The following is a 110,051-nucleotide window of genomic DNA, read 5'->3' as shown; positions in this document are numbered from 1 at the left end:
GCATCTGAAAAACTCGCTCGGGTTAACCGGGTGAGGACGATCAAGAGCGCCTAGATGGTCACTACGAGCTCGTCAAGCGAGGGACCCCAACGAACGAAAGCAGGCTAGTGCTGCCTTGCGGGCTTCGGGAGTGTGTTCTGTTGCCGGCAGCTGGCCAGACCTGTCGCGGTCTCGGACGTTGACTCATCGTCGACCGAGTCAGCATCCGCCAACCGATCGTGCAGGTGTAGTGACTGCCCGCTTGAGGTTGACCTCCATCTCCGCCTGAAGGCGGAATAATTTGACGCTACCTCCGGTTGTCTTCAGTTTGAATGTTAGTCGGCACGGGGATTTCTTGTACTAGGTCCCCTATGTGCTAGACTATGGTTGGCGTACGGACGGTCCTCAAGGACGAACCTGTCGACGGCTCCAGTGACGGCGCTACCGTCCTCGTCGCGCTGTCCAACCCGGATCACGTCGACCAGCTGCTGCGGACCGCGACGGACCTCGCGACGGGTGGCGAGGTGCTGGTCGTCAGCGTCATCCACAAGCCCGTGACGTCGCCGTTCCTGCTGTTCTCCAGCGATCTTATCCGCGACGAGTACGACGAGCGGCGCCCGCCCTTCCTGGAGCGGGCGGCCGTACTCGCCGAGGACGCCCCGGTGCCGATCCGTCGACACCTCCTCGTCGGGAGCGACGTCTCCGAGGCCATCCTGACGGCACAAGCAGATTCGGACGCCGACGCGATCCTCCTCGGGTGGCAGGAGGTCGCCCGGCCGTCGGATTTCGTCCTCGGCGCGACGGTCGATCGCGTCGTCGGCCGCGCTCCCTGCGACGTGTTCGTTGAGCGCGTCGGCACGACCGCCGACGGGATGGACGAGATTCTGCTCCCGACCGTCGGCGGCCCGCACCTCGAGCCCGCGACGGACCTCGTAGCGGCCGTCGCCGATGCCAACGACGCCGCCGTCTCGGTGGTCACCTACGTGCCCCCAGACGCTGACGAATCGACGCTGTCCACCGCAGAGGAGCACGTCGCGACTGCCGAGGAGCTGCTCTCCGGCGTCACCTGTCGGACGGAGGTCGAGACCTCAAGCGACGTCGCCGACAGCGTCGTCGCGCGGGCTGCCGAGAGTGACTTCGTCGTCCTCGGCGCCACCCGCGAGCGGGCGCTCACCCGTCGCGTCGTCGGGTCCGTCGCCGAGCGCGTCGCCCGTGAGGCCGCCCCACCGGTCGTCATTGCCAAGCGCCGGGCCGAGCGCTCGCTCCTCGGCCGCGTCTTCGATCGCTGAACCGCGTCAGTTCCCGTCAGCGTCCTCGGTTCCTTCGGTGTCCTCGGTCCCGTTGGCCCCACCGCTCGCCTGGGGCCGCTCGACGCTGTTCTGGACGCGCTCCTCGATGCAGCTGGCCGTATCGCCCGTCCCGCTGCACTCCTCGGCCCACGCCGTCTCCAGGCGGTACCTGGCGACGACGGTCCCGTCGACCAGCACGCTCGCCTCGAGCCGGTCGGCCTGCCAGCCGCTGCCCGGACCGACGATCGGCTGGTAGTACTCCTGGGAGACCGACCGGATCGTCTCCTCGACGCGCGTCTCGATCTCGGACTCGCCGGCGTCATCGGGTAGCTTGCCGGGGGCGTATTCGAGCGTCACCACGTTGCCGCCGTCCCTCAGCTCGTGAATCTGTACGCCCTCCTCTTCGAGGACGCCTCGGATTCGTTCTATCACGATGCCGTTGTCCAACCCCTCGCCGCTGCCGTCCTCACCGGCGCCGCCGTTCGAGCATCCGGCGGCGACGGTCGCGACCGCGGTCGCAGAGAGCAAGAGGTACCGTCGTCGGCGCATAGCCGACCGTTCGGGTCGTCGGGCCTAAGCGTACCCCCGAAGATAGACGGTCGCCTATGTGGGGTCTCTGTAGAGGGATTCCTGTAACGGAGAATCCGTGAGAAAGCACGCGACGTGCGTGGTCGCGTGCACCCGGTTTCCGCCGCGACGACGGGACAGGGGATGTGCCGTCCGCCGGAAACCGGGTGCACGTGATTGGGTGTCGGATATAAGGATTGGGGTGTCGCACGGAACGCTCTTTGAGTCGGCCGGCGACGGTAGGGTATGTTCGCGAAGGTCCGGTCGTGGCTGCGGCTGGCGTGGCCGTTCGTCGGGTCGCTCTACCTCGGGTACCTCGCCGTCCAGGCGCCGCCGATGCGGTACGTCGGCGTCATCGGTCTCTGCTTCGTGCTGCCGTTGCTGGCCGGCTGGATCGCCGGGCAAATCTGGGGCGTCGGTCCGTGGGCGGACGCAGGCTCGGACGCCGAGTGACGCAGAATCGCGGCTAGGGTTTGTGCGTGAAGATGAACGCCTGCTCGTCCTCGACGCCGACGCAGAGGTCGAGTTGCTTCGAGAGGTTGAGGCTCGTGGGGTTCTGCTTGCAGACGACCAGGTCGTCGAAGGGCTCCTCGCAGGCCGGGCAGGCGACCGAGACCGTGTTCTGGTAGGACTTGATCGCCGAGTTCTCCTCACGGGGGGTCAGCGACGCGAGTAGTTCGTCCGTGTCGATGTCCATACGCGTCACTACGAGCGATTCCTATTGAACGTTCGTGACAGCGATGGCTCTTGCTGGGTGGGTGCCGCCGGGAGAAGACCTCTGACTCAGTCCGCCTGTTCGCTGCCGCGTTCCCAGACGTTCGAGACCGATTCGCCGGCCGGCGGTGTGTGATCGATGTCTTTGAGGGTCTGTTTCTCTGCCATCTTGTGAGGTCGTAGCACATCTGGCGTACTTAACCGTTTCATGAGTCTGCCTATAACACCTAATACCATATTGATATTCTGCGAATGGACGATAATCCGCATGTGACAATACAGATGGCCATTTTGGGCGTGCAAGTGTCTCTTATTTCTCCCGAATCAGAACACCATTTGGGTGACTGGTCAACGGTGGACTTCGGGGACGGACCCTCTGATCGGTATACATCCCCGTGTCAAATCCCGTTCATCGCGTCGACCGAATCGTCGAATTCAGCAGATGAATCGGACAGGTACCTTATATCCCAGTGAGAGAAGTATCAGCCTATGGATAGAGGACGCACACGCGACCAGAGGCGAGCACAATCCTCGGTCATCGGCGTCGTCCTCATCATTGGCATGACGTTAGCTGCAGCCTCTGCTGTGGTCATGTTCGGTAGCGCTGCCCTCGACGGGGGCCGCCATCAGTCACAAGTTGGCCAGGCCGAGCAGGCGATGACACAGTTCGACTCTCGAGCAGCGCAAGTCGCACTTGGGGAATCCGAGGTACAGACCGTCCGGATCGGTGGTGCTAATGGACAGTATTCGATCGATCCAGAAGCTGGGCACGTGACCATCGTCCACGAGAACCGGACCGGGAACGGGGAGGAAGACGTGATCTATAGCAAATCACTGGGGACAGTCGATTATACGCTCGGCGACACAGTGATCTCCTATCAGGGTGGCGGTGTATGGCGGTCCGACGGCGGTGGGTCATCTATGGTTTCATCACCGGAGTTCCACTATCGGGACGCGACCCTCACCTTTCCCATCATCCGCGTCTCGGGTGGGGGGAACGGCGCAGGCGATATCTCGGCTCGTGTGAGTCGATCTGGCCCACCGAATCCCGTCTTCCCAAGAGATGAAGATTACCCCGGTTCAGAAACTGCGATGGAGAACCCGATCTCCTCGGGGACGATGAAGGTGACTGTCCAGAGCCAGTATTGCGGGGGCTGGAAGCGCTATTTCGAGACCCGGACCGACGGGAACGTCACAGGCTGTACGGATGGGAATGTAACCGCCGAAATCTACTCGATTGGAACACAGGGTGAATTCCCCATCGCTAACGAGCCCGAACTGACAATGCGCGGGGTTGAGGACTTTGAGGGTGGTCAATTCGACCTCACGTTCCGTGTCGATCAGGATGGGGCCGGACAGAATTCTGGTTTCAACAACTTCGAATGGTCGATGAGCGCTGAGGAAGGCGACAAGCAGTTCGAGGTCTACATCGAAGCCTCGGACGGCCAGCCTGATTGTAGCGACGATACTCCCGGTGAAGTGCCCGTCAATGTAGTCATGTACTATAGCGCAGATGGGGGAGCGAACTACGAAACATGGCAGAATGATCAGGACTTCACTATCGAATGTGAGGGGAGTGAACCAGTGCTCAGGGTTGATTTCCTGTCATCTACAGAGATGAGTTATACGTCGGCGGATGTGTACGAACGTGGCGGTAATGGACAGAGCCTGCCGCGATTCAGAGGGGACGCCGAGTCCAACAAAAGCTCAACGAGCTTCGACGGAACGACGTACCCGGGTGACAAGAGCTCCGAGAACATCGATACTCTCATCCAATATTACGTCGTCGAGATGGGAGACATGAATCTCAATATTCTGGAGGGGAACAACGCTGGTATCAGTGACGCCTCGAGCGGTAATATCCAGTATACAGGCGATGGCAGGGTTATCACGTTCCTCCATATCACGGAGAACAACGTCACTGTCGAATTCGACTGATCGACGTACGGATACGGAACATCCGTGGCGGATGTCTCGCACGTCACGCCACGGATGAAGTCGACGGGCCCGATATGACTGACATGTAGCGAGCGGAAGCCCACCCTCAAGGGGTGGGAGGAGGCCAAACAATCGGTGACCCTCCATAGTTCAATGATGGGTGAGTCCCGTGCCTGTATTCGTACGGTTCGCGGTGACGTCGTTCCGAATACGGCACAAAAGGATACTGCCTCCCTCTCGGATGCTCGCCATACCTTAACCGTACTTGAGGGCCAAGAGGTATTGCATGACCCCGAACCCAGCCATGGAGGGGACGTTACCCTCGGGGAGAGTTGACGCTTTGACCCACTCCTGAAAGCATCCTTCTGCTTCAATCCGGGGACGGTGCCAAGTGTCGTTCTCTCAGGTTACGTCCACCCAGAGTCTCGACCGCGCGACATGAAGGTAGTTCGTCTCGAACTCGCAGTCGATCTGGGCGATATCTGAGCCGGATTCATTGATGGTGCAATCACCGCCGAGATCGTCAAGTTCAGCTTCAAAGTAGCTCTCCCAGACGGGTGCCCGGTTGGGAGTGGTCGAGAAGTTGAGGGTCACTGTATTCGGTTCAGCGACGGAGGCAAGGAGGCGAGAATGGCTTTCTTCGGCCCGCACGAGTACCGTCGTCGAACCAGAGACTGATTCGGACCCACCCCGAGGTTCGATGTAGCGGAGTACCGTTCGCTCACTATTGAAGATGAAGTCGGGTTCGCGGAGCATCACTGCAGAATCTCCATCCTCGCGGATGACGGCACCGTTCTCGTAGACGATTTGGGTATCGCCACCTGCATCATAGACGATCGGGCGAGGTCGAGCCGTGGCAGCCGTCGCCAGAGAAGTGGCGTTTATCGACATCCGACCGTTATCCCTGACCGTGATTCGGGCGTCGGCGAGTTTGATCTCGGTTGCACGACTGGGTGCTTTGTTGAGGCCGATATCCTCGAAGTTATTCGCGAGGACGTCGAAGGCACGTTCCGCGTTCGCCAGCTGTTCGTGATCACGTGTATCCTGCAGTCCGGTGAAGCCGCCGACATAGACGAAACTGATGGTCCCCAGAATGATTGAGAACACGAGGATGAATCCGACCACCTCACTCACCGCGCGGTCATCAGTCATTCTGTAATTTCACCTCCGGATCGCCGGTGGACGTGTCGATCTGCACTACGACGCCTCCACCATCTGCAGAGCCGTCGACGGCAATTTTCGACGCGATACCGACGGTGACGACCACATCCAGTTGGGGCGATGAGAGTCGCAGCTGCGGCTCACTCGAACCGCCGCTGTGAACCACCTCTATCCTGTACGGTGTGCCAACGACCTCTTGAGGGAGTCCTCTCCGAACCCGGATATCCTCGATATCCTCGGTGGTCGCGGTGCGAGCGAGCCGGTCGGCGGCCGAGATATCTGCCGATACCTGTTGGCCGATCACCTGGAGTTCGCTCCTGGCTGTATTCTTTCGTTGATCGTCTACGAATCCACCGGCACTGATAAGCAAGCCGCCAACCAGCAAAGTGGCGACCGACAGTGTCAACACGTAGCTAAAGACCGGTGAGACACCTCGACTGTCGGCCTGGAAATGGGTCATACCAGCTCCTCCCTCTCGAACATCAGGTCACCCTTCCAGGGGATCTCCATGGCCGTAGGGCGATTAATCGCCACGTGATTAGGCTGCTGCCACGGATAAGACGTTCCATGAGTGGACCGTTGAGAGTGGTCCTCGGAACAGGTCTCGGGTCCCCTGTGAGTCCCGTCGGTCTCTCTCGCGAACGGGTCGCTCACCTGCTGTTCCATATCATTAGCAAAGGTTCTCACAGGCGTCCCTCTGGCGGCGCTGAAACGGCGGAATGACGAGGGGTCCCCATCATAGTGCCACCGGCTCACATCCGCCATACGATCACCTCCACACGCACGACGTTGTACACGTCGCTTCCGGGATGGGCGTCAGGCGCATAGAACTCGTCAGTGGTCGAGAGTTGTACGTCGGTCGTTCCATCCGCAGCCCGAATCGAGTCATCGTCATAGAGGGTGACCCTTCGACTGGCTGAGGCGGCGTTATCGCTGGGCTCGCCGTGATAGACCATCCGCTGTGGGGACGTTTGATTCTCTACGTGGACGATGATGTTCACGGCAAGTCCTCGGTCTCCATAGGCCCGGTCGACCATCTTCCCGAACGTGTTCTCAGAATACCCGTTCGTGTAGTAGCCCATTCCTGTGGTCCCATGGAACGTGTTTTCCGTTCGGTCCCAGTACAACACGGCCTCTTTGAGAGAGCTATTCTCGTCGGCTGCAGCCAATAGCCCAACAGCCGACGAACGTTGCTGATTCTCGATGTGCTGGTTGGCAGTACTGGCCGACAGCGGCGTCACTGCTGTCACTTGGAGCGCGAACGTGAGACTCGCTACCAGTAGTAACGCGGCGATGAACGCTTCCAGGGTGTATGCCTGGCCTCGTGCTGCTTGGCTGGGGGGACGCATTTTACCACACCCTCACGAACAGTGTTGCATCTCTACCGTCGATGCTGACGACCCGTCGCGCAACGGTGACGGACTCTGCTTTCTCGGAATCGCCGCCAATACGGTAGGGCGTATCACAGCTGCTTTCAGCAACTGTGACGACCGTTTCACCTGTTTTATCATAACAGAGGGAGCTCTGAACGCGCGTCTCTTCGTCGATCTCTACGAGGGAGATGTTGATCTTCGGACGCTCACTGACCCCGATTCGTTGTCTGTAGTCGCCATTATCGGTATTGTATCCACAGCCGGTGACCGTCGCGCTGTCGTCTTCTCCGAAGAATCCGGTGGTGCAGGTGGTATTCAAGATGTATGGCTCGTTAGGGTTGGCCAGCGATCCCTCGACTAGATTGCTCGCTACGCGGTCGGCGATGGCCGACTGCTCCTGGTTGCCGTCGATGAACGGCGAGGTCAGCGACGGGATGAAGGTGAAGACGAACGCGACGGCGAGCAGGAACACGCCCATCGCGATGGCGAAGTCCAGCGTCGTCTGCGCCCGGCCGTCCTGGTGGTCTGTGGGGTACATGGAAGATTCACACCATCATGAAGACGATGAGCGCCAGCGTCGGCAGGACGACGACGAACTTCAGGCCTGCCAGGAGGCTCACGTCACGGATGTAGCCAGCGATGAACCCAGAGATGATTCCCTGGAGGGTGACGGCATGGAAGAACAGCATCGTGAGCATGTCGATGTCGAGGCCGCCGCCGAGCTGCATCCCCCCACCGCCACCCCCGCTCTGCGCGGAGGACGCCTGCTCGGTGAGGCCAGCCATCGTGTCGAGGAACTCCACCTTCAGCAACGCCATCACGCCGAGCAGCGTACAATAGGTCATGATGATGATGACCATCTGCATCCGCGTCCGGGACTTGCGGTCCCGCTCGATGTCGTCCTGATTCTCGGAGGCCTGCGCGGCCGTCGAGAGGACCTGCGTGATTTGGCTGGAGGCCTCCTGGGCCTTCGAGATGAGTTTGACCGTCCGGGCGAGCCGGGGGATGTGGTACTTGTTGTTGAACTCCCGCAACGCTGTCTTCAGGCTGGTCCCGTAGTTCACCTTCGCGTACATGGTCTGGAACTCGTCGGAGAGCTTTCCAGAGGAGGTGTCGGCGACGACCTTCAGCGACTCCAGCAGCGTCATCCCGGTATCGTTCGCACTGGAGAGCTTCCGGAGGTTGTCGGAGAGGCTGTTCGTGACGGCGCTCCGCGAGCGGACGTTCCACTCGTAGAAGATCGTCAGCGGCAGGAGGTTGACGTACAGCGGGAGATAGACCCAGAAGAACGTCCCCCGGACAGGCGAGGACATGAGGCCGTCGGTGGTCGTCGGCGCGAACCCCGCCATCACTGAGAACGCCATCAGGACGAGCGACACCGGAAAGGTCAACGCGAGGACCGCCAGCGGATGGTCCCGGAAGAAGATATGCGGTTCCTTCAGGACGTTCAGCGTGACGTAGACGCCTTCGCGGGACTTGATGCGGTCGAAGAGACCGTACTCGCCGGTGTACTGCTCGACGAGGCCGAGGTCGAAGATCTCGTTGGACTCGTCGCCGAGTTCGCCGTCGGCGGTCCGCAGGTAGCCGTCGCCGACCTCGTCTTGGACGACCGTCGAGACGAGCACCAGGAACCCGACCCCGATGAGCGGAATCAGCCCGTAGACCGTCCCGTACAGCAGCATGTCCTGGGCCTCCCCGAGCATCGACATGATGACGAGGATGATGATGAGCAACAGCGGGAACAGCGACAGCGTCATGAACATCTCGCCGAACAGCTCGAGGGTCTCGAGGACGAGTTCCTGTTCCTGCTGGGAGGTCCGCATGTGCTTTTCCTTCTGGTCCTCGAGGAATCTCTCCATGTCCCCGCCGGAGTTGATGATCGACAGCATGTCCGTCAGGAACTGACTGAGCTCTTCGGAGGGCGTCTCCATCGCCTGGTTCCGGATCGCGGTCCGGTAGTCGGTGTCGAAGTACTCCGTCTCGAGGACGATCGACTGGAACTCGAGGGCGACCTCGCCGTAGGTGTCGTCGGCCTTCGCCATCGCCTGGAGAATCTCGAGCTGGTTGAGACCGCCGACGGACAGCGCGTACATGAAGGAGATGGAATCCGACAGCAGAACGTTGATCTCACGTTTCCGGGCGTCGGAATCGAGATACGGTTTGGCAACCATTCCACCGAAGCCGGTGCCGAAGCCGATGGAGCCAAATATCAGCCCCGAGATGACGATGATGAAGGGGATCTTCAGGTCGTTAATCATCGAGAGATACGGCTCGGGCATCGGAAGGCCAAGAAACACCGGTGGCGTCGTGACCAGGAAGGTGACGATAGCCCAGCCGAGCAGCGTCCCAATCAACCAGAGGCCCGCACCAACCAGGACGCCGATCGCAAGTGCCCGCGAGAGATAGATTTCGACGGTCTGGGGGACGCGAGCCTCGGCGAGCTTCCGCTCGAGATTGGCGACGAAGTCGCTGTTATCACCGAAGACTCGGCGGTACAGCGGATAGAACGCGTTGGCGAGTGAATCATCACCGCCGGTGGAACCGGCCGAGCCGAAGCTCATCGCTCGTCCTCGTTGCCGAAGATATCGACGCCATCGTCGGCTTCACCGCCGTCGGTCGTCGCCTCGTCATTTGATTCGGTTTCACCACCTGCCTCGAATGCGAAGCCGCCGTAGTCGAAGCCGTCACTGTCGCTTGCATCGGTGTCTTCACCGTCGCCATCGCTATCATCGGCACCATCGCTATCATCGGCACCATCGCTATCATCGGCGCCGACCGCAATGTCGTCGGATTCCTCGATGACGAGGGCATCTGCAATGTCCTTATCCGGCGTCTCACCGCGGTAGCGCTCCAGCAGCCCGTCGGCGTCCTCGAGGATGCCGTCGACCACCCGCTGCATCTCCTCGCTGGCGGAGGGCCGCGGGACCATCGCCTCCTTGTCGGGGTCGATGTCGATCTTGACGGACTCCATCTCCCGGAGGTCCTCCAGGGAACGTTCGAGGTCGTCGTTGGCGATCAGCGCCAGGATGGTCTCCTGGTCGTTGATGAACGCCTGCAGCGTCGCCGCGACCTGCGTGTAGGTGTTGAGGCCCTCGCTGATGAGGTAGGCGATGACGATCTCCCGCATGAAGATCTCCTCCTCGATCTCTGCTGGCGGGACCACCCGCGGTCGAACATGATCTCGTCGATGGTGTTCGACTCGCCCATCTTCAGGAACTCGTCGGTCTCGGCCTGCCACTGGTAGACGTCCTGGACGTTGATCTCGTCGTTTTCGGGGTCGTAGTGGTTGATCTCGGTCAGCGACTTGTTCCGGCGGACCTTGTTGCCCTGTACCCGCGTCGACGTCTGGATGGACACGAGGTCCAGCGCCGTGAACATCGTCTTCGAGACGTTGATCGGGTCGGTCGTGAACCGCTTGATGACCTCGCCGACGGAGTCGGCGTGGAACGTCGTCAGCGTGGTGTGACCCGTCGACATGACTTGGAAGAGCGTCCGGCCCTCCTCACCACGGATCTCACCCATGACGATGTACTCGGGCCGCTGTCGGAGGGCGGCCTCCAGCAGGTCGAACTCGTCGACGTCACCCTTGTCGCCGTCGGAGAAGGAAGGCCGAGTGACGCTGGCGATCCAGTTGCGCTGGGGCAGTTCGACCTCGCGGGTGTCCTCGATGGAGACGATTTTTGCCTTCGAGGGGATGAACAGCGACACCGCGTTCAGCGACGTCGTCTTCCCGGACGCCGTACCTCCGGCGAAGATGAGCGACTTGTGGTTCTCGATACAGAGCCAGAGGAACGCCATTTCCTCCAGGGAGAACGTGTTCCAGTTGATGAGGTCGATGGGGGTGAACGGGACGTCCTTGAACTGCCGGATGGTGTAGTTCGTCCCGTGATCGGAGACCTCTCGGCCGAGCGTGAGCTGCGAGCGCGAGCCGTCCGGGAGGGTGGCGTCGACCTGCGGACTCCGCTTGGAGATCCCCTTCCCGGAGCGCTGGGCCATCTTGACGACGAACTCGTCGAGTTCCTCCTCGCCGTGGTAGACGTTCGTGATGATCTGCTCGTAGTCGCCGTGGTAGACGAACACCGGCGAGTTGTAACCGTCGCAGGAGATGTCCTCGATGTTGATGTCGTGCTTGATGCCGTCGATGCGCTCGAAGCCGATGAAGTCTCGCTTCAGCAGGTAGAGGAGCTTTTCGATCTGGTAGGTCGTGAGCGTCTGTGAGTCCTCCTCGATGATGGCGGGCTCCGGACGGGCCGCCACGCCCTGCAGCTCCGCTGGCCCTTCGTCCTCTTCGACCTCGACCTCCTCGTCGCGGTTCAAGAGCCCCTTGATGCCATCAAGGAAGCTCTCGTCGGGCTTGGCGCCCTCGTCGTAGAGATCGTAGCGGTCGAGGAGGGCGTGCGTCTCGGTCTCGATGACGTTGGCGCGGGCGTCCTCGTCGCCCTGGACGATGACGTCGTCACTGGAGTACTTGATCGCAGTCTTCAGCTTCCCGGAGATGAACTCCCGGAGGTCCGACTCGATGGGCGTGAGGTGCGGTTCGATGAGGTAGTACTTCTTCTCGTTTTCCTTCTCGGAGTGGAAGATGACGACGAACGCGTAGGGCTTGTTCACCCAGTAGCGGTCGACCTCCCGGAAGTGGTGCTTCTTCTCCTGGGGGACGGCCTTCTCGAGATCGTAGCGGTTCGCGACGGTCGTCGTGCCGTCGGGATTGGTGAAGAATTCGTCTTCGTTGATATCCGGGTCGACGCGGACCGTCCGTTCGTTGGCGCGTTCGGTCAGTTGCGTCGCCCCGACGCCGGCCGCTCCGACGACATCCGAGAGGGAGTCAGGATTGAAGCCGAGGAATTCTTCGGGTTCGAACTCCGCGTCCTCTGGTTCTTCACCCTCCTCGTCGTAGTAGTACTCTTGCTTGAAATCTTCCCAGTCATACTCGCCAACTGTGGGCGTTTCCTCTCGCCCGTTGACATCCCCTTCGTCGGCACCGGGCGTGGTATCCGAGTCGACGGCATCGGCCGGCCCCCCAGGTCCAGCATCTCCCGCATCCGACTCATCAATAGCCATTACCACCAGCCTTCATCATCTCAGTGAAAAAGGGTTGTGACCCTTTCACGGGCCGATTCGTCCGAAGGGCTGGCTCTCGACCCCGAAATCGGCGGATGAAAGCGGCTTGAGAACGGCCCGGGGTTATGCGACGAACCGCTCGAGCCGATCCATCGCCTCCTTCAGTTCGTCGAGGCCGGTCGCGTAGGAGGCCCGGAGGTGGCCGTCCGCGCCGGCGCCGAACGCCGACCCGGGGACCATCGCCACCTGCTCGGCCTCCAGGAGGTCCTCGGCGAACTGCTCGGCGTCGTCGCCCGGACACTCCGGGAAGACGTAGAAGGCGCCCGTCGCCTCGAAGCAGTCGACGCCCATCTCCTCGAACCGCGAGAGCACGAAGTTCCGCCGGCGGTCGTACTGCTTGCGCATCTCCGCGACCTCCTCCTCGCAGTTCCGCAGCGCCTCGATGGCCGCGTGCTGGGCCGTCGTCGGCGCCGACAGCATCGTATACTGGTGGACGCGGTTCATCGCCGAGATGACCTCGGCCGGCCCCATCGCATAGCCGAGGCGGAGCCCCGTCATCGCGTAGGCCTTCGAGAAGCCGTTGAAGACGACGGTCCGCTCGCGCATGCCGTCGAACTCGGCGATGGAGACGTGCTCGCCCTCGTAGGTGAGGTCGGCGTAGATCTCGTCGGAGAGGACGTCGACGTCGTGCTCCCGGCAGAACTGCGCGACCTCGAACAGCTCGGCGCGGTTCATCGTCGCGCCCGTCGGGTTGTTCGGGTAGCAGTAGACCAGCAGGTCGGCGTCCTCGGCGCCGGCCTCGGAGAGCACCTCGGGGGTGAGCTTGAACTCGTCCTCGACGCGGGTGGGGACGTCGAGGACCTCGCCGCCCGCGAACGTGACGCCCGGTTCGTAGGAGACGTAGCAGGGCTGAGCGACCGCGACGGTGTCGCCGGGGTTCACCAGCGCGCGGAAGGCGAGGTCGAGGGCCTCGCTGGCGCCCGCGGTGACGAGGATCTCGTCGTCGGGGTCGTACTCGAGGTTCCAGCGGCGGACGTCGCGGGCGATCTCTTCCCGGAGCTCGCGCTTGCCCCGGTTGGCGGTGTAGGAGGTCTGCCCGCGCTCCAGGGAGGTGATGGCAGCCTCCCGGGCGGCCCACGGCGCCGAGAAGTCGGGTTCGCCCACACCAAGGGAGATAACGTCGTCCATCTCCTCGGCGAGTTCGAAGAACCGGCGGATGCCGGAGGGCGGCACCTCGGCGACGCGGTCGGAGGGCGTCAGCGTCATGGCGTGACCGACAGGCGATCGTCGTCGCCGCCGTCGTCGAATCGGTAGCCGCCCTGCTTGTACGTCTCCATGATGTAGTGGGTGACCGTCTGGGTGATCTCCGGCAGCGGCGCGACCTTGTCGCTGATGAACCGCGAGACCTCCCGCATGTTCTGGCCCTCCACCTCGAGGGCGAAGTCGTAGTCGCCGGAGACCAGCCGGAGGCCCTGGACCTCCGGGAAGCCCGCCAGCCGCTTTGCGACGTCGCGGTAGCTGGTCTCGCGGTCCAGCGTGACGTTGCACTCGACGTGGGCCTGCACGCGCTCGTCGCCGACGGCGTCCCAGTCGACGATGGCGGTGTACCCCTGTACGACGCCCTGGGCCTCGAGTTCGTCGATGGCCTCCTCGACTGCCTCCTCGTCCCGCCCGGTGAGGCGCGCGAGGTCGGCCGTCGAGTAGCGGGCGTTCTCGCACAGCAGTTCGAGGAGTTCGTCGCGCTCGTCCATACGGGTACCCGGGATAGCGCGGACTAAAGCGTTGCGAGCCTCCGGCACGCCGTCGCACGCCGACCGGCCCGACCGACGGATAGCTGCGTGCCGCTTAATATAACGATTCTTGGTGCGGTTCGGCATATAAGGTCATGCTGTGGCATATTATCTCTCGATACTATTATTATCCCTTCGAACGCTTGTCCGGACATGAAGCAGCACGCGCTTCAGACGGCACTCACACTGTACCAGGGCGGCACACTCGACGCCGAGACGGCGGCCAAGAAGGCCGGCATCTCGCCCGAGCGCCTCCAGCGAGCCGTCGAACGCGCCGGCGGCACCCTCGGGACGCCCACCGCCAGTCCGAAGCGCATCTCCGTCGGCGCCGACTGACCGCGGTTCCCCCAGCCCGCACCCGGCGCCGCTGACGAATCGAAACCGAACCGGCTTACAGACCGGACGGCGAAGCCCCGGCCGTGCCGCGCAGTCACGCGCCGCTCGTGGTCGGCCTCGTCTCCGGTTCGCACGTCGTCAACCACGCGTACCTGCTCCTCTTCGCGCCCGCGTTCTCGCTCCTGAGCGGCGAGTTCGACGCCTCCCTCGCGGCGCTCGGTCTCACCATCGGCGTCGTCAACGGCGTCGTCACCGCCGGCCAGCTCCCGCTGGGGTACATCTCCGACAGCTACAGCCACGCGGCGGTCCTGATCGGCTGTCTCGTCGTCGGGTCGCTCGGCTGCGCGCTGTCCGCGCTGGCGCCGACCTACGAGTGGCTGCTCGTCGCCGCCGGCGTGATGGGCCTCGGCGTCGCCGGCCACCACCCCGCCCACTACCCGCTCATCTCCGCCGCCGCCCCCGAATCGTACCGCTCGCGGGCCTACAGCGCCCACGGCTTCGCCGGCGCCGTCGGCCTCGCCGTCCCGTACGCCGCCGTTCCCGCGGCCGTCGCGCTCGGCTACGGCTGGCGGGCGGCCTTCCTCGCCATCGCCGCCCTCGGGTTCTGCTACGCTGGCGTCGCCGCCCTCGTCGTCCGGCGACTCCCGGCGTCGATCACCCGCGCCGGCGCGCAGGCCCGAGAGGACGACCCGGCGCCGTTCGGCAGCGCCGACACTCCCCGGGAGCGCCTCCGCGACCTCCGCGACCGCTTCGTCGGCTACCTCCGGATGCTCGCCGGCGCGCCGCTCATCCTCGCGCTCACCGCGCTGTGGTTCGTCAACAGCGCCGCCATCTGGGGCGTCCGGTCGTACGCGGCCACCCTGCTCGACGCCGGCTACGGCGTCGACGCCGGCACGGCCAGCCTCGTCGCCAGCGCGATGCTCGTCGTCGGCGCTGTCGTCCTCCTCGGTGGGGGCTACCTCGCCGACCGCATCGGGCCGCTCCCGATGCTCTTCGCTGGCTACGGCTCGCTGGTCGTCCTCGCCGGCCTCCTCTCGACGGCGCTCCTCCCCGCGCTCGCCGCCGTTGGCGTCGTCCTCCTGCTTGCCGCCACGGTCGACCTCTCCCGGCCGGCCCGCTCGACGCTGACCGACCTCGCCTCGGAGCGCCGCGACGTCGGCAAGAACTTCGCGCTGATGACCATCGGCATCTCGGCCGGCGGCGCCGTCGCCCCGCCGGTCTTCGGCTACGTCATCGAGCAGACCGACGTCTGGGCGGCCTTCGTCGGCGTCGCTGCCACCGCCGCCGTCGCTCTCGGGCTGTCGCTCCTCGTCGCCCGGACCGTCCGCGACGGTGCCTGAACGCACGTCGACCCGCGTCGCTCCCAGACCGAGGTGGAAAAGCACAAACGCGCCGGTGGCGACAGGTCTCCCAATGAGCCACGTCCGGAACATCGCGCAGGGTGCCCGCGGCTTCACGAGCAACGCCTTCCTCGTCGAGGGCGAGCGGACCGTCCTCGTCGACGCGGGCAACGACTTCGACGCCGTCTCGCGGATCGAGAGCGCCGTCGACGACCTCGACGCCCTCGTCCTCACCCACACCCATCCCGACCACGTCGGCAACGTCGGACCGGTCGTCGAGGCCTTCGACGTCGACGTCTGGGGATTCGACCCCGACCAGGACCTAGTGGACCGCGCCATCGCCGACGGCGACGAGGTACGGATCGGCGACCACGAGCACGTCGCGCTGCACACGCCCGGCCACAAGGACGACCACCTCTGCTTCTACTCGGAAGAGGCCGGCACCCTGTACGCGGGCGACCTCGTCTTCGCCAACGGCGGCTTCGGCCGGACCGACCTACCGGAGGGCGACCGGGCGACGCTGATCGAGAGCGTCGAGTACCTGCTGGAGACCGTCGACGACTCGCTGTCGGCGATGTACGTCGGCCACGGTCCCGCCGTCGAGACGGACCCGATCCACCACGTCGAACTCGCCCTCCAGTCGGCCCGGATGAGCGCCTGACACCTCGGTCCCCGATTTCGGTCCCTACCGGGCCTCTATCCGGTCATTCTACGAATCTGGGAATCTGCTGCGGTATATATGCTCCTGTGTCGCGTCTCTGTAACTGTAGGAGATCACAATGTCAACAGAGAAACTGTCGGCCGGGACGAACGTCTTCGAGAGCAAGATCGGTGGCATCAGCGTCACGGGGAAGGCCCACAGCCTGAGCGCGTGGTTCGTCCTCGCCTTACGGCTCATGATCGGGTACGCGTTCCTGTACTCGGGCTTCACGAAGCTCACCGCCGCGGAGCCGTTCGACGCCGGCGGCTACCTGACCCACGTCGCCGCAGCGAACGGCAACCCGCTAGCCGGCGTGTTCGCCTGGATGGGGTCGTCGCCGTGGTTCGTCGAGTTCGCGAACGTTGCCGTCCCGTGGGGCGAGGTCCTCATCGGCCTCGGGCTCATCGTCGGCGCCATGGTCCGCCTCGCGGCGTTCTTCGGCGCGCTCATGATGCTCATGTTCTACTTCGGGAACTGGGACATGGCCCACGGGTTCATCAACGGCGACTTCGCGTACATGCTCGTGTTCCTGGCGGTCGCGGCGTTCGGCGCCGGCCGCATCCTCGGGCTCGACGCGCTCATCGAACAGTACGAGATCGACGGCACGCCGCTCGTCGAGAAGTACCCCCGCCTCGAGTACGTCCTCGGCTGAGGTCGACCCCGGCCGCTGGACGATCTCTTTCTGCGCCGCTTCCGATCATCTTCCGTCCCACACGCCGACGCCACCCCGTCACTCGCTGTACAGCGAATACGTGATGACGGCGAACCCGACGGCGACGAGCAGGCTCTCGATAAGGAGCACGACGTCGACGGGTGCGCCGAACGCCTGGTGGGCGGCGCCGGCGAGTAGCGACCCCAGCGTGACGAAGCCGAAGCCGCCGGCGAGGTAGCCGATCGGCCGGGCGCCGGTCCGACGGTACGCCCGGGCCGCGAAGAAGGTGATGAGCCCGCCCAGGACGAGCGTGATCGCCTTGAGCGCGACGACCGCGGGTGCGGTCTCCGCCGAGATGGTCGCCGCGATCATGTCGCGTCCCGGACCTCGGTCCACATGTCGACGAGGTTCTGCTCCGGTTCGGCGAGCGGCCGGTTGATGGCGACGTCGAGCCGGTCGGCCTCGTCCATCTCCAGGACGATCCGCTCGAAGTCCCGGACGTACCGCGTCCGGTGGTGGCCGCCCTCGCGGATCTCGGTGCGCTCGTCGACCAGTTCGGCGCGCTTCAGCCGCGCGACCTTCCGGTAGGTCGTCGACAGCGGGACGTCCGCCCGCTCGGCGAGGTCGCTCACGCTCGTCGGCTCGGACAGCTCCGAGAGGAGGTCGCGGCACTGCTCGTCGTCCAGCGCGCCGACCACGGTCGGCGCGGTCAGCGGTTCCGAGCGCCCGTCGTCCAGCACCATACCTCCGACTCTGGCGGGTCCCCTAAAGAACTGTGCCCCGGTTCAGACCGCCGCGAGCAACTCGTCGTACGCCGTTTCGTAGGCGTCCGCGACGGCGCCGACGTCGTCGCGCTCGTCGCTCGACAGCGCCGGCAGGGTCAGCGCGGCCGCGGGGTCGAGTAGCTCCAGCACGTTGTCGACGCGCTCCTCGAGGCGCCCCTCGTGGGCGCTGCCGCTGGCGACCTCGCAGGACTTCGCGTACCGCTCGCCGTCGTAGATCCGGCAGCGCCGGGGTTCGACCACCGCGACGGCGTCGGGGGCGAACTCTGTCAATGGCCGCGCGATGTCGGAGTACGACTCGACGATCGCCGCGTCTCGGGCGGCGAGTTCGTCGTCGAGGGCGGCCAGTGCCGGCGCGTGGAGGTCGGCCATGACGTCGTTCAGTTCCGCGAGCGTCTCGACGACCGGCGCCTCGTCCAGCGAGAAGGCTCGCCGGGCGGCCGGCGGCACCTCGACGTCGGCGTTGGCGACGTAGCGGTCCCCCCCGTCGACCGTGGGTGGCGTCACCCTGTCGCAGATGAACCGTCGGCCGTCGCGGCCGAGTGGTCCCTTCCCGCGACCGGGCGTCGGCAGCCACAGCCGGTGGACGGGGTTGATGGCCTCCGGGCGGACGTCGCCGGGCGAGGCGGCGGCGATCAGCTTGGAGTCCTTGCCGTAGAGCCGACCCTGCTCGACCGAGCGGCGGTAGTCGTCCTGGTCGTACCAGTAGCCGTTGCCGGCGCGGGGCTTGTAGCCGCGGACGCCGGTGCGTTCGATCAGGCCGGTGGTGAACGTGGTCTTGCCGGCGTCGACCTCGCTGGACCCGGCGACGAGCAGCTTCATTTCAGGCCGTAGTAGCCGGGCTGGTCGTCGGCCTCGGGTTCGGCGAAGACGAACGACTCGCTGTGGTCGAGCATCCACGGGATGGCCCAGTCGAGCAGGACGTTCTCGGTCTCGGGGTCGAGCTCCTGGCCGGGTTCGACGCCCTGGAGCAGCCGCGCGATCTCGTAGACGGTGTACAGTTCCTCGCGGTCGAGTACCTCCTCGGGGTCGCGGAACTCGAAGGCCCGGAGGTCCTCGAAGTCCTCGCGTGGTCGTGGCATGCGCGGGCCTAGGCGAGCGCCCCCCTTGGCCCTGACGGGACGGCGGCGCGAGAGATGTCGCCCCGTCCGCCCTGTGCGTGGACATCGGCCAGGACGCCTGCCCGTGGCTACGTCGGCGATGGAGATAGCCTCGGCTCTGGTGTGGCGTCAAAAGAATGTCGGTGGTGTGACTACGGTACTGCGGCTCGTCGTGTTACTGGTTCAGCGCCTTCTCGTACTGCTCGGCGACGTTGTCCCAGTCGACGACGTCGAAGAAGTTGTCGACGAACTCGCCGCGGTCGGGACCGTAGTCGTAGTAGTAGGAGTGCTCCCAGACGTCCAGCGCGAGGATGGGGTGGCTGCCCCAGAGTGCGCCCTGGTCGTGCTTGTCGACGACGAGGTTGCGCAGCTGGTCGGCGACGGGGTCGTAGACCAGCAGCGCCCAGCCGCCGGCCGCGCCGGCCGCGGCCTTGAACTCGCCCTTCCAGCCCTCGTAGGAGCCGAAGTCCTCCTCGATGCGGTCGGCGAGTTCGCCGGACGGCTCGCCGCCGCCGTTCGGGGACATGTTCTCCCAGAACAGCGTGTGCAGGTAGTGACCGCTACCGTTGTGGGTCACGTTGCGGATGGCCGACGCGGAGCTACCGAACTCGCCGGACTCGCGGTTCTCGGCGAGGGTCTCCTCGGCGCTGTCCAGGCCGTTGACGTACCCCTGGTGGTGGGTGTCGTGATGCCACGTCACGACCTGTTCGGAGATTGACGGTTCGAGGGCGTCGTAGTCGTACGGGAGCGGCGGAAGCTCGGGGTTGGATTGTTCGGGCATTTATATCGTCCTCCAATTCTATACAACTCCGGCATTCCTGTTAAAACTTCGTTGTCGGATGCTACCACGTCTCGCCCGAATACCGGGGGAAGGCGGACAGACGCCGTCGTCCCCTCGTCAGGCTGCGGCATCGTTCGAACGACGTCGACAGCCGGTCGAGCCGTCGCCTCATAAGTTGTACTGGTGCGTACTGGACGCCGGTAGTCGAACGTCCCTCGACTGCTCGGAGTTCTTGCCAACTACGTATCACTTCTACCCGTCTACTGGGCCCCGGGGGTCAGCCGAAGGCCAGCGAGAGATACGCCAGCGTGAACAGCGTGGCGTTGTAGGCGCCGTGGATGAGCGATGGGACGACGAGGTTGTCGGTCACCTCGTAGGTGATGCCGAAGACGAGGCCGGGGACGAACAGCATCGTCACCGTCAGCGCGCGCCCCGAGACCGGCCCGGCCAGCGACGTCCAGTGGATGCCGGCGAAGATGGCGGTCGCGAGGACGATCGCGACCGGCGCGGAGAACGTCTCGCGGAGGCGGCCCTGGACGATGCCGCGGAAGAGCAGTTCCTCCCCGGGGCCGATGACGAGGATCGCGAGGACGACGAGCACGAGGAAGACGCGGGGGTCCTGCTCGCCGAGTTCGGCCGCGCGGTTCTGGGCCGGCGAGAGGTCCAGCAGGAACACGACGACGAAGATGAGCGAGAACGCGGTGACGAACGCGAGGATGTACCCCGCGGCGGCGTACATCCACCCCTCGAGGTCGGGCACCCGGACGCCGAGGTACTCGATCGGCGAGACGTCGCGGTAGGAGAGGTACAGCAGCGAGAGGCCGCCGAAGGCGACGCCCTGCAGCAGGAGCGTCGAGAGGATCGTCGCCGGGATGACGGACAGTTCGACGCCGAGGGCGGCGAGGGCCTCGCTGACGGCGAGGCCGACGAGGCTGCCGCCACCGAGGCCCAGGGCGGCCAGCGACAGCGCCACGACGACCGCGAGGAGGGGATCGGGGATCCGGCCGGTGATCGCTCCCGCCCCGCTGGAGGACTGGCGTGACATGCGGCCGGCTATACCCGGCGGGACGAAAAAGGCCCCGCTAGCGGCCCTTGACGTACCAGTAGGCTCCCGCCGCGAGGAGCGGGACGGCGACGACGAGCGGCAGCGTCAGCACGCCCCCGGCGTCGCCGGAGAACTGCACGCCCAGCAGGACGGCGGCGAAGGCGACCGCCAACGCCGCGACGACGAGGCCGACGGGCCGGAGCGGGTCGTCGGCGTCGAACACGCTACTGCTCGCTCTCGTGGAGGCTCTCGAGGATCTCCGGGTCGGTGCGGAACTTCAGGACGTTGTGGACGATGGAGTTCCGGAGGTTGTCGACGACCTCGCCGTGGTGCTTGTAGAAGTCGTGGATCCACTGCGACTGGGCCTGCCGCGTCGCGAACATCATCACCGCCTTCCACTGGTACTCCCCGTCCGAGAGGAAGTAGAACAGCGTGTTCGGCGAGTCCCGGATGAACTCCATGGCCGGCCGCCAGCCCTCGTCGAAGTTCTCGGGGTTGAACTTGAACTCGAAGAGCGCGAAGAAGAAGTACTCCTCGTTGGGGATGATGGCCTCCCTGAAGACGCCCTCCTCCCGCATGCCGCGGATCGACTCGGAGACGGTGACGTGGGAGACGTCGATGCCGTACTTCTCGTCGAGGATCCGCGCCAGGTCCCGCGAGGAGAGTTGCGGGTCGCGCGAGAGTTCTCGGAGAACCAACACGTCGCGCTCCTTGAACTCCCAGTCCGGTGGTTCGCTCGATGCCATAGGCTCCTACTCACGCTCCCCCGTAGTGTCAGTTTCGGTGAGGAAGCGACCGAGTTCCTCGCGGTAGGCGTCCGACCGGTCCTCGACGACCCAGTGGAAGGCGTCGCCGAGTTCGACGACCTCGCCGCCCAGTTCGTCGGCGAGCCGCTCGCCGTATTCGATCGGCTGCATCACGTCGTCTTTCGCCCACAGGCACAGCAGGTCGACGTCGATGTCCTCGTAGGGGATCTCCGTCGTGTGGTTGGTGTTCGTCGCGACGGCCGCCCGCGAGATGGCTGTCTTGCCGCCCTCGCGGAGCCACGGCGCCTTCATCCCCTCGACGAACTCGGGGTCGGCCTCGCCGTGGGCGCCCTCGGCGAACGCGAAGTCGAGCTTCTCCTCGAAGGCGTCGTCGTCGAGGTCGGTCGTGTCGGGGAGCCCGAGGTTCGAGACGAACTCGACGGGCCAGGAGTCGTAGCAGACGATGTTCGAGGCGACGAAGCGGTGGACCCGGTCGGGGGAGTGGGCCGCGAGCCGCAGCGCCGCGCCGCCGCCGATGTCGTGGGCGACGACGGTGACCGACTCCTCGCCGAGGTCGTCGAGCAACTGCTCGAGCATCGCCTCCTGGGCGCGGATCGACCGGTCGAAGCCGTCGTGGCTCGCGGAGTTGCCGTACCCCAGCATGTCGGGGACGACGACGCGGTAGTCGTCCTCGAACGCCGGCGCGACGTCGCGCCAGAGGTACGACCACGTCGGGACGCCGTGGACGAACAGCAGCGTGTCCTCGGGGTCTTCCGGCCCTTCGTCTCTGAAGGCGACCGTCAGGTGGTGGCCGTCGACGGTGACCTCCGTCTCCGTCTGGACGTCGGTCCACTCCTCGTGGTTCATAGCACGCGGTCGGAGATGATGTTCTTCTGGATCTCGCTGGTGCCCTCGTAGATCTTCGTGATGCGTGCGTCGCGGTAGTAGCGCTCGACGGGGTGGTCGGTGACGTAGCCGGCGCCGCCGTGGACCTGGATGGCCTCGTCGGCGACGTCGACGGCGTGCTCGGAGGCGAACAGCTTCGCCATCGAGGCCAGGCGGACGGCCGTGTCGTCGCGGTCGTTCTGGACGGCCGTCGCCGCGCGGTAGGTCAGCGAGCGGGCGGCCTCGACGTTCGTCGCCATCTCGGCGATCTTGTGCTCGATGGCCTGGAACTCGGAGATCTTCTGGCCGAACTGCTCGCGCTGGTTGGCGTACTCGACGGCGGCGTCGAGGGCGCCCTGGGCCGCGCCGACGGCCTGGGCGGCGACGCTCGTCCGGCCGGAGGCGAAGAAGTCCATCAGCTGGTAGAAGCCCTTGTTCTTCTCGCCGATGATGTTCTCCTCGGGGACGCGGACGTCGTCGAGGACGACCTCGGCGAGGTCGGAGGCGCGGATGCCGAGCTTGTTGTTGATCTTCTCGGTCTTGACGCCGTCGGTGTCCATCGGGACGAGGAACGCGGTGATGCCGCGGTGTGGCGGCTCGGCCTCGGGGTCGGTCTTCGTCATCGCGACGCCGACGTCGGCGACCGTCCCGTTGGTGATCCACATCTTGTTGCCGTTGATGACGTACTCGTCGCCGTCCTGCTCGGCGACCGTCTCGATGCCGGCGACGTTCGAGCCGTGGGCCGGCTCGGAGATCATCGAACAGGAGGCCGACTCGCCGTTGGCGACCTTCGGCAGCCACTCCTCCTTCATCCACTCGTCGCCGTACTCGATGATCATGTCCGTCCCGAAGCCGGCGCTGCCGACGGCCGACCCGATGCCGGGGTCGGCGCGCCACAGCTCCTCGGTGACGATGGTCGCCGAGAGCTTGTCCATCCCGGCGCCGTCGTACTCCACCGGGATGCCGGGGGCGACGAAGTCGAGTTCGGCCGCCTCCCGCCGCAGGTCCTCGGGGTACTCCTTGTTCTCGTCGTGCTCCTGGGCCACCGGCGTGATCTCTTCCTCGCCGAACTTGCGGACAGCCTCCCGGATCGCCTCGTGCTCACCCGTCAACTGGAACGTCATACGCGTTCCATAGAGTTCCATTGAAAAATAGATTGCCCCTTTCGCCAAACAATGGTAAAACAAACCGGCCAGTCGTCGCCCCGTCACGGAACGGAGACGGGCCGAACGCTCGGGTGCGGAGTCGGACCGCGACGACCGCTCCTCAGCGGCCCTGGAAGTCCGGCTCGCGGCCCTCCATGAAGGCGTTGGCGCCCTCCTCGTGGTCGTGCGTGGCGAAGACCGCGGCCTGCGCGGCGGCCTCGTTGTCCTGGGCGTCCTTCAGCGAGGTGTCGAAGCCCTGTTCGATGAGCTTCTTCGAGGTGCGGAGCGCGACCGTCGGGCCCGTGGCGATCTGCTCGACGAACTCGTCGGCCTGGTCCTCGAAGTCCTCCGCGTAGACGTGGTTGAACAGGCCGAGGTCCTCGGCCTCCTCGGCGTCGAGCAGCTCGCCGGTGAAGACGAGTTCCTTGGCCTTGCTGACGCCGACCTGCCGCGGCAGGAGGTAGGAGGTGCCCGTGTCGATGGCGAGGCCGACCTGCCGGAAGCCGAAGCTGATGCGCGCCTCGGCGGAGGCGAGCGTGACGTCGGCGGCGATGGCGAGGTTCGCGCCCGCGCCGTAGGCGACGCCGTCGACCTTCGCGACCGTCGGCAGGTGGAACTCCGCGATGCGCTGGATGGCGCGGCTCGTCTCGTGCTGGATGCGTTCGACGGCCTCGTGGAGCTCGGCCTGCCCGCTCATCAGCTCCACCATCGAGCTGACGTCGCCGCCGGCGCAGAACGTCCCCTCCTTGCCCGTCACGACGAGACAGCGGGCGTCGTCGTCGGTCTCCACCTCGTCGACGGCGTCGACGATTGCCCCGGACATCTCCGAGGACAGGGCGTTGCGGTTGTCCGGTCGGTTCAGTGTGATGGTCGCGACCCCGTCCTCGACGTCGAGTTCGACTGCGTCACTCATGGTATACTTCGACATGCGCGGCCCACGTCTAAAGCCTTGCCACCTGGGTAACCAGCGTACGCCGAGGTGCCGCCATTACCTAACAGCCGAAAGAAATTCGCTGGAGTCGATTACGATTGGTTGCGGCTTCCGTGCGGCGACGTCACGTGACGCCGATGTAGGCGTCGCGGACGTACTCGCTCTCCTTGAACTCCTCGGACGTGCCGGATAGCTCGATGGAGCCGTTCTCCATGAGGGCGAGCCGTTCGGCGTGCCGCAGCGCGAACGTCGAGTTCTGCTCGACGAGCAGGATGGTCATCCCCTCGTCGTGGAGCCGGCGGATGGCCTCGCTGATGTCGTCGATGATGACCGGCGCCAGCCCGAGCGTCGGTTCGTCGAGCATGAGCAACTCGGGGTCGCTCATCAGCGCCCGCCCGACGGCGAGCATCTGCTGCTCGCCGCCGGACATCGTCTCGGCCTCCTGTTCGCGCCGCTCGTCGAGCCGCGGGAACAGGTCGTAGACCATCTCGAGGTCCTCCTTGACGCCCTCGCGGTCGTCGCGGAACTGCGCGCCCATCAGGAGGTTCTCGTGGACGGAGAAGAACGGGAAGAGGTCCCGCTTCTCCGTCGTGTAGACGAGGCCGTCACGGATGAGCTTCCGGCTGCTGACCGCCGCGACGTCGCTGTCCTTGTAGCGGATCGACCCCTCGTAGTCCTTCAGCCCGGCGATGCTGTCGAGCATCGTCGTCTTGCCGGCCCCGTTGGGACCGATCACGCCGACAATCTCGCCCTCGTTCACCGACAGCGAGACGTCTTTCAGCGCCTGGGTCTTCCCGTAGTACACGTCGATGGAGTCGACTTCGAGTAGTGGGTTCTGGCTCATCAGATATCACCTTCGCTGGAGAGGTACGCCTCCTGGACGCGCTCGTCTTCGGCGATCTCCTCCGGGGTGCCCTGAGCGAGCTTCTCGCCGTTGTGCAGCACGACCACGCGGTCGACGAGCTGCATCAGCCCGCTCATGTTGTGGTCGACGACGACCATCGACATCCCGGCGTCGCGGAGCGCCTCGATCTGCTCGGAGAGCGTCCGGATCTCCTGTTGGTTCATACCGGCGAACGGCTCGTCGAGCAGGAGCATCTCCGGTTCGGTCGCGAGCGCCTTCGCGATCTCGAGGCGGCGCACGTCGGCGTGGGCCAGCTCGTCGGGCGTCTCGTGGAGCTTGTCCTGGATGTCGACCCGCGACGCGTAGCCGGCGATCTCCTCGTCGGAAGCGCCGCCGTGCAGCGACGAGATCTTGTTCGGCAGCGTGAACAGCTTGATGTTCCCCGCGACGGGGTAGGCGTCGATCGGGTTGGACTCCTGGGAGACCCGCGAGAGACCGCGGTTGACGATGTCGTGGGTCTGCCAGTCGGTGATGTCCTCGCCGTCGAAGCGGACGTGGCCGTCCGTGACGTCGTAGATGCCCATCGTGCAGTTGAACACGGTGGTCTTCCCGGAGCCGTTCGGGCCGATGAGCCCCAGGATCTCGCCCTCCTCGACGTCGAACGAGAGGTCGTCGACGGCGACGAGGCCGCCGAACTCCTTCCTGAGGTCGTCGATCTCGAGCTTGCTCACCGCCGGTCACCTCCGACCTCGCCGAGGCGGTGCCAGATCTTCCGGAACAGGCCGCGGCGGGCGAACACCAGCACGAGCAGCACGAGCACCCAGAGGATCATGTAGCGGACCGACCGCGACTGGCCGCCGAGCAGCTCCTCGTTGAGGAACTCGAAGAGGAACGCCCCGCCCAGGGGCCCGAGGATCGAGCCCATGCCGCCGAGGACCGCCATCGCGATCATCTCGATGCTGTTGTCGACGAGGATGAACGTCGCCGGGTCGACGTTCCCGTAGAAGCCGACGAGCAGCACGCCGCCGATGCCCATCGGGATGGAGCTGAGGACGAACGACCAGATCTTGAACTTCGTCGGGTTGATACCGGCCGCCGAGACCGCCGACTCGTTCTCCCGGATCGCGACGAGGATCATCCCGAGGTTCGACCGTGCCAGGAACGTCAGCACCAGCGCGACGAGCAGCATCGGGACGAGCATGTAGTAGTACCGCATGACCGGGTCCCACGTGAACACCTCCGGCTGGCTGAACCCGGGAATCCCGCCGAGCGCGTCGTAGGCGGTCGTCAGCCTGTAGAACAGGAGCACCCCGACGAACGTGATCAGCGAGAAGTACGGGCCCTCCAGCCGGAGCGTCGGCAGCGCGATGAGCAGCCCCAGCACGAGCGACGCGAGCACCGACAGCACGGCGGTCACGACGAACGGCATCTCGGGGTTGACGTTGACGAGCAGCAGCGCGGTCGTGTAGGCGGCGATGCCCGACAACACGGAGTGGCCGAAGCTGATATACCCCGTGTAGCCGCTCTGGATGTCCCAGCTCATCGCGAAGATGGCCCAGATGCTGGCGAGCGCCAGCGTCCGGAACATGGTCCCGCTGACGAGGGGAGCCCAGAGTTCGGCGGTCAGCAGCGCGAGGATGGAGACGGCCAGCAGCAGGAACTGCAGGCCGTTCAGCTTGCCGAAGTACGGCCCGAGATACCGGTTGAAGAGATTCGCGACCGGCGAGAACGCACGCTCGATCGGTCCGAGGACGCGGTCGAGCCCGCGATCGAAGGTGTCCTTGGCACTAGTCATGGACGTACTCCCTCCCGTAGAGGCCCTGTGGCATGTAGAGGATGAACAACAGCAGCAGGATCAACGACAGGATCCCCCTGAACTCGTGGCCGATGAAGGTCACGGTGAACTGTTCGAGGAAGCCGATGAGGTAGGCGGCCACGACCGACCCCTTGATGGAGCCGATGCCGCCGATGACGACGATGATGAACGCCAGCGCCAGCGGGTTCAGCCACATCTGCGGCGTCGCCCCGTCGGCCGCGCCCAGGAAGATCCCGGCGATGCCAGCCAGCGTGCCGGCGATGAGCCAGGTCTTCGCCCGCACGGCGTGCAGGTTGACCGCGGTGAGCACCGCACCGCGCTCGCTCATCGACGCCGCGAGGATCGACCGACCGTCGTCCGTCTGGGTGATGTAGTACCAGAGCAAGCCGATTGCGATCCACGAGACGACGAAGCCGAGTATCTGTACCCACCGGATGCGGGTGCTGATCCCGTACTCGGCGAGGTTCACCGAGTTGCGCGAGACGAGCGACATCCCCATCGTCGGCGATCCGAACACGGTGAGTACGGCCTCCGTCGCGATGACCGCGACGATCACCGTCGATAGGAAGGTTATCACGGGGTTCTCCTCGACCCACCGGACGAGCACCTCGTAGAGGGCCAGCGACAGCACCGCGATCACGCCGAGCGTTAGGACGAACGCGAGCGCCGAATGGAGGCCCAGCATGTCGTTTCGCGAGAACACTGCGAAGATGTACGCCCCGGACATGATGAGGGCCCCGTGGGCCAGGTTGAGTACGCCCCCGACGCCGAAGATCATCGTGAAGCCGATGGCTATCAGCGCGTAGACCGCGCTGATCATGGCACCGTTGACGATCAACTCGGGTAGTTGGCCGGCGACCATCGCTTAGCGCATCCATTCCGGCATGACGTGGTCGGCCGTGCGGTACTGCTCGGGGTAGACGCACTCGAGGCTGCCATCTCCCTGCCACTGCGTGACAGGGTAGTTCACGATATCCCCCTGGTCGTTGCGGGTCTCCTTGAGGTCGTGGGGGTAGTCGGAGTCCTCGCCGTAGAACTCGATGGTGCCCGCCACGCCGGTGTGGCTCACGTCGAGCATCGAGTCGACGAAGTTGTCGATACTCCCCCTCGGGGACTCCTCGTTCTCGTTGGCGACCTCGCTGACGATGTTGATGGCGTCGTAGGTCGTAAAGCCCATGTACATCGGCGCCTGGTTCGGCGGGTTCTCCGCGTCGCCGAACTGCTCGCGGTAGGACTCGACGAACGGGACCGTCTTCTCGGTGATGTCGGTGACGCCAGCGGCACCGGTCTGGGCCGTCGTCTCGTACAGCGCGGCGCCCTGCGAGGCTTCGAAGTAGCCGGGGAACATCCCGGTGACGTGGATACCCTCGATGCCGAAGTCGTACTGGCCGTCGTGCCACGTGCCGAGCATCGAACTCCCGTCGATGTGCGCGAAGAAGCGGAGGATGTAGTCCGCGTCCGTCCCCGAGATCTCGTCCATCACGGAGCCGACGTCGGGGCTGTCGATGGAGAGGGCGGATTCGTAGACGATCTCGATGTCGCGCTCGGAGAGGAGCCCCGGAATCAGCTCTTCGAAGGACGTCGTCCAGGCGGCATTGTCGCGCAGGAACGCGACTTGATCCCAGTCGTGGAGGTCCTTGAGGTAGCCCGCGTAGCCGGCCATCGCCTCGGCCTGCAGGTCCGAGTTGATGGGGCCCGGACGGAAGATGTTCTTGTACTTGTCGTAGTTCTCTCCGGCGTGGTCCCGCGTGACCTGCGGTGAGGCCGACCCCGTCACGAGGAGGGGGACGTCGTTGTCCGCCGTCAGGTCGACGAGTGACAGGGCAACCTCGGAGGCGAAGACGCCCACGAGCATGTCGACGTTCTCCTGCTGGATGAGCTCCTCGACGACGGCCTGGGCCTGGGAGGCCGACGCCTCCGTGTCGCCCTCGACGATTTCGACCTCGCCGCCGTTGACGCCGTCACCCTCGTTTACGACGTTGGCCGCCATGTTGGCGCTTCGGAGCGACCCGACGCCGAGGGGGCTCGTCATCGGTCCGATGTGGCCGACCTTCAGGCCCTCGCTGCTTCCCTCGTCGCCGCCGTTGCCGCCGAGACAGCCCGCCAGTGCCACGCCCGTCGCCCCGGCTCCCGTCGCCTTCAGGAACGACCGCCGACCGACGCCGCTGATTCTCGCGTTCGATGCCGACTCCCGAGGGGTTCTGCCATTGTTAACCATTATCCCGAGAATCACTTACAGTGAATCGCACATAAATGTGCTGCTAGTTTTCACCCGTTTCGACACGTGACAACGATTGGCGAAGTTCAGCGAGCGGTCCAGCCGCCGTCGACTGCCAGGGTCGCCCCGGTCGCGTAGGAGGCGAGGTCGCTGGCCAGGAACACCGCCGGTCCGGCGACCTCGTCGGGGTCGGCGAACCGGTCCAGCGGCGTCCGCTCCTCGATGGAGCGCCGCAGTTCCTCGTTCTCCCGGAGGTCGGTCGTCAGCTCGGTCGCGACGTACCCCGGAGCCAGGCAGTTCACGCGCACGTCCGGCGCCCAATCTAGTGCGAGGCTCTTGGTCAGGCCGACGAGGCCGTGCTTCGAGGCGACGTAGGGGTGCTGGCGCGGCAGCCCGACGAGCCCGCCCACGCTGGCGACGTTCAGCAGCGTGCCGCCGGACTCCTTCAGCGAGGACTCGGCGGCGCGCGCGCAGGCGAAGGCCCCGCCGAGGTTGACGTCCAGCACCTGGTCGTACCCCTCGTCGCTCACCGCCTCCGGCGTCCCCAGCGCGTCCTCGGGGTTGATGCCGGCGTTGTTGACGACGACGTCCACGCCGAGGTCGTCGGCGATCCGGTCGAACGTCGAGGCGACCGCCTCGCGGTCGGCGACGTCGAGCGTCTCGATGCGGCTCTCGACGCCGCGCTCGCGCACCGCCTCGGCGACGGCCTCGACGTCCGATTCGGTCCGCGACAGCGGGACGACGTCCGCGCCCGCGTCGGCGAACCCGAGCGAAATTGCGCGGCCGATGCCGCGGGTGCCACCTGTCACGACGGCCGTCCTGCCCGTGAGATCGAGTTCCATACGTCAGACGGGACCGCTGGCGGCAAAAAAGGTGCGCCGCGGCGGGGCCGGGGCCTCGGACCCCGACCCCGTGCCCCGCGTTCCGCCCGTCACGCTCGCTCGCCCCGCTCCGTAACGCTCATACGGCGGATGCGCATAAGGTCCTCCAATGGACCTGCGCGTCATCGAGAACCTGGAGACGGAGCTTTCCATCGAGGTACAGGGCGAGGACCACACCTTCATGAACGTCCTGAAGGGCGCCCTGCTGGAGGTCGACGGCGTCGCCGCCGCGACCTACGACATGAACCCCGAGCAGTCCGGCGGCCAGACCGAGCCCGTCGTCACGGTGAAGACGGACGGCAGCATCGACCCCCTGGACGCCCTCCAGGAGGCCGCCGGCGGCATCAAGGAGAAGACCGGCGGGTTCCGCGACGCCTTCGAGCAGGCAGCGTAACTCCTCTCCGTTCCCCTTCGAAACCGCTTTCCCGACCCGCTCCCCACTGGAGCGTATGCGCCGTCGCACGTTCCTCGCGTCGTCTGCACTCGCAATCTCCGCTACCGCCGGCTGCCTCGGCGGCGACGGCGGCTCGGAGGGCGGGGACCCCTCCGCCGACGGGTACGCCCCGGAATCGGTCGAGTCCCCCGACCCGATGGAGGTCGACACCGACTCCTTCGAGCGCCTCGAGGTCGAGGGCGAGCGGGTGCCGCTGGCGCCCGTCGAGGTGACCTACAACTGGTACGCTCGCCGGGAGGCCCGGTTCGCCGACGCCCGGGGCCAGGGCCAGTACGACGAGTCGCGTATCGTCGGCGCGGCCTGGAGCCCGCCGGAGCCGTACTCGCGGAACGACGACCCGGTGGCGGACTGGCCGAAGTCCGACCGGATCGTCTGCTACTGCGGCTGTCCCCACCACCTCTCGTCGCTCAGAGCGTCGGAGCTCATCTCGGCCGGCTACGAGAACGTCTTCGTCATCGACGAGGGGTTCCACGAGTGGTCCGACCGCGGGCACCCGGTCACCGGCTCGGAGGGCGACGAGCAGGCCTCGGCGCGGGTCATCCGGGGGCGGAGCGACGCCGCCCACGCCGGCCAGACGGTGTTCGCGACGCACCTGCCGACGGACCAGTGGGAGGCCGCCTTCGTCGGCGACGACGGCAGCTTCGAACTCACGCTGCACTTCAGCGACGTCACCGACGACAGCGAGATCCGGATCGAGGCGCCCGACTACACGGTCGTCGACACCCTCGCGACACTCACCGCCGACGTCGTCACGGGATAGGGAGACTGGAGGGTAAGCGACCCTGTCCGGCTACAGCCGGATGGGGACGTCGCGCTCGTCGAGGTACTCCTTGACCTCGCGGATGGTGTACTCCTCGAAGTGGAATATGGAGGCCGCCAGCGCCGCGTCGGCGCCGGCGTCCCGGAAGACCTCGTGCATGTGCCCGGGGCCGCCGGCCCCCGAGGAGGCGATGACGGGCGTCGGGACCTCGTCGCAGACGGCCTTCGTCAGCGGGATGTCGTAGCCCTCCTTCGTGCCGTCGGCGTCGATGGAGTTGACGAACAGCTCGCCGGCGCCGCGCTCAGCGGCCTCGCGGGCCCACTCGACGACGTCGACGCCGGTGCCCTCGCGGCCGCCCTTGACGGTGCACTCGAACCAGCAGGACTCGCCGTCGACCTGGGCGTAGTGCTCGCCGGCCTCGTCGAAGCGACGCTTGGCGTCCACGGAGATGACGATGCACTGGCTGCCGAAGGCGCGGGCCCCCTCGCCGATGAGTTCGGGTCGCTCCAGGGCACCCGTGTTGATCGAGACCTTGTCGGCGCCCGCCCGGAGCGTCTCCTTGATGTCCTCGCGGGTCCGGATGCCGCCGCCGACGGTCATCGGGATGAACACCTCGTCGGCGACCGCCGAGACGGTGTCCAGCATCGTCTCGCGGCCCTCCGCCGACGCCGTGATGTCGAGGAAGACGAACTCGTCGGCGCCCGACTCGTTGTACTTGCGCGCCAGTTCGACGGGGTCGCCCGTGTACTGGAGGTCCTCGAAGTTCACGCCGGTGTACACCGACGCGTTCCCCGCGTCGTCGAGGGCCACGTCGATGCAGGGGATGATCCGCTTGGTGAGAGCCATCTACTACCCGACGGTTGGCCGCGTCCGGGTTTGACCGTTTCGGAGTCCCGAACGAATCGGACGCCCGTGAAATCCCGCTGGGTCCACCGGTCGGTTCCGGTCGCCCCGGCCGGTCGTAGCCCGTTGCAAACGCAGGCACAACCCACACCGGTCTCACGGCCCGATTTTCCGGTGTAGAACGAGCGCGGAGCGGCGCGAACCGAGTGGCGACCCTTACAACATCCACCCATGTCCGAACACAACAGACCCAGCAACCGGAGCGGCGAGGCCCAGGAAGAGGAACGACAGCGCCGACAGGGTCCGTCCCAGACGGACGCCAATCCGCAGCCGGCCCGCAGCGCTCAGAAAGAGGACTGGCAGACCCAGCAGGGGAACAAGCGCGACCAGCAGGACCAGCGCCGCCACCAGAAGAACCAGATCCGAGAGGAGCAACAGCAGCGCGTCCAGCAGGGCGGCGGCCAGCAGTCCCAGCAGGGCGGCCAGCGGCAGCAGGGCGGGACCCAGAACCAGCAGCACGGCGGCCACATGCACCAGGGCCAGCCCCAGGAAGCCCAGCAGGGCGGGACGTACGACAGCCGGATGGGCGGCCAGCAGCGGCAGAGCCGCGCTGGCGGACAGACCGGCCAGCCCGGCGGCACCCGCCAGAACATGCCCCACCAGCACCAGGGCGGCGGCCACCAGCAGTCTCAGCAGGGGGCCCAACCGCAGCAGGGCGGGACCCAGAACCAGCAGTACGGCAGCCAGCAGCAGAGCGACCGACGGCAACAGCAGCGACAGCAGGGCGGCCAGCAGTACCAGCAAGGGCAGCGGTCCCAGCAGGGCCGCCGTCAGCAGAACCAGTATCAGCAGACGGGCCAGAACCAGCAGCAGAACTACCAGCAGTCCCAGCAGACCCAACAGCGCCAGCAGGGCGGACAGCAGCGTCAGCAACAGCGCGCCCAGCAGCCGCAGCAGGGCCCGCAGAGCCAGCAGTACCAGCAGGGGCAGCGGTCCCAGCAGGGCCAGCAGGGCCAGCAGAACGACCAGTACCGCCAGCAGGGCGGCCATCCGGGCGCCCACGGCGAACCCGTCCAGGACAGCGGTCGTCACCAGGGCAACCAGCAGAACCAGCCGCACGGCCAGGTCCAGCAACAGCAGCGCCGGCAGAGCGGCCAGCGACAGCAGCAGGGCCAGCGAGGCGGTCGTGGCGGCCAGCAGGGCCGACAGGGACAGCGCTCCGGTCAACAGCAGCAAGGCCAGCAGAATCAGCAGAATCAGCAGCACCAGCAACAGCGGCGGCAGGGTCATAGCCAGCAGCGGAGCCAGGAGGACCAGCCCTGGGAGCGGAAGGACCTCGACCGCGGCCAGCAGGGGAACCAGCGATAACCCGAATCGCGATCGAACGACTCCACGACGGGGCGGCCTCGCCGTAGTCGTTCAGCCAGCGCGTAATTCTATTCCGATTCCACCAGAAGGAATTTGCCCGCTCGACCAGGAGGAGTGCCATGTTCGGCGACGCGAACTCGACCGTTGCGTTCGGCGCCGTCCACCTCGTGATTCTGGGCGTCGTCTCCGTCGCGCTGGCGACGACGCTCGGGCTCTACCTCCTGGGGCTGCCGATCGGGATGACCGGCGTCGCTTTCATCGTCATCGTCGTCGGATCGATGCTGCTGGCCCGGCCGCTGTTCGACCGAGCCAGCCCCGAGTTCGACCATACCGACCAAGAGTGAACGTAAATCTCGTCGACAGGCATCCAACGTAGTTCGGCAGACAGGGCGTCGTCTACGACTCAACCGAACCGGAGCGTTCTATCCGGTGACCCAGCGGGAAAAGCGGACCTAACCGCCAGTTCACCGGAGCGAGACGATCACTTGTGGACGTCGAGCAGATCGTAGCTGCGCTCCCACTCGTAGCTGTCGTCGTGGTAGCGCTCGACCAGCGGTTCGTCCGGCATCTCGCCGACGGCGCGCTTCTCCTCGCCGTAGGACGGGCGGTCGGGGGCGTGGTAGAACCGGCCGGTCAGCACCTCGCCCTCGTACAGCGCCGATTCCGACTCGTACATCATCTCGGAGGCCTCCTTCCGATCCGAGACGTCGAACTCGTAGTCCTCGTTCTCCTGGACGTCGATGTAGGGGACGTACTGCTTGGCGTCCTTGTTCCAGGTCGGACACTGCGTCAGGAAGTCGATATGCGAGAAGCCGTTGTGCTCGATGGCCTCGACGAGGATCTCCTGGGCCTGGTTGGGGTTGACCGCGGCCGTCCGGGCGACGTACGAGGAGCCGGCGGTCAGCGACGACGACATGGGACGGATCGGCGCCTTCGCCGACCCGTGGGGCTGGGTCTTCGACTTGTGGCCCATCGGGCTCGTCGGTGAGGTCTGGCCCTTCGTCAGCCCGAAGATCTCGTTGTTGAACACGATGTACGTGATGTCGTGGTTCTCGCGGGCGGTGTGGACGAAGTGGTTGCCGCCGATGCCGTAGCCGTCGCCGTCGCCGCCGGCCGCGACGACCTCGAGGTCGGGGTTGGCGAGCTTGGCGGCGCGGGCGATCGGCAGCGCGCGGCCGTGGATGGTGTGGAAGCCGTAGCTCTCGAAGTAGCTGCTCAGCTTCCCCGAGCAGCCGATGCCGGTGACGAGCAGGATCTCCTCGGGGCTCTTCCCGAGGTCGGCCATGGCGCCCTTCAGCGCCTTGAGGACGCCGAAGTCGCCGCAGCCGGGACACCACGTGGCCTGGGGTTCGATGCCCGGGGTGTAGTCGTCGCGCTCTACCTCGCGGTCGGAGTCGATGGCGTTGAAGGCACTCATAGTCAGTCACCTGCCGCGGGGACGAACCGCGTGGTCGGCGCGGGCTCGTCGCCCTCCGCGATGGTCTCGAGGCCCTCGACGATCTCGTGGGGCTCGAACGGTTCGCCGTTGTACTTCAGGAGGCTGTTCATCTTCGGGCCGAACCGGCCGAGTTCACGCTGGATCAGCCCGCGGAACTGCCCGGTGGCGTTCATCTCGACGACGAGCGCCTCGTCGACGGACTCGAGGAACTCGGTGACCTCCCGCTCGGCCAGCGGCATGAGGTCGGAGACGCCGATCGATTTGACGCCGTGGCCGTCGGCGTTCAGCCGGTCGACGGCCTCGTGGACGGTCCCCTGGTGGCTGCCGAAGGTGAGGATGCCGTAGTCGGCGTCCTCGGGGCCGTGGTACGTCTGGTGGTCGTACTCGGCGTCGAGGTCGTCGCGGATGTCCTCGAGCTTTCCGAGGCGGCGCTCCATCTGTGCGACCCGGTTCCGCGGGTCCTCGCTGATGTGGCCCTCGGGGGTGTGCTCGTTGCCGGTCGCGAGGTAGCGGCCGCCCTCCTGGCCGGGCAGCGACCGCGGCGAGACGTTGCTGCCGTCCTCGGGTTCGTGCTGGAACCGCTGGAACTTCCCGGAGGCGTGGTGGGCCGCCTCGGCGATCTCGTCCTCGCTGAGCGTCGACCCGAGGTCCGGGCTGGGTTCGCGGTCGAAGAACGACTCGTCGACGTTCCGGAGTTCGCCGGAGAGCTTCTGGTCGTAGAGGACGATGGCGGGAATCTGGTAGTCGTAGGCGATGCGGAAGGCCGCGCGGGTCTGGTCGTAGGCCTCCTTCACGTTCGCTGGCGCGAGGACGACCCGGGTGGAGTCGCCCTGGCTCGTGTAGAGGACGTGCTCGAGGTCGCCCTGCTCGGGTTTCGTCGGCATGCCCGTGGAGGGACCGGCGCGCATCGCCTCGATCAGCACGACCGGCGTCTCCGTCATCTCCGCGAGCCCGAGCGGTTCGGACATCAGGGCGAACCCGCCGCCGCTGCTGCCGGACATGGCCTTCACGCCGGCGTGGGAGGCACCGATGGCCAGCGCCGCGGCGGCGATCTCGTCTTCGACCTGCTCGGAGATGCCGCCGACCTTCGGGAGGTGCTGGGTCATCAGCGTGAACACCTCGGTCCACGGCGTCATCGGGTAGCCGGCGATGAACCGGCAGCCCTCGTCGAGGGCGCCGTAGGCGATGGCGTTCGATCCCGAGAGCAGCACCTGCTCCTCGTCGTGGGAGCCCTCGGGAGCCCGCAGGTCGTGGGTGAACTCGCGGTCCTGGACGGACTCGTAGGCGATCTCCAGGATGTCCAGGTTCGTCTCCAGGACCTCGCCGGACATGGCGTCGGCCATGAGGTCCTCGATGTGCTGGAGTTCGTAGTCGAGGAGGGCGGCCGTCGCGCCGACGCCGGCGGTGTTCCGCATCACCTCCCGGCCCTTCTCGCGGGCCAGCCCCCGGAGGTCCAGCGGGTAGACGTGCCAGTCGTTCTCCTCGACGCGCTCCTCGAAGTCGGGGACCTCCGAGGGGTCGACGAGCCCCTCGTCGTAGACGATGACGCCGCCCTCCCGGAGCTCGTCGAGGTTCTCGGCCAGCGGCTTCACCTCCTCGTTGCCGTAGTAGGCCTCCTCCTTCGGGTTCCGGGCGAAGGAGTCCCCGAGCGCCAGCAGGAAGTTGTAGCCGTCCCCCCGCGACTCGACGGGCTCCTCGTCCGCCCGGACCTCGACGTACGTGTGGCCGCCGCGGATCCGCGACGGGTAGTGTCTGTGGGTGAAGACGTGCAGCCCCGAGCGCATCAGTGCCTTCGCGAAGTTCTGGCTGGTGGAGTCGATCCCGTCGCCAGAGCCACCCGCGATCCGCCAGGCGAGTTCCTCAGTCATGTGTATCACTGCGCCCCGGCCGGGCGCCTTCCGATAGCTTCGGACCCCGAAAGTAAAGAGTTTGCGAGGGATTCGCACGGATTAATAATGATATAGGTGTATTATCACCGCTGCAGTCCGTCGGTTTCTATCACCGTACGGACTATATCGGGGCCTCGGCCGGCCTTCGACCACAGGTTTATCCTCGAGAGAACCGACCCTCCTGCGAGGATGTCGCTCACCGAACTCATCGCGGGGGTCGAGGCCCACGAGAAGACGCTCACCGTCTTCAACGCCGACGGGGCGACCGTCGAGGCCGTCCGCGAGCGCTTCCGGGACCGGAACCTCACGGTGGCCGGAGACCGGACGGAGAGCGGCGACCCCGAGCCCTTCGTCGTTCTCGCCGACGACGATGCATTCCTCACCGCCGCATCGGTCGACGACGTCCTCGGGTTGGGCCGCGAGGGGACGACCCCGGAGTTCGAGGCTGAGACCTACCGTCCGGTTCTCGACCACCTCGACGAGACGCTGTTCACCTCCTACGACGTCGACCAGATGGTCGCCGCCTCCCGGGAGATCGAGGACCGCGCCTGGCGAATCGGCTCGGGATCGCTGTACGCCGGCTTCCAGCGACTATCCATCCTCCGAGACCAACTCGCAGTCTACCAACGGCTGTCCGAGCGAGGTGGCCTCTCGGTTCACGCCTTCGCATCGCCCGACGGGGCCGTCCCCGAGCACGACTCCGATCTCACCATCCACGTCGAGCGGAGCGACGAGATCGCCCGCTCGTGGTTCGTCGTCTACGACGGTGCCGGCGTCGACGTCAACAAGTGCGCGCTGCTCGCCGAGGAGCGCGAACCCCGGTCGTTCTACGGCTTCTGGACGTACGACCCCGACACCGTCGACTGGATGGTCGAGCACCTGGAGTCGACCTACGGGCTGATCGAGCCCTCCTGAGGCGGTCGGTCGCGTCCGAACGCCACCGGGGTGCGGGCGGCAGGACGGAACCTATTTGACCCGGACCGAACACCCATTCGGCAATGCGCGCCGTCGAGTCGTTCCTGGAGTCGCCCGAGGGGACCCGCGAGGAGATCATGCGGGCGACCTACCTCGCGCTCTGCACCCACGGGTACGCCGACCTCACCGTCCAGCGAATCGGCGAGGAGTTCCCGAAGAGCAAGTCGCTCATCTACCACCACTACGACGGGAAGGACGACCTCCTGCTCGATTTCCTCTCGTTCATGCTCGACCGGTTCCGGACGGCGATGCCGTTCCCGGACGCGGCGGGCCCCCGCGAGCACCTCGAGGCCATCCTCGACTACGTGCTGGCGACGCCGCTGCCGGAGGACCGCCGCGAGTTCACCCGGGCGATGGTCCAGCTGCGGGCCCAGGCGACCCACGACGAGGACTACCGGGCCCACTTCACCCGGCACGACCGCTTCGTCGTCGACAGCCTCGAGGCCATCATCGACCGCGGCGTCGCGGCGGGCCACTTCCGACCGGTCGACGCCGAGGCGGTCGCGGCGTTCCTCCTGGTCACGTTCAACGGGTCGATGCTCCAGCAGGTGACGAGCGAACCGACGTCCGGCTCGGCGGTCCGCGACGAACTCGACGCGTACCTCCAGGCGGTCCTCCTGGCCGACGACTGAACGGATTCCGTCGCCCGCTGCCGGGCGCTACAGTCCGTCGCGGATGCGCTCGAACTGCTCGAGGTCGTGGCCGTAGACGACGCGGGCGTCGTAGCGGCGCTCGAGGTCCTGCAGGAAGTCGATGCTGGCCTCGTTGGCCCGCGAGTCGTACAGCAGGCTCGCGCCCATCGACCGGCCGTCCTCGTAGTTCTCCTTCAGGAACGCGACGTCGCCGGCGACGAGGACGTTCTCGGCATCGTCGCGCGTCCCTCGCGGGTCGTCCCTCTCCGCTCGGCTTTCCGAGGGTCTCGCTTCGCTCCGACCCTCGCGCTCGACCAGCGCACCCAGCAGGCCGGGCGTGTGACCGGGGAGGTGGAGCAACTCGACGCCGTCCAGCAGGTGGTGGCGGTCCTGCTCGATCACCCGCCAGTTCAGGTCGTGGTCGAAGTCCGCGGCGACGTAGGCGTCGTCGCCGGCCGTCGACTTCGCCGAGAGGTAGGCGTGCTCGAGTTCCCGCCGGTGGACGACGACCGGCACGTCGGTGCCGTCGAAGTGGTAGAGGCCGCCGGCGTGGTCGAGGTGGAGGTGCGACTGGACGACGAGGTCGACGTCCTCGACGCCGTAGCCGACGTCGCCGAGGGCGGTCTCGAGGTCGCGTTCCTCGGCGTCGGGGTGGGCGAACGCCTCGTACAGCGGCGCGGGCCAGTGGCCGTCGGCGGCGTCGGGGTGGGAGCCGGTGTCCCAGAGGACCGTCGCCTCTGGGTGGTCGATGAGGAGGTTCCAGACGGCGAACTCGGCGTACTCGAGGTCGGGGTCCCTGTTACTGTGGACGGCGGCGACCTCGCCGTCGAGCGCGAAGTTCAGGTCGGCGTGGATGCGGCCGCGGTCGAGGACGTGCAGTTCCATGGCAGCCGCATCGGGGGCGGGGTGGAAATACGTTGCCCGCCCTCACCAGGGGCCCTGGCCGTAGATGAGGTTGCGCTGGATCTCGTTGGCGCCCTCGTAGATGACGGGGATGCGGACGTCCCGGTAGACCCGGGAGATGCGGTTCTCGGTGAGGACCGACCGGCCGCCGTGGAGCTGCATCCCGCGCTCGGCACAGAAGTTCGCCGTCTCGGTGGACTTCACCTTCGCCATCGCGGCCCACCAGCCGGCGTTGTCGTGGGCCTCGACCTTCTCGGCGGCCGTCCAGTTGAGCATCCGGGCGGCCTGGAACTCCGTCATCATGTCGGCGAGGATGTGCTGGACCTTCTGGAAGCCGTCGATGGTCCGGCCGAACGCCTCGCGGTCGTGGACGAAGTCGGCGGTCTCCTCGATGGCGGCGGCGGCGAGCCCGAGACCGTGGCCGCCGACGACGACGCGGCCGTGGTTGAAGAACTCCGCGAGCATGTAGAAGCCCGTCCCCTCGCTGCCGATGACGTTCTCCTCGGGGATGCGGACGCCGTCGAACTCGATGTGGGCCTGCTTGGACGCGCGGAAGCCCATCTTCTCGGGGATGTGCTCGGCGTCGTAGCCGTCGGCGTCGGTCGGGACGATGAACAGCGAGAAGTTTCCGTAGCGGTTGTCCTCGTCGTCGCCGGTGCGGGCGTACACCGTCACCCAGTCGGCCTCGACGCCGTTGCCGATCCAGTACTTCTCGCCGTCGATGACGTACTCGTCGCCGTCCTTCTCGGCGCGGGTCTGCATCCCGGCGAGGTCGGACCCGGTGTCGGGCTCCGAGACGGCCAGGCCGGTGATCTGCTCGTTCTCGGCGACGGGTCGGAGGTACTCCTCCTTCTGCTCCTCGGAGCCGAACTCCTCGGTGATCGAGGCGCCGAAGCTGGCGAGCTGCATCGTCAGCGCGATGCCCGCGTCGGCCCGGTAGAACTCCTCGGCGAGTCCGAGCATCTCCTGGACGCTGAACCCGCGGCCGCCGTACTCCTCGCCGATCTCCTGGGCGACGAGTCCGGCGTCCATCCCGGCCTCGAGGATCTCCCAGGGGTACTCCCCGGTCTCGTAGTACTCCGCTGCGTTCGGCTCGATGTGCTCTTCGGCGAACTCCCGAGCTTCCTGCTTGACGTCCTGAGCGTGCTCCGGGACCGGCGTCGAATCGAGGACCTCCATTGTCTCACCGGTTGTGCGTCCAACAAGAAATAACCCACCTTGCGGGCAAGGTGTCGATTGGTTGGGGCCCGTGAGGAAGCCTGGACCGACGGTCGACAGAGCATCCGCGAGCGAACGGCGTGAGCGAGCGGTTCCCGGCGACGAGGCGCGGAGCGCCGAGTCGCCGTAGCGCGCGCGGACTGGAGCGAGCGCAGCGAGCGGAAGGAGCACGCGCGCATATTTACCCCACGTTTTTGCCGCGAACCGGTGTCGCGCCTTCGGCGCGACCCGCGTTCGCGTGCAAAAAGTGGCTAGTCGTCGTCCGGCGCCGCTTCCTCCGGAACCTGCCCCTCGAGGAGCGACTCGTCGGTGTACTGCTCGCGGATGTCCTTCTTCGAGAACTTCCCGGTGGCGGTCTTGGGGATCTCGTCGATGAACTCGATGTTGTCCGGGAGCCACCACTTGGGGTAGTCCTCGCGGAGCAGGTCGAGGATCTCGTCGTCGAGCGTGTCGGTGTCGGCGCGCTCCGTCGGCACGACGAACGCGACGGGTCGCTCCTGCCAGCGCTCGTGGGGGACGCCCACGACGGCGGCCTCGGTGACGTCCGCGTGGGCCATGATGGCGTTCTCGAGTTCGACGGAGGAGATCCACTCGCCGCCCGACTTGATGACGTCCTTCGCGCGGTCGACGATCTTGATGTACCCCTCCTCGTCGATAGTGACGACGTCGCCGGTCTTCAGCCAGCCGTCCTCGAAGTCCTCCTCGTTGGCCTCGGGGCGCTTGAAGTACTCCTGGGTGACCCAGGGGCCGCGAACCCAGAGTTCGCCGAACTCGTCGCCGTCCCAGGCGATCTCCTCGCCGTCCTCGTCGATGACCTTCATCTCGAGGCCGGGGATGAGCAGCCCCTGCTTGGCGCGGTGCTCGAGCTGGGTCTCGTAGTCGGCGTCCTGGAGGCTCCCCTTCAGCTGGGAGACCGAGCCGATGGGCGACATCTCGGTCATCCCCCAGGCGTGGAGCAGTTCGACGTCGCGGTCGTCGAACCAGCGGATCATCGACTCCGGTGCGGCGGAGCCGCCGACGATGACGGTGTCGAGCTGCGAGAGGTCGAGGTCGTTCTCCTCGGCGTAGTCCATCAGGCCGAGCCACACGGTCGGGACGCCGGCGGTGATGGTGACGCCCTCCTCCTCGATGAGGTGGGCGATGTCCTCCGGCTCCGGCGACGGGCCGGGGTAGACGTGCTTGGACCCACCGGCGGTGGCGGTGAAGGGCATCCCCCAGGCGTTGACGTGGAACATCGGGACGACCGGCATGACGACGTCGTCGTCGGCCATCGGGATGCCCTGCGGCGTCAGCGTGGCCATCGTGTGGGTCCAGAGCATCTTGTGGGTGTACTCGACGCCCTTCGGGTTCCCCGTCGTCCCCGAGGTGTAGCACATCCCGGCGGGCTGGTCCTCGTCGAGGTCGGGCCAGTCGTAGTCGGTGTCGTGGCCGTCGATGAACGCCTCGTACGGCGTCGCGTCGAGGGCGTCGGTCTCCGTCGAGGACATCACCACGAAGTCGACGTCCTCGAACTCGGGGGCGTCCTGGGCGGCGCCGGCGAGCTTCGGGGCCAGCGACTCGTCGACGAAGATCAGCTCGTCGTCGGCGTTGTCGACGATGTACTGGATGTGCTCGTCGGGCAGCAGCGGGTTGATGGTGTGCAGCTGGGCGCCGATGGTCGGGACGGCGAAGTACGTCTCGAAGTGCCGGTGGTGGTTCCAGCAGAAGGTGGCCACCCGGTCCCCATCCTCGATCCCGTACTCGTCGAGCGCGTTCGCCAGCTGGGCCGTCCGCTCTTCGTACTCGCGGTACGTGTACCGGTCTATCCCCTCGTGGGTCCGGGAGACGATCTCCGTGTCGGGATAGAGGTTGGCGGCTCGCCACAGGAACGGTCGAAGCGTCTGGTCGGTCCCTCCGGGCATATCACAAACCCCTACGGATGGTGTTGACTTGGGCTTTGCCACCACGGGACCGATTCAGCCGACGCAGCGCCCGGATTATTGACACCTGGTAAACAGATATATCGCCGCCCACCGGCGATTCTGTCCCATGCAACGACGACAGTTCCTGGGTGGTACGGCAGCGGTCGGCGGCGCCGCCCTCGCGGGTCAGGTCGGCGGGACCGACGCCGACGTCGACGTCCGCTCCGGCGACGGCCCGAAGACGCCGTCGGTTCCGGTCGGCGAGGCCGACGGCGGCTGGGTCGTCGACCGCGAGCGGAGCGGTACCTTCACCGAGTCCAGGATGGGCGTCACGTCGAGGGGGACCACGATCGTCTACCGCGACGAGGGGCTCTCGGAGACGCTCCGGCAGCGGACCATGGGCACCGGCTTCGAGGACCTGCGGATGTTCTTCGCGACCCGCATCGAGTACTCCCCCGCCGTCGACCGACTCCCCTTCGGCGTCGGGCGCAGCGTCGTCGTCGACCGCACCGAGTCGAACGCCCGCGACCGCTTCCAGCAACGCCTCGAGGAGGCCGGACTGGACGACATCGAGCGGCGGGAGTCGCGCCGCATCGACGTCGCCGACGGTCCCACGACGGACCTGCTGCTGTACGACGCGGTCTACCCGTACGACGGCTTCGAGTTCGACGCCGGCGACTCGGTCGTCAGCGTGGCGGGCGAACCCGTCGGCGTCGAGGGGCTGCTCGCGGTGTGGTACGACCGCGACGCGAGCGCGACGTTCGTGGCGGGTGCGGTCAACCCCGCGGAGAACTACGAGAAGCGCGTGGAACGACAGGTGACGGAGGCCGTCGACCTCACCCTCGACATCGACCTCGGGTTGACGCCGGATGCGTACCGACAGGAGTCGCTCGACCTAATTCGGTCCGTCAACTGACCCGGCGGCTCACCGCGACGCCCTCGCCGAGCGCCAGCAGCGTCGTCACGAAGTCGTCGTCGCCCCCGACCCGCGCGAGGTAGTCGGCGACGCCGGTGGCGTTCGCGTCGTCGCTGTCGCCGCCCTCGACGACCAGCCGGTGGATCTCCTCGAAGTCGAAGGGGCCGGCGGTCATGTTGTCGGCCAGGACGACGCCGCCGACGGGCACCTTCTCGCGGACCGCCTCGAAGGCCTCCACGTAGCGGTCCTTCTCGTTGTCGATGAGGACGACGTCGACGGGCGCCTCGTAGTCGTCGACCGTCTCGATGGCGTCGCCGAGTTCGAACCGTGCCCGGTCGGCGTAGCCGCCGCGTTCGAGGTACTCGCGGGCGTCGTCGAGCTCGTCCTCGTCGACCTCCGTCAGGACGACCTCGCCGTCGGCCGGGAGGCCGCGGGCGAACCAGTAGGCCGAGTAGCCGAAGCCGGAGCCGAACTCGAAGACCCGTTCGGCGTCGACGAGGCCGGCGAACTGCTGGAGCCAGCCGCCGACCACCGGCCCGACCGTCGGGAAGCCGGTCTCCGCGGCGCGCTCGTCCATCTCCTCGAGGACGGCGTCGCGCTCCGGGCCGACCGTCGCCGCGAACGTCTCCACGTCGTCGGGGACTGTCATGCCCGGAGCGTCGACCGCCAGGGGGAAAAAGCCCGCTCGTCGCGGACGGTCACCGGTTCCGGCTCACAGCAGAAATGCTGCCGTCGATTCGCCTCTGACACCGCCCGGACGCCGCTACTCCCGCCACTTGATCGAGCAACCGCGCGAGGGCCGGAACTCGTCGGTCGGTTCCTCCCCGGCGAGGACGGCGTCGATGGCCTCGCGCATCTCGAAGCCCGGCTCTCCAGAGGGCTCGGAGTCGGGGTCCTGCGCGTCGTCGAGGCGGCCGTGGTAGGCCAGCTGGAAGCTCCCACCGGCGTTCTCGAACAGGAACGGGTCCGGCGTGCAGACGGCGCCGTAGGCCTCGGCGACGGCTTGGGACTCGTCGCGGAGGTAGGCGTCGACGTCTATCTCGCCGCGGTCGACGTACTCGACCATCTTCTCGACGGAATCTTCGGGGTACTCCTCGGCGTCGTTGGGATTGACGCCGACGACGGCGACCTCGTCGTAGTCTGCGGCGATGGCGTTCATCGCGTCGAACTTCGCCTGCGCGTACGGGCAGTGGTTACAGGTGAACACCAGTAGCAGCGCCTCGCGGTCGGCGAAGTCGTCAAGCGAGTGCGTCTCGCCGTCGGTACCCTCCAGTTCGAAGTCCGGTGCCTCGTCGCCCCGCTGCAGGGCGTCGGGTTCGGCGTCGAGTGCGACCATGGTCGTTCGTAGGCTCCTCCGCCCCGTAAACTCACCCCTCGAACGTCGTCAGGAAGACGGCGACGACGGCCAGCACGATGCCCGCGCCCTTCCGGAGCGTGAGCGCCTCGTCGATAAAGAGGATGCCGATGACCGAACTGGCGACGAGGAACAGCCCGAAGATGGGGACGACGACGCTGACCGGGCCGGCGGCCAGCGCGCGGTAGTACGCGAGGATGCCGACGGCGAGACAGGCGCCCGCGGCGTACATGTACGGCGCGTGCTCGTGGGTGAGCGCCGAGCCCAGCGGTTTGTCGGTGGAGACGACCAGCGCCAGCGCGGTGAGCGCCAGCATGCCGTTGGTGACGAGCGCGACCGTGTCGGCGGGCAGATCCCGCGTGGCGAGTTTCGTCAGCGGCGCGACCAGCGAGTAGGCGACGAGCGCCAGCAGCGCGTACCACAGGTACTGCATACTCCGAGCGGCGCGGTCCGGCGGCATGGGGCTGTCGGTCCGCCCTCGTGCGTTCGGCGGGCACCCGCCGCCCCTCAGAACGGATACTCCCGCCGCTCGTGCTGGACGGAGATCCACTTCTTCTCGGTGAGTTCCTCGAGGATGTCGGTGGCGTTGAAGCGGCCGACGCCGGAGGCCTTCGTCCCGCTGAACGTGACGTGGGCCTCGTCGTTGATCGGCTGGTCGTTCACGTGGACCATCCCGGTGTCCAGCCGCTCGGCGATTTGCATCCCCGTGCCGACGTCGCCGGCGTGGACCGACCCCGAGAGGCCGTACTCGGTGTCGTCGTGCATCTCGACGGCCTCGTCGACGTCCGAGAACGGGACGACGGGCGCGATGGGGCCGAAGTGCTCGTTGGCGGCCGCGGGCATGTCGTTGGTCACCCCCGAGAGCACCGTCGGCGGGACGAGCAACGAGTCGTCGACGCCCTCCATGGGAACGGCCTCGCCGCCGGTCTCGAGCGTCGCGCCGGCCTCGACCGTCTCCTCGACGTAGCCGAGCATCTCGTCGCGCTGCCCCTCGTCGATGATGGGGGCGACGACCGTCTCGTCGTCGTGAGCGCTGCCGACCGGGAGAGACTCGGCGCGCTCAGTGAGCCGCTCGACGTACTCGTCGTAGACGGACTCGTGGACGAGGTGGCGGTTGATGGAGATGCAGACTTGCCCCTGGTGGACGAACGAACCGAAGACCGCCGAGTCGACGGCCGCTTCGACGTCCGCGTCGGCGGTGACGATGTGGGCGTTGTTGCCCCCGAGCTCCAGTGACATCGTCGAGAGGTTCTCGCCGGCCGTGGCGCCGACGCCGCGGCCGACCGGCGTCGAGCCGGTGAACGTGACGACGTCGCTCTCGGGGTGGCCGGCGACCGCGTCGCCGATGTCGGAACCGTGACCCGTGACGACGTTGAGCAGGCCCTCGGGGAGTCCGGCCTTCTCGTAGAGCTTCGCGAAGAGCAGTCCGCCCGTGATGGGCGTGTTCGTCGCGGGTTTGAGGACGACCGCGTTGCCTGTGGCCAGCGCCGGCGCGACGGCCCGCCCCGAGAGGTTGAGCGGGAAGTTCCACGGCGAGATCGCCGTGACCACGCCCTCCGGCTCCCGCTGGACGAAGTTCTCCTTGCCCGGGACGTTGGACTCGGCCTGGTCGCCCCCCATCCGCCGCGGGAACGTCGCGGCCTGCGCGGCCTGATCGGCGGCGATGCGGACCGACGTCTCGCCCATGACCTGCGACCCCCCGGCCTCGTGTGCCAGCAGATCGACGATCTCCGCCTCGTGGTCCTGGAGCACCTGCGCGAACTGCTGGGCGAGCTGCTCGCGCTCGATAGGCGGCGTCTGCTCCCACTCCTTCTGTGCGTCGGCGGCGGCCTCGTAGGCGGCGTCGACGTCCGCCTCAACCCCGGCGGGCACGCGGGCCACCTCCTCGCGCGTGGAGGGGTCCTCGACAGCGATGTCGTCGCCGCTCTCGGAGTCGACCCACTCGCCGTCGATGTAGAGACTGTTCCAGTCGGCGTCGATAGAGAGGTCTGGCACCATCGACCGTCCTAGGTGACTCGGACGCAAAAGGAGCAGCCGCATCGGGCGGAACGTCGTCGAACGTCCAGTACGGCTGGCGATGCCCCGCGGGTAGCGGGGAAAGCTTCCGGGTTCGCGGCTACCCACCCCGGACGTTCTGGACGGCCGTGGGAGAATCCCGGTCGGCGCTCACTCCAGCGCCGAGCCGGCCCGGATGATGGTCTCCTCGTCGAACGCGGGGCCGACGAACTGGAGGCCGACCGGCCCCTCGTCGGTCTCGCCCGCCGGCACCGAGATGGCGGGGAGGTTCGCGAGGTTGACCGGGACGGTGTTGGCGTCGGCGAGGTACATCTGCAGGGGGTCCTCGAGGCTCTCGCCGCGCTCGAACGGCGGGACGGGCATCGTCGGCGAGGCGAGGACGTCGACGTCCTCGAAGGCCGAGTCGAAGTCCTGCTTCACCCACGCGCGGGCGTCCTGGGCCTGCTTGTAGTACTTGTCGTGGTAGCCCGCGGAGAGGGCGTAGGTGCCGAGCAGGATGCGCCGTTTGACCTCCTCGCCGAAGCCCTCCTCGCGGACCGCGGCGAACGCCTCGTTCCAGTTGCCCTCCGAGTCGGTCGCGGGACCGTACCGGACGCCGTCGAATCGCGCCAGGTTCGAGGACGCCTCCGACATCGCGATGACGTAGTAGGCCTGCACCGCGGTCTCGACGGAGGGCAGCGAGACCTCCTCGGTCGTCGCGCCCTGTGCCCGGAGGTCGTCCAGCGCGTCCTCGAAGACCTCGACGACGCCCTCGTCGGCGCCCTCGACGAGTTCAGTCGGGACGCCGACGGTGAGGCCGTCGACGTCGCGGTCCGCGGCCGCGGCGTAGTCCGAGTCGGCGCCCTCGTCTCTGGTCGTCGCGTCCTTCGGGTCCGGGCCGGCGACCACGTCGAGGAGTTCGGCCGCGTCCTCGACGGTTGGCGCGAGCGGCCCGATCTGCTCGAGGGAGTTGGCGTAGGCGACGAGGCCGTACCGGGAGACGAGCCCGTAGGTGGGCTTGATGCCGACGACGCCACAGAACGCGGCAGGACAGCGCACCGAGCCGCCGGTGTCGGAGCCCAGCGCCACGTCGGCCTCGCCGGCCGCGACCGCCGCGGCCGAGCCGCCGGAGGAGCCCCCGGGGACCCGCCCCTCGGCGGCGGGGTTCTCCGTCGCGCCGAATGCCGAGGTCTCGGTCGTCGTCCCCATCCCGAACTCGTCCATGTTGGCCTTTCCGACGACGGTGGCGCCGGCTTCCTTCAGTCGACGGACGACCGTCGCGTCGTACGGCGGGACGTACTCCTCGAGCATCGCCGACCCGCAGGTCGTCCGGACGCCCTCGGTGGAGATGTTGTCCTTGACCGCGACGGTGACGCCGTCGAGCGGGCCGGAGTCGGTCGGGTCGACGGTCGCCTCGGTGATGAACGCGTTGTGGCTCATGAGACCTTCGGCCCCTTGAAGTAGCCGTCCTCGGTCTCGGGAGCGTTCTGGAGGGCCTCCTCCTGGGTGAGCCCCTCCTCGACCTCGTCGGGCCGCATCACGTTGGCCAATTCCGCCTCGCGGTCGACCTCGGGCACCTCCTCGAGCGCCTCGAAGTACTCGAGGATGTCGCCGAACTGCTCGGTGAACCGCTCGACCTCCTCGTCGTCGAGGTCGACGCGGGCGAGCGACGCGACGTGGCGGACCTCCTCGTCGTCTACGGTCATTGGGTGTGGGTCCGTGGGGGGCGTCACTAAGGGTTTCGAAAGGGTGGGCCGAGCGAAGCGAGGCCACGAAAATGGGAGCGGCGACCGGAGTGAGCCGCGAGCCGCGTCTACTCGTCCTTCTTCAGCGAAAGTGCCGTCCGGTCGAACTCGCAGACGAGCGTGTCGTCGCCGTCGTCCTCGACTTTGAACGCCTCCACGTGCATCTCGACGATGCCGCGCTCGCCGTCGCTGGTCTCCCGCTTGTCGGTGACGGTGGTCTGGGCGTAGACGGTGTCGCCGTGGAAGACGGGATTGGGGTGCTCGACGTCGTCGTACGAGAGGTTCGCGACGATGGTGCCGTCGGTGGTGTCGGGGATGGAGAGCCCGACGGCGAGGCTCATCGTGTAGAGGCCGTTGACGAGGCGGTCGCCGAACTGGGTGTCCGCGGCGAAGTCCGCGTCGAGGTGCAGCGGCTGCTGGTTCATCGTCATGTCGCAGAACTGTTGGTTGTCCGACTCCGAGATCGTCCGGCGCTTGTCGTGTTCGATGGTCTCGCCGACCTCGAACTCCTCGTAGTACAGTCCGGGCATGCCTGCCGCGTCGGGTGGCGTGGACAAAACGATACTGGAGGGTGAAGGGTACCGCTTACAAGCCCGCCGGCTCTTCTCCCAGCTATGCCCCGCAGGAGCGTGCTGTTCTCGCCCGGCGACCAGCCGGCACTGATGCAGAAGGCGCCCGGCGCCGGCGTCGACACGGTGGTATTCGACCTGGAGGACGCCGTCGCGCCGGGCCGGAAGGACGAGGCCCGACAGGCCGTCAACGACGTCCTGACCGACCCGGGGTTCGACCCCGACTGCGAGGTCTGCGTCCGAGTCAATCCGGACCCGAGGGTGGCCGACGACGACCTCGAGGCGGTCCTCGCGGGCGAGCCTCGCATCGACTCGGTGATGGTGCCGAAGGCGTCGTCCGCGGCGGACGTCCGCGAGAAGGACGAACTCGTCCGCGATCACGGCTACGACCTACCGGTGCTGGCGCTGTGTGAATCCGCACAGGGCGTCCTGCACGCCGAGGAGATCGCGGCGACGCCCGCGGTGGACGCCGTCGCGTTCGGCGCCGAGGACCTCTCGGCAGACATCGGCGCGACGCGCACCGAGTCCGGCGAGGAGGTCTCCCACGCGCGCCAGCACGTCGTCCTTGCGGCCGGCGCGGCGGACGTCGACGCCATCGACACCGTCTTCACCGACGTCGAGGACACCGACCGGCTGGCCGAGGAGACGGCGTTCGCCACCCAGCTCGGTTACGACGGCAAGATGGCCATCCACCCCGCGCAGGTCCCGGTGATCAACGAGGCGTTCACGCCGGCCGAGGAGGACGTCGAGTGGGCCGAGAAGGTACTGGCCGCCCGCGACGAGGCCGACGACGAGGGCCGAGGGGTCTTCCGCGTGGACGACGAGATGATCGACGCGCCGCTGATCGCCCGCGCCGAGCGCATCGTGGAGCGGTATCGGGCGGCAGACGAGTAGCGCGACCTCTCGGTTCTGGTATCCGTATTCGACGAGCGTCATCCTTAAGCGGCGACTGTCCGACGGATGCAGTATGGCCGACGACGACGTCAATCCCTTCGAGAGCCTGCAGGAACAGATCGACGACGCTGCGGCGTATCTCGACGTCGGCGACGACGTACTCGAGCGCCTGAAGAACCCCGAGCGCGTCCTCGAGACGAACCTCTCCGTCGAACTCGACGACGGCGACGTCGGCGTCTTCCGGGCGTACCGCTCGCAGTTCAACGGCGACCGCGGCCCCTACAAGGGCGGCATCCGCTACCACCCGGGCGTCAACCGCGACGAGGTGAAGGCGCTCTCGGGCTGGATGGTCTACAAGTGCGCGACCGTCGACATCCCCTACGGCGGCGGGAAGGGCGGCATCCAGATCGACCCGAGCGCCTACTCCGAGACGGAACTGGAACGCATCACCCGGTCGTTCGCGACCGAACTCCGGCCGCTCATCGGCGAGGACCGCGACATCCCGGCGCCGGACGTCAACACCGGCCAGCGGGAGATGAACTGGATCAAGGACACCTACGAGACCCTCGAGAACACGACGGCGCCGGGCGTCGTCACCGGGAAGACCATCGAGTCCGGCGGCTCGCTCGGCCGCGTGGAGGCGACCGGCCGCTCGACAATGCTGACCGCCCGCGAAGCCTTCGACCACCTGGACAAGGAGATGTCCGACGCTTCCGTCGCGGTACAGGGGTACGGCAACGCCGGCAGCATCGCCGCCCAGCTCGTCCACGACGACCTCGACGCCTCCGTCGTCGCCGTCTCGGACTCCTCCGGCGCCGTCTACAACCCCGACGGTCTCGACCCCCACGAGGTCAAGCGCTTCAAGAACGAGACCGGGTCGGTCTCCGGGTACGATGGTGCGACCGAGGAACTGACCAACGAGGAGCTTCTCACGCTCGACGTCGACCTCCTCATCCCGGCCGCCCTAGAGAACGCCATCGACGGCGACCTCGCCGCGGACGTCGAGGCGGACGTCATCGTCGAGGCTGCGAACGGCCCGCTCACCCCCGAGGCCGACGAGGTCCTCACCGACCGCGACGTCTACGTCCTCCCCGACATCCTGGCAAACGCCGGCGGCGTGACGGTCTCGTACTTCGAGTGGGTCCAGAACCGCCAGCGGTTCTACTGGACCGAGGAGAAGGTCAACGAGGAACTCGAGCGGCACATCGTCGAGGCCTTCGACGAACTCGTCCGGACCTTCGAGAACGAGGACGTCCCGAACTTCCGGACCGCCGCCTACGTCGTGGCGATCCGCCGTGTCCTCGACGCCTACGAAGAGGGCGGGAGCTGGCCCTGAGCGAGTCGTCGGCTTACTTGACTCTCTTTCTGAAATTCTACCGTCCACCGACCGGGCCCCACGACCCGCGTACGTGTCGAACGTATTAAGCGGGAGACGACCCCCCACGGAGGTATGAAGGCGACCGCGAAGGCCCACCCGATCCAGGGGCTGGTCAAGTACCACGGGATGCGCGACGAGGAGTTGCGGCTGCCGTACCACGACTCCATCTCGGTGTGCACCGCGCCGAGCCACTCGAAGACGACCGCCGAGTTCGACCCCGACCGCGAGTCGGACGTCTACGTGGTCGACGGCGAGGAGATCGAGGGCCGCGGCGCCGAGCGCGTCCGGATGGTCGTCGACCACGTCCGCGAGCTGGCTGGCTTCGACCACCGGGTCCGCTTCGAGTCCGAGAACGACTTCCCGACGAACATCGGCTTCGGCTCCTCGTCATCGGGGTTCGCGGCGGCCGCGGTGGCGCTCTGCGAGGCGGCGGGGCTGGACCTCACCCACCCCGAGATGTCGACGGTCGCTCGGCGGGGGTCCTCGTCGGCGGCGCGGGCGGTCACCGGCGCGTTCTCGCACCTCCGGACGGGGCTGGACGACGAGGACTGCCGCTCGGAGCGCATCGAGACCGACCTGGAGGACGACCTGCGGGTCGTGGCCGCGGAGGTGCCGGCGTTCAAGCACACCGAAGCGGCCCACGAGGAGGCCGCCGAGAGCCACATGTTCGAGGCGCGGCTGGCGCACATCCACGAGCAGATCGCGACGATGCGGCACGCGCTCCGAGAGGCGGACTTCGAGGCGGCCTTCGAGCTCGCCGAGCACGACTCGCTGTCGCTGGCGGCGACGACGATGACGGGGCCGGCGGGCTGGGTCTATTGGCAGCCGGAGACCCTGGAGGTCTTCGAGGCCGTCCGGGACCTCCGCGAGGAGGGCGTCCCGGTGTACTTCTCCACGGACACCGGCGCCTCGGTGTACGTCAACACCACCGACGAGCACGTCGACCGCGTCGAGGAGGCCATCTCCGAGCTCGGCATCGACACGCGCGTCTGGGGTGTCGGCGGTCCGGCACAGGTGCTCGACGAGAGCGAGGCGCTGTTCTGAGCGCAGCGCGACGCACAAGACCTATTAGCCGGAGCCGGCGACGTTCCCGGTGACGTGTCCCCGCCCCCGCCACGCGACGCCGGCCGAGGTGATTCCCTCCGCGAGCGCGGCCGCGACGCGGTCGACCGCCGCCTCGGCGTGGACGCGCGGGCCCTCGCCGCGTTCCGCATCTCGCTGGGCCTCCTCGTCGTCGCGGACCTGCTGTTCCGCGCCCGCGAGCTGACGACCTTCTACACCGACGCTGGGGTACTTCCACGGGCGGCCCACGCCGAGTTCTTCCCGACGCTGGCGCGGCTCTCGATCCACGGCCTCACCGGCTCGACTGCCGGGCAGGCGGTCCTCTTCCTCGTCGCCGGCTGTGCGGCGACCGCACTCGCGGCTGGCTACCGGACGCGGCTCGCCACGGCAGTCGTGGCGGTTCTGCACGCTTCGATGCACGCGCGGAACACCTACCTGATGAACGGCGGCGACGCCCTGCTGGTCCTGGCGCTGTTCCTGGCGGTGTTCCTGCCGCTCGATCGGCGGTGGTCGATCGACGCGCTCCGGCGTCGCGAGGCGAGTGCCGCCACCGGCCCGCGGGTCGCGTCGATGGCGACCGCGACGGTCCTGCTGCAACCCGTCGTCGTCTACCTCGCCAACGCGGCGTTCAAACTGCGGAGCGACGCCTGGACCGGTGGGACCGCGGTTCGGACGGTCCTCGAACTCGAGCAGTTCTCCGTCCTCCTGGGACCGCACCTCACCGCCTTCCCGGGGCTACTCATGGCAATCACCTGGCTGTGGGTCGCAATGCTGGTCGCCTCGCCGCTGCTCCTGGTCGCGACCGGCCGGCGGCGAACGCTGGTCGTCGCCGCGTTCGCCGTCGCGCACCTGGGGATGCTGGCGACGATGCGGCTCGGCCTCTTCCCGCTTGTCGTCGGCGCGCTGCTCCTGCTGTACCTCCCGCCGTCCGTCTGGGATCGAATCGAGCGCGGACCCGTCGCTCGCTGGAACGTATCCGGAACGCTGCATCGGACCCTCGACGGACTGTCTCCGGCCACCTCCCCGGTACGTCTCCCACCCGAGGTCCGGCGGCTCGGCCGAATCACTGCGACGGCGATCCTCGCGGTCGTTCTCGTCGTCAGCGTCCTGTGGCCGGCGGCCGCCGTCGGGGTCGTCGACACCACCCAATATGAATCAGTCCCCGACCCCGACGGCTACACCTGGAAGCTGTTCGCGCCGGAGCCGCCGTCACACACCCGCTGGTTCGTCGCGCCGGCGACTCTCGAATCCGGCGGGGAGGTCGACGCGCTCGACGGCTCGGCGGTCGAGTGGGGGCCGCCCGCGGACGCAGCCGAAACGTACCCCGGGACGCTCTGGCACCGCTACCTCGCCGAAGTCCGGTGGGCCAGCCACGGGGAACGGGTCTACCTGGCCGAGCACCTCTGTCGGCGCGCGGAGGGGTCCACCGACGCGGAGGTGACCGCCGTCACCCTCTACGTGGTCGAACAGCCGGTACCGTCCGCGGGCGGCGGTGAGCCGGAGCGAACGGAACTCGTCAGCCACGACTGTCGGGCCCAGGCCTGAGACGGGCCGGAGATTCGCCCGAACCAACGGTTTCCTACCGGCGGTCGGCGTCGCTGCTCCGGCCCGTGACCTTTTAGCCGGCGGTGGTCCCAGAGGGGGTATGGCGACCGACGAGAGCGTGTTCCACCGGGTCGGGGTGTACGTGCTGGAGAACAGACACGGGATGCTGGGGGACCTGGTGTTCGCGATCGTCTGGGTGACGGTCGTGAACGCGTTCTTCCGGCTCGTCGACGGCCCGGACTGGGCGTACTACATGATGATGGTCGCCGGCGTCGTCGCGTACTTCGGCTTCATCTTCTCCGTGCAGATGGCCGTCGAGATCGAGGAGTAGGAGGCGGAGTAGCTGCGCCGACCCACGAGTCGCGGCTGCCGGCCGCGCTGAACGACTCCCCGGTCGAACCTGACAGACGACCGCACGACGGGCGTCCGACGCGGGCGACACAACTACGTATCGGCGACCGAACCCACGGCCGTGAGCGACTACTACGTCGGCGGCGTCGCTCGAGGCGACGCCTGGCTCGCCGTCGCCTACACCGAGGACGGCTACGACCACACCACGATCGTCGACGGCGTCGGGGAGCTGTGGACCGAGTACGAGGACGACGCCCAGCGGATCGCGGTGGACGTGCCGATCGGACTCGAGGGCGCGACGGCACCGCGGCCGAACGAGCGCGCGCTCCGGGAGCTACTCGGCGACCGAGGCGACGCCGTCGTCCAGGCGCCGGTTCGCGAGGCCGCCCGGAAGCAGCGCTACCGGACGGCCGCCCGCGTCCACGAGCGGAAGACCGACCTGGAGCTCCCCCGGGCCGCCTTCGAGCGATCTCGCCTCGTCACCGGGATGGACGAGTTCCTCACGACCATCGACGAGGCCCGACCGGTCTTCGTCGAGGCGCACCCGGAGCTCAGTTACCTCGGGTTCCACGGCGAGCCGATGCCCCACCCGCCCGAGACCGCCGCCGGCTACGCCGAACGGATGCGGACGCTCGCGGAGTTCGACGTCGACGCGCCACCGACGGTCCAGTCCGTCGCCGAGGCGACCGAGGGCCACCAGGTTCCAATCCCGGCCGTCGTGGATGCCGTCGCGCTGGGACTCACCATCCGCCCGGGTACCGGCGAACTCCGGTCGCTGCCGGCGGACCCGCCGACCGACGAGCGAGGGCTGCCGATGCGGTACGTCTACCGCAGCGAGACCTCGCTGTCGACGACGTAATCAGTCTGCTACGGTAGCGGCGGCGTCGTCACTCTCATCCGTCGACGGTCCTTCATCGAAACGTCTCGGCTCTACTCGCCAGTCTCAGAGCGTGTAGTCGTCGCCCTGGTCGTCTTCCCGGGCGGCCGGGTCCTTCTGGTCGTCGGTCATCTGGGTGAAGAGGTTCTCGCCCTCCTGCTCGTCGGCGTCCTCTGCTGGGGCGTACGCCGAGACCCCCATCGTGAGCAGTTCCTCGATGGCCTGCTCGCGGTTCAGGAACTCTCCCTCGTGGACGAGACGGTCGATTTCGCTGTCGATGCGGTCCGGCAACGACACTTCTACCTCGGGCATGCTCGGGGGTTAGTAGTTGGGGGGCGTAAATGCTGGGTTCGCGGCGCTGGAACCTATCAGTGGTTCGGCCGTCTCGTCGATCGAACCGTTCGACTTCGTTTTCGCTCGTTGGGTCGATCGGGTTCGACGATGAGAGGACGAGGAAGCCGTCCTCAGGGTGTGAAAACGGCCCACAGCGACGGTGAAGCGCAACCGTTATACGTTCCTCCCGGATACAATCGGATGCGTTCCAGCGAGGTGCGCTCCGTTGGTGTAGTCCGGCCAATCATCTTGCCCTCTCACGGCAAGGACCAGGGTTCGAATCCCTGACGGAGCATCGAAATCCCGTCGCCTTCTGCCGACTCTGGCCTGTGCACTAACCAGAGGTAAACGAACATGCACAGGGAAACCACATTCGACGGACCACCCGATTCGACCGCCCTCCGGCGGTTTGGCGCATTGTCCACGGTAACTTTCCTCGGGGATACATTTTTCGTGGGGCGATGTAACACGATGGACATCGACTCCGGTCTGCGAGTCGAGCGCTACCATGGTAACCGCAAATCCGACAGATCAGATCGTGTCCCTTTTCGAGGACGGCGGTGTGGAAACGGTGTTCGGGTTCCCCTGCGAGCAGATGGACCCGTACTACTCCAGTCTGGCCGACTCATCAGTTCGACACGTCCTTGCGCGTAGCGAGGCGAGCGCGGCGCTGATGGCTGATGGCTACGCGCGGGCGAACCGGACGGTCGGCGTCGTCGACGGCGTCGGGGGGCCCGGGGCAGCCTACATCGGTGCAGGGCTCTGCGAGGCCGCCGGCGCCTCAAGTCCGGTCCTGGCGCTCACTGGCGATAACGAACGGTCGATCCGCGGCCGCGAGGTGATTCAAGATGCGGATAACGAGGCGATTCTGGCGCCGCACACGGAGGTGGCATTCGATGCCGAGTCGCCTGACCGTGCCGTCGAGGCCGTCGAATCCGCTATTCGACAGATGACGACGGGTGTCCCGAAGCCGGCGCACGTCAATCTCCCGGGGGACATCTTCGACGAAGCGTCCTCGTATGAGCCCGGCGACCTGTCGCTGTCGTACCCTGCCGACCGGCCGGAACCGAACCCCGATCGGGTTGCGGAAGTCCTCGATCACCTCGAATCGGCCGACGCGCCGGTCGTCCTTGCCGGTGAAGGGGTCATCAGGGCCGGCGCTGCCAGTGCTCTGACGGAGTTCGCTGCCCGGACGAATACTCCGGTCGTCACGTCGATCAACGGCAAGGGGGCTGTCGCTGAGACAGAGCCGTACGCGCTCGGGGTCGTCGGCCGATGGGGATTCTGCGAGGTGGCCAACGACACGCTGGAGGGAGCGGACCTCGTCGTCGGCCTCGGGACGCGGTTCGGTGACCTGACGACCGCCGGCTGGTCGCTGATCTCCGACGACGCCACCGTCGTCCACGTCGATCTCGACCGCGCGTGGCTAGGGAAGAACTGCGATGCCGACGTCGCTCTCCACGCCGACGTCCGTACGACCCTCCGGGCGCTCACCGCGGACGTCACGGACGCGACGTATGCCGACCGCGAGTCGCGAATCGATTCGTTAGCCGAACGCCGCCAGGAGTGGCGGCAATCCCACGCCGATGACCTCCATAGCGACGACGAGCCGATCTCTCCCGCTCGCGTCGTCGATGAACTCGACCGACACGTCCCGAGCGACGGGGTCCTCGTCAGCGCCACGAGCTACGCCGGGTTCTTCTCCGGGGCATTCTACGAGGTCGAGCGCCCTGGCCTCGGATACCTCCAGGCTCGTGGTAGCGACGGCATCAACGTCTGTCTCCCTCAAGCCATCGGCGTCCAGGTGGCTCGACCGGAGACGAACGTCGTCGCTCTCAGCGGCGACGGCGGGATCGGCTATCACCTGACGGACCTCGAGACGGCAGCCCGAGAGGACCTCTCGTTGACCGTCGTCGTTCTCAACAACGACGGTCTCGGGTCCTCGACGGCCAGTCAGATCGGCACCGGTAACTTCCAATTGTCGACCGACTTCCAGGAGGGGGTCGACTACGCCGCCGTCGCACGAGGCCTGGGGTGTGAGGGCGAGCGGATCGATTCAGTCGAGCGATTCGAAACCGCGCTGCCGGCAGCCATCCAGAGCGACACCCCCACGCTGCTGGACGTCCAGGTCGACCCCTACGCGATGCCACCGATACTGATAGACTAAGCTAGGTCGAGGAGCTAGAACACGGGTTCGTAGATTGCCGCACCGGTCTCGTCGTGCCGGCGCTCGAGGACCTCACGGAGGGGTTCCGCGCCGAACATCTCCTCGACGTCGAACGGCCCGATTTCGCTGTCGCCACCTCGCTGCAGTATCTCGTCGACCGTCTCAGGGTCGGCGATCCCGTCTGTAACGAGTCGATGGGCCTCGTTGACGAGCGCCGCCAGAATCGGCTGGATGTCGTGCGGGTCCTCTGGCTCCGGGATCAGGCACTCGTCGCCATCCCACTCGAAGAAGCCCTCGCCGGATTTCTGCCCGAGACGGCCGTCCGAGACCATCGCGTCCATCTGCTCGCGGATCTCCGCCGGGGGTTCGTAGCGGTCGCCGTACGTCACCGCGAGGTTGTCGATCGTCGCGAGATGAACGTCGAGTCCGATGAGATCGATGAGCTCCAAGGGACCACGGTCGAACCCGATGCGGGTGGCGGCGACGTCGATCGCCGCGGGGTCGGCATCCAGAAGTTCCCACGTCGCCGCGCACTTGATGCTGGCGGAGAGCCGCGAGAGCCCGTTGGCCCGGTACTCACGCCGCAGCCGAATCGGCTCGCGGTCGATCGCTTCGGCTATCTCGGTGGCGCGTTCGAGCGCACGGTCGGTGGCGTCGTCGCCGGCGATCTCGACGAGATCGCGGTGGATCGCAGGATTCGCAAAGTGGAACAGGACCACGCGGTCGCGGTGATTCATTTCGGCGGCGATGTCGCCCGGCGTCAGCGACGAGGTGTTCGTCCCGACGACCACATCCGAATCAAGGACCGCCTCCAGGGACGCCATTACGTCACGTTTCAGGTCGAGGCGTTCAGGCACGGCTTCCACCACGAACTCGGCGTCAGCCAGCCCTTCGTACTCCGTTGCGTACGTGATTCGGTCGGCCGGTCGGTCCGAGACTGTGTAACCGCTCGCCTGGAGTTCATCCGGAAGCTTCCGCTCGTGGTAGTGTCGTGCGGCATCGAGCGCGTCGTCGTCGACGTCGACCAGCGTGACCGCGTACCCGGCGTTCGCCAGCAGACCGGCGATGTCACGGCCCATCAGCCCCGCGCCGACGACTCCGGTTTTCGATATCATGGTTGCGTTCGCTCCGTCGGCTCCGTGCCACCCGGGGCGTAATAGGTCGTTCGGACGAGATAGTACGCCAGCCCCGTGACGAGCAGGGCCATCCACACCCCGAATAGCACCGGGGCGTCGACGGCGAGTAGCCCGAGCAGTAGTACGTTAAGCGGGACGGCGATGACCGCGAGCGCGAGCACCACGCGGCCTGGGACGGGGAACCGTTCCGGCTGGTACCCTGACGGCGGGTCGCGGAGAACGCTGATGGCGGCCAGCATCGCGACGGTCACGAGGAACGCGCCGCCGAAAGCTAGCATCGTCCCCAGGTCTTGGAAGGGAAGCGGTGCAAGCAGGACGAGGGCGGCGAGGACGTAGACCCCGAGTAACGTCCAGTGGGCGGTCCCGAATCGCTCGTTGGTCACTCCGAGGACTCTGGGGAAGATGTCGTCCTCGACGAGCGCCTCGACGTACCGCGGGATCAGGATGAAGGTCGCGTTCAGTGTGGTCGCGACGGCGAAGATCGCGCCACAGATGATGAAGACCGTCTGGAACGCGGGTGAGAAGATTCGTTCTGCGACCACGAGCAACGTCTGGTTGGCCATCGCCTCGACGCCCATCGTGCCCACGGCCACCAGCGAAATCAGTACATACAGGGCGAACACCAGCGGGATGCTCACGAGGAAGGACTGCGGGATCGTCACCGTCGCGTCCCGCATTTCGCCGCCGATGTCGATGACGAAATTGGCGCCAAGACAGGTGAAGTAGAGGACGCCAGCGCCGATGAGGACACTCCCGATACCGCCGTCTATCAGCGGTGTGAGGTTCGCGCCGTCGACGGCCGGGAGTCCGAAGATGACGAACGCCCCGAGAGCAACGATGAGGCCGAGGAACAACAGGAGCTGGACGCGGGCCGCCAGTCGGATACCGAGGAGGTTCAGCACGAAGAACCCGGTCAAGAAGAGGAGGCCTACTGCGGTGGGTGAGGCCGGTACCAGCGGCTGTACGTATTCGCCCGCTGTCAATGCGTAGAGCGGTAACCCACCGGTGAACATGCTGATCCCCAGCCCCCACGCCGCGAGGAAGGCCAGCGGTTGCGACACCAGTTGCGCCGGGTACCGGTAATGGCCGCACGTCGTCGGGTGGGCCGCCCCGAGCATCGCGGTCGGAACGAGCCCGATCGCAGCGATCGTTATCGCGATGCCGAACGAGACGACCACGCCCGCGCCGGCGAGCGCGACGCCAACGCCGACGAGCGCGAACAGCGCGCCGCCGACGATGAGCCCGACCTCGATGGCGACGGCGTCGAGGAGTCCGATCGCCTCCTCGCCGGCATCGTCGCCCCCGTGTGGCGAGTTAGTTCGTGACACACCCTCGACTCACCGGGTCACCTAATAATACTTGGCCACCACCGCCTGTAACGAATTCAGACGCAGAGATGGCAGGTCGACCGTACCAGCGGCAGTGAACCCACGCCTCCACAGCCACGGTACCTGACCACCCGGATTACGCAAGGGAGGACCTCGGGGATTCGACCGAGCGCGTATAGACACCGGTGGGAGGGGGATTTCACAGAGAGTTCTCCTCGTAGAGCAAGGGGGGTCAGGTTTCCCAACAGGGGCTCGAACGAACGCGTAGTTCATCGATGGAAAACCTGTGCCGAGCGACATGCAGGCCACTTTTCTCTCCAAACCCCGACACGAGGTTGTAGGTGAATGGGGCCGATTACAGTCACCGCGGTCATCGATTTCGTGACGGTCGTCTTCGTGCTCGCGACGATGCTCTCGATGGGGCTGGCGTTGACTACCGACGAAATTCTCACATCACTCGGCCAACGGCAGCTGATGGCGAAATCACTGCTGGTGAACCTCGTGCTCGTCCCGCTGCTGGCGTTCGCGTTCGTCCTCGCTGTTCCGATGGAGACCGGTCACGTCGTCGGGCTCCTGTTGATCGCCATGGCACCCGGAGCGCCCTTCGGTCCGAAACTGGCCGAGATCTCGAAAAGCGACGTCGCGTTCGCGAGCGGGCTGATGGCCGTCCTGGCCGTCGTCTCCGTCGCAACGATTCCGATCACGGTGACACTCCTCATGCCTGGCGACGTCGCGGCGGACCCACTCGGTATCGCCCGGATCGTCGTCGTTACGCAACTGATTCCCCTGATCGGTGGCCTCGGCGTCAGGGCACGCTATCAGCCCGTCGCAACACGCCTGCATCCGCCGATCCAGCAACTCTCGACGTACTTGCTCGTCCTCCTTGTCATCCTCTTGACGATCGTCTACGCCGGCGAAATGCGCCAGCTGGTCGGCACCGGGACGCTGTTCATCTCGGTCGTCGTGATCGGCGGGGCGTTACTACTGGGGTACGTCCTCGGCGGCCCAGCGAAACGCACGCGGGAAGTCCTCGCGACGACGACGGCTGCGCGAAACGTGGCCACAGCGTTGCTCATCGCCGCGACGGGTTTCAGCGACCCCAGCGTCCTCACGATCATCGTCGCGTTCGGACTCCTCAGCCTCGTCGTCTCGGGCCCGGTCGCGAGTCTCTGGGGACAGCACAGCGGAATGTAAGACGCTGCAGCAACGGTAGCTGTCTGTCGAACGGCACGGACGTCGGGTGTATCGAACGAGCCATGTCCCGAGCGACGGTGCGAACGTACAAACGGATTTAGCCCGTAGAACGACCATGGAGATCACCCTCGTCGGTACTGGGAGTCCCGTCCCGATTCCCGAGCGCGGTGGCACGAGTATCGTCGTCGACGTCGCCGACGAACGCGTGCTGATCGACTGTGGGCCAAAGACCGTCTACGGCCTCATGGACGCAGGGATTCACTTCGGGGAGATCGAGACGATGTTCTTCACCCACCACCACATGGACCACAACGCCTCGTTCTTCCACTTCGCGTTCACGAGCTGGACCGAGGGTGGACGGGAGTCGCTTACCGTATACGGACCCGACGGCACCGACCGCCTCGTCGACGCGCTGTACGACGTCTACGCGGAAGACATCGAGTACCGCCAGGATATCTACCCGACCGATGGTATCTCGAACATCGAGACCGAGCTCGTGACGGAGGGGTTCAGCCGCCAGATGGACGGCTGGGAGGTCGACGCACTCCCGGTCGAACACTCCATCGAGACGTACGCCTACCGCTTCGAGGAACACGAGACGGGTTCGTCGTTCGTCTTCTCCGGCGACACGCGGAAGGTCCCGTCGCTCGCCGAGTTCGCTGACGACGCAGACGTCCTCGTCCAGGACTGTAATACCGCTCCGGTCGACGAAGACCGCGTGCCGGCCGAGGACGAGCAGTTCGTCTGGCAGCGGTATGCCGAGGGCGATCGAGACCTGGACCAGTCCACGTTGACGGCCAACCACTGTGATGCCACGGACGCGGGTGAAATCGCCCAGGACGCCGGCGTCCAGACGCTCGTTCTCACGCACATCATGCCGTACCGCGACCTCGAATCCATGCGGCGAGACGCAGAGGCAGTATTCGACGGCGAGGTGATCGTCGCCGAAGATGGGCTGACCATCTCCCCGTAGAGACCACTACTGGTCGGTCTGTTCGTTTGCGTTGGAGCGATCTGTGAGACGCACCCACAGAACCAGTAGACTCGGCAGCACGAGGATGCTGGCGAGGAACGCGTACCCGATGGCGATGCTCGTGACGAAGCCGAAGCGCTGCAGCGACGGAACGAGCGCCAGGACGAGCACACCGAACCCGGCAGCCGTCGTCACGGCGCTGGCCAGCAGCGCACCGCCCGTCCCGCGGACGGTCCGCAGCAATGCATCGGTACTGTCGCCCCGACCGTGATATTCCTCGACGAACCGCTCGCCGATGTGGATCGCGTAGTCGACGCCGATCCCGATCCCGATCGCCGCGATGATGGCCGTCTCCGGCGTGAACGCGATCTCCGCGAGGTACATCGTCCCGAGCAGCCACGCCTGCGACAGCACGACCGGGGCGACCACCACTGCGCCCAGCGTGGCCGAGCGGTACCGGAGCCAGAAGATCACGGTCAGGAAGCCGACGATGACGAGGAACGTGATGAGGAACCCCTCGACGAGCGTCGAGAGCAGGCTCCGCTGGATGAGTTCCTCGATGACCGGTTGGCCTGTCGCGGTCACGGTCACGTCGCTGTCGTCCTCGATGGTCGTCGCGACGGCCCGCATCTCCTCGGTCACCGTCCCTGTATCGGCGCTGCCGGAGAGCCCGACCGAAAGCCGGAGCGCGCTGTATTCTCCGTCGGATCGGTGGATAGTCGCGTTGGCTTCCGCCGGTGCGGCGGCGTACACCGCGTCGTAGATCGCCTGGAGGTTCTCGTCGGGGACGCCGTCACCGTCGGTGTCCGCATCGCTCACCATCGCGGCGACCGTCTCGTTCGACGCCGCGGCCGCACGGATCGTCTCTATCGGTCCGGTCACCTGGAGGCTTCCGTCGGCGAGCGTCGCGGCGGACGACGTATTCGACAGGTGGTCCTCCCCGGCAGCGATCCGATCGAGTGTCCTGGGGTCGGTGACGTTGCCTTCGATCAGGAACTCCGCCCGCGACTGGCCGCGTGATTGCGCGAACCGGTCGTTGAGGTACTCGGCGTTCTCTCGGAGCTGGTAGTCACTCGGCTGGAACGGCCCGGGAAGTGACGCCATCCACTCCGGGGAGTCCCGCGGGAGGAAGTCGGTCTGGTCGACCGAGGTCTGGACGTCCGTCGCCGCGACGCCGCCGGCGACGCTCAACACGACTGCCACGGCGATGACGAGGTACGGCGCTCGCTTCGCGGCGTCGGCCCCCACGCGGAGGAACCGCCCGGCGTAGCGACCGCGACCGAACGGTGAGGTGCGCCGTGAGAAGCCGATGCGCCGGAGGAGACCGTCGAGTTCGAGCTTCAACGCGGGGAGCAGGAGCCCGAAGACGAGGAACGCCGCGACGATCCCGACGGCACTGACGACGCCGAAATCCTGGATCGACTCGAGCGGGCTGACCGCGTTCGAGAGGAAGCCGACGGCCGTCGTGAACGTGGCCGCGCCGACGGCCACGATGACGCCGGCGAGCCCGCGCCGCATCGCTTCCCGGCGCGTCCCACCAGGGTCGTCCTGGCTGGCCTCTCGATACCGCATCACGACGTGTAGCGCGTAGTCGATACTCAGCCCGATCAGGAGGAACGGAACGGCGATCAGGATCTGCGTCATTCCGATGCCGGCCCACCCCATGAAGCCCATCATCCACGTGAGGACGAGCCCGACGCCGACGATGCCGAGCAGGACGTCGAAGAAATCGCGATAGGCGATCCCCAGGACGACCAGCATCAGGAGCAACGCGATCGGGGAGATGATGGCGAAACTCTCGCCGGTCGCCTGCCCCGATTCCTCGTCGACGATCCCGGCCCCGAAGACGAAGACCTCTGACGAATCGACCGTGCGCGTAGCTCGGTCCTGCATCGCGAGTTGCGCGTCGACGACGGATGGGGGCAGGTCGTCGCCAGTCGCGGTACTCGTGTCCTGGGAGACGATCATGACGCGGCCCGTCGCCGCCGTGGTCCCCGGTTCGTAGCTGGTCGGCAGCAGCGAGTAGGGATCGGTCTGGCCGCCGACCCGGGCGTCGGGAGCGAGCACCCGCTCGAGCGTCGCGTTGACCTCGCTCTCGTTCATCGATTCCAGTTGTTCGAGCTGCGCAGACAGCGGCGGCATCACCGTTCGACGGTCGTCTCCGGCTGTTGGGCCATCGGACCCGTTCTCTGATTGCAGCATCGCCGCCGTGGCGACGACGTTCGATACCCCGACCATCGGCTGCCGGTCCCGCAACGTCGAATTGATGCTCGAATCGTCCCGGATCGCCTGCTGGTACTGGAGTTCTTCGAGAAGCGCCTGCTTCGTGAGTACGTTCTCACCGCGGAACACGACCTGCACGACGGTCGTGTTCTCCCCTTCTGTCGTGAAGTTCTGTTGCAGCGAGTCGTACTTCGCCTCCTCGGTGGTGTCGCTGCTGAAACTCGCTATAGAGAACCCCCCGTCGACGTTCCCCGCCGCGCTCCCGACGACCAACGTGGTCAGCAGGAGGGCGACGATGACGAGTTTGCTGTGGCCGGTCACGAAGGCGGCGTACCGCTCGGCCAGATCCATCACGCACCCATTCCAGCCCGGTCGACATAACAATTGTATTTACACGTGTAGAAATATCGAGAATCAGACAAGATTCATCGAGTACGGATTCGCTTCTCACCGTCCAATCACAGCGGGTGTGTCCCTCGCAGGACGAGCCGCATACCGAATGGAGGGAAATTTTACCACGTATCGGGTCGAATATTTATCGGCTATAGATGGATACGAAGGATCATCGGGGGTGGGTCATCGCTACGGGATTCGTTGTTGGTGCCGTACTGGTGTTGAATAGCCTCATCTGGCTGCTGCCTGCATCATGGGTGCAGTCCATCGAACCGCCGTTTGAAGTACTGATATTGCTGATTCCAATCGCTATTCTGTCGTTTCTCGCAGCAAGATACATCCGGCTCAATACGGGTCTGTTTGGAATCCTTGCCTTTGCGGCTACGTTCGTTATACTTGTGTTCGGATTCGGGTGGCGTGGTCACGATGAGAGTTTAGACGTTCCGTTCATCTTTGCACTGGCATACGCGACCGCGTTTCTCTCTGGCTTCCTCGGTCACGACATACGTCAATACCTCACCTCACAGGGTGACGAACTCTGACCGTTCCCGAATCCGTAGTTCATCCGGCAAAGGTAGTCAGCTGTCGGTCAATAGATGGACTCTACGACGTGCGGGAATCCACGTCCTCAACGTTTATTTGTCGACAGACTGCAGGAAAGATATGAATGACTTCGTCGCCCTCGGTGTTCTACCGGGTGCAGCCGGTATTTTCGGTTTCGTGCTGGGCGGCCCGATCGGGGGTTTCGTCGGACTGTTCATCGCCTTCATCGTCGGCGTCCTTGATCTCTACACTGGACGTGATAGCGATGAACGCATCGAGGAGCTGGAACAGGAGGTACGAGAGTTACAGAGGGAATTGGATGACGAACAGTAAGCGGAATCATCTCGTCGGAGTCGACCCCGACCTCGCGAAGAAGAGCGTACTCGGCGCTCTCGGGCTGTTTGTCCTCTCCCTCACCCTCATCAGTAGCCACGAGCTGTTCTCCGTACCCGATACTATCGGCGGCCTCTATCTCCTCATCGTAGCCGGTGTCGCTCTGGCGAGTGTATCCGCGTATCGGAACAGCGGGTTGCTCATCAGTTGGGTACTGGTCTTCGCCCCAGTGTCTGCTCCGATACTATATACAGAGGCCCTCATCGCCTCTGGGGAGACAGTCCCGGTTGCATTACCCCTCTCGTTAGTCGGAGTTGGGGTGGCAGGATTTTGGGTGCCGACTGCTGTTCTCCTCGGTACACTCGCGTTCGGGGTGGGAGTTGCGCTACGATGGGCGATAAATCGGTGACTAAGCCGACTCAGTCTATCAACTGATTCAGTAGCCCGACCCCGAAACCATCGACGGTACCGGAACCGCCGCAGTTTTTGCCACCAGGGGTGCTATGGTGTACCGTGATAGACGTACTCGCCGCCGAAGACGGGCCACGCGCCATCGACACCCACGCTCACCAGCCGACGAAGGAGTTCCTGGAGGATGCCGGCGGGCAGATGATGCAAGACGCCGCGGAGAAGTTCGGCGCCGAGATGGAAACAGCGACGTACGACGAGATGATCGCCGAGTACCGTGAAGCCGGCGTCGGGCGGGCGATTCTACTCGGCTGGGACGCCGAGACCAATACCGGGAACCCACCCGTGCCCAACGACTACGTCGCCGAGGTCCGCGACGAGCACGACGACTTCTTCGTCGCATTCGGGAGTGTGGACCCTCTAAAAGACGACTGCGTGCAGGAGGCGATCCGCTGTGTGGAGGACCTCGACCTCTCGGGGTTCAAGTTCCAGCAGATAGCCCAGGGATTCGACCCGTCCGCCGACCGCCACGACCACCTCTGGAACACGATCGAGGACCTCGACGTCCCGGTGGTGTTCCACGGCGGCAACTCCACGCTCGGCGCCGGTGCGCCGGGTGGTCGCGGACTGAAGGTCAAGCACGGCGACCCGATGCTCGTCGACGACGTGGCCGCAGAACACCCCGAGATGGAGATTTTGCTCGCGCACCCGGCGTTCCCGTGGGAGAAGGAAAAGCTCGCGGTCTGCCAGCAGAAGGGGAACGTCTACATGGACCTCTCGGGGTGGATGCCCGATTACATCGACGACCAGGTACTCCACTACGCCCGGACGGTCCTCCAGGACAAGGTGATGTTCGGGACCGACTATCCGATGATCGAGCCGGGGCCGTGGCTGGAACAGTTCGCCGACCTCGGCTTCGACGAGTCCGTTCAGCGAAAGTTGCTCTGGGAGAACGCCGAACAGTTCCTCGGGCTGTAGTCGTCACCCGACGATCTGTCTGAGTAGCGACTCCTCTGCCCGGCGCAGTCGTTCGAGGAACGCCGACTTCGAGATGTCGAGCTCCGCCGCTACCTCACCCGCCGTCGCTGCTCGGGGCACCTCGAAGTAGCCGCTCTCGATGGCGGCTCGCACCGCCGCCTCCTGTGCGGGTGTCACGTCCCACCGCTTCGCCACGGGCTCGTCGTCGCTGTCGTCCAGCGGAGAGATGCGCTCGAGTTTGACGCCGAACGTCTCGCCCGCGGCCTCCAGTACCCCTTTGAGCACGTCGCGGCCGACGACTGCGCCCACGTACCGCTCGGTCCCGGCGTCGTAGTGGGTCGAGTCCACGAGAAAGCCGACGTCGACGAGGTCGTTGACGATGCATCGGTGCTTGGAGAGACAGCGGTAGTTGTACCGCCCGTTCGCGCGCGACTGGTGGAGCGGTCGGACACGCTCGTCGGCGTCGAGTACCTCGCCGACCGCCGGATCCTCGGTGCTGAACTGGAGCAGCGTATTCCCGTCCGCGCGTCGAAGCGGCGGGCGTGCGTCGATGGCCGCGCCCGTTTCCCGCGATGCGTCCGCGAGGGGGCACTCGTCGCCGGTCACCCGGAACTCGACGACGAGACACTCGGCGATCATGATGCACAATTGGCGACAGCATCATTTAAACCCGCGCTATGTGCGGGTGAGTTGCTACGTTCGTGGCGTCGAAAGCGGGGAGTATGGACCTAGAACAGGTCAAGTCACGGGCCGGACCGCGAGAGTTCGGGCCTGGCGACGACATGCCCGAGGAGTACCGCGAGGCGGCGACCCGGATGATCCAGTTCCACGCGAACTCCGAGATCATGGGCGCGTACATCGAGCGTCCGTTCATCCGCCAGGCACCGAGTCTGGACCGGAAACTTGCCGTGAGCGCGCAGGTCCAGGACGAGATCGGCCACGGCCAACTGCTGTACCGTGCAGCTGAGAACCTCGGCGTGAAGACGCGCGAGGAGATGCTGGCCGAACTCGAGAACGGGGAGGGGAAGTTCCTCAATTGCTTCCACTACCCCATCCAGAACTGGTACGAGCTGCCGATGATCATGTTCTTCGTCGACGGTGCGGCGATGCGCCGGCAGGCGACGCTCAAGCGGACGTCGTGGGAGCCGTACGCCCACGCCATCGACAAGATCTGCTTCGAGGAGGGCTTCCACATCAAACACGGCGAGAGCATCCTCGGTGAGATCGCGACGGGGAGCAGGCGCGACCAACAACTCCTCCAGGAGGCGTTCGACAAGTGGTGGCCGCGCATCCTGCAGTTCTTCGGCCCCACGAACGACCAGTCGGTCCACGGCGGGTTCGCGATGGACGTGGGCCTGAAGACGATGAGCAACGACGACCTGCGGACGGCGTTCCTGAACGCCTATCTGTCGAAGGCCGAGAAGTACGGCCTCGAGATCCCGGAGACCCCCCGTATCGAGTACGACGAGTACGAGGAGCGCTACCACGTCGAGGAGTCGGACCTCGACTGGGAGGAGTTCGGCGCGGTGTCACAGAACGAGTACCCCCCTGGCGCCGAGCAGATACACAAACGCGAGCGCCGCCAGGCGGCCGTCGAGTGGGTGCGCGAAGCGATTACGGACGACTCCCCCGCCGCAGGCGCGACAAGCGCCGCGGCCGACTGACCATGCGCTGGGAAGTATTCCGCCAAGAGAAGCCGAAGGACTACCACAGCCACGTCGGCGACGTCCACGCGCCGAACGCCGAACTGGCGACACAGTACGCCCAGATCATGCACGCGCGCCGGAAGCCCGCGAACTCGCTGTGGGTCGTTCCCAAGGAGGAGATCGAGACCGTCGACGCCGACGAGCACGACGTGGCGATGGGCGGGCTCACACAGAAGGAGTACCGCTGGGCGACGAACTACTCGACCGGCGAGATGGCCGAGGAGATCGAGGAGAGCGAGGCCGAACAGAAGGAGGCCGAAGACAACCGCAAGAAAGCCGCGGGTGAGAACTGAGATGAACCCCGACGACCTATCCAACCGCGAACGCGCAGCCGTCGAGGCCGAACTCCAGTGTCTCGCCGACGACGAGTTCGTGATGGCCGAACGCTACATCGACTGGCAGGTGCGGGGCCCCACGCTGGAGGCGGACCTCGCCGTAGCCAACATCGCGCAGGACGAGTACGGCCACGCGCGGCTCTGGTACGACCTGCTCGAGGACTTCGGCTACGAGGAACCCGATCTCATCTGGGAGCGTGATCCGTCCGACTTCCGGCACACGACGATGGCCGAACTCGCCTTCGAGACGGGAGACTGGGCCGACTGCGTGCTCCGTGGCTACCTGTACGACCACTTCGAGCGCCTGCGACTCGAGGCCCTCGAGGACACCAGCTACCCGCGCATCGCGGACCGTGTCGGGAAGGTCCTCGGCGAGGAGCACTACCACCGCGACCACACGAGTAACTGGCTGGAGCGGCTGACCGAGGGGAAGGACGCCTCCAGCGAGGCCATCCAGCGCCTCCAGTCGGCGCTCGACCGCCTCTACCCGCACGCCCAGACGATGTTCGCGCCGACCGAACACGAGGACGACATCGTCGACCTCGGCGTCCGCACGGCGCCGCTGTCGGAACTCCGCGAGGACTGGCTCGCTATCACGACGCCGTTCCTCGAGGGGCTCGGCATGACGGTGCCGGACCCGGAGCTCCCGGACGTGCGTGGTCGCGACGGGTCCCACACCGACGACTGGCAGGGGCTCTACGACGAGTTCACGTACACCTACGAGATGCTCGGCCGCGAGCCGGCGAAACTGATGGCGGACCCCGACGAGGCCGATGTCTGAAGCCCCCGACGACGCCGACGAGTTCGGCCCGGAGTACTGCGGGTACACCGAGTACGACCACGGCGTCGACCCGGAGGAGCTCCCCGCGACCGGGGAGAACGCGACGGGCATCGAGCCGCGCGTCTGGGAGGAACTGTACGAGGTCGAGGACCCCGAGATGCCCGTCTCCGTCGTCGACCTCGGGCTCATCTACGGCGTCTCGGTAGAGGATGGACAGGCGAAGGTGACGATGACCCTCACCTACACGGGCTGTCCGGCCCGCTCGATGTTGCAGGACGACGTCGTCGAGGCTGCCGAGCGCGCCGCGGGAGTAGACTCGGCCGAGGTGGAACTCGTCTGGTCGCCGGAGTGGAACCTCAACCTCGTGACGGAGGCGGGCAAGGAGTCGCTCCGCGACTTCGGGGTGAGCATATGAGACGGCAGCCCGACCCCTCCACGGACACCGAAGCGGACACCCCGGCGGCGTGTCCGTACTGCGACGGGACGAACACCGATCGAGACCATCCGAAGGGGCCGTCCCTCTGCCGCTCTATCCACTACTGCAACGACTGCGACGAGCCGTTCGAGGCGATGGGATAGCCGGATAGACCAGTCGCTGAATCCACCTTTCGAAGATCGCGTAACTACGGCCATACGGACGCTGCCGAACTTCTGATAGTTCTGCTCCCTGTCTGTAGCGCCAGCGACACGCCCGCTTCGGCAGCACCTGGCTAGCCGGGATTCCCTGGATTGCAATACACGACAGTTCGACCGAAGAGGGAGTCTCGTTTCGGAGCTGGAGGAGGGCAGCTATCGCGACCTTATAAAACCGACAAGTGGACGGGTGAATCTCTTTACAAGCATCCCCCTATATTCGTGATATGCCATATCAAGACGTGGAGGCTGTCTCCCGGGACGATCTCCGGGGGCTGCAGACCGATCGCCTCCGCGAGACGGTCCGCAACGCATACGAGAACGTCCCGTTCTACCGCGAACGACTCGAGGAGGCTGACGTCGCGCCGGACGACATCGACTCACTCGACGACATCCGCGAGTTGCCCTTCACGACGAAGGAGGACTTCCGCGAGGAGTACCCCGACGGCCTGTTCGCCGTCGACCACTCGGACATCGAGCGCATCCACGCCTCCTCCGGCACCACGGGCAAGTCGAAGATCGTCGCTTACACCGACAAGGACATGCAGGTGTGGCGAGAGGTGATGGCCCGCTCGCTCGTGGCGGCCGGCGTCACGCCGGACGACATCGTGCAGAATGCCTACGGCTACGGCCTGTTCACCGGCGGCCTGGGCGTACAGACCGGAACAGAAGAACTCGGCGCGGGCATCATCCCCATCGGCGGAGGCGACACGGACCGGCAGATAGAGTTCATGCAGGACCTCGAGTCCGACGCGCTCACCTGCACGCCCTCGTACGCGCTGTACCTCGCGGAGACGGCCCGCGAGCAGGGCGTCGACGTCCGGGAACTGCCGCTGGAGACGGTCATCATCGGGGCGGAACCGTTCACAGAACCGATGCGCGAGGAGATAGAGCACGAACTCGGGGTCACCGCCGTCGATATCTACGGTCTCTCGGAGATAATCGGCCCCGGCATCGCCATGGAGTGTGCTGCCGCGCAGGACGGACTCCACATCTGGGAGGATCGCTTCCTCCCCGAGGTGGTCGATCCCGAGACGGGCGAGCCCGTAGACGACGGCGAGCGGGGCGAACTCGTATTGACGACACTCTCGAAAGACGCGCTGCCCGTCTTGCGATACCGCACCGGCGATATCACGTCGCTGACCCGCGAGCCCTGCGACTGTGGACGGACCCACGCCCGCATGGAGAACGTCCGGGGCCGCACCGACGACCTGCTGGTCGTCCGTGGCATCAACGTGTATCCCAGCCAGATAGAGTCCGTCGTCCTCGACCTGGAAGGCGTCGCTCCACAGTACCGCATCGACATCCGTCGAGAGGGCCAGCTGGACACGCTCGAACTCACCATCGAACGCCGGGAGAACGCGGACGCCGAGGCGGTAGAACGGCGGGTCCGGGAGACACTCGATTCGACCCTCGACGTCTCGCCCGACGATGTGAAGATCGCTTCGCCCGCAGGCATCGAGCGACAGGCAACCGGCAAAGTCCAGCGAGTGTACGACCACCGATAATGTCGATCACCTACGAACCGCACTACTTCGAGGAGTTGGAGGAGGGACAGACGTTCGAGAGCGCCGGGCGGACTGTGACGAGCGCGACCCTGGAGATGTACTCTTCGGTGTCGGGTGACTGGGAAGAGATTCACACGAACGACGAGTACTCCGAGGACGGCCCGTACGGCGCGCGTATCGGTCACGGTCCGTTGACGTTCGTGCTCACGACCGGGTTCGTCCACCGCTGCGGGTTCGTCGAACGCCGCGTTATCGCGTTTCTCGGGATGAACTACATGGACCTCCAGAACCCGGTGTACGTCGACGACACCATCTCCGCGGAGTTCGAAGTGGCGGAGAAGCGCGATCTCGAATCCCGTGAGGACGCTGGTCTCGTCGTCATCGATGCGCTAACGACGAACCAGGACGGAGAGAGCGTCTTCGAGGGCGATATGAAGTTCATGTTCAAGAAGCGGAGCCATTACGGCGACGAGTAGCGCTGACACAGGCCCTTCACTCGGTTCGACGTAGCAGGAGAACCCTACCGACCTTTCGAGCATGCTGAGCGGACACGTTCTGGCGGCTGTTTCAGTCTCGTCGCGCTTGAACCGTCCCATTTCTGAATCGGTCGATTCAGGGCGTTCAGTTATCGGGCTCGTCTGCTACCGGCAGTGTAAACGCGAACGTCGTCCCATCGCGAGAGTCGGGCTCGACCCAGATATCGCCGCCGTGGCGTTCGACGATTCGCTCACTTAGCGCCAGTCCGATTCCCGTCCCCCCGCCTTCCTCCTGCGTATGGAGGCTCTCGAACACGTCGAAGACACGGTCGGCGTCCGCAGGATCGATACCGACGCCCTCGTCGCGAACCGAGAGCACCCACTCATCGCCCGCTCGCTCGGCCGAGACGTAGACACGCGGTGACTCGTCGCCGCTGTACTCGATGGCGTTGTCCAGCAGGTTCTGGAACACCTCCCGGAGTTGATCGCCATCGCCTCTGACCCGAGGGAGGGTCCCCGTGACTATCTCTGCATCCGTCTCCTCGATGCGTAACTGGAGGTCCTGACGAGCGTCTTCGAGAACGGCGTCCAACTCGACCGGTTCCAAGGGATCACCTCGCGTCTCGACCCGCGAATATTCGAGTAATCCATCTATCATGTCTCGCATCCGGTCGGCGCCGTCGACGGCGAACTCGATGAACTCCTCGGCCTCGTCGTCGAGTTCGTCGGTGTACCGCCGCTCGATCAGCTGGAGGTAGCTCGTCACCATCCGGAGCGGTTCCTGAAGGTCGTGGCTGGCGGCGTAGGCGAACTGCTCTAAGCGCTCGTTGGACTCCTCGAGTTCCTGCTTGTACACCCTGTGCTCGAGTTCGTTGCTCACCCAGTTGCTGAGTAACCCGACGAACGAGACTTCCCAATCGGAGAACGCCTCGGTCCGCGCCTCGTTCCCGTAGAAGCAGAACGTCCCGTACACCTCCCCATGGACGATGACCGGTGTCCCGAGATAACAGGCGATCCCCCACTCGGGGTCGACCAGTTCCGGTGCCTCGGACTGCACGTCCTGCAGGACGAGCGTCTCCGCAGTCTCGACGACGCGTGAGCAGTTGGGAAGGGTCTCCAGCGGTGTCGTGTCACCCGCTTCGAGGTCGACCGTTTCCGGCGCGGCCACGTGTTCGAAGATGTACTCACCAGCATCTTCATTGACCCGTGAGAGCGTCGCAAACTTGGTACCGACCGTCGTTCGGACGACTTCGAGGAGCGAATCTATCTGTTGGGAGAACGGCTGGTCTGCGGCCGCCATTATCTCGTTGGCACGTCGAAGCGCTTGTTCCCGTTTCTCGACTTCCTGCTGACGGTCATCCGGGTCAGTGATGTCGCGTACGTACACTGAAAGTCCGGTTTCAGAGGGATAGGCACGGATCTCGAACCACCCGTCCTGCGGCGGATAGTGCGTCTCGAACGTGACAGCTTCCTGGGTCTCCATCGCTTGCTCGTGTTCCCACTGGAACAGCGAGTCGGTCAATCTGGGAAACTCCTCCCAGATAGATTCCCCACGGATATCCGTTCGGTCTCGCTGGAACAGGGTTTCAGCCTGGTCGTTGCAATACGTGAACTGCCAGTCTTCGTCGAGCTCGTAGACAGCGTCGGTTACCCGCTCCAAGACCGCTTCTGGAGAACTTTGAAGAGCGGGTTCACTCGGCGTCTCCGGGTCCGTCATTAGTTCTACTCAATGTATTGACAAACAAGGGCTTTACGCAGGTTCGATCGTTCGGCTGATTCAGTCTCGCTGCGCTGGAATCACCCTATTACCTATTCGGTCGGTCTCGGGTACACTGACCAGTGTGAGGTTTCAGAATGACGGCCTGTGGTTATTTATGGCAGGTAACCGGGATTGGCCGTCAATTCTATCTTTCACCGGTGGACAATGACTGCTCGGTCAAAGTACCTAGAACCGTTTCAATATCGTCCGGAAACGTGCACCTCGACAGCGCCGAGATAACCGTCGACTCCCGGCCGCACCTTGGATCACCGAGGGTATTGCGAGACCACTCCGAATCAGGCCGTGTAGGCGTCGACCTGAACGAAGTTCTCGAGCGTGATGGCGTAGGCGTCGGCACCTCCGACGTAGCGGGTTAGCTCGTCGGGTAGTACCCGGCCTCGGGGAACGCACCCGGAAGCGGAACGGGCGTCGTGACTTCGCCGGCGGTGCTGGCGGCGACGTCGCGCATGAACGCCTCGGTGATCATCGGCCCTTTCCCCGTCTTGTCGTGCGGTTTTCGGCCGTGTCAACGAATATTTACTTACCACACTTCCGACACGATTCTCCGAGCGAGCGGCAGCAGTCCGTCACAGGTCGAGTTGCTGGAAACGGACGATTCCGAGTACAAGTGGCACCACCAACCAGACGGCCAACACGACGAGGCCATACCACTCTGGGAGTCCGCCGAACTGGCCCTGGACCTGTTCGGCGAACTCGGGCGGGAGGAAGTACCCCGCGGCGTTCCCGTACGCGGCGCTCGGACCCAGTCCGGCGAGGACGTGGTACCAGTTCGGCAACGGGGGCTGCGGCATCGACAGTCCGTTCACCACCACCAGCACGACGAGAACGGCAGTGCTCCAGAACTGGTCGAATACCCAGAACCCGATGGCTGCAGCGGCCGCGCGGGAAGACGATGCCGTAATCGACGAGAGCGTCACAGCCACGCTCACGAAGGCCACACCGTAGAAGACGGACAGCAGGGTGAACAGTAGATACTGTAGGGGATCGAAATCACCGCCGAGCGCCACTAAGATCAGGGCAGCGACGCCGAACCCGCCCAGCAGAGAGAGTGTGAGCACGAGGCTACGGCCAGCGACCTTCCCGAACACGACATCCCGGCGCGTCACCGGCAATCCGAGCAGGAAACTGATGGTTCCAGTCTCCCGTTCGCCCGCGATCGCTTTGTAGGCGACCAGGAGCGCGGCGATCGAGATGAAGAAGGTCGCTACGCTCTGCAGGAACACGATGAATCCGAGGCTCCCTGCCTCGCCGCCGCCGCTGAGAATCGCGGCGAAGGCGTAGGCGAGCCCGCCAACGAGGAGCACGAACAGCGCCGTGAGCACCCACAGGAGCCGCGAACGGCTGGCGTCGGCGAAGTCCTTCTTCCCGACGACGAACCAGCTCATGCTCCACCCTCCGTGTATGCGGCGAACATCGCTTCCAGCGAGATCTCCTCCGTCTCGAACTGTTCGACGGTCGCCCCGGTCGATTCGACGGCGTCGATGACGTCTCGCCGGGCGTCCGGTCGGCAGACCGCGACGACGTCGCCGGCGTCCAGGCTGACGTCGGAGACGCCGGATACGTTCCGTACCGCCTCGAGCAAGCCGTCGGGGACCGTGTCGACGGTAAGCCGTAGCTGGGAGTCGCCGCCGACGGTCTCTCTGAGGCCGTCGACCGTGTCTTCCGCGACGAGCTCGCCGGACCGGAGGATACCGACGCGATCACAGATGGCGTCCACCTGTTCGAGGATGTGTGACGAGAAGAACACGGTGGCTCCCCGCTCGTTCTCGGCGCGGATTATCTCGCGCATCTCCCGGGCCGCGTTCGGGTCCAGGCCGGTCGACGGCTCGTCGAGGATGAGGAGGTCGGCGTCACCGACGAGCGCCGTCGCGAGGCCGAGTCGCTGTTTCATGCCCTTCGAGTAGCCGCCAGCCGCTCGATCGGCCGCTTCCTCGAGGCCGACGCGATCCAGGAGCGCTGCCGGGTCATCGTCGGCGCCCTTCGCCTCGATAGCGAAGGAGACGTGTTGACGGCCGGTCAACCGGTCGTACACCTCGAAGTCGTCCGAGAGGAAGCCGACGCGTTCGCGAACCTGCAAGCTGGCCGCTTGGGCATCGTGACCGAGAACCGTAACCGAGCCGTTCGTCGGACGGACGAAATCGAGGGCGAGGCCGATCGACGTCGACTTTCCGGCGCCGTTCGGTCCGAGGAACCCGTAGATTTCGCCCTGCTGGACGGTGAGGGAGAGGTTCCGGAGGGCTGTCACCCCGTCGTACTGTTTGGTGACGCTATCGAACTCGACGGCGGCTGGAGGGCCTGTCGACATAGCTACCGATCAAACGCCGCTGAAATAATACTTCGGGGGGCGTCTTTAAACACGGTTTACGATCGGGTCGCCTACCGAACGAGAGTACGAGATCGGGAACGACGCATACCGGTGTAAAGCTCTGGCCAGAGTATATCTGAATGTGGTACTGGTCTGGCCACTCCGGCACGGCACTCACTCGCTGCGTGGTCGCCAGGACGGGGCTGCAGCGAGCTTTCGGAAGGCGATGTTCAGGTCCGATTGGGCGGCCCCGTAGAACCGTTCCCTGCCCGTCGGCGTTCGGACGCACAGGATGACCGTATTGTCCGTCACACGAAAGATCGATAGCAGCCACGCCAGCCGGTCGTGTTCCCACCTGCTCTGGAGCGTGGATTCCTCGTCTTCGACGACGCGAGAGCCCAGTTCCCAGCTCAACCGTGTGAGATGAGGGAGGTCGAACGGCACGACCTCGGGGAGGTCGGTACTATCGTCGCCTCCACTCTGAGAGCTATGTGCAGCCACACCACGAACGACGCCCCCCCGAAGTAAAAACATAGCCCTTCGGAGGTGATTGGGACTGGGAGGATTCGACGGAACGAGATAGTCTCTCCAGAATCGGCCCGAGCGCTCCTGAGACCAGGGAAGCCACGAAATTGATTGCTGTCGGGGCACGCGAATACGTTGCTCGAGTTCTCGAATCGATCCAGGACAGCGATTCGGTGGCCGGGACGTACACTACATATGTAGTGCCCACTTGAGCCGGAATACTACGGGTATTGAAACAGCACCTATCCCCCAAGGGTATACATTGATAGTATGGATACGATGACGGGCACACTCGGCGACACGGTACGAACGACCTCCAGCGACGAGACCGTCAGTGAGACGGTCATCGCCGCAGTCGCAGATGCAAAAGAGGTCTCTCCGCTCGATCTCGACCCGCTGTACGAGAGCATCGACCCCGACGCACTGGACCAGCTCTTCGACCACACCGGCGCCGGGTCGTCGATCACCCAGCTGAGTTTCGAGATGGCCGACTGCGAGGTTCACGTCCGCGGCAACGGCGAGGTCACGGTCACCCCCGCGCCGGCCGCGTCGGACGGCGTCGACCGCGTCATCTCCCTCGAGTAGCGAGTCATTGTCACGACGGCCGAGTTTTCGGAAGGTTGTCGTCAGGCTGTGATTTCTCCTATAGCCTTTCGCAGCCACTCGAGATTCACGTGACTCTACCGATCCGGATGTAATCTGTACAGTTGCTTCCGCCGCACTTCCCAACGTAGCGTGACGGATGCCCCGGCTTGGTTCAGTTCCGCTCGGGGTGTTCGATGGGAGCGAGTACGTTCAAGACTGCTTCGAGAATCCGTGGAGGGTCCCGGTACCGGACCACGCCACTACGTTCGTCGTACTCGATACAGCCGGCCTCTCGCAGCGCCTCGAGGTGGTTGTGGCGGAATTCGACGAGCAATGGCTGGAGTTCGTCGTCGGTGAGGTCAGCGACGGGTTTCCCGGTGGTCCAGGCGTCGACCTGCCGGACGAGCGATTCTACATCTACCTCGTCGTCCGCTTCCTGGAGATAGTAGAGGGCGTAGCGGCGCTGCTGGTCGGCGAGAGCGTGCAGGATTTCGTCCAGATAATCGACTCTAGCCATCTAGTTGAGGTTGCTGAACCAGTGGACTGGAGGGACCATTTTTGTTTTGGTCCAACTGCCGATATATTTCCTGAAATAATCTGCGAGTATATCTCTTCCTTCCGGAATATCTGAAAGCCACCGTGAGGAAGCTTCGAATGGAATCACCGCAGGGTCGCGAAGGGGGCTGTCAGCTGCTGGCTCCCGGCTCAATAACCGACGCCCCGCAAGAGAACGTCGTCCTGAAACTGGTCGGGTCCTTCGATTGATTATATTTACTGGAGATAACTTAGGATTATTTCCACGAAGTATTTATACTGCCTCGTCACCCTTGGAGTAGATGCCGAACGACGACGACTCACAGTCGATAAATGTAGACTCGATAACCACTCGGGTCGTGAAGCGGATAGCGATCATGGAGGGCGTCGATCCGCTCGAACTACAGCCGCCCCTCTACTCCATCATCGATATCGACGCTGTAGAAGGCCTCTTTGCGTCTGCAGCGGACGATCGTCCGGAAGGGACGATCAGCGTCGAATTCGAGTATCAGGGCTATCAGGTCACCATCGAATCCGACGACGAAGTCTACGTCAGAGTGAAACAGACGGATGGATCGAACTGAGAACGCGCCATCGAAATTAGCGATTCCACCGGGTCCACCCTCGACTGTTCTCCTTGCGGTGTGAACGCCAACGTAACATGTCGACAGAGGTAGCTCTAGACAGCACGACGAGCGACAGTAATAGACCGAAGAGACGCTCGATAGGTCTTGAACCGAAGCGGGAGGACCGTTCGTGGAGGGGAATCAGCGGTCGATGTACTGGGCTTCCCACTCGGTACGGGCATCGAGTTCCCGCTTGCCTCGGCGGGTGGTGGTGTACTGGTTCGTCCGGCGGTCACGCTGGCTCTTCTCGACGAGCCCCTTCTCGACGAGCGTGTCGAGGTTGGGGTAGAGGCGGCCGTGGTGGATCTCCTTCTCGTAGTAGTCCTCGAGTTCGTCTTTGATCGCTAATCCGTGGGGTTCGTCAAGTCCCGCGACGACGTAGAGCAGATCACGCTGGAATCCTGTCAGGTCGTGCATGCTTGGTGGTCTGACTAGTCCGTGTTAAAGATAGCGAGTGTTCACGAGAACGCGAGATGGCGTCTGGTAGTTATCTCCGTTCTACGCACGGCGGTTTCACGAAAGAAGGGCACAGAGGACGGTGGCGATCTGAACGACGTCCGGCCTGTTCGAAGAGTGTCACGAGGCTTGCATTGCGACGGTTCGAACGACCGCAATACCGATGCCCCTGCCGGGAGAGAACCCGGTCGAGCAGAACGATGGCACCTGACGATTCGACCGATCTATTCCCGTTCGAAGGCGAGAGCAAAGGTGTCTGGTGGGGAGGAATCGTGGTCGCTTCCACTATCACCTTCATCTGCATCGGTGGACTCCTGGTTCTCCTGACCTATCTCGTGAACCACCTCTCGGGGATGGTGATCCCGTACTGGCCGTCGATCGTGGTCGCCGCGGTAGCGACGATACTCCTCGTCCGAGCAGCCGTCAGCCGAGGAGATATCAAGTACCAGCCCTCCGAGTGATGGAGGCTCGGTGAGGCGACCGAGTACCCTCGATTGAAGATCTCCCTGCACCTCTCGGTCCGATGGACCGTCTGTCGAACGCTCGCCGTCGAATCGCCCTAACCGGATATCTCTCTCAGTTCGGCGGCGGTGACGTGTCGAGGCGTCTCGTGAATCGTCAGTTCGGGTGTCCTGCGTTCCCCCTCGAGTTCGTACACGAGGTTCCGGAGGACCGAGCGCGCTTCCTTGAAGATCAACGGCTTCACCCGGTCCACGACCCACCCGAAACTCACGAACTTCGGGAGGTCGAGGATCTTCGAGCCGGACTTCGAGACCTGGAACTGGACGTCGATCGTGACCCGCGTCGCCGCCTCGGCATCCTCGTCGACGTCGTCCGTGACGTCCTCGATGAGCCAGCTGCCTTCCGCATCGATGTCCTTCGTGAGTTTCCAGGCGATCTTGTGTGGCTCGTCCAGCTCGGTGACCTTCGACCAGGCGGTGTAGGTGAGTTTCCACCAGCCGAACGAGATGCCGAACTCGGTTCCCTCGCCACCGTCACCTCGACGCTCGACGTCGTTGACGTACTCGGTGTACTTCGGGTAGTCCTCGAAGTCGATGAGGACGTCGTAGACGTCCTGCGGCGGCGCGTAGACGATCGTGCTGAGCTTGAGCCGTTCCATCAATCACTAGACGAATCGACTGGGACACGTATCAGGATTCGGCCTCGAACCGCTCCGACGCAGACACCTAGCGGGTCAATCGTGAAAGGTCACCACTCGTCGACCTGCATCTCCAGCGGCTCGTCGGGAACCATCGTCACGGCGGAATCGACGCCCGGCTCGACGGCGGGTGAATCGAGTTCGAGGCGGTACTGCTCGACCGCGCGGGAGAGGACCATCTGGGCTTCCAGCAGCGCGAACTGCCGCCCGATGCACATGCGAGGGCCGCCGCCGAACGGGAAGTAACTGTAGGCGGGCCGGTCGGCTGCAGCTCCGGGTGTGAATCGTTCCGGTCGGTATTCCGTCGGTGCCTCCCAGTACTCGGGGTCGCGGTGGACGACGTATTGACTCAGGAGCACCTCGCTTCCGGACGGAATCTCGTATCCGCCGATGATGTCGGGTTTGCGGGCTTCCCGGACGAAGACCGGAACCGGTGGGTAGATGCGCATCGCCTCCTGGACGCATTGCTTGGCGTACGACGGGTCGTCCCCGCCCAACGCGGGTGATCCCTGTTCGCTCCCGGCGTGTCCGTCGACGCTGGCGTGGAGCGATTCGTGTATCTCGGGGTTGCGAACCAGCAGGTACCACGTCCACGTGAGCGCCGCCGCAGTGGTTTCGTGGCCGGCGAGCAGGAACGTCATGAGTTCGTCGCGGATCTGCTCGTCGTCCATCCGCTCGCCCGTCTCGTCCTCGCGCGCAGCCATGAGCGCGGAGAGGAGATCGTCGTACTCGTCGGCCTGTCCACGGCGGTCCTCGATCAACCCGTAGACGACCGTGTTCAACTGGTCACGAGCGGCCTTCACCTGCTGGTTGTGGGGTGTGGGAACCCACTCCGGCACGGTCGGTCGGATCCGGTTCGTCTGTCGCTGGAACTCCCGCCGTAGCACCTGGAGCGACTCGGCGATGTCCTCGGCGTGGCCCTCCATGTCCGTGCTGAACATCGCCTTCCCGATGATGCGGAGCGTCACGCGCTCCATCTCCGGGAGCAGCTGGATCGGCTCACCCCGGTCGGCGTGCTCCTGCCAGCGGTCGCACATCGCGTCGGTCTGCTCGGCGATGAGTTCCGTGAACGACTGCACGCTGTCCGAGGTGAACATCGGGCGGATGAGGCGGTGTTGTCGGCTCCAGTGGTCGCCCTCGCTCGTGAGGAGTCCGCGCCCGAAGATCTTCCCCAGTTCGTCACGGTAGATCTCGGCCTTGCGGTAGTTGGCCTGGTTCGACTCGAGGACCTGCTGCACGTAGGTCGGGTCGGCGAGCAGGTACGTGGCGGCATCGTCGGTCGGCATCTGGATCCGGACGATCCGCCCGTACTGTTCGCGGAGCTCCTCTAGCATCGGCGCCGTGTCGGTACTGACGATTCGAGCGACGTGCTTGAGCAGTCCGGCGTTGCTCGGGGTGGGGATCGAAGACGAGTCGGCCGGCGGACCGTGTTGTCGTGACATCGTGGGTCGGTTTCGGTCGTGGAATTCGGTTACTGGGCGACTGGCGCTCGAGGGACGTGCAGGGGGTGTCCTACGGCCGGGTCTTCCCGTCTGGGTCCCGTCCGTCAACACCGGCTGGGTATCTTCACTCGACCCTCGACTGTGCGACCGTACTCACGGGACTACCGCGACTCCAATCAGCGTACGGCATCGGATGTGTGGGTGTTTATCACGCCGGCCCGGACCGATAGCCTACCTGCCGGTGCCCCCGTCGAATCCAGCGACTATCAACCTCCACCCGTCGCTAGTTCGATTTGTGTTGTTTGCTTCCCGCTGGCGAAGAAATCGGATTCGGCCCGCGCCGCCGAGTACCCCTACCCGGCCCGCCGCCGTGGTGGTCCACGGGACGGATTTCTTCGGCGCGGTTATCGCTATCGGGGTGGGAGTTTCGTATAAGCTTTCTGACCGACTCAGGACCACAGGTACACCCCGGCTCTTCCCAGACCGACGATAGAGGGAACGAACTGAACACCCGGGCCAGTTCAATTTCCGCCCCTAACGCCGAGAGGTCGACTATTCGAGGCCCACCTCTTCGGTCGTCAGTTTATGTCCGGTGTCCCGACCGTGTTCGATGATCAGATTCGCCGGCCGCCCGCCGCACTTCTCGACGACCTCCGAGAAGTGACATTCGAGACAGACGACCTCGACGTTTGGCCGACGTTGTTCCTCCGACATCTATAGTGAGCCTCCTCGGGACTCGGTGCGCGACTCGCTACCGTCCGTCCGGTATCCCGGATTTGGGTCTTCCGCTGTAGGGGTGATATCGGCGAGGGGTTCCTCGAGGGTGAGCGCCGACAATTCTACCGAACGTCCGACGAAGTCGTCGTGGTGTTGGGGGTCGTCTGGACACGGTCGAACCGTATCGAGGCCAAACTCGTCTCCGGCAGGGGGTCGTATCGAGTATCTCATGTCGAGTTTCCGGGAGTCCGATAACGTCGGATGCTAGTGTCGGCAGACGACCGGCCCGACAGATCGGATATCCAGTATACCGGGGAGAGACAGATAAGCTAACTGACACCACGTGAGGGACAACATCGTGTGTGTTCCTCGGGGAACAACAGCCTACGGGAGACACGAATACGGAAGGCGGTTCTGTGGTAGGGGGCTCCCGGACATGGATTTATAGCTAAGCGTCACCTATCGAACGTTATGGGACTCGAGACTTCCGACCGGCTCCAGGCCATCGCGGATGCGCGCGACGTCCCAGAATCGGAGATCCGCGAAGCGGCACTGGATCGAGGGCTCGAGGCACTCTGGCAGGAGGTCGTCATCGAGGAGTACCTCGACGGCGAGCGCTCTCGCGACGAAGCGATCGATATCGTGGGGTTGCGGACCCTCGAACGAGCCGAACGGGAGCGCGATTTCGTCGAACACGTCGACGGGAATCGAGGCGACAGCTAATCGACGGTCACACTTCGGGAATCTAGTTCACGAGCACCCAATATTGACAGTCCAGCCGTCGGGAGTAACCGACGAGAACAGGCCCCGTTAGGCGTACCGGTACGGCTTCTTAGGGGACTCTCGCCGAGGTAATTCGCATCAACCCTTTTCGCCGTCGCTGTCGTATCCGCTCCATGCCGAGTCAGGACCTGGCCGTCGCGCTGACGGACGTCCGGAAGACCTACCAGCGGGGTGAACCAGTCCACGCACTCGATGGTGTGACACTCGAGATTCCACGGGGGTCCTACACCGCGATCATGGGGCCGAGCGGGTCGGGAAAGTCCACGCTGATGAACCTCGTCGGATGCCTGGACACGCCGACGGCAGGCGACGTCGTCGTCGACGGCCAGGACGTCGGCCGGCTCTCGGGACGCGAGCGGACTCGTCTTCGAGGGACGGAAGTCGGCTTCGTCTTCCAGTCGTTCAATCTCATGCCCCGATTGACGGCCCTCGAGAACGTCGCCATGCCTCAGTTGTTCCAGGGCGTCGGGCGACGAGCGCGTCGCGACCGGGCCGAAGCGCTACTGGATCGGGTCGGCATCGCCGACCGGGCGGACCACCGGCCGAACGAACTCTCGGGCGGCCAGCGCCAGCGCGTCGCCCTCGCGAGAGCGCTCGTCAACGACCCGGCGCTCGTGCTGGCCGACGAACCCTCCGGCAACCTCGACACGGAGACGGAGGCCCAGGTCCTCGACCTCTTCGGGGAGTTCCACGCGGCCGGCACCACGATGGTCGTCGTGACCCACGAACCGCACGTCGCCGAACGCGCCGAACGGGTCGTCCACCTCCTCGACGGGAAGATCGAACGCATCGAAACCGGCGACGCTGCGAACCGAGTCCGGAGCCAGGATGACACACACCGGCCCGGGGACGGAACCGGGGCGGGTGGCGCGTCGTGAATCCGCTCGAATCGCTCCGTCTCGCGTGGCGCTCGATACGAGGCCACAAGCTCAGGTCGGGACTGACGGTCCTCGGTATCGTCATCGGTGTCGCAGCCGTGATCACGTTCGTCACGCTCGGCGCGAGTCTCCAGGCCGGCGTCATCGGCGAGATCAGCCCCGACGACCAGCGGAACCTCTACGGGTGGGCCGCGGACCCCGACACCGAGGGCGGGCCCGGCGCTGGCTCCCAGCCCGTTTTCAGCGCGCGCGACCTGAACGCGGTCGGCGAACTGCAGGACGTCGAAGCGGCGTACGGCTACGCGCCACTCCGAACCCAGGCGATCCGGTCCGGGGGCGAGCGGGTAGTCCTCGGCGACGGCGTCATCTCGACGGGGCCGTCGTACGTCCGCTCGGACAGCCTCGCTGAGGGCCGTCAGTTCGAGATGGGCGACCGAGAAGCCGTGCTGAACCCGGCTGCGGCCGGACAGTTCGAGGAGGAGATCCAGGTGGGCGACGAACTCACGCTGGTGCTGCTCGGCGGTCAGGAGACGCGCGTCGAAGTGGTCGGCATCACCGAGACGTCCGAGGGGATGAGTCCCTTCGAGGGCTTCGACCAGGCCCCGCGGCTGTACGTCCCGACCGATCCGTACTACAACGAGCAGATCGGGGCCGCCTCCGACGGCGATGTCGAAGACGCCGACGTCCGGTTCAACGCGATCGTCGTCGAGGCCGAGTCGGCCGACGACGCGGCGGTATCCCGCGCCCGTGACGCCGCGATCACGTATCTAGAGAGCGAGGAGTCGGACGCGAGCGAGTACCTCGACGAGGACCTCGAGATTTCGATGCAGACGAGCCGAGAGCTCCTCCAGCAGCTCCAGGACATCTTCGAACTCCTGCAGAACTTCATCGTCAGCATCGCCGCCATCTCCCTGCTGGTCGCCTCGATCGGGATCGCGAACATCATGCTCGTCTCGGTGACGGAGCGGACTCGCGAGATCGGGATCATGAAGGCCGTCGGCGCACAGAACCGCGACGTCCTCGGCCTCTTCCTCATGGAATCGGTCATCCTGGGACTGATCGGCGCCGTCTTCGGGACGGTGCTCGGGCTGGCGGCTGGTTACCTCGGCGCCTGGTACGTCGACCTGCCCCTGGTCTATCCAGTCGAGTACGTCGTCCTGGCGATCGCGGTCGGAATCGTCGTCGGGGTCGTCTCTGGCCTCTACCCGGCGTGGCGCGCTGCCCGAATCGACCCGATCGACGCCCTTCGGTACGAGTGAGACTCGCCGAATCCGATTCTCCCTCCGGTCGCAGACCTGGCCCGTTCTCACTGCGTCAGCGTATCGAGCACTTCCTGGCAGGCCGCCGGGACGCTCCGAGCGCGGGCCGTCGCGGTGACGTAGCGGCGAATCGGGTCGTCGAGTCGGGCCGGGCGGACGGTCCCGCGTAACCGGGCCAGCTCCTCGTCCGCTGCGACGATCTGCTGGGCTGCGTCGGCGAGGACCGGGCGAGCGAGCCCAGCCCGTGGGCTCTCGTCGAGCGCGGTCCGGACGGATTCGACGGCCTGGTCTCTCGCGTCGTGGACGTCGGCCGCCTCCTCGACGCCGAACTGCTCGCCGTCGTCGATCCGATCGCGGATTCGCTCGTAGGCCAGGAAGTCCGCGAGCCCCTCGGCACCCCGCAACACCGTACTCGCTGCACCCGGCTCGTCTCCGGCGTACCTGGCACTCGACTCTGCAGCGTCGCGGACACGGTAGCGAAGCCGCCACACCAGCTCGTGGTCGCCCTCGGTCGGCTCTGCGGGCAGGTCGGACCTCCGCCGCTGGAGTTCGTCGACCAGTGACTCTCCCGCCGTCGTAAGCGTCTCCTCGATAGACCCGGCGTCGGCGGGAAGCGACTCCCTGAACCGGTCGTACAGGTAGCGACCGTCGTCGACCCGTGCCCGGGCGTACTCGGTGTGTTCGCCCCACTCGGCGACCGTCAGCAGTTCGTCCGTGTTCACCGACCCGGAGGGATATCGGTTCTCGGCGACGAACGCGAGGTGTTGCTCGACCTCGGCGTGGAACAGGACGGCTTCGACCGGATCCTCGCCGAGATACGCGTGGTCGGAGCGGAGCGCGTTGGCGTCCTCAATCACCGCTTCGTGTTCGCTCTGGCGGGCTGTCTCGGTGGTGCCGTCTTCGACGAACCCCCAGCCGGCAGCAGCGAACCGGGCCTCCGAGCGAGCCCGCTGGAGCGAACGCATGGCTGTGAGCCGGCTCTGTGCGGTGCGGGCGTCCTGGATATATTCGGATGCGTCCTCGGCGGCCTCGATCAGCTGCTTCCGGACGTAGCCGTTGGGGACGTCGTCGGCGCCGAACGACATCGGGAGCGTCGCCAGCAGGTCCGTCGTGCGCTGGACTCGCTCGGCGAGTACCGTCCGTTCGATCTCGATCGGCATCGTCTCGACGACGACCGGCTGGGACTCGCCGTCGTCGGTGAGGTCCGGGAGTCGCGAGGACCGAATCTCCTCGTCGGACGATTCTCCGAACTCGTCGAGGCCGCTACAGCCAGCGAGCAGCGCGCCGCCAGCAGCCGCCAGCACGCCGCGCCGAGTCGCTGACGTCTCCCGCATCACTCGTCACCCCCGTCTGTCGACGCTTCCGGGGTCGGGGTCGTGGTACCGCTCTCCCGACCGCCCTCGGCTCCTCTCGGACCCGAACCGCCGCACTCGCCGCCGCCGCTGATCGACGAACCGGAGCCGGTCACGGACCCCTCGTCGAGTGCGACCGGCAGGCGGACGAGCCGCGACTCGTACGCGTGGCTATCGGTCGAGCAGCGCTCGTCGTACGACCGGAGGTTCCTGACGTAGTACGTCTGGACCTCGTCGGACCGCCACGTGATCCGACAGAGATCCAATCGGAAGCAAGACCGTACCTGATTCACCTCGAGATACAGTGTCTCGCTCTCGAAATCCGTCTCGGAGACGAACCGATCGACCGACTCGGCGTCGGCCTCAGCGGCGACTGTGAGTGCCTCAGCACTCGACGGCGAACCGATCACTTCGTTCCGGATTCCGATGACCCGGCGATCTCGGGCTGCATTCCAGTAGTTGTCGCCGGTTCCCTCAAGGTAGATCGGTGGAACGTCCGACTCGGACCGGAGGAGCACCGTCGGCGGATCCGTATCGGTAGTGTCGTTCGAGAAGTTCGACGCACCGTTCTCGGAGGCCGATCCGGAAGATCGTGTCTCACCGCCGGTAAACTGGCTACACCCTGCCAGACCGCCGGCGACGGCCGTCGCTACGTGGAGGAAGCGTCGTCGCGTGTTGGGGACCATCGATGCTAACCAACCTGTGAACACCTGGGGTATAGCCTTTGTGACTGCGTTGAACGGGTGGATTCAACACCGCCTTCTGAGAGACGGTATCCGGGTTCTGACGGGCGTGAGCGCCCGAGCCTACCGAGACGGACCCTGCCAACGGTACCAGCGCCTCACGATCTCGATCGTTATCACGGGGTAGCGCGAAACTCGCCGTGCTTCACGCCGAGCCAGAACGCGACGGCGGCGAAGACCGCCATCGACGGGAGGACCATCATCAGGACGGTCTGCAGCGTCATCACGCCGCTCGCGGCCAGGCCGGCGATCGAGAGGGCCACGATTGCGACCAGCAATCCGGCAGCTTTCGGGAGGTCGAACTCCATACGCCCGGGTTTGACCGCATCCCAGTAAGTCGTTCTGAAAGCGTCGTCAGTCCGCGCAGACGTATCTCTGCAGTGCTCATTCACCGCTGTTCTCGAGGTGGCGTCCAGCAGGTCCTGAAACGGTCGCCGTCCCATCGGGTCGGGAGGAACGTTCAGAGCGGTGGTCGGACCATTGGACGAAGGGTCCCAAAGGCCTATACAGTTCCCGCAGGTGGTTCTGCGAGTACATCACATGAACAGATTTTCCGGGAAGACGGCGCTCGTCACCGGCGCTGGGTCGGGTATCGGGCGGGCGTCTGCGCGTCGCTTCGCCGACGAGGGCGCCGACGTCGTCGTTGCCGACATCGTCGAAGAGACGGGGCGTGAAACGGTCGAACTCATCGAAGACGAAGGTGGCGAGGCGACCTTCGTGAACGTGGACGTCTCCGACCTGTCGTCGGTCGAACGCATGGTCGATCTGGCTGTCGAGACCTACGGGAGCCTGGACTTCGCCCACAACAACGCGGGGATCCTCACCGACTTCGTAGAGGTGACTGGCATCGAGGAGATACAGTGGGACAAACTCCTCGATATCAATCTGAAGGGGATCTGGGCGTGTATGAAGGCCGAACTCCCCGTCATGGAGGCTCAAGGAAGCGGCGCGATCGTGAACACCGCCTCGGAAGCCGGCCTCGTCGGGATGGGTGGGCTCTCCAGCTATTCGGCCAGCAAACACGGCGTCGTCGGACTGACGAAATCCGTCGCACTCGAGTACGCCGAGCGTGGCATCCGGGTCAACGCGATCGCACCCGGACCGACGAAGACGAACATCCAGTCCGGCCTGCTCGGCGGCATCGACGGGTCGTCCCTCCTGGACCGGGTCAAGATGGCCGTCAAGTTGATCCGGACCGCGATCCGGGCGGTTCGCGCCGATTTCGATACGTCCGCCATGCGCGACGTCCCGATGGACCGGATCGCTGAACCGGAGGAGATGGCCGGCGTCGTAGCGTTCCTCTGTTCATCAGATGCCTCCTACATCACTGGCCATACGATCCCCGTCGACGGCGGCCAGGCCGCCGATTGAGGCAGACGGATCGGACGACTGTTCCCTACCCTCGCTCACCGCCGTGGTCGGTCGTTCCGTTCGAGCTTCGAGCCGGATTCCGACCGCGATGCTCCCTCCGGCCGGTCGTCCATCAGCTGCGCCAATCGTCGCTCGAACTCCGCTTCGCTGATCTCCCCGTCCACGTACTGCTCTTTGAGCTGCCGTTTCCGGTCTTCGGTCGTCGGCTCGACCTTCCCGGAGACGTCGAACTTCCGTAGCAAGGGATACTGGCGTTCCAGCCATTCGACGAGCGAGACCAGGCGATCGTCGCGGGGCAGCGACGCGGTCCGAAGGACGGAGACGACGGTTCCAGCGAGAAACAGGATGGCGACCACTCCGAGGACGAGCGTGAGCACCACCCACTCGGCGGCGGCGCCGAGCACCGTCGCGAGGACGAACCCCTCGCCGGCTGGTACGCCGCCGGAGAGTGCAGCGAGTCCCTCGAGGAGCCCCAGTAGAGCGGTGGCCACCGCGAGAATGACGCTGACGACGAAGCCGCCGAAATAGAGCCAGTGACGAGATCCCATACGCGAGGTACGGTTCCGAGAACCCGTCAATCGTGCGGTACTACTCTCCGATGCGTCGACGCCTTACGCGTCACTTGGATGGGTCTTCGAGCGGTGTGGCCCGTACCTGCTCGGGTCCCTCGACGACAACCTCGTACCCGTGGAAATTGAACGTGACGCGGTCAGCAGCGGTCTCCGGGTCGTCGAACAGCGCCTCCAGTGCGTCCGGATCGATGACATCGTTCAACGGTGGAACGTCCAGCGGCTCGACGTTCTCTCGATTGGCGACTCGTTCTACGACCGCAACTGTGAGGGATTGCGTGGTTGACTGCCCCGAGTCCACCGATGTTCGCATAGCAGGAGACCTTGTGACACAATATCATAAACCCAACGAAATTCGGGTTCCGTTGTTAGGAAATATGAGTCACTCGTTAACACGCCGTATCAGGCATCGAGTATCGCACAGGAACCGGCGGTAAGCGTCCGCGGTGTCCTCACTCGTAGTAATCGATGCGCTCGTCGACCTCGGCGAACGCGACGCTGTCCCGGACGTCGGTGATCGTGATTCGGACCCGTTCACCCTTCTCGGTATCCGGCACGATCACGACGAAGCCGCGCTCGACTCGCGTGATGCCGTCACCCTGCTCGCCGATCCCCTCGATCTCGACCTGCCGGGACTCTCCTTCCTCCACCGGCGGGGCCTGCGAGTCACGCGACCTCGAGCTACCTTCGTCCGTCGATTCGGATGTCTTTCCCGGTGACCGCAGGAGCGCGACCTGGTACGTGGCGCCCTCGTCGACTCCGCCGAGTTCGAGTTCCGACTTCGGTATCTCGATCTGATACGAGCCGTCCCGCTCTTCGATCGTCCCGGAGAACAGACAGCGCAAGCGATCGGCGATTTCCATGAATGGGGTCCTCGTCCAAGGACGCGCGGGCTACGACGGCTTGAGTCTACCGGCCGACGTCGGTAGTCCCTGACAGCGCTATTCCAGAACCGACGATCCGTGCACCCCGATGTTAGACGATTCCTGTCCGAGGACGTCGTAGATCGTCGACGACCGGATCGCACCACCTCTATATCTCCTTCTCGACCTCGCGGATCCCTTCCTTGATCGAATCACGCTTGAAGTAGGCTGCCTCGACCGTGAAGACGGCCGCGGCGATGACGACGACGAGGTAGAACACGTGCGGGAGTCGCGTGAAGAGGAAGTACAGCAGCATCACGAAGAACGCCGCCGAGCCGACCATCCCGACGACCGGCGGGAGCGTCCTGATGTCGGTGCCGTCGCGGTTGGTGAACGCCAGGGCGCTGACCGTCCCGAAGACGACGATGAACGCCAGCGACGCGAACTCGACGACCGCCTCCAGGCTCCCGAGGACGGCGAAGGCGGCGGTGAAAAAGCCGATGACGAGCACCGTCCGCGTCGGCGCCGCGTCGTCGTCGGGGTCGCCCATCTCCGACGGGAGGATGTCGTCGTCGATGAGGTTCTTCGCGAAGATCGCCTCCGAGAACATCGTCGAATTGATCGCGCTGGCCGTGGAGACCAGCCCCGCGAGTCCGACTGCGAGCGCGAGCCACTGGTTGATCCGGAGGGCACCGTACAGCAGCGCCGCTTCTGGTTGCGCGGAGACGACCTCCGGAGGGAGGAGACTCGTGATGACGAAGCCGACGAGGATGTAGATCGCGGCGGCGATCGGGATGGAGATGAAGATTGCCTTCGCGAGCGTCTCCTGGGGGTCCTCGAACTGCTCTTGGTCGTAGAACAGGAGCTGCCAGCCCTCGAAGGAGACGAAGCCGACCGACGCCGCGATGATCGGCCCCGTCGCGAACTCCGAGAGCCCGAGCCGGAGGGCGCCCACCGAGAACCCGAACCAGAGGCCGACGAGGCCGAAGACGGCGATGATGCCCGCCTGCACGAAGACGAGGTACCGCTCGGTCGCCCCCGACGCCGACGCGCCGAGGACGTTCAGGCCGACGAACAGCGCGATGATCGCTACCGAGAGGAACGGGCGGAACGGCAGCCCCCAGACGTACTGGACGCCGAGCAGCATCTGCCCGTACGCGCCGAAGGCGTAGGCGTACATCGCCATCGTCCCGATGTAGCCGACGACCAGCGTCCAGCCGACCACGCCGGCGACGGTCCCGCGGCCGGTCAGCTCCTCGATGTAGGAGACCGACCCCCCGGCGGAGTCGGTTATCTCGTTGACCTTCACGTACGAGTACGCACAGCAGAGGACGACGACGGTCGCCAGGGAGTAGGCGAACCACGTCAGCACCCCGGCGGCCATCACGACGATCCCGATGGCGGCGTAGATGCCGCCGCCGACGATGCCGCCGACGCCCAATGCGACGCCCGTCGGGAGGCCGAACTCCTCGCTCATCGTCCCTCCACGCTGACCGCCCCGTCGGGACTCGTCACTCTCGGATTCAGCCCGGCGATGGGGTGCACGTCGAAGTGCTGGAGGTCCGACCGGTGGGCGAAGCTGTTCTTGAACGAGCAGATGGGCACGTAGACCTGGTCTTCGTTGAGCCGCGATATCGCCGCTTCGTAGTGCGACCGCCGCCGCTGACGATTCGTGGTCCGTCGGGCTTCGAGGAGGTGGTTCATCACCGTCTCCTCGTTGTAGAAGATCCCGTTGGTCCCGCCCTGGGCGTTCTCGTGGAAGACCGGATAGAGGAACGAGTCGGGGTCGCCGTTGCCGGCGACCTCACCGACGAACACCGCGTAGTCCCTGGCCGACCCACTGACGGAGCGTTCGAGGTACTGCTTCCAGCTGACCGCCTCGACGAGCGCGGACTGTCCGGCGTCGCGGAGGCCGGACGCCAGCGCGTGGGCCAGCTCCTTCCAGACCGGATGCTTCGAGGTCAGGATGGTGAGCTTGCCGACGGAGACGGGTGCCTCCTCGAAGCGCCGCTTCGCTTCCCGGGTGTCCTTCGGGGGGACGGCTGATGCCCACTCCTCGACCGGGAGGTCCCATCCCTCGGCGATTTCGCGCGGCAGCGTACTGTACTGCCGCGACCCGACGGGGGCGACGAACTGCTCGACGAGCTTCTCGACGTCGACGCAGCGGGCGATCCCCTCCCGGACAGCCCGCTCGACCGTCGGTCCGTCGTTGCAGTTGAACCCGAAGAAGAACGAGCGGAAGCCCGGTTCCTCGGCGACCGTCGTGTCCGTGATGGTGGTGATCTCCCGACGGTACCGTGGCGAGATCGGCTCGACGACGTCCGACTGCCCGGTGACGAGTCCCATTAGCTGGGTGATCGGCGACTCGACGTAGGCGAACGTCACCCGGTCGATGGCGGGCGCCGGCTCCCCCCAGTAGTTCTCCCAGCGAGCGAGCTGGGTCTTCTTCTCCTCGCTGAACGACCGGACGCGGTAGGGACCGGCGCCGATGGGATCGCGAGCGAACGCCTTCCGATCTGCCTCCCGGACGTCCTTCGGGACGATCGGGTTCGTCAGGGTGTGCTCGATGGCGGGATACGGCTGCTCGAGGCGGAAGCGGACGGTCCGATCGTCGACCGTCTCGACGGTCTCGACCGGGCTCACCGCCCACTGGCTCGCCGCGTCCTCCTTCTCTGGCGCCTCGAAGGTGTACTGCACGTCGGTCGCCGTGACCGGTTCGCCGTTCTGGAACCTGGCGTCCTCGTCGAGTTCGACGGTCACCCGGCGGCCGCCGTCGGCTACCGAAGGGGAGCCGGCCGCTATCTGCGGGACGACGTCCGTGCCGTCGCCGTACGTGTAGAGCCCGTCGAAGACGCGGGCGATCGCCTGCTGGGAGCCGACGTCCGTGGCGACGACGGGGTCCAGTTCCATCGGTGGACGGATCGTTCCGACGCGGAGTTCGCTCTCCGACGAACCCCCGGAGATCGTCGCGCAACCGGCGAGTGACGCCACGCCGGCTCCGAGGGCCGTCAGGACGGTTCGTCGATCGAGCCGGGGGTCTCCCTCGACCATTCGAAGATACCCGTCAATTGCTCCTGTGCGGACATAAATGTCAGCGTAGAAAGGAGATTTGGCCGGGTATCAGTTCCCTGGACAGTTGAACTCGGTTCCACGCCCGTCCAGCCTCGTGCGGCTATCTAATCGCTGCCTCGCCGCCGCCCTATCGCCGCGAGCACCGCTCCGACCAGCGTCGCCACGAACCCGAAGCCCGATTGCGACTCGGACTGGCGGTCCCCCCCGTCTGGTCCGGCTGACGTCTGGGGGGACGTCCGTTCAGAATCCGGGCCAGACGTTCCTCCTCCAGCCCCCGTTTGCGCTCCGAACTGGAAGCTCGCGACGACGCCAGCGTGGTCGGAGGGCCATATCTGGATCGTCTCTCCGCCTCGTTCGACCGGGATGCGCTCGTCTGGATCGACGCCGACGAGTTCGACGGCCGTGGGTTCGAGCGCGCCCCTGTAGAGGACGACGTCGATCCGCCTCGAGAGCGCGCCGACGTCGCTTCGGAGGTCGCTCCCGTAGCAGCACGTGTGGGACGGGGCATCTGATCGGTCCGTCTCCACCGCGTCGGCGAACTCCGTCCGAAGTAGGTCGTACGTGGCTGTCTGCCCGCCCGGTCCACTGTTGATATCGCCGGTGAGGATCACCGGTCGGTCCGCCGGGAGATGCCCGAGCAACTCCTCGGCCTGGGACTGCCGCGTGGTCCCGTCGAACGACTCGAGGTGCGTGGTTGCCACCGTCGCGGTCTCCCCGCCAGCGGATATCTCAGCGGTGGAATAGCCACGTCCGAGTTCGAGATCGGTCTCCCCCAGCGGAATCGGGACCGTGGCCTCGAAACGGTCGGCCGCCGAAGATTCGACGGTCACGTCCTTTCGAACGAGGATCGCCGTCCGGTCCGTGATCCGCACGTCGACGTCGCCGTCGTCCGTCGCCGCCGGCACCTCGATGTCGCTCGTCGTCGTCGAGGCAGCCACCTCGTACTCGAGGCCCCGTGCCGACAGTGCGGCCTGGAATTCCGACAGGAGGTCGACGAGTACGTCCGTCGCCCCCGGGTCGTGGTCGCCGTCGAACTCGCTGGGGCTGCGGGTCCGAATCCACGCCGCTTCCTGGAGTCCGAGGACGGCCGGTTCCGTCGCTCCGACCTCGGCCGCGAGGGCCTCCATCCGGGCCTCGTACGGATGGCGCCTGGCATCGGCGAGTAACTGCCCGGCGATCTCCCGGACGTCGTCGAGGTCCTCGGCGAGACCGAGGAGGAATAGGTCGACGCCGACGTAGAGGTTCCGGGTCGAGACTCGGAGGTCCTGTCCGTCTGCAGTTGCGATTGGTACGCTCCCCAGCGCGGCAGTCCCCGCGACGCCACCGAGGACCGTTCGACGGGTCGGCGTTGAAGTCACCCCACCAGGCCTGTCCATATTCGATCGACCGGAGGAACCGTGTTAAGTAATAGCAGCTTTCGACCTGAATAATATCTCCATAGACGAGTCGCTCTGGCCTGCGAGACTGGTGTGTGGGACGTTCAGGGACTCTAATTGCCGTATACAAGATGCGCGTTTCCTGCAACCGAGCGTTGCCGGGGCTGGTCGGTCGTGAAAAATCGTAATCGCTCCGCGCCGCCGAGTACCCCTACCCGGCCCGCCGCCGTGGTGGTCCACGGGACGGATTTCCTCGGCGCGGTTATCGCTATCGGGGTGGGAGTTTCGTATAAGCTTTCTGACCGACTCAGGACCACAAGTACGACTCGGTTCCAGGAAGACCTGGCCGGCCCGGTTTCGGTCGCTGACAGCGACTGGACCGCCCATCCATGGTCGGGCGGTCTCAGGTTCTCAGTGGCGAGGTGGACGAGTCAAATGTTAGAGACCCCCAGAAGTGACTCGGCGGGTATCCGAACCGAGAAACACTCGGATACTCAGTCGCCTATCTGGTGGAAGGTATCCGCTCCGCAGGTGCACTTCGCGACGCCGATCGGCCTTGCCGACCCGTCCGGGCCCACCTTCGCCGGGAACACATTCCCGCAGTAGCTGCACTCCGCGATTCCCCTCACCTCAGATTCCGTTTTCGACATACCAACGGATTTCGGGTACTTCGATATGGTGGTTCCCCCTATGATGTTAAGGGTGAAACCCGCTTTCGGAAGGATGGTCGACACGGACCGGTCGTTCATCACGACCGTTCGATTCTGCAGAGCGGGCGTTACGTGGGATACCACCAGTGGAGACGTTCTATCGGACCGCTGGTCGGAACGTGTGTGACTGTCCATCAATGGGACAGTACGATGGGACATGATAGTCAAACATTCAGAATATACGCCAATGGATAAGTGTATTTCAATCTATAGAGGATATAGAACTCTGCACGTTAGTCTATTCTAGGAATACTAGTTCATTTGTCCACAACGCTTTAGTAGCGATGGGTGGATGCTGCTACTACGATGAGCGTTCAAGACCCGGACGCGCCGTCCGTACCGACCACCGACTCGCCGAACGTCCCCCGCTGTGCCAGTTACATGGGTTGCCGTCACTGCGAAGAGGGGAACCTCGTCTACGATCACGAGGTCGAGGCGTCCCGCTGCAGCAGTTGTGGAGAACTCGACTGACGACCGCCGCTCGACGGCCGGACCCGGCCGTCCACTCGCAGTACCAATATAACATGACGGCGGATCATGCGAACCGACCGTCAGATGACCGTGCGGACGTCGATCGGTCGAACAGCGTGACCGACCGAACGGAGCGTCTCGGCGCTCGCGCGCTCGAGACAAACAATCCATGAATCCGCTCGAATACCCCGGCGACGAGATCGATAGAGACGTGTGGATATCAGTGGTTTCGAACCCGGTGCGTCGACAGATCATCGAGATACTACGGACAGCCGACCGTCCGGTATCGATCGCCGACCTGGCGATGCAGCTAGCCCAACAGCCGAACGACAACCGGGACGAGCCGGATTGGGAGCGAGCCCGGGAACTGCGCGTCACCCTTCACCACCGGCACCTCCCGAAGCTCGATTACGTCGGGCTGGTGGAGTTCGATTTCACGACGCGGACCGTAGCGCCGACTCAGACTGCGATAGATTCGGACGTGGAGCATGTAAAACCCGACTGCGAGTGCTGACTGTCCCGACGGGGCTCTTCGGGTCCCAGCTATGGGCTTTCGTCCCTCGATAGCGTCCCTGGACGTCCGTCACCGGTCCGTGCCCGTCACACCTCTCTCGATGCGGGCGGGGGCGGAAATCCGGCCTTACTGCGACCACGGCACGGGGGCTTTATTGATGTCACTCGCCTGTAGTGTGGTATGAGTCGACGAGTGGACACGTCGGACGGAGGGTTCTGGGCCGACACCGACGCGGAGGCCGCCCTCCAGCGGTTCAAGACGCTCGTCAACACCGTCGACGACGGGATCTACCAGCTCGATGCGGGAGGCCGGTTCGTCGCCGTCAACGACGTCATCGCCGAGATGACCGGCTACGGACGAGACGACCTCCTCGGAGAGCACGTCTCGATCCTCCTCGACGACGACCTCGTCGAACGTATCAGTCAAGCGATCTACCAGAGCCTCTCCACCGGGCAGGAACTCGACGAGACGTACGAACTCGACGCCCGGACGAGCGACGGCGATTCGATCCCCTGCGAACTCCAGGTGAGTCTCCTCTTCGACGGCGACACCTTCGACGGGACCGTCGGCATCGTCCGTGATATCTCGGACCGAGTACGGACCGAGCGGCGACTGGTCGAGCGCGAGGAACAACTCCAGCGCGAACGGGACCTGACCAGCCAGATACTCGAGACGAGCCCCGTCGGCATCCAGGTCCTCGACGCGGACGGCGACGTCACGCGGATGAACGAACGACTCCGGGAGATCCTCGAGATCTCCGACGACGAAGCGCGGTCGTACGACCCCTCCGACCGGACCGTCTACGACGAGACCGGCGCGGAACTCCCGCCGGATCGGCACCCCTTCGGGGAGACGCTCCGGACCGGCGAACCGGTGTACGACCGCACCCTTCAGGTCGAACTCCCGAGCGGCGACCGCCACTGGCTCTCGGTGAACGCGGCGCCGCTGCTCGACGACGAAGGCGACATCGACCGCGTCGTCACGACGGGCGAGGACGTCACCGAACTCAAGGAGCGCGAGCGTACCCTCGAGCGACGCCGGGACGAACTCGCGACGGAACTCGAGGAGATCTACGGTCGGATCAGGGACGGCGTCATCGCGCTCGACGAGGACTGGACGTTCACCCACCTCAACGAGAGCGCGGAATCGATACTCGACGTCAGCGACGAGGACCTCCTCGGCGAGGAGATCTGGAGCTTCTTCCCGGAACTCGTCGACACCGAGTTCGAACGACGGTACCGTCAGGCGATGGCGACCCAGGAGACGGTCTCGTTCGAGGCGTACTACGAACCGTACGACGCCTGGTTCGAAGAGCACGTCTACCCCTCGGAGACGGGGCTGTCCGTCTACTTCCGCGACGTCACCGAACACCGGGAGCGCGAACGGGAACTCGAGCGGTCCGAGCAGCGCTATCGGACGCTCGCGGAGTACTTCCCGAACGGCCTCGTGACGCTGTTCGACGACGACCTCGAGTATACGCTGGCGGCCGGGCTGGGGTTCGACCGCATCCCGGTCGAACCCGAGGACCTCGAGGGGAACCGGGTCGACGAGGTCTGGCCCGCGGAGACCTGGGCGGCCCTGGAGCCCGCGTTCCGGGCGGCCCTCGACGGAAGCGAGCGGACGGTCGAACTCTCCTACGCCGACCGGGAGTGGATCCTCCACGCCGTCCCGATCTCGGACGACGACGGGGACGTCTTCGCCGGGATGACGATGGCCCAGGACATCACCGAGCGGAAGGAGCGGGAACGCGACCTCGAGGAGACCGTCGAGGAGCTCGAAGCGTCCAACGCTCGCCTGGAGCGGTTCGCCTACGCCGCCTCCCACGATCTGCAGGAGCCCCTCCGCATGGTCTCGAGCTACCTCCAGTTGCTCGAACACCGCTGCGGGGACGCACTCGACGAGGAGGGCGGGGAGTACCTCGAGTTCGCCGTCGACGGCGCCGACCGGATGCGCGAGATGGTCGAGGGACTCCTCGCGTACTCCCGCGTCGAGACGCGGAGCGGCGACACCCGCCCGGTCGACCTCGATTCGGTGCTCACCGACGCGACCGACGTCCTCCAGATGCAGATCCAGCGCTCAGACGTCGAGATCACCAGCGAAGAGCTACCGCGGGTGCTGGGCGACGAGAACCAGTTGCTCCAGGTGCTGCAGAACCTGCTCGACAACGCGATCACCTACAGCGGCGACGACCCGCCGGAGATCCACGTCGCGGCGGAACGACGGGGCGAGGAGTGTGTCGTCTCGGTCAGCGACGACGGCATGGGTATCGACCCCGACGATCAGGACGACGTCTTCACCGTGTTCAACCGGTTGCACGGTGGCGACGAGTTCGACGGGACGGGGATCGGGCTGGCGCTCTGTGAACGCATCGTCGAGAACCACGGCGGCGAGATCTGGGTCGAATCCGAGCCAGGCGAGGGATCGACGTTCTCGTTCACGCTCCCGGCAGTCGACGATTGAGGGCGTCTCCCCCGATTTCCTGCCAATCGAGGCCCCTGGGAGGTCTCGGATGCCGATCGGAACAGGACGAACCTGGTATCTACTTCTAGATAAGTAGAACCGACTGGCCCAAACAGATTAGGGCGTGGTTCCTTGTCCCCCGGTGAGTATGCTCCAGTAGAGTAGCCATGTATGAGTAGACGTTCTTCTGCTGGTCAGGGCCGTGCCTACGACCTCCTCCTGGTCGAGTCACAGCCCGACGATATCGCCCCGTTCATCGACTCCTTCGAGGAGACCGACCGGACGAACGACGTCCACGTCGTCTCGGACGGCGACGAAGCCCTCGACTTCGTCCACCAGCGAGGCGAGTACGCCGCCGTCCCACAGCCGGACCTCATCCTCCTCGACCTCCACGTCGCGGGCCCGAGCGGCGAGGAGATCCTCGAGGAACTCGACGCCCAACCGGAACTCTCCCGGATCCCCGTCCTCGTCTTCACCTCCTCCGACGCCGACGAGGACGTCGCGAGATCGTACGAACTCAACGCCAACGCCTACCTGCACAAGCCGACCACCGAGGACGACTTCAGGCGACTCGCTCAGTCCATCGAGGACTTCTGGTTGGTACAGGTGCAGCTACCCCCGAAGTAGCGTTCAATCCGGGGACGCGGGCCCAGCGTCCGATTCCGCTATCGGTAACCTGAGCACGAGCCGGGTGCCGTCTGGATTCGCCGACTCGATAGCGAAGTCGCCGCCGGACGCGTCGAGGACCCAGCGAGCCAGCCAAAGACTCGTCCCGCTGCTGTGGTCGAGTTGCGTCTCGACGTCGTCCGTCTGCACCAACTGTTCTCGCTCGGGGATGCCGGGACCGTTGTCCTCGAGTACGATCTCCGCCACCGCACCCTCCTCCGTCCTGACCCGCCGGAGCGTCACTGCCAGGCGGCACTCGGCGTCGGGGCGCGGATTGTGGACGACCGCGTTCTCGCAGAGCTCCTCCAGTACGTTGCGGAACTCCGGGTACGTCCGGGCGGTGACCTCCTCCTGCCGAACGATGGTGACCTGCGCTTCAGGGTACTCCTCCCGGAAGCCGGCGATGACTTCAGTCACGAGTTCCGTCAGGTCCAGCGGCTTCGGGGATTCCTTCTCGAGGACGTTCCGGAAGTATCTGGCCCGCTCGACGATCACCATGAGCGATTCGGCGGCGGCCACGACGGCGAGGGCGTCGTCCTCGCGAATACCGTCCCCTTCTGTGGAACTGGCGTAACCGAGGATGATGTTGAGTTTGTTCCGGATGTCGTGCCGGAGGACGCGATCGACCACCGACAGGCGTTGGGAGACGTGCGTCGCGGTCCGTTCGTTCGCGGTCGCCCGCCGCAGCGCCGCCGTGCGTCGAAGGTCGTAGTTCGCCACGACCAGACCGAGCGCGGACCCGGCGATGGCCCAGTTCCTGATACTGAACCAGAGGTCGGGCGGGAGGGCGTCGCTGCCGAACGTTGCCGAGAACGAGACGTACAGCGCCAGCGCGAGCAGGAGTGCACCGCCGAGGTACCACATCGCGGCCCGGTCGAGCGCGGTCTTCGGAATCCCGCCAGAGCGGATCACGGACCCGAGCCAGAGTGCCGCGCCCGCGGCGAGGACCGACGGTATGAAGGCTGCTGCCGTCTCGGCGGGCGACTCGCTGAAGACGCCTGCGAACTGGAGGTGGTGGGCGAAGGAGAGGACGATTCCACCGCCGATGACGACGCCTCCGAGCCTGTAGCGTGTCGCCGGGTTCACCTCGAGTTCTTTCCGACCCCACGTTATCAACGTGGGCCCGAACTCAATCCGAGAACGACCCCTCGCCACTGGACGTATCGCGCGACGGCGATTCGATCGACCCCGCGCCGCCGGCTGTCCAGAATCGTGGGACTCTCGCCCGCCTTTTATACTCTCGTCGGCGGAAACGTGAGTGATGCTCTCGTACAACGATTCGGAGGCCGCGACGGAACTCGCCGAGCGCGCCCGGAAGCTGATGGACGAGGTCGTCATCCCGAAGGAGCGCGAACTCAAGGGCGGGATGGCCGTCTCCGACAGCACGATCAGGGAACTCCAGGAGGCCGCCCGCGACTACGGCGTGTACGCCCCGCAGATCGCCGAGGAGCACGGCGGCATGGGCTACGACTTCCGGGACGTCCTGCCGACGTTCGAGCAGGCCGGCCGCAGTACGCTCGGCGCGCCCGCGATGCGCGTCGACGCCCCCGACGAGGGGAACATGCACCTGCTGGAGCTGCACGGCACCGAACTCCAGAAGGAGCAGTACCTCGAACCGCTCGTCGAGGGGAAGATGGCCTCCGGCTTCTCGATGACCGAGCCGATGCAGGGCGGCGGCTCCGACCCGAAGATGCTGCAGACGACCGCCGAGAAGGACGGCGACGAGTGGGTGATCAACGGCCACAAGTGGTGGACGTCGAAGGGCATCCAGGCGGACGTCCTGCTCGTGTTCGCCCGCACAGACCAGGAGGCCCACCCCTACGCCGGCTGCTCGGTCTTCCTCGTCCCGAAGGACGCCGACGGCGTCGAGATCGTCCGCGACATCCCCCACGTCGGCAGCGACGTCCACGGCGTCGGCCACGCCGAGGTCAAGTACGACGACGTCCGCGTCCCCGAGGAGCACCTCCTCGGCGAGGAGGGCGAGGGCTTCGCGCACGTCCAGGAGCGACTCGGCCCCGCGCGGCTCACCCACTGCATGCGGTTCTCCGGGATGGCCGAGCGGTCCCTCGAGGTCGCGAAGGCCTACACCTTGGAGCGGGAGGCCTTCGGGACGAGACTCGCCGACAAGCAGGTGCCGCGCCACGAGATCGCCGACCAGCACATCCGGCTGGCCGCCGCGCGATCGCTCATCCGACAGGCCGCCGACGCGGTCGACGCCGGCGACGACGCGCGCGTCGAGGTGTCGATGGCGAAGGTGTTCACCGCGAACGTCACCCAGGAGGCCATCGACACCGCCCTGCAGTTCTGCGGCGGCAACGGCATCGGGAAGGACCTCCCGATCGGCGACTTCTACGAGAGCGTCCGGCAGTTCCGCATCGTCGACGGCGCCGACGAGGTCCACCGCCGCACCGTCGCCCGCGAGGCGTTCGCCGACGTCGACGAGTCGGAACTCGACCCCGTCGTGCGATTCGGCGAGTGACAGACCGACCCGCCCGTCCGACGCCGTCACGCAACCGTTAACGGCGTCAGCGTTCTAGTGCCGACGATGGCATCCGACGTCGAGACGTCGCTATCCGACGCCGAGCGGGAGCGTCTCGAGGCACTCCGGGCCGCAACCCGGCTCTCCGACCTGGTCGAACTCACGGACGCCGACGACGTGGAGGCGGCCTACTTCGCGGCGAAGGAGGAGTGGGCGACCCTCCGCGACCGCGAACTCCCGCCGGCGACGCCCTCCCAGGAGTTGCCCGGCGACGAGGTCCGATTCGACGGCCGCCGGTACGTCGTCCACGGCGTTACCCACGCCGACACCGACGCCGAACGCGAGTTCCTCAGAGAGCACGTCTCGCGGTTCGTCGACGACGGCCACGAGGTCTACTGCGAGCAGGGCGTCCGGCCGATGTACTTCGCCGACATGCCCGACGTCTGCGCGATGGACGACTACCGCTGGGCGCTCTTGCGGGCCGACGACCGCGACCCCGACTCGCCGCTGGCCCAGGCGGCCGCCGAGTTCGAGGGCCTCCGCGAGGACGTCGACGACGCCGCGAGCAAGTTCCGCGAGGCCGCGTTCTCGCTCATCCACTCCGGCGAGGACGTCTACGGCGAGGCGTTCGCCGAGGCCCTCGGCGACGTCGCCTCGTCGTTCCTCACCGACCACGAGGACGCAGCGACCGGCAAAGACTTCGAGGCGTTCGCCACCTCCCGGCGCGCCGCCGAGGACCCGACCCGCCTGGGCGAACTACAGCGGTACTACAAGACGACGTTCCTCCCACAGCCCGTCGAGCGGGAGTGGCTGCGCCGCCACGACCCCGACCTCGAGGCCGTCTCCCACGCCCGCAACGAGCGGATGGCCGACTACGTCGTCCACCACGCCGAGGACGTCGAGACGGTCCACCTCGTCGTCGGCGCCGCCCACCAGCCGGGCGTCCGCTACTACCTCGAGCGGCACCGCGACGGCCACCGCGACGTCTCCGGGTTCGAACTGGTCGAGTGACTCACGTCACGTCCTCGAGCAGCGGCACCAACCCTTCGAGAACCCGGTCGACAGTCTCTCCGGCGCCGAGTTCGTCGACCTCGACCGTCACGTCGGCCCGCGGCGGGTCGAACTCGTGCCAGACCACCCGGACGCCCCGCTCCGAGATCTGGTCCTCCCGCTCGCGGTTGCGCGCCAGGCAGGTCTCGAGGTCGGCCCGGAGGTAGACCACGAGAACCTCGTCGTCGAGCCGCTGGAACAGCGCCTGCCACTCCCGCCGGTAGAACGTCCCGTCGACGATCCAGTCGGCCCCGGAGTCGGCGACCCGCTCGAACATCCGGCGGTAGGTGTCGCGGCTGAAGTCGTCCGAGTGTAGTGCATCGAACGAGAGACCGCGGTCGGCCAGCCGCTCCCGGAGTGCCGTCGCGACGGTCGTCTTCCCGACGCCGGCCGGTCCGCAGACGAGCACCACGACCATCCGTCAGCCGGCGGCGAGCACCTCGTCGATCCGCTCCTCCAGCACCTCGATCTCCTGGTGGAGGTCCGCGGCCGCCTCGTCGTCCTCGGCCTCGGCGAGCCGGTCCTTCAGCCCTTCCAGCCTGGAGTGTTTCTCGCCCTCCTCGACGCCGGTCTTCTGGACGTACACCTGCTCGTCGACGTCGTAGACCGCGGACTCCACGAGGTCGGTCACCGACAGCACGACGTCGAGCTTGTCCTGGTCGATGCCGAGGACCCAGTCCTCCGGGATGCCCTCCGCCTCGAGGGCGTCGAGGATCTCCTCGGTCGGCTTGAGGCGCCGGCGCCTACGGCTGGTCCGCGTGACGGACCCGAACTGGCCGTGCAACCGCCCCTCGGGACCGATGCGGTCGAGCAGCAGGTCGCTCGTCGCGCGGCGGAACCGGTCGGCCTCGCGCTGGACGTCCGACAGCAGCACGTAGAGGTTCACGAGGTCCTCGCTGGACAGCGAATCGAGGTCCGCAACGTCGTAGCGCTCCAGCGCGTCGGCCAGCAGCAGCGCGTCGTCGTGGGCGCGCTCGGGCGTCGTCCGGACCTCCCACTCCGGGTGGCGGAACGGGCTCTCGCCGGCGACGCCGTCGTCGGAGGCCCGCAGCGTGTCCCCGTCCACGTCGAACTCCATCCCGAGGCTCAGCACGACCACGTACGGTTCGACTCCCGGCGGTAGCTCCGAGGCCGACAGCTCCTCGCCCTCCACGGCGAGGCGCTCGTAGAGCACCTCGAACTGGTCGCGCCAGAGGATGCGCTCCTCGTTGCGCTCGCGGAACTCGACGACGATGCGGTCGTCGGCCGACGACGTCACGACGAACGGCCGGTCGCTCGCCGGCGTCACGAGCACCGTCCCGGAATCGAGGTCCGTCGCCTCCGTCCGCAGGTCCCGCCAGACAGTCTCGAAGCTCATGCTCCACGTTTCGTCCGAGAGGCGGAAAAGCATAGTTCCGACAATGTTTCGACGGCTCGCGACCCCGGCCACGCGGCCTTCCGACGTCCGCTGCGTGCCGACACTCGCCGCGTGCCGACGCGCCTATGTCGGGCCGCCCGGTACCGCAGGGTGACGATGCCCGAGCCGCTGGTGACCTACGACGAGCCGCTGGAGTCCGGCACGTTCCGGGAGCGTCGCAACCGGTTCAGCCTCGCGGCGTCCGTCGACGGCGAGAATCGCCCGGTCTACCTCCGGAACTCCGGCGGGCTGGAGACAGTCCTCCGGCCCGGCCGCGAGATGCTCCTCCGGCGAGTGGACGACGCCGACCGCAAGACCGACTTCGACGCCATCGCGGTCGACGTCGACGGCACGTGGGTCACGCTGGACTCGACGCTGCCGAACGCGGTCTTCGAGGCCTGCGTCGCCGGCGGTCGCCTCCCGCAGTTCGACGGGTACGACGTCGTCCGCGCCGAACCGGCGCTGCCCGACGCGGGCCGGTCCGACTTCCTGCTCGATGGCCCGGACGGCGACGCCTACGTCGAGGTGAAGTCCAACACCTACGTCGTCGACGGCGTCTCGAAGTTCCCCGACCGGCCGACCGAGCGCGGCCGCCGGCACCTCCGCAGCCTGACCGACCTCGCCCGCGACGTCACCGAGTGCCACGTCGTCTTCGTGATCCAGCGGCCGGACGCCGACCGACTCCACCCGTTCCGCGAGGTGGACCCGGAGTTCGCGGACCTGCTCGGGACTGCCGCTGAGGCCGGCGTCGAGGTCGGCGCCGTCTCGACGCGGTTCGACCCGCCGGCGGTCAACCTGCACGACCCCGACGTCCCCGTCGAGTTCGTCTGATCACTCGTCGACCAGCGGGACGTCCACCGTCAAGTCCTCCAGCAAAACGGCTCCGGGCGTCCGAATCGACCCGTGGGCGAACGACATGTCCGAGATCGCCGAGAGCGTGAGGTACAGCGTCTCGCCCTCGGCGACGTCGACGGCCACGCCCGGCAGCTCCACGGTTCGGTCGGCGCCGACGACCGGTTCCGGCTCCCGGAGCGGCAGCATGTTGTTCTGGACGACCCGCGCCGTCGCCGGCGTCTCCCCGACCGACAGCGCGAAGAACACCCGCTGGTCGACGCCGACGGACGTCACCGCGGCCGACAGCTCCGGCACGCCGCCGACCGTCAGCGGCCCCGCGGCGAGTTCGAGATGGACCGGCGCGCCGACGCCCGTGGTCGTCCCCGCGGTCCCGCCCTCGACGTCGCTCTCGAATCCTGTGCCCTCGAACGCCTCGGCGACGGCGTCGGGATCGAACGCCGCGGGGAACTCGTCGGGGTTCGCCACCGCCGAGTCGTCGACGCCGTCCGCCCGCTGGAGCTCGAGGTTGCCGGCTCCGTCGTTCCGCACGCTGAGGTCGACGCCGGCCGCGAGCGACGTCCGGTCGTCGAGCACGTCGAGTTGCAGGCACCGCTCGCCGTCGGCGGTCGTCAACGAGTACGGCGACCCGACGATGTCCCTCGCGTCGCCCTCGCCGTCGCAGACCGACTCGAAGAACCGCAGCCGGAGTTCCTCGAAGCCGGCACTCGAGATGACGTCGCCGCCGGCGATTCCGTCCGACCCACCCGACGTACAGGCGTCCTGGAAGTTCCACGTTCCACCCGCCGGCAGGAGGTTCGGCAGCGCGTGACCGCCGTTGTAGCCGACGACGGCGCTCCGCTCGCGGGCCTCGTCGGTCAGGGTCTCCTCGAAGTTCCGCCAGGCCTGGTTGAGGTTGAACAGGTTGTCGCTGATCCCCTGGCCCATGAGCACCGGGACGTCGAGGTGGACGCCGTCGTCGACGAACCCGCTCGGGCCGTTCCGGGCGAACCGATTATCGAGGTCCGGCTCCCCCGGCGTGTCGCCGTTCGGCCACTGCCCGGTCGTGAGTCCGTAGACGAACCCGCGGTGGATGTGCTCGGGGACGTTTCCCGCGCCCAGCGCGTAGAGGGCCGCGATCCACGCCGTGCGAACGACGCCTTGCGGCGCCAGCGACTGGCTTAGGTCGTGCCAGGTGATCTGGGGGGCCAGCGCGTCGAAACGGGTCGAGCCCCGCCGAGCGATCTCGGTGAGCGCGCCGACGAACTGGTAGGCGCCGCCGTAGCTGCCACCGATCGCGAACACGGTCGGGTCGCTCGCCGCTCCATCAGACGTCGACCCCGAGCGACCGACGTCCCGGGCGACCCACTCGAGGGCCTCGACGTAGTCCAGCACCGCGATCACGTCCCGGCCCTCGAGCTCGGGGTTCTGGACGTGCGCCTGCCCGCCCGACTCGCCGTGGCCGCGCTGGTCGAAGCTCAGGACGCCGAACCCGCGGTCGAGTTCGCGCTGGAACGATCCCTCGCCGGACGTCCGCGACCCCGACCACCCGTGGGAGTGCAGGATCATCGGCACCGGCTCGTCGGCCGAGGCGCCGGCCGGCCGGTAGACCGTCGTCGCGATGTCGGTGCCGTCATGGCTCTCGATCGTCTCGTCGTAGCTCTCGTGGCTCGCCTGGGCCGCGATCGGGCCGCTGCCGAGGACGGCGCCGCCCGCGGCGACCGACGACAGCGCCAGCATCCGGCGGCGCGTCAACCGGTCGGTCATCGTCGCTCACCGTCGCAGGAACGCCCGTCCGCTCGCCGATCGTCTGTCATAGTCACGCATACGATGACCCGGGACCGGGTTAGCCCTTGCACCGTACATCCGGGCCTCTTTAAGCCGCCGCGCCGCTCGGGACGACCCGACGATTTCATCCGTCGGCCCGGAGTTGTTCGACATGATGGCACCGTGGGTCGAGGTCCTCGGGACCGCGTTCCTCCTCCAGCTGCTGGCGCTGCCCGGTGAGAAGGGCCAGCTCGTCATCGCGGCCCTCGCGACGCGGTACGACCCGTATCGCGTCGTCGCCGGCGCCGCGACGGCCTTCGGCGCCTGGACCGCCGTCGAGATACTCGTCGGCGAGGCGCTGACGGACGCCGTCGCCACGGTCTACCTCGACGCGCTGACCGCGACCCTCTTCGTCGCCTTCGCCGCGATGATCCTGTACTCGCAGTACCGCGGCGACGACGGATCGATCCTCGGCCCCGACGACGGCACCGACCGCGAGTCCGGTGAGGGCGAGATGGGCGACGGCGGTCAACGACAGGCCGGCGAACCCGGGGAGTCCCCCGTGGCCAGTCGGACGACGGACGGCGCTGGCGTCGACGAGGAGACGGCCGAACTCGGTGCGTCCGGCGATTACGACGGCGGGTACGCCGCGGCGCTCTCGGCGATGGGGGTCGCCGAGTTCGGCGACAAGACCCAGCTCGTGACCATCGGGCTGGCGGTGCAGTACGGCGCCCACCCGGCCATCTGGGTGGGCGAGATGCTCGCCATCGTCCCGGTGAGCCTGCTCGTCGCCTTGGTCTTCCACCGCACGGCGCGGCTGCTGAACCGCGCGTGGGTCCACTACGCCGCGGCCGCGACCTTCCTGCTGTTCGCCGCCGACATCGCCGCGAGCTACGCCCTCGGCGTCTCGGTCCTCCCGCTTTAGCGCGACCCCGAGTCGACCCTCACCATCGAAGATCTCACTCTTGCTCGGCCAGCCACGCCCGACACCGAGCAGCCACGGCCGAACGGAACTCGCCGACGTCGAGTGTCGTCTGTCCGTGGTCGAGTCGCGCGTGCGTCTCCCGGAGGATCGACTCGAACGCTCTGTCGAACAGCGACTCGAAGGTGACCGCGCCCTCTCGGGAGTCCACCGTCTCGGCTACCCGCCGGAGCCGCTCGTCGTCGGCGTAGCGAGCAGCCAGCACCTCGGCCTCCCCGGTCAGCGGCTCCGGGTCCGCGTCCAGTTCGACGGCTGGATTCGGGAGCCTCGCCCGCCCGCCGGTCTTGTTCCGCAGGAACAGTCCGGCCGCGGGGCCTTCCCGCCACGCCGACTGCGGGAAGGTCGCGGACTCGGGCTGGAAGTCGGCCGCCCTGACCTCCTTCTCGAAGGTGTTGACCGGCTCCAGTCCGAGCCGCTCGAAGATCTGCTCGACCGCGTCGGGCGGCAGGAACCGCCCGCTGTCCTCGTCCCAGACGTCGACGCCGAGCACCGACGGCGTCCGGTGCCAGTCGTAGGCGACCGCCTGTCTGTGCATCGCCTCGGCGAAGAAGACGACCGACCCGACGTCGTCGACGGCCGCCCGGAGCGCCGCTCGGTCGAGCGACTCGCGGACGTGCCGGACGGCGTGGTCGTAGGCCAGCGGGACGCCGCCGTCTCTGAACACCCGCTCTCGGTCGCCGAACCGGAGTGCGCCGGAGGGCTCCATCCGAAACCGGAGGTGCGCGCCGTCGAGCAGCTCCTGCACCCAGAGGTGGCCGCCGTCGAACAGCGCCGGTGAGTCCTCCGCGTGCGGGACCGACGGGTACCGCTTCACGAGCGGGTGGACGCCGCCCGCTCCCAAGAGTCCCGGGGTCGAACCGATCGGCGGAACACGCGTCGGTGACAGTGCGACGACACGTATCGGCCGCCGACACCATCGAGTCGACTCTTTTTATACCCGTCAGCTGCAAGGACCCTCCATCGTGGGTCAGAGCGTCTGCTGTGTGGGCCGTGAGCCCTTCGTCGCCAGCGTCGACGCCGCACTCGCCGACGAGTCGGACGTCGAGGTCGTCGGCCGTTCCTCCATCGAGGGCGCCCGCTCGGCGCTGGCGGCGGACGCGTTCGACTGCGTCGTCAGCGACGCGACCCTGCCCGACGGGGAGGGCGTGGCGGTCGTCGACGCGCTGCGGGAGACCGCGCCGGCGATCCCATTCGTCCTGGCGCCCGAGTCGGGTAGCGAGGCACTTGCCGTCCGGGCACTGCGGACGGACGGCGTCGAGTACGTCCCGTCGACCGCCGAGGACCGCTTCGAGCAAGTGGCCGCCCGCGTCGCGGAGATCCTCGCGGACCGGGAGACCGGCGGCGACGTCCAGCTGCGGAGCTTCAAGCACGCCGTCGAGCAGGCCGGTCACTCCATCTACATCACTGACACCGACGGCACGATCCTGTATGTCAACCCGGCCTTCGAGGCGACGACCGGCTACACGGCCGAGCAGGCCATTGGTCGGACGCCGCGCATCCTCAAGTCCGGCGAGCACGGCCCGGCGTTCTACGAGAACCTCTGGGAGACGATCCTCGCCGGCGACGTCTGGCAGAGCGAGCTCGTCAACCACCGCGCGGACGGCTCCCGCTACGTCGTCAACCAGACCATCGCCCCCATCGTCGTCGACGGCCGGATCGAACGCTTCGTCGCCGTCAACGCCGACATCACCGACCGGATCAGGCGCGAGGAGCGACTCGAGACGCTCCACGACGCGACCCG

At 66.0% G+C, this 110,051-nt stretch carries 119 protein-coding genes, 1 tRNA gene and 1 pseudogene (1 of these 121 only partly in view); 51 read left to right on the top strand and 70 right to left on the bottom strand.

Translation table 11 applies throughout. From position 1 onward, the window contains the following. Positions 1-362 precede the first annotated feature (362 nt). Positions 363-1,268 (top strand): universal stress protein, encoded by a 906-nt coding sequence (locus tag HWV07_RS04235; protein WP_178333102.1) that lies wholly within the window; start codon positions 363-365, stop codon positions 1,266-1,268. A gap of 6 nt (positions 1,269-1,274) precedes the next feature. On the opposite strand, the gene HWV07_RS04230 is transcribed toward HWV07_RS04235, so the two are convergent. Beyond that, entirely contained in the window at positions 1,275-1,817 is a 543-nt protein-coding gene (locus HWV07_RS04230; protein ID WP_178333101.1) for a DUF8159 domain-containing protein, read from the bottom strand. A gap of 264 nt (positions 1,818-2,081) precedes the next feature. Between HWV07_RS04230 and HWV07_RS04225 the strand changes: the two genes are divergently transcribed. Further along, positions 2,082-2,288: a hypothetical protein gene (locus tag HWV07_RS04225; RefSeq protein ID WP_178333100.1), complete on the top strand. Its 207-nt coding sequence runs from the start codon at positions 2,082-2,084 to the stop codon at positions 2,286-2,288. A 13-nt stretch (positions 2,289-2,301) separates the two neighbouring features. Here HWV07_RS04225 and HWV07_RS04220 read toward each other — a convergent pair whose 3' ends face one another. After that, on the bottom strand, positions 2,302-2,532 hold the full coding sequence (locus tag HWV07_RS04220; RefSeq protein WP_178333099.1) for a DUF7385 family protein: 231 nt from the start codon (positions 2,530-2,532) through the stop codon (positions 2,302-2,304). Between the two features lie 86 nt (positions 2,533-2,618). Beyond that, entirely contained in the window at positions 2,619-2,717 is a 99-nt protein-coding gene (locus HWV07_RS20180) for a DUF7989 family protein (RefSeq protein WP_484549446.1), read from the bottom strand. Positions 2,718-3,038: 321 nt separating this feature from the next. On the opposite strand from HWV07_RS20180, the gene HWV07_RS04215 reads away from it, so the two are divergent. Next, positions 3,039-4,487 (top strand): DUF7289 family protein, encoded by a 1,449-nt coding sequence (locus HWV07_RS04215; protein WP_178333098.1) that lies wholly within the window; start codon positions 3,039-3,041, stop codon positions 4,485-4,487. A 402-nt stretch (positions 4,488-4,889) separates the two neighbouring features. Here HWV07_RS04215 and HWV07_RS04210 read toward each other — a convergent pair whose 3' ends face one another. The 8 genes and pseudogenes from HWV07_RS04210 to HWV07_RS04175 all read right to left on the bottom strand — a co-directional run bounded on the left by HWV07_RS04210 (position 4,890) and on the right by HWV07_RS04175 (position 13,833). Beyond that, the gene (locus HWV07_RS04210) at positions 4,890-5,639 is read right to left on the bottom strand and encodes a DUF7289 family protein (protein WP_178333097.1); all 750 of its coding nucleotides are present in this window, start codon (positions 5,637-5,639) and stop codon (positions 4,890-4,892) included. Continuing rightward, on the bottom strand, positions 5,632-6,108 hold the full coding sequence (locus HWV07_RS04205; RefSeq protein WP_178333096.1) for a DUF7266 family protein: 477 nt from the start codon (positions 6,106-6,108) through the stop codon (positions 5,632-5,634). The genes HWV07_RS04210 and HWV07_RS04205 overlap by 8 nt, the downstream gene beginning before the upstream one ends. 292 nt (positions 6,109-6,400) lie before the next feature. Next, complete coding sequence (locus HWV07_RS04200) at positions 6,401-6,997, bottom strand: DUF7288 family protein (protein ID WP_178333095.1); 597 nt, start codon at positions 6,995-6,997, stop codon at positions 6,401-6,403. A gap of 1 nt (position 6,998) precedes the next feature. Continuing rightward, positions 6,999-7,559, bottom strand: a complete 561-nt coding sequence (locus tag HWV07_RS04195; protein WP_178333094.1) for a DUF7287 family protein — start codon at positions 7,557-7,559, stop codon at positions 6,999-7,001. Positions 7,560-7,566: 7 nt separating this feature from the next. After that, on the bottom strand, positions 7,567-9,582 hold the full coding sequence (locus HWV07_RS04190) for a type II secretion system F family protein (RefSeq protein WP_178333093.1): 2,016 nt from the start codon (positions 9,580-9,582) through the stop codon (positions 7,567-7,569). A 26-nt stretch (positions 9,583-9,608) separates the two neighbouring features. Beyond that, positions 9,609-11,974, bottom strand: a pseudogene (locus HWV07_RS04185) (type II/IV secretion system ATPase subunit); the annotation flags it as partial. Positions 11,975-12,205: 231 nt separating this feature from the next. After that, the gene (locus HWV07_RS04180; protein WP_178333092.1) at positions 12,206-13,348 is read right to left on the bottom strand and encodes a pyridoxal phosphate-dependent aminotransferase; all 1,143 of its coding nucleotides are present in this window, start codon (positions 13,346-13,348) and stop codon (positions 12,206-12,208) included. After that, positions 13,345-13,833, bottom strand: coding sequence for an Lrp/AsnC family transcriptional regulator (locus tag HWV07_RS04175; protein WP_178333091.1), 489 nt, complete (start codon positions 13,831-13,833; stop codon positions 13,345-13,347). Before HWV07_RS04175 ends, HWV07_RS04180 begins: the two co-directional genes overlap by 4 nt. A gap of 192 nt (positions 13,834-14,025) precedes the next feature. Here HWV07_RS04175 and HWV07_RS04170 point away from each other — a divergent pair, with 192 nt between their 5' ends. The 4 genes from HWV07_RS04170 (at position 14,026) to HWV07_RS04155 (ending at position 16,900) form a co-directional block, all read left to right on the top strand. After that, entirely contained in the window at positions 14,026-14,208 is a 183-nt protein-coding gene (locus HWV07_RS04170; RefSeq protein WP_178333090.1) for a DUF7317 family protein, read from the top strand. An 83-nt stretch (positions 14,209-14,291) separates the two neighbouring features. Beyond that, complete coding sequence (locus HWV07_RS04165) at positions 14,292-15,548, top strand: MFS transporter (protein ID WP_178333089.1); 1,257 nt, start codon at positions 14,292-14,294, stop codon at positions 15,546-15,548. A 73-nt stretch (positions 15,549-15,621) separates the two neighbouring features. Then, positions 15,622-16,209: an MBL fold metallo-hydrolase gene (locus HWV07_RS04160; protein ID WP_178333088.1), complete on the top strand. Its 588-nt coding sequence runs from the start codon at positions 15,622-15,624 to the stop codon at positions 16,207-16,209. Between the two features lie 118 nt (positions 16,210-16,327). After that, positions 16,328-16,900 (top strand): DoxX family protein, encoded by a 573-nt coding sequence (locus HWV07_RS04155; RefSeq protein WP_178333087.1) that lies wholly within the window; start codon positions 16,328-16,330, stop codon positions 16,898-16,900. Between the two features lie 78 nt (positions 16,901-16,978). Here the strand turns inward: HWV07_RS04155 and HWV07_RS04150 are convergent, their stop codons facing one another. From HWV07_RS04150 to HWV07_RS04070, 17 genes are all read right to left on the bottom strand, one after another. Beyond that, a complete protein-coding gene (locus HWV07_RS04150) occupies positions 16,979-17,272 on the bottom strand; it encodes a DUF7521 family protein (RefSeq protein ID WP_178333086.1) in 294 nt (97 codons plus the stop codon). Continuing rightward, a complete protein-coding gene (locus HWV07_RS04145; protein WP_178333085.1) occupies positions 17,269-17,643 on the bottom strand; it encodes a winged helix-turn-helix domain-containing protein in 375 nt (124 codons plus the stop codon). Before HWV07_RS04145 ends, HWV07_RS04150 begins: the two co-directional genes overlap by 4 nt. Before the next feature lie 42 nt (positions 17,644-17,685). Continuing rightward, positions 17,686-18,504 (bottom strand): ATPase, encoded by an 819-nt coding sequence (locus tag HWV07_RS04140; RefSeq protein ID WP_178333084.1) that lies wholly within the window; start codon positions 18,502-18,504, stop codon positions 17,686-17,688. Continuing rightward, a complete protein-coding gene (locus tag HWV07_RS04135; RefSeq protein ID WP_178333083.1) occupies positions 18,501-18,764 on the bottom strand; it encodes a DUF5827 family protein in 264 nt (87 codons plus the stop codon). The genes HWV07_RS04140 and HWV07_RS04135 overlap by 4 nt, the downstream gene beginning before the upstream one ends. Before the next feature lie 193 nt (positions 18,765-18,957). Further along, positions 18,958-19,563, bottom strand: a complete 606-nt coding sequence (gene sod, locus HWV07_RS04130; RefSeq protein ID WP_178333082.1) for a superoxide dismutase — start codon at positions 19,561-19,563, stop codon at positions 18,958-18,960. 277 nt (positions 19,564-19,840) lie between these two features. Continuing rightward, the gene (locus HWV07_RS04125) at positions 19,841-20,608 is read right to left on the bottom strand and encodes a CPBP family intramembrane glutamic endopeptidase (protein WP_178333081.1); all 768 of its coding nucleotides are present in this window, start codon (positions 20,606-20,608) and stop codon (positions 19,841-19,843) included. A 37-nt stretch (positions 20,609-20,645) separates the two neighbouring features. Next, positions 20,646-20,831: a hypothetical protein gene (locus tag HWV07_RS04120; RefSeq protein ID WP_178333080.1), complete on the bottom strand. Its 186-nt coding sequence runs from the start codon at positions 20,829-20,831 to the stop codon at positions 20,646-20,648. A gap of 1 nt (position 20,832) precedes the next feature. After that, complete coding sequence (locus HWV07_RS04115) at positions 20,833-21,354, bottom strand: winged helix-turn-helix domain-containing protein (protein WP_178333079.1); 522 nt, start codon at positions 21,352-21,354, stop codon at positions 20,833-20,835. 6 nt (positions 21,355-21,360) lie between these two features. Further along, positions 21,361-22,221: an alpha/beta fold hydrolase gene (locus HWV07_RS04110; protein ID WP_178333078.1), complete on the bottom strand. Its 861-nt coding sequence runs from the start codon at positions 22,219-22,221 to the stop codon at positions 21,361-21,363. Further along, complete coding sequence (locus HWV07_RS04105; protein ID WP_178333077.1) at positions 22,218-23,363, bottom strand: acyl-CoA dehydrogenase family protein; 1,146 nt, start codon at positions 23,361-23,363, stop codon at positions 22,218-22,220. The genes HWV07_RS04110 and HWV07_RS04105 overlap by 4 nt, the downstream gene beginning before the upstream one ends. Before the next feature lie 142 nt (positions 23,364-23,505). Beyond that, positions 23,506-24,297, bottom strand: coding sequence for an enoyl-CoA hydratase/isomerase family protein (locus tag HWV07_RS04100; protein WP_178333076.1), 792 nt, complete (start codon positions 24,295-24,297; stop codon positions 23,506-23,508). A gap of 142 nt (positions 24,298-24,439) precedes the next feature. Then, positions 24,440-25,159, bottom strand: a complete 720-nt coding sequence (locus tag HWV07_RS04095) for an ABC transporter ATP-binding protein (protein WP_178333075.1) — start codon at positions 25,157-25,159, stop codon at positions 24,440-24,442. Then, positions 25,159-25,890 carry an ABC transporter ATP-binding protein gene (locus HWV07_RS04090; protein ID WP_178333074.1) on the bottom strand — a complete coding sequence of 244 codons (732 nt, stop codon included), beginning with the start codon at positions 25,888-25,890 and terminating at the stop codon, positions 25,159-25,161. Before HWV07_RS04090 ends, HWV07_RS04095 begins: the two co-directional genes overlap by 1 nt. After that, the gene (locus HWV07_RS04085) at positions 25,887-26,954 is read right to left on the bottom strand and encodes a branched-chain amino acid ABC transporter permease (RefSeq protein WP_178333073.1); all 1,068 of its coding nucleotides are present in this window, start codon (positions 26,952-26,954) and stop codon (positions 25,887-25,889) included. The genes HWV07_RS04090 and HWV07_RS04085 overlap by 4 nt, the downstream gene beginning before the upstream one ends. Next, positions 26,947-27,837: a branched-chain amino acid ABC transporter permease gene (locus tag HWV07_RS04080; RefSeq protein WP_211694221.1), complete on the bottom strand. Its 891-nt coding sequence runs from the start codon at positions 27,835-27,837 to the stop codon at positions 26,947-26,949. Before HWV07_RS04080 ends, HWV07_RS04085 begins: the two co-directional genes overlap by 8 nt. Before the next feature lie 3 nt (positions 27,838-27,840). Next, entirely contained in the window at positions 27,841-29,193 is a 1,353-nt protein-coding gene (locus tag HWV07_RS04075) for an ABC transporter substrate-binding protein (protein WP_178333072.1), read from the bottom strand. A gap of 86 nt (positions 29,194-29,279) precedes the next feature. After that, complete coding sequence (locus HWV07_RS04070) at positions 29,280-30,035, bottom strand: SDR family NAD(P)-dependent oxidoreductase (protein WP_178333071.1); 756 nt, start codon at positions 30,033-30,035, stop codon at positions 29,280-29,282. A 148-nt stretch (positions 30,036-30,183) separates the two neighbouring features. Here HWV07_RS04070 and HWV07_RS04065 point away from each other — a divergent pair, with 148 nt between their 5' ends. Together HWV07_RS04065 and HWV07_RS04060 are read left to right on the top strand one after the other, a co-directional pair. Further along, a complete protein-coding gene (locus HWV07_RS04065; RefSeq protein ID WP_178333070.1) occupies positions 30,184-30,468 on the top strand; it encodes a DNA-directed RNA polymerase subunit L in 285 nt (94 codons plus the stop codon). 55 nt (positions 30,469-30,523) lie between these two features. Continuing rightward, entirely contained in the window at positions 30,524-31,288 is a 765-nt protein-coding gene (locus tag HWV07_RS04060) for a rhodanese-like domain-containing protein (protein WP_178333069.1), read from the top strand. A 30-nt stretch (positions 31,289-31,318) separates the two neighbouring features. Here the strand turns inward: HWV07_RS04060 and hisF are convergent, their stop codons facing one another. Then, on the bottom strand, positions 31,319-32,134 hold the full coding sequence (gene hisF, locus HWV07_RS04055; protein WP_178333068.1) for an imidazole glycerol phosphate synthase subunit HisF: 816 nt from the start codon (positions 32,132-32,134) through the stop codon (positions 31,319-31,321). Positions 32,135-32,362: 228 nt separating this feature from the next. Here hisF and HWV07_RS04050 point away from each other — a divergent pair, with 228 nt between their 5' ends. After that, the gene (locus HWV07_RS04050; protein WP_178333067.1) at positions 32,363-33,499 is read left to right on the top strand and encodes a hypothetical protein; all 1,137 of its coding nucleotides are present in this window, start codon (positions 32,363-32,365) and stop codon (positions 33,497-33,499) included. Positions 33,500-33,618: 119 nt separating this feature from the next. After that, positions 33,619-33,843: a hypothetical protein gene (locus tag HWV07_RS04045; protein WP_178333066.1), complete on the top strand. Its 225-nt coding sequence runs from the start codon at positions 33,619-33,621 to the stop codon at positions 33,841-33,843. 137 nt (positions 33,844-33,980) lie between these two features. Here HWV07_RS04045 and HWV07_RS04040 read toward each other — a convergent pair whose 3' ends face one another. Further along, entirely contained in the window at positions 33,981-34,916 is a 936-nt protein-coding gene (locus tag HWV07_RS04040) for a thiamine pyrophosphate-dependent enzyme (protein ID WP_178333065.1), read from the bottom strand. A gap of 2 nt (positions 34,917-34,918) precedes the next feature. Next, on the bottom strand, positions 34,919-36,805 hold the full coding sequence (locus HWV07_RS04035) for a 2-oxoacid:acceptor oxidoreductase subunit alpha (protein ID WP_178333064.1): 1,887 nt from the start codon (positions 36,803-36,805) through the stop codon (positions 34,919-34,921). Between the two features lie 210 nt (positions 36,806-37,015). Between HWV07_RS04035 and HWV07_RS04030 the strand changes: the two genes are divergently transcribed. Then, positions 37,016-37,741 (top strand): DICT sensory domain-containing protein, encoded by a 726-nt coding sequence (locus HWV07_RS04030; protein ID WP_178333063.1) that lies wholly within the window; start codon positions 37,016-37,018, stop codon positions 37,739-37,741. A gap of 83 nt (positions 37,742-37,824) precedes the next feature. Next, positions 37,825-38,433 (top strand): TetR/AcrR family transcriptional regulator, encoded by a 609-nt coding sequence (locus HWV07_RS04025; RefSeq protein WP_178333062.1) that lies wholly within the window; start codon positions 37,825-37,827, stop codon positions 38,431-38,433. Between the two features lie 27 nt (positions 38,434-38,460). Here HWV07_RS04025 and HWV07_RS04020 read toward each other — a convergent pair whose 3' ends face one another. From HWV07_RS04020 to HWV07_RS04010, 3 genes are all read right to left on the bottom strand, one after another. Then, complete coding sequence (locus HWV07_RS04020; protein ID WP_178333061.1) at positions 38,461-39,318, bottom strand: N-acyl homoserine lactonase family protein; 858 nt, start codon at positions 39,316-39,318, stop codon at positions 38,461-38,463. Positions 39,319-39,360: 42 nt separating this feature from the next. Beyond that, entirely contained in the window at positions 39,361-40,515 is a 1,155-nt protein-coding gene (locus HWV07_RS04015; RefSeq protein ID WP_178333060.1) for an acyl-CoA dehydrogenase family protein, read from the bottom strand. A gap of 290 nt (positions 40,516-40,805) precedes the next feature. Then, positions 40,806-42,455, bottom strand: coding sequence for a long-chain fatty acid--CoA ligase (locus tag HWV07_RS04010; protein ID WP_178333059.1), 1,650 nt, complete (start codon positions 42,453-42,455; stop codon positions 40,806-40,808). Between the two features lie 127 nt (positions 42,456-42,582). On the opposite strand from HWV07_RS04010, the gene HWV07_RS04005 reads away from it, so the two are divergent. Then, positions 42,583-43,371, top strand: coding sequence for a DUF6517 family protein (locus tag HWV07_RS04005; RefSeq protein ID WP_178333058.1), 789 nt, complete (start codon positions 42,583-42,585; stop codon positions 43,369-43,371). On the opposite strand, the gene HWV07_RS04000 is transcribed toward HWV07_RS04005, so the two are convergent. The 7 genes from HWV07_RS04000 to HWV07_RS03970 all read right to left on the bottom strand — a co-directional run bounded on the left by HWV07_RS04000 (position 43,364) and on the right by HWV07_RS03970 (position 48,995). Next, complete coding sequence (locus HWV07_RS04000) at positions 43,364-44,020, bottom strand: O-methyltransferase (RefSeq protein ID WP_178333057.1); 657 nt, start codon at positions 44,018-44,020, stop codon at positions 43,364-43,366. The genes HWV07_RS04005 and HWV07_RS04000 overlap by 8 nt on opposite strands. A gap of 114 nt (positions 44,021-44,134) precedes the next feature. Further along, positions 44,135-44,707 carry a thioredoxin family protein gene (locus HWV07_RS03995; protein ID WP_178333056.1) on the bottom strand — a complete coding sequence of 191 codons (573 nt, stop codon included), beginning with the start codon at positions 44,705-44,707 and terminating at the stop codon, positions 44,135-44,137. A gap of 31 nt (positions 44,708-44,738) precedes the next feature. Beyond that, a complete protein-coding gene (locus HWV07_RS03990) occupies positions 44,739-45,158 on the bottom strand; it encodes an EamA family transporter (RefSeq protein WP_178333055.1) in 420 nt (139 codons plus the stop codon). A 74-nt stretch (positions 45,159-45,232) separates the two neighbouring features. Then, the gene (locus tag HWV07_RS03985; protein ID WP_178333054.1) at positions 45,233-46,723 is read right to left on the bottom strand and encodes an aldehyde dehydrogenase family protein; all 1,491 of its coding nucleotides are present in this window, start codon (positions 46,721-46,723) and stop codon (positions 45,233-45,235) included. A gap of 168 nt (positions 46,724-46,891) precedes the next feature. Continuing rightward, on the bottom strand, positions 46,892-48,160 hold the full coding sequence (gene gatA, locus HWV07_RS03980; protein ID WP_178333053.1) for an Asp-tRNA(Asn)/Glu-tRNA(Gln) amidotransferase subunit GatA: 1,269 nt from the start codon (positions 48,158-48,160) through the stop codon (positions 46,892-46,894). Continuing rightward, positions 48,157-48,426, bottom strand: coding sequence for an Asp-tRNA(Asn)/Glu-tRNA(Gln) amidotransferase subunit GatC (gatC, locus tag HWV07_RS03975; protein ID WP_178333052.1), 270 nt, complete (start codon positions 48,424-48,426; stop codon positions 48,157-48,159). Before gatC ends, gatA begins: the two co-directional genes overlap by 4 nt. A gap of 107 nt (positions 48,427-48,533) precedes the next feature. Next, complete coding sequence (locus HWV07_RS03970) at positions 48,534-48,995, bottom strand: MaoC family dehydratase (protein WP_178333051.1); 462 nt, start codon at positions 48,993-48,995, stop codon at positions 48,534-48,536. Positions 48,996-49,079: 84 nt separating this feature from the next. On the opposite strand from HWV07_RS03970, the gene HWV07_RS03965 reads away from it, so the two are divergent. The 6 genes from HWV07_RS03965 to HWV07_RS03940 all read left to right on the top strand — a co-directional run bounded on the left by HWV07_RS03965 (position 49,080) and on the right by HWV07_RS03940 (position 55,123). Further along, positions 49,080-49,928, top strand: a complete 849-nt coding sequence (locus tag HWV07_RS03965) for an HpcH/HpaI aldolase/citrate lyase family protein (RefSeq protein WP_178333050.1) — start codon at positions 49,080-49,082, stop codon at positions 49,926-49,928. A 73-nt stretch (positions 49,929-50,001) separates the two neighbouring features. Then, positions 50,002-51,264, top strand: a complete 1,263-nt coding sequence (locus HWV07_RS03960) for a Glu/Leu/Phe/Val family dehydrogenase (protein ID WP_178333049.1) — start codon at positions 50,002-50,004, stop codon at positions 51,262-51,264. A 114-nt stretch (positions 51,265-51,378) separates the two neighbouring features. Next, positions 51,379-52,350, top strand: a complete 972-nt coding sequence (gene mvaD / locus HWV07_RS03955; protein WP_178333048.1) for a phosphomevalonate decarboxylase MvaD — start codon at positions 51,379-51,381, stop codon at positions 52,348-52,350. A 54-nt stretch (positions 52,351-52,404) separates the two neighbouring features. After that, positions 52,405-53,913: an HTTM domain-containing protein gene (locus tag HWV07_RS03950; protein WP_211694219.1), complete on the top strand. Its 1,509-nt coding sequence runs from the start codon at positions 52,405-52,407 to the stop codon at positions 53,911-53,913. Positions 53,914-54,013: 100 nt separating this feature from the next. After that, positions 54,014-54,244 (top strand): DUF8119 family protein, encoded by a 231-nt coding sequence (locus HWV07_RS03945; protein ID WP_178333047.1) that lies wholly within the window; start codon positions 54,014-54,016, stop codon positions 54,242-54,244. Positions 54,245-54,385: 141 nt separating this feature from the next. Beyond that, the gene (locus HWV07_RS03940) at positions 54,386-55,123 is read left to right on the top strand and encodes a DUF429 domain-containing protein (protein WP_178333046.1); all 738 of its coding nucleotides are present in this window, start codon (positions 54,386-54,388) and stop codon (positions 55,121-55,123) included. A gap of 84 nt (positions 55,124-55,207) precedes the next feature. Here the strand turns inward: HWV07_RS03940 and HWV07_RS03935 are convergent, their stop codons facing one another. Continuing rightward, positions 55,208-55,453: a ribbon-helix-helix domain-containing protein gene (locus HWV07_RS03935; RefSeq protein WP_178333045.1), complete on the bottom strand. Its 246-nt coding sequence runs from the start codon at positions 55,451-55,453 to the stop codon at positions 55,208-55,210. Between the two features lie 241 nt (positions 55,454-55,694). Between HWV07_RS03935 and HWV07_RS03930 the strand changes: the two genes are divergently transcribed. Next, positions 55,695-55,769 (top strand) — tRNA-Glu (locus tag HWV07_RS03930). Between the two features lie 267 nt (positions 55,770-56,036). After that, positions 56,037-57,641 (top strand): thiamine pyrophosphate-binding protein, encoded by a 1,605-nt coding sequence (locus HWV07_RS03925; RefSeq protein ID WP_246279827.1) that lies wholly within the window; start codon positions 56,037-56,039, stop codon positions 57,639-57,641. A gap of 14 nt (positions 57,642-57,655) precedes the next feature. On the opposite strand, the gene HWV07_RS03920 is transcribed toward HWV07_RS03925, so the two are convergent. Together HWV07_RS03920 and HWV07_RS03915 are read right to left on the bottom strand one after the other, a co-directional pair. Then, entirely contained in the window at positions 57,656-58,756 is a 1,101-nt protein-coding gene (locus tag HWV07_RS03920) for a 3-hydroxyacyl-CoA dehydrogenase (protein WP_178333043.1), read from the bottom strand. After that, on the bottom strand, positions 58,753-60,105 hold the full coding sequence (locus HWV07_RS03915) for an APC family permease (protein ID WP_246279826.1): 1,353 nt from the start codon (positions 60,103-60,105) through the stop codon (positions 58,753-58,755). Before HWV07_RS03915 ends, HWV07_RS03920 begins: the two co-directional genes overlap by 4 nt. 345 nt (positions 60,106-60,450) lie before the next feature. Here HWV07_RS03915 and HWV07_RS03910 point away from each other — a divergent pair, with 345 nt between their 5' ends. Both HWV07_RS03910 and HWV07_RS03905 read left to right on the top strand, forming a co-directional pair. Continuing rightward, complete coding sequence (locus tag HWV07_RS03910; protein ID WP_178333042.1) at positions 60,451-61,299, top strand: bile acid:sodium symporter family protein; 849 nt, start codon at positions 60,451-60,453, stop codon at positions 61,297-61,299. A 115-nt stretch (positions 61,300-61,414) separates the two neighbouring features. Next, the gene (locus HWV07_RS03905; protein ID WP_178333041.1) at positions 61,415-62,272 is read left to right on the top strand and encodes an MBL fold metallo-hydrolase; all 858 of its coding nucleotides are present in this window, start codon (positions 61,415-61,417) and stop codon (positions 62,270-62,272) included. Positions 62,273-62,278: 6 nt separating this feature from the next. Here HWV07_RS03905 and HWV07_RS03900 read toward each other — a convergent pair whose 3' ends face one another. Beyond that, positions 62,279-64,846, bottom strand: coding sequence for an efflux RND transporter permease subunit (locus tag HWV07_RS03900; protein WP_178333040.1), 2,568 nt, complete (start codon positions 64,844-64,846; stop codon positions 62,279-62,281). Positions 64,847-65,043: 197 nt separating this feature from the next. Between HWV07_RS03900 and HWV07_RS03895 the strand changes: the two genes are divergently transcribed. The 4 genes from HWV07_RS03895 (at position 65,044) to HWV07_RS03880 (ending at position 67,150) form a co-directional block, all read left to right on the top strand. Then, positions 65,044-65,430, top strand: a complete 387-nt coding sequence (locus HWV07_RS03895) for a hypothetical protein (RefSeq protein WP_178333039.1) — start codon at positions 65,044-65,046, stop codon at positions 65,428-65,430. A 121-nt stretch (positions 65,431-65,551) separates the two neighbouring features. Continuing rightward, positions 65,552-65,764 (top strand): Z-ring associated ZapG family protein, encoded by a 213-nt coding sequence (locus HWV07_RS03890; protein WP_178333038.1) that lies wholly within the window; start codon positions 65,552-65,554, stop codon positions 65,762-65,764. Beyond that, positions 65,751-66,173: a hypothetical protein gene (locus HWV07_RS03885; protein ID WP_178333037.1), complete on the top strand. Its 423-nt coding sequence runs from the start codon at positions 65,751-65,753 to the stop codon at positions 66,171-66,173. The genes HWV07_RS03890 and HWV07_RS03885 overlap by 14 nt, the downstream gene beginning before the upstream one ends. 107 nt (positions 66,174-66,280) lie before the next feature. After that, entirely contained in the window at positions 66,281-67,150 is an 870-nt protein-coding gene (locus HWV07_RS03880) for an amidohydrolase family protein (protein ID WP_178335981.1), read from the top strand. Between the two features lie 3 nt (positions 67,151-67,153). Here the strand turns inward: HWV07_RS03880 and HWV07_RS03875 are convergent, their stop codons facing one another. After that, complete coding sequence (locus HWV07_RS03875) at positions 67,154-67,789, bottom strand: helix-turn-helix domain-containing protein (protein WP_178333036.1); 636 nt, start codon at positions 67,787-67,789, stop codon at positions 67,154-67,156. A gap of 83 nt (positions 67,790-67,872) precedes the next feature. Here HWV07_RS03875 and HWV07_RS03870 point away from each other — a divergent pair, with 83 nt between their 5' ends. The 7 genes from HWV07_RS03870 to HWV07_RS03840 all read left to right on the top strand — a co-directional run bounded on the left by HWV07_RS03870 (position 67,873) and on the right by HWV07_RS03840 (position 72,589). Then, a complete protein-coding gene (locus HWV07_RS03870) occupies positions 67,873-68,814 on the top strand; it encodes a Phenylacetic acid catabolic protein (RefSeq protein ID WP_178333035.1) in 942 nt (313 codons plus the stop codon). A 2-nt stretch (positions 68,815-68,816) separates the two neighbouring features. Continuing rightward, positions 68,817-69,149, top strand: coding sequence for a phenylacetic acid degradation protein PaaB (locus tag HWV07_RS03865; protein ID WP_178333034.1), 333 nt, complete (start codon positions 68,817-68,819; stop codon positions 69,147-69,149). Position 69,150: 1 nt separating this feature from the next. Then, positions 69,151-69,972: a 1,2-phenylacetyl-CoA epoxidase subunit PaaC gene (gene paaC / locus HWV07_RS03860; RefSeq protein ID WP_178333033.1), complete on the top strand. Its 822-nt coding sequence runs from the start codon at positions 69,151-69,153 to the stop codon at positions 69,970-69,972. Next, positions 69,965-70,387, top strand: a complete 423-nt coding sequence (paaD, locus tag HWV07_RS03855) for a 1,2-phenylacetyl-CoA epoxidase subunit PaaD (RefSeq protein ID WP_178333032.1) — start codon at positions 69,965-69,967, stop codon at positions 70,385-70,387. Before paaC ends, paaD begins: the two co-directional genes overlap by 8 nt. Then, complete coding sequence (paaE, locus tag HWV07_RS03850) at positions 70,384-70,551, top strand: 1,2-phenylacetyl-CoA epoxidase subunit PaaE (protein WP_178333031.1); 168 nt, start codon at positions 70,384-70,386, stop codon at positions 70,549-70,551. The genes paaD and paaE overlap by 4 nt, the downstream gene beginning before the upstream one ends. A 281-nt stretch (positions 70,552-70,832) precedes the next feature. After that, complete coding sequence (gene paaK, locus HWV07_RS03845) at positions 70,833-72,113, top strand: phenylacetate--CoA ligase PaaK (protein WP_178333030.1); 1,281 nt, start codon at positions 70,833-70,835, stop codon at positions 72,111-72,113. Next, a complete protein-coding gene (locus HWV07_RS03840) occupies positions 72,113-72,589 on the top strand; it encodes a MaoC/PaaZ C-terminal domain-containing protein (RefSeq protein WP_178333029.1) in 477 nt (158 codons plus the stop codon). The genes paaK and HWV07_RS03840 overlap by 1 nt, the downstream gene beginning before the upstream one ends. A gap of 145 nt (positions 72,590-72,734) precedes the next feature. On the opposite strand, the gene HWV07_RS03835 is transcribed toward HWV07_RS03840, so the two are convergent. The 4 genes from HWV07_RS03835 to HWV07_RS03820 form a co-directional block, all read right to left on the bottom strand. Continuing rightward, entirely contained in the window at positions 72,735-74,306 is a 1,572-nt protein-coding gene (locus HWV07_RS03835; protein WP_178333028.1) for a sensor histidine kinase, read from the bottom strand. Positions 74,307-74,935: 629 nt separating this feature from the next. Further along, entirely contained in the window at positions 74,936-75,754 is an 819-nt protein-coding gene (locus tag HWV07_RS03830; protein ID WP_178333027.1) for an ABC transporter permease, read from the bottom strand. Continuing rightward, positions 75,751-76,674, bottom strand: coding sequence for an ABC transporter ATP-binding protein (locus HWV07_RS03825; protein ID WP_178333026.1), 924 nt, complete (start codon positions 76,672-76,674; stop codon positions 75,751-75,753). The genes HWV07_RS03830 and HWV07_RS03825 overlap by 4 nt, the downstream gene beginning before the upstream one ends. A 174-nt stretch (positions 76,675-76,848) precedes the next feature. Beyond that, on the bottom strand, positions 76,849-77,175 hold the full coding sequence (locus HWV07_RS03820; RefSeq protein WP_178333025.1) for a hypothetical protein: 327 nt from the start codon (positions 77,173-77,175) through the stop codon (positions 76,849-76,851). Between the two features lie 294 nt (positions 77,176-77,469). On the opposite strand from HWV07_RS03820, the gene ddfA reads away from it, so the two are divergent. Next, on the top strand, positions 77,470-77,784 hold the full coding sequence (gene ddfA / locus HWV07_RS03815; RefSeq protein WP_246279825.1) for a DdfA family disk-determining factor: 315 nt from the start codon (positions 77,470-77,472) through the stop codon (positions 77,782-77,784). A gap of 172 nt (positions 77,785-77,956) precedes the next feature. On the opposite strand, the gene HWV07_RS03810 is transcribed toward ddfA, so the two are convergent. Further along, positions 77,957-78,301: a DUF7344 domain-containing protein gene (locus HWV07_RS03810; protein ID WP_178333024.1), complete on the bottom strand. Its 345-nt coding sequence runs from the start codon at positions 78,299-78,301 to the stop codon at positions 77,957-77,959. A gap of 319 nt (positions 78,302-78,620) precedes the next feature. Here HWV07_RS03810 and HWV07_RS03805 point away from each other — a divergent pair, with 319 nt between their 5' ends. Next, the gene (locus tag HWV07_RS03805) at positions 78,621-78,902 is read left to right on the top strand and encodes a HalOD1 output domain-containing protein (RefSeq protein ID WP_178333023.1); all 282 of its coding nucleotides are present in this window, start codon (positions 78,621-78,623) and stop codon (positions 78,900-78,902) included. 183 nt (positions 78,903-79,085) lie between these two features. Here the strand turns inward: HWV07_RS03805 and HWV07_RS03800 are convergent, their stop codons facing one another. After that, complete coding sequence (locus HWV07_RS03800; RefSeq protein WP_178333022.1) at positions 79,086-79,361, bottom strand: helix-turn-helix transcriptional regulator; 276 nt, start codon at positions 79,359-79,361, stop codon at positions 79,086-79,088. Positions 79,362-79,600: 239 nt separating this feature from the next. On the opposite strand from HWV07_RS03800, the gene HWV07_RS03795 reads away from it, so the two are divergent. Continuing rightward, positions 79,601-79,861 (top strand): hypothetical protein, encoded by a 261-nt coding sequence (locus HWV07_RS03795; RefSeq protein WP_178333021.1) that lies wholly within the window; start codon positions 79,601-79,603, stop codon positions 79,859-79,861. Between the two features lie 98 nt (positions 79,862-79,959). Here the strand turns inward: HWV07_RS03795 and HWV07_RS03790 are convergent, their stop codons facing one another. The 3 genes from HWV07_RS03790 to HWV07_RS03780 all read right to left on the bottom strand — a co-directional run bounded on the left by HWV07_RS03790 (position 79,960) and on the right by HWV07_RS03780 (position 82,715). After that, positions 79,960-80,520, bottom strand: a complete 561-nt coding sequence (locus HWV07_RS03790; protein ID WP_178333020.1) for a type II toxin-antitoxin system RatA family toxin — start codon at positions 80,518-80,520, stop codon at positions 79,960-79,962. 89 nt (positions 80,521-80,609) lie between these two features. After that, on the bottom strand, positions 80,610-82,001 hold the full coding sequence (locus tag HWV07_RS03785; protein ID WP_178333019.1) for a cytochrome P450: 1,392 nt from the start codon (positions 81,999-82,001) through the stop codon (positions 80,610-80,612). Between the two features lie 552 nt (positions 82,002-82,553). Continuing rightward, positions 82,554-82,715: a hypothetical protein gene (locus HWV07_RS03780; protein WP_178333018.1), complete on the bottom strand. Its 162-nt coding sequence runs from the start codon at positions 82,713-82,715 to the stop codon at positions 82,554-82,556. Positions 82,716-83,189: 474 nt separating this feature from the next. Here HWV07_RS03780 and HWV07_RS03775 point away from each other — a divergent pair, with 474 nt between their 5' ends. From HWV07_RS03775 to HWV07_RS03765, 3 genes are all read left to right on the top strand, one after another. Further along, on the top strand, positions 83,190-83,441 hold the full coding sequence (locus HWV07_RS03775) for a hypothetical protein (protein WP_178333017.1): 252 nt from the start codon (positions 83,190-83,192) through the stop codon (positions 83,439-83,441). 173 nt (positions 83,442-83,614) lie between these two features. Next, positions 83,615-84,379: an ABC transporter ATP-binding protein gene (locus tag HWV07_RS03770; protein WP_178333016.1), complete on the top strand. Its 765-nt coding sequence runs from the start codon at positions 83,615-83,617 to the stop codon at positions 84,377-84,379. Beyond that, the gene (locus HWV07_RS03765) at positions 84,376-85,638 is read left to right on the top strand and encodes an ABC transporter permease (protein ID WP_178333015.1); all 1,263 of its coding nucleotides are present in this window, start codon (positions 84,376-84,378) and stop codon (positions 85,636-85,638) included. Before HWV07_RS03770 ends, HWV07_RS03765 begins: the two co-directional genes overlap by 4 nt. 47 nt (positions 85,639-85,685) lie before the next feature. Here HWV07_RS03765 and HWV07_RS03760 read toward each other — a convergent pair whose 3' ends face one another. The 3 genes from HWV07_RS03760 to HWV07_RS03750 all read right to left on the bottom strand — a co-directional run bounded on the left by HWV07_RS03760 (position 85,686) and on the right by HWV07_RS03750 (position 88,041). Continuing rightward, a complete protein-coding gene (locus tag HWV07_RS03760) occupies positions 85,686-86,972 on the bottom strand; it encodes a hypothetical protein (protein ID WP_178333014.1) in 1,287 nt (428 codons plus the stop codon). Continuing rightward, on the bottom strand, positions 86,972-87,256 hold the full coding sequence (locus HWV07_RS03755; protein WP_178333013.1) for a hypothetical protein: 285 nt from the start codon (positions 87,254-87,256) through the stop codon (positions 86,972-86,974). The genes HWV07_RS03760 and HWV07_RS03755 overlap by 1 nt, the downstream gene beginning before the upstream one ends. 593 nt (positions 87,257-87,849) lie before the next feature. After that, positions 87,850-88,041, bottom strand: coding sequence for a DUF7333 family protein (locus HWV07_RS03750; protein WP_178333012.1), 192 nt, complete (start codon positions 88,039-88,041; stop codon positions 87,850-87,852). 232 nt (positions 88,042-88,273) lie between these two features. Between HWV07_RS03750 and HWV07_RS03745 the strand changes: the two genes are divergently transcribed. After that, a complete protein-coding gene (locus HWV07_RS03745) occupies positions 88,274-89,104 on the top strand; it encodes an SDR family NAD(P)-dependent oxidoreductase (RefSeq protein ID WP_178335979.1) in 831 nt (276 codons plus the stop codon). Between the two features lie 35 nt (positions 89,105-89,139). On the opposite strand, the gene HWV07_RS03740 is transcribed toward HWV07_RS03745, so the two are convergent. The 7 genes from HWV07_RS03740 to HWV07_RS03710 form a co-directional block, all read right to left on the bottom strand. After that, positions 89,140-89,652, bottom strand: coding sequence for an SHOCT domain-containing protein (locus HWV07_RS03740; RefSeq protein WP_178333011.1), 513 nt, complete (start codon positions 89,650-89,652; stop codon positions 89,140-89,142). Between the two features lie 70 nt (positions 89,653-89,722). Continuing rightward, on the bottom strand, positions 89,723-89,986 hold the full coding sequence (locus HWV07_RS03735) for a HalOD1 output domain-containing protein (RefSeq protein WP_178333010.1): 264 nt from the start codon (positions 89,984-89,986) through the stop codon (positions 89,723-89,725). 139 nt (positions 89,987-90,125) lie between these two features. Then, entirely contained in the window at positions 90,126-90,536 is a 411-nt protein-coding gene (locus HWV07_RS03730; RefSeq protein WP_178333009.1) for a TRAM domain-containing protein, read from the bottom strand. Between the two features lie 169 nt (positions 90,537-90,705). Beyond that, positions 90,706-92,013, bottom strand: coding sequence for an APC family permease (locus tag HWV07_RS03725; RefSeq protein ID WP_178333008.1), 1,308 nt, complete (start codon positions 92,011-92,013; stop codon positions 90,706-90,708). Continuing rightward, on the bottom strand, positions 92,010-93,446 hold the full coding sequence (locus HWV07_RS03720) for an ABC transporter substrate-binding protein (protein WP_211694212.1): 1,437 nt from the start codon (positions 93,444-93,446) through the stop codon (positions 92,010-92,012). The genes HWV07_RS03725 and HWV07_RS03720 overlap by 4 nt, the downstream gene beginning before the upstream one ends. A gap of 266 nt (positions 93,447-93,712) precedes the next feature. Beyond that, positions 93,713-94,966 carry an endonuclease/exonuclease/phosphatase family protein gene (locus HWV07_RS03715; RefSeq protein ID WP_178333006.1) on the bottom strand — a complete coding sequence of 418 codons (1,254 nt, stop codon included), beginning with the start codon at positions 94,964-94,966 and terminating at the stop codon, positions 93,713-93,715. 512 nt (positions 94,967-95,478) lie between these two features. Then, the gene (locus HWV07_RS03710) at positions 95,479-95,733 is read right to left on the bottom strand and encodes a hypothetical protein (RefSeq protein WP_178332308.1); all 255 of its coding nucleotides are present in this window, start codon (positions 95,731-95,733) and stop codon (positions 95,479-95,481) included. A gap of 267 nt (positions 95,734-96,000) precedes the next feature. Here HWV07_RS03710 and HWV07_RS03705 point away from each other — a divergent pair, with 267 nt between their 5' ends. The 4 genes from HWV07_RS03705 to HWV07_RS03690 all read left to right on the top strand — a co-directional run bounded on the left by HWV07_RS03705 (position 96,001) and on the right by HWV07_RS03690 (position 99,766). Next, positions 96,001-96,165 (top strand): hypothetical protein, encoded by a 165-nt coding sequence (locus tag HWV07_RS03705; RefSeq protein WP_178333005.1) that lies wholly within the window; start codon positions 96,001-96,003, stop codon positions 96,163-96,165. Between the two features lie 169 nt (positions 96,166-96,334). After that, on the top strand, positions 96,335-96,679 hold the full coding sequence (locus HWV07_RS03700) for a DUF7344 domain-containing protein (protein WP_178333004.1): 345 nt from the start codon (positions 96,335-96,337) through the stop codon (positions 96,677-96,679). A 180-nt stretch (positions 96,680-96,859) separates the two neighbouring features. Continuing rightward, positions 96,860-99,139 carry a PAS domain-containing sensor histidine kinase gene (locus tag HWV07_RS03695; protein ID WP_178333003.1) on the top strand — a complete coding sequence of 760 codons (2,280 nt, stop codon included), beginning with the start codon at positions 96,860-96,862 and terminating at the stop codon, positions 99,137-99,139. 171 nt (positions 99,140-99,310) lie between these two features. Then, positions 99,311-99,766, top strand: a complete 456-nt coding sequence (locus HWV07_RS03690) for a response regulator (protein ID WP_178333002.1) — start codon at positions 99,311-99,313, stop codon at positions 99,764-99,766. Between the two features lie 3 nt (positions 99,767-99,769). On the opposite strand, the gene HWV07_RS03685 is transcribed toward HWV07_RS03690, so the two are convergent. Then, on the bottom strand, positions 99,770-100,891 hold the full coding sequence (locus HWV07_RS03685; protein ID WP_178333001.1) for a sensor histidine kinase: 1,122 nt from the start codon (positions 100,889-100,891) through the stop codon (positions 99,770-99,772). A gap of 175 nt (positions 100,892-101,066) precedes the next feature. On the opposite strand from HWV07_RS03685, the gene HWV07_RS03680 reads away from it, so the two are divergent. Together HWV07_RS03680 and HWV07_RS03675 are read left to right on the top strand one after the other, a co-directional pair. Then, positions 101,067-102,284, top strand: a complete 1,218-nt coding sequence (locus HWV07_RS03680; RefSeq protein WP_178333000.1) for an acyl-CoA dehydrogenase family protein — start codon at positions 101,067-101,069, stop codon at positions 102,282-102,284. A 66-nt stretch (positions 102,285-102,350) separates the two neighbouring features. Then, positions 102,351-103,295, top strand: coding sequence for a hypothetical protein (locus HWV07_RS03675; protein WP_178332999.1), 945 nt, complete (start codon positions 102,351-102,353; stop codon positions 103,293-103,295). Position 103,296: 1 nt separating this feature from the next. Here HWV07_RS03675 and HWV07_RS03670 read toward each other — a convergent pair whose 3' ends face one another. Both HWV07_RS03670 and HWV07_RS03665 read right to left on the bottom strand, forming a co-directional pair. Next, positions 103,297-103,752 carry an AAA family ATPase gene (locus HWV07_RS03670; protein WP_178332998.1) on the bottom strand — a complete coding sequence of 152 codons (456 nt, stop codon included), beginning with the start codon at positions 103,750-103,752 and terminating at the stop codon, positions 103,297-103,299. A 3-nt stretch (positions 103,753-103,755) separates the two neighbouring features. After that, positions 103,756-104,691 (bottom strand): DUF7983 family protein, encoded by a 936-nt coding sequence (locus HWV07_RS03665; RefSeq protein ID WP_178332997.1) that lies wholly within the window; start codon positions 104,689-104,691, stop codon positions 103,756-103,758. 156 nt (positions 104,692-104,847) lie between these two features. Between HWV07_RS03665 and sfsA the strand changes: the two genes are divergently transcribed. Next, positions 104,848-105,561 (top strand): DNA/RNA nuclease SfsA, encoded by a 714-nt coding sequence (sfsA, locus tag HWV07_RS03660; protein WP_178332996.1) that lies wholly within the window; start codon positions 104,848-104,850, stop codon positions 105,559-105,561. Here sfsA and HWV07_RS03655 read toward each other — a convergent pair whose 3' ends face one another. After that, complete coding sequence (locus HWV07_RS03655; protein ID WP_178332995.1) at positions 105,562-107,328, bottom strand: alpha/beta hydrolase family protein; 1,767 nt, start codon at positions 107,326-107,328, stop codon at positions 105,562-105,564. It abuts the gene before it with no gap. A 172-nt stretch (positions 107,329-107,500) separates the two neighbouring features. Between HWV07_RS03655 and HWV07_RS03650 the strand changes: the two genes are divergently transcribed. After that, positions 107,501-108,253 (top strand): TMEM165/GDT1 family protein, encoded by a 753-nt coding sequence (locus HWV07_RS03650; RefSeq protein ID WP_246279824.1) that lies wholly within the window; start codon positions 107,501-107,503, stop codon positions 108,251-108,253. Between the two features lie 34 nt (positions 108,254-108,287). Here the strand turns inward: HWV07_RS03650 and HWV07_RS03645 are convergent, their stop codons facing one another. Continuing rightward, the gene (locus HWV07_RS03645) at positions 108,288-109,124 is read right to left on the bottom strand and encodes an RNA ligase family protein (protein WP_178332994.1); all 837 of its coding nucleotides are present in this window, start codon (positions 109,122-109,124) and stop codon (positions 108,288-108,290) included. A gap of 169 nt (positions 109,125-109,293) precedes the next feature. Between HWV07_RS03645 and HWV07_RS03640 the strand changes: the two genes are divergently transcribed. After that, positions 109,294-110,051 carry the beginning of a receiver/sensor box histidine kinase gene (locus HWV07_RS03640; protein ID WP_178332993.1) on the top strand. Its footprint extends 1,018 nt past the window's final position, so the window shows 758 of its 1,776 coding nt (coding positions 1-758); it begins with the start codon at positions 109,294-109,296; its stop codon lies off the right edge, out of view.

It is taken from the genome of Natronomonas salina, from assembly GCF_013391105.1.
Classification (GTDB): Archaea; Halobacteriota; Halobacteria; order Halobacteriales; family Haloarculaceae; genus Natronomonas; species Natronomonas salina.
The sequence above is the reverse complement of the archived record's forward strand: the minus strand, read 5'-3'. Positions and strand labels throughout refer to the sequence as shown.

Coding starts and splice junctions, on each gene's coding strand:
- HWV07_RS04190 (WP_178333093.1), bottom strand. CDS start 9,582: ATGAGCTTCGGCTCGGCCGGTTCCACCGGCGGTGATGATTCACTCGCC.
- HWV07_RS03905 (WP_178333041.1), top strand. CDS start 61,415: ATGGAGATCACCCTCGTCGGTACTGGGAGTCCCGTCCCGATTCCCGAG.
- HWV07_RS04085 (WP_178333073.1), bottom strand. CDS start 26,954: ATGACTAGTGCCAAGGACACCTTCGATCGCGGGCTCGACCGCGTCCTC.
- HWV07_RS03650 (WP_246279824.1), top strand. CDS start 107,501: ATGATGGCACCGTGGGTCGAGGTCCTCGGGACCGCGTTCCTCCTCCAG.
- HWV07_RS03705 (WP_178333005.1), top strand. CDS start 96,001: ATGAGCGTTCAAGACCCGGACGCGCCGTCCGTACCGACCACCGACTCG.
- HWV07_RS04215 (WP_178333098.1), top strand. CDS start 3,039: ATGGATAGAGGACGCACACGCGACCAGAGGCGAGCACAATCCTCGGTC.
- gatC (WP_178333052.1), bottom strand. CDS start 48,426: ATGACCGTAGACGACGAGGAGGTCCGCCACGTCGCGTCGCTCGCCCGC.
- HWV07_RS04005 (WP_178333058.1), top strand. CDS start 42,583: ATGCAACGACGACAGTTCCTGGGTGGTACGGCAGCGGTCGGCGGCGCC.
- HWV07_RS03890 (WP_178333038.1), top strand. CDS start 65,552: ATGAATGACTTCGTCGCCCTCGGTGTTCTACCGGGTGCAGCCGGTATT.
- HWV07_RS04220 (WP_178333099.1), bottom strand. CDS start 2,532: ATGGACATCGACACGGACGAACTACTCGCGTCGCTGACCCCCCGTGAG.
- HWV07_RS04155 (WP_178333087.1), top strand. CDS start 16,328: ATGTCAACAGAGAAACTGTCGGCCGGGACGAACGTCTTCGAGAGCAAG.
- HWV07_RS03725 (WP_178333008.1), bottom strand. CDS start 92,013: ATGAGCGAGGAGTTCGGCCTCCCGACGGGCGTCGCATTGGGCGTCGGC.
- HWV07_RS03665 (WP_178332997.1), bottom strand. CDS start 104,691: ATGAGCTTCGAGACTGTCTGGCGGGACCTGCGGACGGAGGCGACGGAC.
- gatA (WP_178333053.1), bottom strand. CDS start 48,160: ATGAGCCACAACGCGTTCATCACCGAGGCGACCGTCGACCCGACCGAC.
- HWV07_RS03790 (WP_178333020.1), bottom strand. CDS start 80,520: ATGGAACGGCTCAAGCTCAGCACGATCGTCTACGCGCCGCCGCAGGAC.
- HWV07_RS04170 (WP_178333090.1), top strand. CDS start 14,026: ATGAAGCAGCACGCGCTTCAGACGGCACTCACACTGTACCAGGGCGGC.
- HWV07_RS04160 (WP_178333088.1), top strand. CDS start 15,622: ATGAGCCACGTCCGGAACATCGCGCAGGGTGCCCGCGGCTTCACGAGC.
- HWV07_RS04140 (WP_178333084.1), bottom strand. CDS start 18,504: ATGAAGCTGCTCGTCGCCGGGTCCAGCGAGGTCGACGCCGGCAAGACC.
- HWV07_RS04150 (WP_178333086.1), bottom strand. CDS start 17,272: ATGATCGCGGCGACCATCTCGGCGGAGACCGCACCCGCGGTCGTCGCG.
- HWV07_RS03655 (WP_178332995.1), bottom strand. CDS start 107,328: ATGACCGACCGGTTGACGCGCCGCCGGATGCTGGCGCTGTCGTCGGTC.
- HWV07_RS04180 (WP_178333092.1), bottom strand. CDS start 13,348: ATGACGCTGACGCCCTCCGACCGCGTCGCCGAGGTGCCGCCCTCCGGC.
- HWV07_RS03800 (WP_178333022.1), bottom strand. CDS start 79,361: ATGCACGACCTGACAGGATTCCAGCGTGATCTGCTCTACGTCGTCGCG.
- HWV07_RS04195 (WP_178333094.1), bottom strand. CDS start 7,559: ATGTACCCCACAGACCACCAGGACGGCCGGGCGCAGACGACGCTGGAC.
- HWV07_RS03830 (WP_178333027.1), bottom strand. CDS start 75,754: ATGAGCTGGTTCGTCGTCGGGAAGAAGGACTTCGCCGACGCCAGCCGT.
- HWV07_RS03840 (WP_178333029.1), top strand. CDS start 72,113: ATGTCGATCACCTACGAACCGCACTACTTCGAGGAGTTGGAGGAGGGA.
- HWV07_RS03900 (WP_178333040.1), bottom strand. CDS start 64,846: ATGGATCTGGCCGAGCGGTACGCCGCCTTCGTGACCGGCCACAGCAAA.
- HWV07_RS04135 (WP_178333083.1), bottom strand. CDS start 18,764: ATGCCACGACCACGCGAGGACTTCGAGGACCTCCGGGCCTTCGAGTTC.
- HWV07_RS03675 (WP_178332999.1), top strand. CDS start 102,351: ATGGCATCCGACGTCGAGACGTCGCTATCCGACGCCGAGCGGGAGCGT.
- HWV07_RS03690 (WP_178333002.1), top strand. CDS start 99,311: ATGAGTAGACGTTCTTCTGCTGGTCAGGGCCGTGCCTACGACCTCCTC.
- HWV07_RS04080 (WP_211694221.1), bottom strand. CDS start 27,837: ATGGTCGCCGGCCAACTACCCGAGTTGATCGTCAACGGTGCCATGATC.
- HWV07_RS03810 (WP_178333024.1), bottom strand. CDS start 78,301: ATGGCTAGAGTCGATTATCTGGACGAAATCCTGCACGCTCTCGCCGAC.
- HWV07_RS04075 (WP_178333072.1), bottom strand. CDS start 29,193: ATGGTTAACAATGGCAGAACCCCTCGGGAGTCGGCATCGAACGCGAGA.
- HWV07_RS03785 (WP_178333019.1), bottom strand. CDS start 82,001: ATGTCACGACAACACGGTCCGCCGGCCGACTCGTCTTCGATCCCCACC.
- HWV07_RS03935 (WP_178333045.1), bottom strand. CDS start 55,453: ATGCCCGAGGTAGAAGTGTCGTTGCCGGACCGCATCGACAGCGAAATC.
- HWV07_RS04065 (WP_178333070.1), top strand. CDS start 30,184: ATGGACCTGCGCGTCATCGAGAACCTGGAGACGGAGCTTTCCATCGAG.
- HWV07_RS04100 (WP_178333076.1), bottom strand. CDS start 24,297: ATGAGTGACGCAGTCGAACTCGACGTCGAGGACGGGGTCGCGACCATC.
- HWV07_RS03760 (WP_178333014.1), bottom strand. CDS start 86,972: ATGCGGGAGACGTCAGCGACTCGGCGCGGCGTGCTGGCGGCTGCTGGC.
- HWV07_RS04015 (WP_178333060.1), bottom strand. CDS start 40,515: ATGGAGGTCCTCGATTCGACGCCGGTCCCGGAGCACGCTCAGGACGTC.
- sfsA (WP_178332996.1), top strand. CDS start 104,848: ATGCCCGAGCCGCTGGTGACCTACGACGAGCCGCTGGAGTCCGGCACG.
- HWV07_RS04230 (WP_178333101.1), bottom strand. CDS start 1,817: ATGCGCCGACGACGGTACCTCTTGCTCTCTGCGACCGCGGTCGCGACC.
- HWV07_RS03895 (WP_178333039.1), top strand. CDS start 65,044: ATGGATACGAAGGATCATCGGGGGTGGGTCATCGCTACGGGATTCGTT.
- HWV07_RS04035 (WP_178333064.1), bottom strand. CDS start 36,805: ATGACTGAGGAACTCGCCTGGCGGATCGCGGGTGGCTCTGGCGACGGG.
- HWV07_RS03795 (WP_178333021.1), top strand. CDS start 79,601: ATGGCACCTGACGATTCGACCGATCTATTCCCGTTCGAAGGCGAGAGC.
- HWV07_RS03770 (WP_178333016.1), top strand. CDS start 83,615: ATGCCGAGTCAGGACCTGGCCGTCGCGCTGACGGACGTCCGGAAGACC.
- HWV07_RS04205 (WP_178333096.1), bottom strand. CDS start 6,108: ATGACCCATTTCCAGGCCGACAGTCGAGGTGTCTCACCGGTCTTTAGC.
- HWV07_RS03720 (WP_211694212.1), bottom strand. CDS start 93,446: ATGGAACTGGACCCCGTCGTCGCCACGGACGTCGGCTCCCAGCAGGCG.
- HWV07_RS03695 (WP_178333003.1), top strand. CDS start 96,860: ATGAGTCGACGAGTGGACACGTCGGACGGAGGGTTCTGGGCCGACACC.
- HWV07_RS04210 (WP_178333097.1), bottom strand. CDS start 5,639: ATGACTGATGACCGCGCGGTGAGTGAGGTGGTCGGATTCATCCTCGTG.
- HWV07_RS03910 (WP_178333042.1), top strand. CDS start 60,451: ATGGGGCCGATTACAGTCACCGCGGTCATCGATTTCGTGACGGTCGTC.
- HWV07_RS03965 (WP_178333050.1), top strand. CDS start 49,080: ATGCCCCGCAGGAGCGTGCTGTTCTCGCCCGGCGACCAGCCGGCACTG.
- HWV07_RS04060 (WP_178333069.1), top strand. CDS start 30,524: ATGCGCCGTCGCACGTTCCTCGCGTCGTCTGCACTCGCAATCTCCGCT.
- sod (WP_178333082.1), bottom strand. CDS start 19,563: ATGCCCGAACAATCCAACCCCGAGCTTCCGCCGCTCCCGTACGACTAC.
- HWV07_RS03990 (WP_178333055.1), bottom strand. CDS start 45,158: ATGCAGTACCTGTGGTACGCGCTGCTGGCGCTCGTCGCCTACTCGCTG.
- HWV07_RS03730 (WP_178333009.1), bottom strand. CDS start 90,536: ATGGAAATCGCCGATCGCTTGCGCTGTCTGTTCTCCGGGACGATCGAA.
- HWV07_RS03750 (WP_178333012.1), bottom strand. CDS start 88,041: ATGGAGTTCGACCTCCCGAAAGCTGCCGGATTGCTGGTCGCAATCGTG.
- HWV07_RS03995 (WP_178333056.1), bottom strand. CDS start 44,707: ATGGTCGCACTCGACGCCGAACCCGACGCCCTGCAGCGGGGCGACGAG.
- HWV07_RS04040 (WP_178333065.1), bottom strand. CDS start 34,916: ATGAGTGCCTTCAACGCCATCGACTCCGACCGCGAGGTAGAGCGCGAC.
- HWV07_RS04200 (WP_178333095.1), bottom strand. CDS start 6,997: ATGCGTCCCCCCAGCCAAGCAGCACGAGGCCAGGCATACACCCTGGAA.
- HWV07_RS03960 (WP_178333049.1), top strand. CDS start 50,002: ATGGCCGACGACGACGTCAATCCCTTCGAGAGCCTGCAGGAACAGATC.
- hisF (WP_178333068.1), bottom strand. CDS start 32,134: ATGGCTCTCACCAAGCGGATCATCCCCTGCATCGACGTGGCCCTCGAC.
- HWV07_RS03870 (WP_178333035.1), top strand. CDS start 67,873: ATGGACCTAGAACAGGTCAAGTCACGGGCCGGACCGCGAGAGTTCGGG.
- paaE (WP_178333031.1), top strand. CDS start 70,384: ATGAGACGGCAGCCCGACCCCTCCACGGACACCGAAGCGGACACCCCG.
- HWV07_RS03825 (WP_178333026.1), bottom strand. CDS start 76,674: ATGTCGACAGGCCCTCCAGCCGCCGTCGAGTTCGATAGCGTCACCAAA.
- paaK (WP_178333030.1), top strand. CDS start 70,833: ATGCCATATCAAGACGTGGAGGCTGTCTCCCGGGACGATCTCCGGGGG.
- HWV07_RS04045 (WP_178333066.1), top strand. CDS start 33,619: ATGTTCGGCGACGCGAACTCGACCGTTGCGTTCGGCGCCGTCCACCTC.
- HWV07_RS04020 (WP_178333061.1), bottom strand. CDS start 39,318: ATGGAACTGCACGTCCTCGACCGCGGCCGCATCCACGCCGACCTGAAC.
- HWV07_RS03700 (WP_178333004.1), top strand. CDS start 96,335: ATGAATCCGCTCGAATACCCCGGCGACGAGATCGATAGAGACGTGTGG.
- HWV07_RS03735 (WP_178333010.1), bottom strand. CDS start 89,986: ATGCGAACATCGGTGGACTCGGGGCAGTCAACCACGCAATCCCTCACA.
- HWV07_RS04115 (WP_178333079.1), bottom strand. CDS start 21,354: ATGGCATCGAGCGAACCACCGGACTGGGAGTTCAAGGAGCGCGACGTG.
- HWV07_RS04175 (WP_178333091.1), bottom strand. CDS start 13,833: ATGGACGAGCGCGACGAACTCCTCGAACTGCTGTGCGAGAACGCCCGC.
- HWV07_RS04025 (WP_178333062.1), top strand. CDS start 37,825: ATGCGCGCCGTCGAGTCGTTCCTGGAGTCGCCCGAGGGGACCCGCGAG.
- HWV07_RS03775 (WP_178333017.1), top strand. CDS start 83,190: ATGGGACTCGAGACTTCCGACCGGCTCCAGGCCATCGCGGATGCGCGC.
- HWV07_RS03745 (WP_178335979.1), top strand. CDS start 88,274: ATGAACAGATTTTCCGGGAAGACGGCGCTCGTCACCGGCGCTGGGTCG.
- paaD (WP_178333032.1), top strand. CDS start 69,965: ATGTCTGAAGCCCCCGACGACGCCGACGAGTTCGGCCCGGAGTACTGC.
- HWV07_RS03985 (WP_178333054.1), bottom strand. CDS start 46,723: ATGGTGCCAGACCTCTCTATCGACGCCGACTGGAACAGTCTCTACATC.
- HWV07_RS04235 (WP_178333102.1), top strand. CDS start 363: ATGGTTGGCGTACGGACGGTCCTCAAGGACGAACCTGTCGACGGCTCC.
- HWV07_RS03970 (WP_178333051.1), bottom strand. CDS start 48,995: ATGCCCGGACTGTACTACGAGGAGTTCGAGGTCGGCGAGACCATCGAA.
- HWV07_RS04050 (WP_178333067.1), top strand. CDS start 32,363: ATGTCCGAACACAACAGACCCAGCAACCGGAGCGGCGAGGCCCAGGAA.
- HWV07_RS03670 (WP_178332998.1), bottom strand. CDS start 103,752: ATGGTCGTGGTGCTCGTCTGCGGACCGGCCGGCGTCGGGAAGACGACC.
- HWV07_RS03780 (WP_178333018.1), bottom strand. CDS start 82,715: ATGTCGGAGGAACAACGTCGGCCAAACGTCGAGGTCGTCTGTCTCGAA.
- HWV07_RS04225 (WP_178333100.1), top strand. CDS start 2,082: ATGTTCGCGAAGGTCCGGTCGTGGCTGCGGCTGGCGTGGCCGTTCGTC.
- HWV07_RS03875 (WP_178333036.1), bottom strand. CDS start 67,789: ATGATCGCCGAGTGTCTCGTCGTCGAGTTCCGGGTGACCGGCGACGAG.
- HWV07_RS03920 (WP_178333043.1), bottom strand. CDS start 58,756: ATGATATCGAAAACCGGAGTCGTCGGCGCGGGGCTGATGGGCCGTGAC.
- HWV07_RS03945 (WP_178333047.1), top strand. CDS start 54,014: ATGGCGACCGACGAGAGCGTGTTCCACCGGGTCGGGGTGTACGTGCTG.
- HWV07_RS03680 (WP_178333000.1), top strand. CDS start 101,067: ATGCTCTCGTACAACGATTCGGAGGCCGCGACGGAACTCGCCGAGCGC.
- HWV07_RS04010 (WP_178333059.1), bottom strand. CDS start 42,455: ATGCCCGGAGGGACCGACCAGACGCTTCGACCGTTCCTGTGGCGAGCC.
- HWV07_RS04145 (WP_178333085.1), bottom strand. CDS start 17,643: ATGGTGCTGGACGACGGGCGCTCGGAACCGCTGACCGCGCCGACCGTG.
- HWV07_RS04070 (WP_178333071.1), bottom strand. CDS start 30,035: ATGGAACTCGATCTCACGGGCAGGACGGCCGTCGTGACAGGTGGCACC.
- HWV07_RS04030 (WP_178333063.1), top strand. CDS start 37,016: ATGTCGCTCACCGAACTCATCGCGGGGGTCGAGGCCCACGAGAAGACG.
- HWV07_RS04125 (WP_178333081.1), bottom strand. CDS start 20,608: ATGTCACGCCAGTCCTCCAGCGGGGCGGGAGCGATCACCGGCCGGATC.
- HWV07_RS04000 (WP_178333057.1), bottom strand. CDS start 44,020: ATGACAGTCCCCGACGACGTGGAGACGTTCGCGGCGACGGTCGGCCCG.
- HWV07_RS03865 (WP_178333034.1), top strand. CDS start 68,817: ATGCGCTGGGAAGTATTCCGCCAAGAGAAGCCGAAGGACTACCACAGC.
- HWV07_RS03805 (WP_178333023.1), top strand. CDS start 78,621: ATGCCGAACGACGACGACTCACAGTCGATAAATGTAGACTCGATAACC.
- HWV07_RS03835 (WP_178333028.1), bottom strand. CDS start 74,306: ATGACGGACCCGGAGACGCCGAGTGAACCCGCTCTTCAAAGTTCTCCA.
- HWV07_RS03710 (WP_178332308.1), bottom strand. CDS start 95,733: ATGAACGACCGGTCCGTGTCGACCATCCTTCCGAAAGCGGGTTTCACC.
- paaC (WP_178333033.1), top strand. CDS start 69,151: ATGAACCCCGACGACCTATCCAACCGCGAACGCGCAGCCGTCGAGGCC.
- HWV07_RS03885 (WP_178333037.1), top strand. CDS start 65,751: ATGACGAACAGTAAGCGGAATCATCTCGTCGGAGTCGACCCCGACCTC.
- ddfA (WP_246279825.1), top strand. CDS start 77,470: ATGGATACGATGACGGGCACACTCGGCGACACGGTACGAACGACCTCC.
- HWV07_RS20180 (WP_484549446.1), bottom strand. CDS start 2,717: ATGGCAGAGAAACAGACCCTCAAAGACATCGATCACACACCGCCGGCC.
- mvaD (WP_178333048.1), top strand. CDS start 51,379: ATGAAGGCGACCGCGAAGGCCCACCCGATCCAGGGGCTGGTCAAGTAC.
- HWV07_RS04105 (WP_178333077.1), bottom strand. CDS start 23,363: ATGACGTTCCAGTTGACGGGTGAGCACGAGGCGATCCGGGAGGCTGTC.
- HWV07_RS04110 (WP_178333078.1), bottom strand. CDS start 22,221: ATGAACCACGAGGAGTGGACCGACGTCCAGACGGAGACGGAGGTCACC.
- HWV07_RS03740 (WP_178333011.1), bottom strand. CDS start 89,652: ATGGGATCTCGTCACTGGCTCTATTTCGGCGGCTTCGTCGTCAGCGTC.
- HWV07_RS04095 (WP_178333075.1), bottom strand. CDS start 25,159: ATGAGCCAGAACCCACTACTCGAAGTCGACTCCATCGACGTGTACTAC.